A 107,419-nucleotide genomic window follows, 5' to 3' on the forward strand; every position below is an offset into this window, starting at 1 on the left:
AGGTGGATGCGATCCGACGATCGGCGCCAATGGCCGGGTGGCCACCCGGCCATTGGCGTCCCTTGCGAGACCCGTCTTCGTACACAATTTCCAATGCAAGGTGGATCGGCGCGAAGCGCCGAGACGGATGAGGGGTTTGCAGGCCGCGGCGCAGCAAGAAGCATCGGTGCACTCGAAGGCCGCCGTGGTGTAGCGCCTCTACGTATCCTTCATTGGAAGTAACGACACCTACCTCTTACGTGGAAAGTCTTAATCCAAAAGATTGCAAGTTAATCAAACCTCGTTATTATATCGCACGAGGTTTTCGCGGTCAGCCTTTATACTGCAGGGTCGTGCAATGACGAGTTGCGCGGAGAGAATCTTTTTAATCTCGCGCCGCCAAACGAGGAATTTCGTCCTGTAGGACGAGTATTCGTCGCCTCGCATGACCGGTTGCGCAACCGGAACTCACTCTCGACGAGTGGCTACGAGGCGAACGAAGACAATGTCGACATGGCGTGAGGAATACCAAGGGGATCCTGAAGCAGAGCGCTTGCTGTTCGAGCGCCTGGCCCAGGATATGATGCATGTCCAGCTCAAGGCCAGAAAGGCCAGCGGCGCCGCGAGCATCAAGCGCGCCTTCCACAGCAAAGCTATATTTGCCTCGGCCGGTGCCAGGCTAACCTTCGCCGAGGATTTGCCGCAAGAACTCAGCGCCGGCTTTGCGCAGCCAGGCAAATCCTATCCGGCGATCGTTCGCTTCTCCAATGCGAACGGAGCGGGCCAGCCGGACTTCAGGCCTGACCTGCGCGGTGTAGCGCTCAGGGTGAAGGTTTCCGACAAGGAGCAGCACGACCTGCTGGCCACCAATTTCCCGGTGTCGCATGCGCGCAATGCCGCCCAGTTCGTCGCCTTCGCCAAGGCCCGTGCCGGTGGCATGCTGAGCAAGGTTCCCGGCATCCTCGGCCTCGCCTTCCAGTTCGGGCCCTTCGAAGTGATCCGCATGCTCCGCAACGTCACGGCCGGTCGCAATCGCAAGGTGAGCAGCCTGGCGCTGGAGACGTTCTGGAGCCGCGGCGCGATCCGCTGGGGCGACACGCTCGCCGTGCGCTATCTCTTGCGCCCAGCGCCCGATGCCGCCGCGGCACCCCCGCCCTCCGAGACCGATCCGGAATATCTCTCAAAGGAATTTGCCAACCGCCTTGCGAACGGTGAGGCCCGCTTCGAGCTTTGCATTCAGCGCTTTTACGACGAGCGCTCGACGCCGATCGAGGACACGGCGATCGAATGGACCGAAAAGGCGTCGCCGGTGATCAAGGTGGCCGAGCTTGCGATACCGAAGCCGGCCACTAGCGCGGCGGAGGCGATCGCCAACGCGCGCATGATCGACGAGCTTGCCTTCAATCCATGGAATACGACCGACGAGTTCCGCCCGCTCGGCAACCTGAACCGAGCCCGCAAGGTCGTCTATGACGCGAGCGCCGCCCACCGGCTGGCCTATTGCTGGCGGACCGAGACGCCGCTTCGAAACAGGATGTTCAGCGCGATCGCCCGCGGCGGCTTTCGTATCCTCAATCGGTTCGTCGAATGGCACAAGCTTCCCCTGCGGACGAGCCTGCTCAACCTGGACGCGTTCCGTTACGTGCTGAGGCAGCAGAACCTCATCGACACGGATATGGCCGAGGCCCCGCCCAAGGCGCGGCCGGTCCCGCCGCCGGAGGTCGACGAGACGGTGCGCCAGGTGCGCACCTACGAGGGAACCTATAACGATCTCTCCGCGCCGAATATGGGAGCAGTCGGCTCGACCTTCGGCCGCAATCTGAAGCCAGTCTTTGCGCCCGAGCTGTTCGATACGCCCAATGCTGTCACGGTTGCTCAGCAGCTGCTTCACCGCAAGACCTTTCAGCCTGCGACTTCGCTCAATATCCTGGCTGCAGCCTGGATCCAGTTCCAGGTCCATGACTGGGTGAACCACGCCCGTCACCCGCTTGGCAGCGAGCATGACGTCGTTGTGCCGTTGCCGCCCGGCATGACCTGGAAGAGCCAGGTGGGTGGCGAGACCGAGAGCGTGATGCGCATCGCCGGCAACAAGATGCTTCGCGATCCCGGCAACGGCCTTCCGCCAATCTATTTCGGAAACGATGCCTCGCACTGGTGGGACGGATCGGAAGTCTACGGCCCCAATACCGAGAAGGCCATGAAGCTGAGGGAAGGGGCGAAGATCAGGCTGGTCGACGGGCATCTGCCGGTGGACACGAAGGGCCAGGAAGTGACCGGCTTCAACGAGAGCTGGTGGCTGGGCCTCAGCGCCATGCACACGCTCTTCGCCCGCGAGCACAATTTGCTCTGCGACGAGCTGCGGGCGAGATATCCGCGCTGGAAGGACGAGCGGGTCTACCAGACGGCAAGGCTGATCGTGTCGGCGCTGATAGCGAAGATCCATACGGTGGAATGGACGCCCGCGATCCTCGCCACCAAGGCGATCGAGGTCGGGCTTTCAAGCAATTGGAACGGCCCGCCAGCTAATGACTGGATGATGAAGCTCGGACTTTGGCTTCTCGACACCCACGCTGGCGTCGGCATCCCTAAGACGATGCCGGACCATCATACGGCGCCCTATTCGCTGACGGAGGACTTCGTCACAGTCTACCGGATGCACCCTCTGCTGCCCGACGACTACTGTTTCTACAACCACAAGAACGGGGCGAAGCTCGGAGGCAAGGGCTTCCTCGACATCCAGGGCACCAAGGCCGACGATGCGATGCGCAATTTTGGCCTGCGCAATGTGCTCTATTCCTTCGGCATCGCTAATCCCGGAGCGATTGCGCTGCACAATTTCCCCACGGCGCTGCAGGCGCTGGAGCGCGACGGCGAGATCATCGACCTCTCCGTCGTCGATCTCGTGCGCACGCGCCGCCGCGGCGTGCCGCGCTATAACGATTTTCGCGAAGGCCTGCATCGGCCCCGTATCAGGCGCTGGGAGGAACTGACGACGGATCCGGAAGACGTTCGCCTGCTCAAGGAGATCTATGGCGATATCGACCGCGTCGACACCGTCGTCGGCCTGCTAGGCGAGCCGGCGCCGAAAGGCTTCGGCTTCAGCGACACGGCCTTCCGCATATTCATCCTGATGGCATCGCGCCGACTGCAGAGCGACCGGTTCCTGACGGTCGACTACCGGCCCGAAATCTATTCGCCTTTCGGCATCGACTGGATCGCCAACAACGGCATGACCAGCCTCATCCTGCGCCACTGCCCCGACCTTGCCGCGGTCCTGCCGCGCACCGCGAGCGCATTCGCGCCATGGCGGCCGATCATCTCGCCAGACGGAGGTCTCGTATGAGCGACGTCATCGAAAGGAAGGACGCCGCCTCAGGCCCGGCTGCGAGCGAAGCACTTTCGACCGGCCATCCCGGTCTCGACGCGCTGCTCGGGCGGCCGCTGGTCGAAACCATCTGGCGCCGGCGGACCCATCGCGTGAGCCAGGGAAGCTCGGTGCTGGCCGGCACCATGAGCTATCAGTCGAGCGAGCCGCGCGAAGCCTTGTCCGAGCTGGAGGAGGCGGTCCTGATTGCGATGACCGGCTCGACGGGCCTCACCATGCCTGACCGTCCGTTCGAGGACCCGGCGACGCACAAGCCGGTCATGGCGAAGCCCAACCTCACCATGGCCGGGCGCACGGCCGGCAGCCCTGACAATGCGCAGGGCACGCACTTCTTCATGATCAACGACACCGGCACGTATTTCCTGCGCAAGCTGCCGCCGCCGGCCGAGGGCGAAGGCACGCTCACGGCCGAGCGGCTGATCGAGCGGGCGCGGCAAGCCAAGGTCCGCATCCTCGACCATAGGCTGGACGTGCCCGGCGACAATCGCGACTTCCCGGCCTATCTCGATTCCAACCGCTTGCTGTCGAACCTGCCGGGCACCACCATCTTCCTGCCCGTGGTCGATCTCTCCAGGCAGTACATCAACGGCATGATGTACCTGCTGACCCAGCCTGACGGCGCGCGCCCGGCAATCGTCGACGACCGCAACTTCTACCGCCTCGCCGGCGTGAAGCGCTGGGTCGACAAGGGCTTCCTGAACAAGGATTTGAAGGTGCCGCTCAGCACGATCGGGTCGCTGCGCACGCAGATCGAGGCCGACCTCCTGCTGCAGAACCTGTTCCTGGTCGCGGACGCCATGGGGCTGGGCGGCTGGGTTCACGGATCTATCAGCCCGCCGGTGCTGCTGGGCGACCCGAAATTCTCGAAGACCTATGGAGCCATGCTCGGCTTTGACGTCGAGACACCGCGCTGGCGGTTCATGGACATATTGCGCTGGCACGTTCCGCTGCCGAGCCATTCCAACCTGCGCAGCAACCCCATCGGTCTGCGCCACAATGGCGAGTACCTGATCAAGGGAATGTCGCCGCCCTATTACGATTCCATGAGGGCGGCAGTCGACGCGGTGGTCGAAGAGAAGTTCGGTAAGCAGGGCCTCTACGCGGACGAGAAGCTGTTCTCCGAAATCTACAAGGAGGATTACGGCCACCGCTATCTCTCAGAGGCGGCGGTCTACAACTCGGACGTCATCGACTGCGTGCGCGACATCTGCACCTACATCTACGAGACCCACGGCCGCTTCCCGGCCCATTGTGATGCGATCCATGTGCCGGGCGTCTGGCTGCAGGTTCACCATGTCGAGATCGACTATTACGACCGCTTCTTCCGGAATGGGGTCACGGAGGTGCACCGGAGTCATAAGCGGGATTGGCACAGTTAGAGCGTTCTGGTTTCAGGCTGGCGCTGCCCCTCACCCTTACCCTCTCCCCGTAGAACGGGGAGAGGGGGTCGCTGACGTCAGCGCCTCGCCTTCTACCTGCAAGACGATTTGCAGGGGGGAGGGGATTGGCCGCGGCGCCGAGGCCCCCCTCTCCCCGTTCTACGGGGAGAGGGTAAGGGTGAGGGGCGGCGCCAACCTCAGAACTGTACGCGCCAGCACGCTGCTTCGTTGCGGGAAACCTTCGCGCCCAGCGCGCATCACCTCACATAATCCCTGCGCCAGTCCGCCGTCGCGCCGACCGTCACGCCCTTCTCATCGAACAAATGCACAAAGGCGGCGGGTAGCGCGAGCATCACCTCGTCGCCGGCCGTAGCGGCCGATATGCCGCGCCGCGCCAGCGTGAAGCCCTCGCCCGACTGCAGCCGCGCATGGATGATCGTTTCCGAGCCGAGGATTTCCGTCGCCTCGACGCGCGCCTTGAGCTCTCCGTCGCCGATCTCGGCATGCTCGGGGCGGATGCCGACGGTCAGCGGCGCGCCGTCGGCGAGCTCCGCATCGCGGCCGGGCAGGGCGATTGTCACGCCGTCATTCAGCGCCAGGCCAAGGGAGCCGTTCCGGCGGCACATGCTCCCCCTCAGAAAGTTCATCTGCGGAGCGCCGAGGAAGCCGGCGACGAACTGGTTGGCCGGACGCGCATAGAGCTCGATGGGCGAGCCGACCTGCTCGACCTTGCCATCCCTGAGCACCACGATCTGGTCCGCCATTGTCATCGCTTCGACCTGGTCATGCGTGACATAGATCATGGTCGAGCCGAGCCGCCGGTGCAGCGCGACGAGCTCGGCTCGCATCTTCACCCTAAGTTCCGCATCGAGGTTGGAGAGCGGCTCGTCGAAGAGGAACGCCTTGGGCTCCTTCACGATCGCGCGGCCGATGGCGACCCGCTGGCTCTGGCCGCCCGAGAGCTGGCTCGGCCGGCGTTTCATGAGATGCGATATCTGCAGGATCTCCGCGGCTCGTCCGACACGCTTGTCGATCTCGGCCCTCGGCATCTTCAGATTCTCAAGGCCGAAGCGCAGGTTCTGCTCGACATTCATGTGCGGATAGAGCGCGTAGGACTGGAAGACCATTGCCATGCCGCGCGCGGACGGCAGAAGGTGATCGCAGCGGGCGCCGTCGATGCGGATCTCGCCGGAGCTCACCTCTTCCAGCCCGGCGATCATACGCAGCAGGGTGGACTTGCCGCAGCCCGACGGGCCGACGAAGACGGTGAAGGTGCCGTCGTCGACCCTCAGGTCGACGCCGTGGATCACCTCCATCGCCTGGAAGCTCTTCCTGACATCCCTGAGCTCGATCGCAGCCATCAGCCGACCGTCGGGCTTTCGGGCGTGAGCTGCAACGTGAGTGCTTCTCCCTGCCGAAGACTACGGCGCGCGGGCAGCCGGTGGACGCCGAGACCCGCGATGGCGATCTCGGAGATCTCGATGCTGCCGCCCACCACCATGAATCTCAGCTCTTCGCCCTTTCGTATGAGCTCGCCGAAGCCGTTGCCTGCCGACCAGAACAGCGTGCAGTCGCCCTTGGCGTTGGGCGCGAAGCCGATGCGCCCGGCGACGAGATCGGCGCTGAGGCCCGACCAAGCATTGACCAGCTGCCAGGCCGACATGGAGCGCGCGTAATAGGAGCCGCATTCGATATCGTTCCAGGGGTTGCGGCGCGACCCGTCATGCCGGTCGCGGGCGGCGCGCACAACCTCCAGGCCCTCATCGACCAGGCCGCGCATGATCATGTGCGAGGCCGACATGTACTCGATGCCGGTCCAGACTTCCTCCGCATAGGGGGCGGCGACCATGGGCTGGCGCACGCCTTCCGGATAGGTCGCGACCAGCAGCCCGCCCTCGTCCTCGAAGGCATAGTTTCGGCAGGGGTTGAAATGGTCCTGGAGGCTCCTGCGGAAGTTGTTTCCATGCACCGATTTCAGCGCCGTCTCGACCTTGCCGTCGTCGAGGAAACCTCCGATGCCGGCAACCTCGGCGTGCCACTGGCCGAGGATCTGGTCGGTAATGCAGCCTTCGCCCATCTGGTACTTCAGCTCGGAATGTTCGTCGGACCAATACGTCTCCATAAAGCCGTCGGCGAGCACCCCCGCGGCGCGGCCGACATCGAAGGGCGTCAGCACGCTTTTGTCGGAGAGATCGATATCCTGGATGAACCAGCGGCCGTTGAACAGCTTCTCATCGATGTATTTAGCGCCGTTGCGGCCGAGCCTTCCGCATTTGACGGCGAAATCCTTCTCGCCCAGCGCGCTCGCCATTTCTGATGCGGCAAGGAGTGCCGCCACATACATCGAGCCCAGCCAGGAGTTCGGATTGAACAGCTCCATGTCGAGCGTCTGGTGCTGGCGGCCGGAAAGGACCCCGGTCTCATCCGGATCCCAGCGGTCGGGGTTGTCCTTGCTCCAGGCATATTCGATGGCGCGCTTCACATGCGGCCACCAGCGCCGCAGCCATTCGGTATCGCCCGAGAGCTTCCAGTCGCGATAGGTCTTGATCACGGCGCCGAAATGACCGTCGGCGCACGGGCCGATCACGTCGAAGCCGGAGCCGAGCGGCAGCTTCTGCCGGAAGGTGAGCCCGCCATTCGGCAGCTGATTGTAGGTGAATTCGGTCTCGCGCAGCGTGCGCTCGAGCGCGGGGAAGAGGTGCGACACCGCCTGCTGATAGTTCCAGACATGCGTGCAGCTTCCTTCACAGGAGCCGTCTTCTCTGTGCTGTCCCTCCCATCCCCAGATCTCCCCGCCCTCGAGCCGGATCACCGTCGCCGTGCGCAAGAGCGCCAGCGTGGAGCTCGCCGCATCCTTGATCTCGGCCGGCAGCGTCGAGCCGAACAGGCTGTCGCGGAACGCGATGGTGTCCCCGGCGAGCCGATCCCAGCGGCGCAGCGCGTCCCTGGCGCTCGCTTCGGAATCCGCCCAGTGAATGGCGTAATAATTGCGCCAGGTCGGCGTCTCGCGGTCCGGGATCACCCCGTCGGGTTTGCTGCGATAGGCCCAATAGATATCGCCGACGGGAAAGTTCCAGGAGATGACGAAGCGCACCTTCTTCCGGCCGCCGGCCGGAATTGTCACGCGCGCGGCGAGCGTGCCGTGCTCCGGCTGCAGGCTCATGTGCCTGGAGGTCCGCGGCTTGTCGTAATGCCGCTCGGGCAGTCGGCCTGCGCGGGCAAAATCCTTCCAGAACACGGCAAGGTCGTCGAACCACTGGCCGCGATAGTGATGGTCGGTGTGATCCACATCGTCCGCGTCGGTGGCGATGGTGAGATCGCCGCGCTCCTTGGGCTTCAGAGTCTCGTCCGAAGAGGTGAGATGCAGCGTGCTGACGCCGTCCTTGCGGCTATAGGTGTGGATGCCGCTGTTCGAACCGTAATTGCCGAGCGTTCCGGCGAGCGTATAGGTCAGCTCGTCGCTGGTGTCGTTGACGAGCTCGACCTCGAACATCGCGACCGGCATCGAAGAGTCATGGTCGTTGTGCGGGATGAATGGCGAGAGCGTGGTGAGGCGGATCCCGCCGGGGAAGCGATCATCCCTGAAGACGAGGTCGGCCGTCGGGAAGCGGCCGTAAAAATCGACCTCGCGAAAATGCGGCACGCCGACCAGCGTCTGCCGATTGGCGCCGTGGCCGAAGCCGTCGAACATCTTCCTCAAGCCTGGCGCGCCGGACGGGTTGAGGTCGTATGGGCCGTTGAGCACGCGCGCGTCGATCAGCTTGCCGTCCCGTTCCGCCTTGATGGCGAAATGCGAATAGCCGTTATAGCCCTGCAGCGCCGGGCGATTGCGGATCGACCAGTCGACGAGCCGCCCGCTTCCCGAGATCGACAGGCCACCTGCGCCGATCCCGCCCAAGGGAAAGGCGATGTAGCGGGTGCGTTCGCCCTTGTAAGCGAAGCGCGGATCGATGGCAGCAAGGTCGTCCCACATGGCAATTTCATCCTGAATGGCTGAGGGTGGCGATTGAGATCAATTCTTGATGCCGCTCATCGTGATGCCTTCGATCACGAACTTCTGGGCGATGAGGAAGAGCAGCACGACAGGCAGGACAGACATGCTCATGGCGGCCATCACGACCGAGAGATTGCCTTGAGCCATGTAGCCGCGCAGCACGTCCATCGCTAGCGGCAATGTCATCGACTGTTCCTTGCCGAGCAGCACCCGCGCCTGGAAGTAATAATTCCAGGTCTGCGTGAAGGTGATGATGCCAAGCGCGGACAGCGCTGGCCGCAGCTGCGGCAGCGAGATGCGCCAGAAAATTTTGAAGTAGCCGGCGCCGTCCATCAGCGCGGCCTCCTCGAGCGCCTTCGGCTGAGAGAGCATGAACTGGCGGATCAGGAAAACGCCGAAGCTCGAGGTGAGGTACATCAGCGCGAGGCCGATCGGGCGGTTGATAAGGCCGAGCTGCGCATAGCCGAGATAGATCGACAGGATCGTCACCTGGGCCGGAAACATCAGGCCGACCAGCAGGATGAAGAAGAGCGTGTCGCGGCCGCGGAAGTTGAGCCGGGCAAAGGCGAAGGCGGCAAGCGTGCAGGTGACGAGCTGGCCAACGGTGACCACCACCGCGACCAATAGCGAATTCGCATAGATGTGGAGGAAGGGCACGCGCGAGGACAGCACCTTCCAGTAATTTGCAAAATCCAGACTGGGCGGCAGGAAGCTCGGCGGCAGCTTGTAGGCATCGGCGACCGGTCGGAACGACATCGAGAACAGCCACAGGAACGGCAGGAGCATGCCGATCGCGAGCAGCACCATCACGGCGATGATCGCGATGTCGACCCAGCGCTTGGCGGCGCGGGTGGAGAACGCGTCGTTCATTGCCGCACCCATTTGCGAGACAGGAGCTGCTGGATGGCGGTGATGATCAGGATGATTACCGTCATCACCACCGAAATCGCGGCGGCGTAGCCGATGTGATAGCTGCCGAAGCCCTCCTCGACGATGAGGATCGAGAGCGACCGCGTGCTGTCGCCCGGTCCGCCCTGGGTGAGGATCATGATCGATTCGAAAACCTGCAGGGCGCCGATCGAGGCGTAGACGATGGCGAAGAAGATGACCGGCGAGATGTAGGGCACGGTGATGCGGAAGAAGATTCGCCAGGACGGGGTACCGTCCATCAGCGCTGCTTCGATGATGTTCTTCGGCACGCCCTGCAGCGCGGCGATGAAGATGATCATGAAGAAGCCGGTGTTCTTCCAGACATCCATGATGATGATCGACATCATGGCGTTGCGGCTGTCGGTCAGCCAGCGCACGGCGGGCAGGCCGGCAAGTCGGAGGAAGTAGTTTATGACGCCGAGATCGTCGGCATAGAAATAGCTCCAGACGATCGAGACGAAGGCGGCGGCGATGATCACCGGCAGGAAGAAGGCGAGCCGGAAGAAATAGAGCAGCCAGGCCGGCATGGCGCGGTTCAGCGCGACGGCGAGGATGAGGCCGATCGACACGTTGAAGGTGACCGCAAAGAAGGCGAAGCGCAGCGTGTTCCAGAAGATCTGCAACGAGCGCGGGTTGGTGAAGAAGCGCGTGAAATTGTCGAACCCGACCCAGCGCGAGCCGAGCATCGGGTCGTAATAGGCAAAGCTCAGGATGAAGGTCAGCACGACCGGAGCGAGCACGAAGGTGAAGTAGAGCACCGAGGTCGGCAGCACGAACAGGTATGCCGCGCGTGCTTGGGCGCGCGCGAGGTCGGAAGCTTGTCGTGGGATCGTGGTCGCCAAGATCTTCCCCGCTTACAGCATTTTGCCAATCGATCTAAGCCGGCGCTGCCCCTCACCCGTACCCTCTCCCCGTAAGGGACGGGGAGAGGGGGGCACTCACGCCGCGCGAGGCCGCCAATGTCTTGTGCCAGGCGAATCTTTGGCGACTAAAACCAACGCTGATGTCCCCCTCTCCCCGTTTTTCACGGGGAGAGGGTAAGGGTGAGGGGCAGCGCCAACGGTCAAGGTTTGTATCCGCCGCCCTACTTCAGCCGCGAGAAGGAGTCGTTCAGCTCGGCATCGGCCTGCTTGCAGCCGTCGGCGATCGACATCTCGCCGGCCATCATGGCGGTGTAGTAGCGGATGAAGATCTTCTCCACTTCCTGGAAGTTGGCCGGCGAGGGCACCGCCTTGGTGTGCGGCAGCGTCTGGTAATAGAGCGCTGCACTTGGCGGGAAGGAGAGGAACGCCTGTGTCTCGGCAGCCGACTTGCGGCCCGGCACGCCGCCGCCCTTCTCGCCTTCTTCCTTCTGCGTCTCCTCGCTGGTGAGTTCCAGCACCAGGGCCTTGGCAAGATCCGGCTGCTCGCTCTTCTTGGAGATCGCATAGCCGCCGAAGCCGATGACGGTCGTGTCGTTCATCTTCTTCGGCGGGATGGCTACGTCCAGGTTGACGCCGTTGTTCTTGGCGCCCTGCACGATCCAGTGGCCACGACTGATCATTGCCACCTGGCCGCCAAAGAACTGGTTGTCCATGGTCTCCTTGCCAGGGATCGGGGAGACGCCGTCGACATGGATGAGGTCGTAGAGAAACCGCAGGCTCTCAGCGACCTTCGGATCGAGCATGTTCGACGCGGTCCAGTCGTCGTTGAGCACGCCGGTCCCATTGGAGAAGAACCAGGGCTGCACGAAGAAGTTCTGGTTCGGTACCTCGTAGCCGAATTGGGTGACGTTGCCGGCGCTGTCCTTGACGGTGAGCGCCTTCGCCACCTGGCGGAAGTCGTCCCAGGTCCAGCCCTGCTTGGGGTAGGGAACGCCGGCCTTGTCGAAGAGGTCGCGGTTGTAGTTGATCATGATGTTGTTCCAGCCGATCGGAACGTAGTGGACCTCACCTTTGTAGGAAGCCTGCTCGAAGAGGCTCGGCGCGAAGTCCGAGAAGCCGGGGTTGGCCTTGATGAAATCCCGCAGGTCGAGCCAGAGGCCGCGCGACGAGAAGGCATGGAAGGTCTCGATCGCCGTGCCATAGACGTCTGCGGCGGTGCCGGCGTTGAACTCGCCGAGTACCTTCGTCACATAATCTCCCCATCCGGTGCTGATCGGGTCGATCGAGATGTCGACGTTGACGTTCGGGTATTTCTTGTTGAAGCGGGCGACCGCGTTGGTGATGGCTGAAAGCTCTGCGTCGCTGCCGAAGCACTGAAGCTTCAGGCTGGCGGTCACATCGGATTGCGCGAAGGCAACCCTGGTCCCCGCACCGGCGGCAAGTGCGGCGGACGACAACAGAAACTTACGCCGTGACAGTTCGAACATCTGATATCCTCCCTTGCGTTCTCCCAACGCGCTGTCGGTCGCTCGATCGAAACGTTTCGTCTGTCGGTCAAACCCAATCCGCGGCGCCACCTCCCGGACATCCACGGATTCAGCTGTCTATTCGAAACGTTTGTCTATACGAAACGTTTCGACTAAAGCAAATCAAAGGGGTTTTGACAAGGGACGCGGCATGGCCACCATCAAGGACGTCGCAAGACATGCCGGCGTGGCGATCTCGACCGTATCGGCAGTCCTCAATCGCTCGGCGCCGGTCAGCGAGCAGGCGGTCGAGAAAGTCGCCAAGGCGATTGCCGCCGTGGGCTACGTCCCGCATGGCGCGGCACGCAGCCTGAGGAGCGGCAACTCGCAGTTGATCGGCCTCGTCGTGCCCAATATCGCCAATCCGCATTTCGCGGCAGTTGCGCGCGAGATCGAGAACATCTGCCTCGCCGCAGGCTACATGTCGGTCGTCTATTCGACAGGACAGGACCCGGAGCGGGAGAGTCAGGTATTGAAGATGCTGCGCGTGCAGCGCGTGGCGGGGCTGATCATCATTCCCACGCGTTCCGATGCGGAGCATGGCGGCCGCCTCGTCGACCAGATCGGTGTGCCGACCGTGCTGCTCGACATGTTCGTCGAGGGCCTGCCTTATCACGTGATCAAGACCGACAATATCGAAGCGGGTCGCCTGGCCACCGATCATCTTCTCGAACTCGGCCATCGCAGGATTGGCATCATCGCCGGAATTCCCGGGTTGGCGACCAGCGACGACCGTCTCGCGGGTTATCGGAAGGCATATGCCGAGCATGGCATTTCCCCTGAGCCGAGCCTCGAGGTCGCCGGCAATTTCGACCAGGCCGAGGCGCATGACCGGGCGATCGAATTGCTGCAGCGGCCCGACCGGCCGACGGCAATCGTCACCATCTCCAACATGATGACACTCGGCCTCCTGTTTGCGGTGCGCGAGCTCAGGATGAAGGTACCGGAGGAGCTTTCGATCGTCGGCATCGACGATTTGGAAATAGCGGGAGTGCTGGACCCCGCGCCGACAGTTGTCGTCACGCCGATCCTGGCGATGTCGCGCCGCGCGATCGAGATGCTTTTGAAGCAGATCGCGCATAAGCAGGCTGCGACGGGCGGATGGGAAATCCATCAGCCTTACCTGCTTGTCCGCGACTCCACACGGGCGCTGGATTGAGTTCCGGCATTCCCGCAATGCTCTTCATTTCTGCTTGGAGCCTACCGCGTTCAGGTCGGCGCCGCCCCTCACCCGTACCCTCTCCCCGTAAAAACGGGGAGAGGGGGTCCCCAGCGTTGCACCTCGCCCCCTGCTTACACTCGCCCGTTGCTTGCAAAGGAATCTGACAAAACAAGGTGATTGTCTGCGACGCTGACGTCCCCTCTCCCAGTCATTTACGGGGAGAGGGTACGGGTGAGGGGCGGCGCCGACCTGAAACCTGAAGGCTTTGGGGGCAGGCCGTTGACCTACGATAAACTTTGCTGATACGTATTACTAGTACGTATAAGTGACGCAGGATCAGGCTTGTGAGAGCTACGCAAAAGGATGTGGCGCGTGCGGCAGGGGTGTCCCAGGCCACCGTCTCCATGGTCCTGAGCGGCGGCGCACCCGCCATACCGGCCGAGACCTGGGAGCGCATTACGAAGGCGGCACGTGAGCTCGGCTACGTGCCCAACCGCGCCGCGCAGGCGCTGCGAACCAACCGGACGATGACGATCGCCTGCATCGTGCCCGATATCACCAACCCGTTCTATCCCGCGTTGATCCGTGGCATCCAATCGGTGACGGATGCGATCAGCTACGACGTGGTCTCAGTCAACACCGACGGCAGCCCGGAGCGAGAGCGGCATTTCCTCGACTGGTTCCGGCAGGGCCGTGTGGATGGCGTGATCGGTGTCTTCTTCACGCTGCGGGCGAAGGACTTCAAGCCGCTGGTGGATGCCGGCATGCCGGTCGTGCGGGTCGAATCCTCCAAGAAGCGGGGCGGCGACATCGCTATCGACGACATCTATGTCGACAGCCGGGCTGCGGCATGCAAGGTCACGAAGTATCTCATCGGCCGCGGGCACCAGCGCATCGCCATGGTCGCGGGCCGCGGCGGCCCGCAGGGCGTGCGCATCGAAGGATATCGCGAAGCGCTGGCCGAGGCGGGCATCGAGCCGCATGTGGTGGTCGACGAGGAATTCTCGGAGGTGGGTGGCACGCGCGCTGCCCAGACTATCCTTGCCGGGGGCTACCGGCCGACGGCGATCTTCGCCGCCAACGACCTGATGGCAATCGGCGTGATGCAGGCGCTCAGGGAGCGCGGCATCGAGATTCCGCGTGAGGTCGCAGTCGTCGGTTTCGACGACATCTCCGCGGCGCGGCTGGTCACGCCGCCGCTGACAACCGTAGCGCAGTTCCAGGACAGGATGGGCGCCCGCGCCGCGGAAATCCTGCTCGCAAGGCTGAAGGGCAATTCACCCTCTTTCGGCACGACCGAAGAGATGCCGTTCAGTCTGATCGAGCGCGGATCGACATGAGCAGAATGAAGCAAAGAACAAAGTGAAGTTGGGAGGTAGTGCCATGCATAGACGTGAATTCATCATGACCGGGCTCGCCGTGATTGGCGCGCCCTTGCTGTCGGGCACCGTTCGCGCCGCGGACAAGAAGCCAATCACCTGGTGGTACGAGACCGCGGCGCCGGAGAACCAGCAGAACCTGCAGGATCTGCTGGTCAAGGTCTTCAACGAGGCCCATCCGGACGACGAGCTGTCGATCGATTTCCGCGGCCAGGAGCTCGACAAGCAGCTGCGCGTTGCCATGCTGTCGGGCAGCGGCCCCGATGTCGTCTACACCGCCGGGCCGAGCTATGTCGCAGCCATGGCGCAAGCCGGACAACTGCTCCCGCTGGACGACTATGCGCAGAAGCTCGGCTGGAACGATCGCCTCCTGCCGGTCTTCATCGAGCTCGGCAAATATAACGGCAAGCTCTATGCGCTGCCCAAGACCTATGAAACGCTGGGCCTTTTCTACAACAAGTCGCTGTTCGCCAAGGAAGGCTGGACGCCGCCCACGAGCATCGCCGAGTTGGAGACGCTCGCCGACGCAATGCTCGCCAAGGGCCTGGTGCCGTTCGCCGCCGGCAACGCCGATTGGCGTCCGACCAATGAGCATTACGTGTCGATCGTGTTCAATTCCGTCGGCGGGCCGGACAATGTCTACAAGGCGCTGAAGGGCGAGATTCCGTGGACTGCGGATCCGTTCGTGAAGGCGATCGATTCGCTCAACAAATGGTGGCAAAAGGGCTATTTCGGCGCCAACTACTTCTCGCTGACCGGCGAGCAGGCCTTCGCGCAGGTGGCGACCGGTCAGGCCGGCATGGCGCCGACCGGCACCTGGAACTTCCAGAACGTGCCGCGCTATTTCCCGCAGAACAATGCCGACCCCGGCTTCGTCGGCTTTCCGTCCGATGCGGCCGTCGGCGCGCCAGTCTATGCCCTCGGCATCGGCTCGACCTTCTCTATTGCTGCGACCTCAGAGAACCCTGACGGTGCGGCAAACGTGATCGACTACATCTTCTCCGATAAATTCTACGGCGACATGAACTCGGTCTGGCAGGGCGAGTGGAACATGCCGCTGCACGACCTTTCCAAGGTGAAGATGTCACCCGACGTGCTGCCGCTTTACACCGATACGATGAAGGCGCTCGCCGCGGCGGTGAATGCCGGGCAATACGGCTATACGACATGGACCTTCCTGCCGCCGGCGACCGATACCTATCTGGTGAGCGGCATGGAGGAAGTCTGGTTGAACAAGATCACCTCCGCTCAGTTCCTCGACAAGCTCGACCAGACCTTCAAGCAGGAGCAGGGCGAGGGCAAGGTGCCGGCGGTTCCGGCGCGCGCGTGAGCCCTTGCGCGGCTATGTCCGGCTATCGCAATGCCGACGCATGCTGAGCGTCCTCCCAGGGGTGACGGTCGGGCGGCTTGTGCCGCCCGGCCGTCACCGTGATTTCGAGCTCGCCTCATGATTGATCTCGGGCTCTGAGCGAAGAGCCTCGCCGAAACCACCGGAGATCTCGATGCACCGGCTGTATCTGGTCCCGACATTGCTCATCAATGTCGTTATCATCCTCATCCCGGCGCTGCTCACCGTGGCGCTGGCCTTCTTCCGCTGGGACGGCATCTCGACGCCTACCTTCATCGGGCTCGGCAATTTCGAGGCTCTGTTCGCCGACCGTGTGTTCTGGACTGCGCTCACCAACAATCTCATCTGGACCGTGATCTTCCTCACGGTGCCGATCGGCATGGGGCTGCTTGCCGCGGCCATGCTGCTCGTCGCGCGGCGGGGCAGCACCTTTTTCCAGGTCATCTATTTCCTGCCGGTGGTCATCGCGACGGCCATCACCGCGCGTGTGTGGCAAGGGATGATTTATTCGCCGGTCACCGGGATCTTCGGCCTGCTCGACCGTTTCGGCATCAAGCTCGCCAACCCGCTCGCCCAGACTTCGGCCGCGCTCTACGGCGTCGCGGTCGTCGACCTCTGGCACTGGTGGGGATTTCTGTGCGTCATCTTCTTTGCTGCCCTGCGGCAGGTGCCGCAGGAGCAGATCGAGGCGGCGCGGCTCGAGGGCGCCAGCTTCTTCCAGATGATGCGCTACGTGCTTTTGCCGGGCATCAAGCCGACCATCACCTTGATGATGGTGATGACCGTCATCTGGTCGTTCCTGGTTTTCGACTTCGTCTATATCCTGACCCAAGGCGGACCGGCATTCTCGAGCGAGGTGCTGTCGACCATGGCCTACCGCAACGCCTTCTACGACCTGAATGTCGGGCAGGCCGCGGCAGTAGCGCTCGTCATCAGCCTGATCGGCCTCGTCGCCACCTTCTTCTATATCCGCCTGCAGGCGCAGGAGTATGCGGAATGAGGCTGGTCGAGAGGAGGTTGGTCGAAAGCACGGCGACGCTCACCATCACCTATGTCGTGCTCGCCGTCGCGGTATTCGTAGCTCTTTTCCCGATCGCGCTGCTCGTGCTGAACTCGTTGAAGCCGGCGGCGGCAATCGTCCAGAACCCCCTCTCGCTACCCGAAACGATACGCTGGGACAATTTCTCTCGCGCCTGGAAGGACGCGCGGTTCGGCCAGACCTTCCTCAATTCGGCGCTCCTAACGGCGCTCACCATCGTGCTTGTCTGCTCCACGGCATCACTCACCGCCTATGTGCTCGCCCGCCACAAGGTAAAGAGCTGGAAGATCGTGACTTTCTACCTGCTGGCCACAACCACGGCACCCATCCAGCTCTTCCTGTTTCCGCTCTATTTCGGCTTCGCCAGGCTTGGCCTGATCAACAACGTGTTTGCCGTGTCGCTGATCTACACGGCCATCTATTCGCCTTTCGCGGTCATGCTGCTCAGGACCTATTTCCTCGCCGTGCCGCGCGAGATCGAGGAAGCCGCGATCGTCGATGGCGCCAGTCACTGGCAGGTATTCACCAGGGTCATGCTGCCGCTCGTGTCGCCTGGGATCCTGACGGTCGCGCTGATCATAGGCCTCTATTCCTGGAACGAGTTCCTGATCGCCACGACCTTCCTCCAGAAAGCCGACCGGCTGACTGCCGTGGTGTCGTTCTTTCTGCTCAGCGGTCAGTACAGCTCGGACTGGGGGGAGATCATGGCCGCCGCGCTGATCATCGTGCTGCCGGTTGTGGTCCTCTTCGTCGCGCTGCAGCGGCGCTTCATCGAGGGGATCGCGGGCGGCTCGGTCAAAGGCTGATTCATCCAGAAACGCTAGGGAGCAAGAAGTGCAGGTTCCGAACGATTATCTCGAACGCGTCTATGCCGGGGTGCTGGGCAAGCTGATCGGCGTCTATCTGGGGCGGCCTTTCGAAGGCTGGACCTACCAGAAGATCATGGATGAGCTGGGGCCCATAGAATATTTCGTGCATGAGCGGCTCAATCAGCCGCTTGTCGTCACCGACGATGACGTGGCGGGCACCTTCACCTTCATCCGGGCTCTCGAGGATTACGGGATCAAGCCCGACCTCAGCGCCGAGGAGATCGGCAAGGCCTGGCTCAACTACATCGTCGAGCAGCGCTCGATCCTGTGGTGGGGCGGCAATGGCAATTCGACCGAGCATACGGCCTGGCTGAACCTGAAGCGCGGGGTCGCCGCACCTGCGTCGGGCTCGATCGAGACCAACGGGCAGACGGTCGCCGAGCAGATCGGCGCCCAGATCTTCATCGACGGCTGGGCGCTTGTCGCTCCGCGCCAGCCCGAACTCGCCGCGCGCCTGGCAAAGGCGGCCGGCAGCGTCAGCCATGACGGCGAAGCCGTGTACGCGGCGATGCTGTGGGCGGCAATGGAGGCCGAGGCCTTTGCCTCTTCCGACATCGACCACTTGCTCGATACCGGCCTCAAGCAGATCCCCGCCGGCAGCCTGATCTCGAAGCTTATCGCCGATATCCGCGCCTGGCACCGGGAACATCCGGACTGGCGCGACACCCGCAAGCGGATCGAGGAGAAATACGGTTACGACAAATATCCCGGCAACTGCCACGTCGTGCCGAACCACGCTCTGATGGTGATGGCGGTGCTCTATGCTCCGCAGGACTTCCAGAAGGCGCAGATGATCGTCAACACGTCGGGCTGGGACACCGATTGCAATGCCGGCAATGTCGGCTGCCTGCTCGGCATCATGAACGGGCTCGCCGCCCTGGACGAGGGGCCGGACTGGCGTGGGCCGATTGCCGATCGGCTGCTGATCTCTTCGGCCGACGGCGGCAATTCGATCAATGACGCGGTGCGTACCGCATATTATCTCACCAATGTCGGCCTCCAGCTGGCGGGATCGCAGCAGCTCGAGGCGCCCAAGGGCGGCGCCCAATTCCATTTCTCGCTGCCCGGCAGCCGCCAGGGGTTCCGGCCACAGACCGGCCTCGGGCTTTCGAAAGGGCTGAGCGTCGGCAACCAGGAATTCGAGCGCAGCCGTGCGCTTGCCGTGCATTATGAGGCGCTCGGGCCCGGCCAGGTCGCAGCTGTCACTACGCCGACCTTCTCGCCGCGCGAGATGCTCGACATGCGCACTTACGACCTGATGGCGACGCCGCTGGTCTATTCCGGACAGGTGCTGAAGGCTCGCATTGTGGCACCCGCCGGCAACCGGTCGCCGGTCGAGGTCAGGCTGCGCGTGCGCGTCTATGACGAGCGCGATGAGCTGCGTGATGTGGACGGCGACGCCGTGACGCTCGAGGCCGGCACCGAGACTGTGCTCGAATGGCGCCTTCCGGAGTTCGGGGGACAGCCTATCGCCGAAATCGGCCTGGCATTCACCGGCACCGGCAAACGCGCCGATGGAACGCTCCTCCTCGACTATCTGCGCTGGGACGGCCCGCCGTCGCTGACCTTGCGCAGGCCCCCCGGTGACTGCGACTTCTGGCGCATGGCCTGGGTGAACGGGGCGAGTGTCTTCTCCAAGCGCTTTCCGCCGAGCTTCCGCATCTCTCAGGATCGCGGTGAAGGCATGATCTCGCACGGCACGCGGCAGTGGACCGATTACGAGGTGACGTCGGACATCGTCATCCATCTCGGCAACTATGGCGGCGTGGCGCTGAGGGTGCAGGGCCTGCGCCGCTACTACGGCGTGCGGGTGACGCGCGACGGCAAGCTGCAGATCGTCCGAATCCGCGATGAGGCGGAGAAGCTGCTCGCCGAAACCGCTCTGCCCCTGAACTTCGAAAGGAAACTGTCGTTCAAGGTCCGTGCCGAGGGTTGCAGCATCTCGGCAGTCGTCGACGGGATTTCACTGGCGGCCGAGGATCGCAGCGACGAAGCCTTCACCGACGGCGCCATCGGCCTGATCGTCCACGAGGGAGCTCTCTCGACCGACGCGATAAGCATCACAGGTTGAGGCTGTCGGGCACCCGCTGGAAGATGCACGGGCTCGCCGGCAGGCGGACTGAATTGACGCAGTAATGCGACAAATTAGCGCATCAAGAGCGCAAACTCGGGAAATCCACAGGCCTCCGTGAAAATATTCCGTCGCAAAACAAAGGGTTAGGGCCAGGCAAATATATTAGTTTCACTTAATCGAGCTCTGGAACTGCGACCGGAAATCAAGTTATGATACCCGAATCCCAAAGGGAACAAAACAAAAACATACCCCTTGGATATGCCGGGAGGAAACGGCATGGCTATAGCTATCGTGCTCGTACTGGTAGTGGCCGGCTCGGTTCTGTTTCATCTTCTGAGCCCGTGGTGGTGGACACCCATTGCCTCGAACTGGGATTATATCGACCACACCATCAGCCTGACCTTCTGGATCACCGGTTTTGTTTTCTCGGCCGTGGTCCTGTTCATGGCCTATTGCGTTTGGCGCTTCCGCCACCGCGAAGGGAACCGCGCCGCCTATCAACCGGAGAACAAGAGGTTGGAGTGGTGGCTGACAGTGGGCACGGCCGTCGGCGTCGCGGCGATGCTGATTCCGGGACTGTTCGTATGGAACGAATTCATCACTGTCCCGAAGGACGCGACCGAGGCCGAACTCGTCGGACAGCAATGGCAGTGGAGTTTCCGCCTGCCTGGCAAGGACGGCAAGCTTGGCTTGTCCGACGCGCGCTTCATTACTCCTGAAAATCCGCTGGGCGTCGATCCCAACGATCCGAACGGCAAGGACGATATCATCGTCCAGACGCCCGAATTGCATTTGCCGGTCGGCAAGCCCGTCAAGGTGCTGCTCCGTTCGATCGACGTGATACACGATTTCTACGTCCCGGAATTCCGAGCCAAGATGGACATGGTTCCCGGTTCGGTGAGCTATTACTGGTTCACGCCGACCAGGACCGGGACCTTCGAGGTTTTGTGCGCCGAGCTTTGCGGCCAGGGCCACCCGATGATGCGTGGCACGGTCGTGGTCGATACCGAAGCGGACTATACGGCCTGGCTCGGCCAGCAGCAGACATTCGCGCAGATGACGGCGCCCCAGAAGGTGGGCGCAGCGGACTGACCGAGGAGACGCGCCGGACGAAAGGGAGATTACCCGGCAAGGTCTGAAACGATCGGCCCGCCCCCTGAACAGGAGGTGTTGCAATGGTCGATGTCACGCACGGCGCAGCCATCCCGCCGGCCGAAGTCGCGGAGGTGGATCTTTACCACCCGCACAGCTGGTGGACGAAATATGTCTTCTCGCAGGATGCCAAGGTCATCGCCATTCAATATGCGTGCACGGCGCTGGGGATCGGCTTGGTCGCCCTGGTGCTGTCCTGGCTGATGCGCATTCAGCTAGGCTTCCCCGATACATTCTCCTTCATCACGCCCGAGGCCTACTACCAGTTCATCACCATGCACGGCATGATCATGGTGATTTACCTGCTCACCGCGCTGTTTCTCGGCGGCTTTGGCAACTACCTCATCCCGCTGATGGTCGGCGCCAGGGACATGGTATTTCCCTATGTCAACATGCTGAGCTACTGGGTCTATCTGCTCGCGGTACTGGTGCTGGTGTCCGGCTTCTTCGCGCCGGGCGGGCCGACCGGCGCCGGCTGGACGCTCTATCCGCCGCAGGCCATCACGGGCGGCACGCCTGGCGGCGCAGACTGGGGCATCATCGTGATGCTCGTCTCGCTCATCCTTTTCATCATCGGCTTCACAATGGGTGGCCTGAACTATGTCGTGACGGTGCTGCAGGCGCGCACGCGCGGCATGACGCTGATGCGTATGCCGCTCACCGTGTGGGGCATCTTCACTGCGACCGTCATGGCACTGCTCGCTTTCCCGGCGCTGTTCGTCGCCTGCGTCATGATGCTCATCGACCGCACGCTGGGCTCGAGCTTCTTCATGCCGGCCATTGTCGAGATGGGCGAGCAGGTTCCGACCAATGGCGGCAGCCCGATACTGTTCCAGCACCTGTTCTGGTTCTTCGGGCATCCCGAGGTCTACATCGTCGCGCTGCCGGCCTTCGGTATCGTCTCCGACCTGATCAGCGTTCATGCCCGGAAGAATATCTTCGGGTACCGCATGATGGTGTGGGCGCTCGTTGCGATCGGTGCGCTCTCATTCGTCGTATGGGCGCACCACATGTATGTCAGCGGCATGCAGCCCTATTTCGGCTTCTTCTTCGCCACCACCACGCTGATCATCGCGGTCCCGACCGCAATCAAGGTCTATAACTGGGTGCTGACGCTGTGGCGCGGGGACATCCATCTGACCATCCCGATGCTGTTCGCGCTAGCCTTCATCGTCACCTTCGTGAATGGCGGGTTGACCGGCCTGTTCCTGGGCAACGTGGTGGTCGATGTCCCGCTCTCGGACACCATGTTCGTGGTCGCTCATTTCCACATGGTGATGGGCATCGCTCCGATCATGGTTATCTTCGGAGCGATCTACCACTGGTACCCCAAGATCACCGGCCGCATGCTGGACGAGACGCTCGGCAGGTTCCACTTCTGGGTTTCCTTCCTCGGCGCCTACCTGATCTTCTTCCCGATGCACTATCTCGGACTGATCGGGGTCCCGCGCCGCTATGCCGAGATCGGCGATATGCACATCTTCCCGGCATCGGCGCATACGCTGAACGCCTTCATCAGCATCATGGCCTTCATCGTCGGCTTCGCCCAGCTGGTGTTCTTGTTCAACCTGATCTGGAGCATCCGCCACGGCAGGGAGGCCGGCGGCAATCCGTGGCGCGCTGCCTCGCTCGAGTGGCAGACGCCGGAGACTCCGCCCGGCCACGGCAATTTCGGCAAGGAACTGCCGGTCGTCTATCGCTGGGCCTATGACTACAACGTGCCCGGCGCCAAGGAAGATTTCATTCCGCAGAACGAGCCGGGATCCTACGGGGCATCGAGGGAGCACCGATGAGCGTCATCGTCGTATTCCTCGCCGTCATCGCCGGCATTTCCGGCTGGTGGCTGTCGCAGCAAAGGCTGATGTCGAAGCCGTGGCTGGAGCAGGGGGCAGTCGTCTTTCCAGGCACCGAATCCGGCTCCATGCCGGCGGCCAAGCTGGGGCTCGGCATCTTCCTTGCGGTTGTCGGCGCCCTCTTCGCGCTGGCCGCCAGCGCCTATTTCATGCGCATGGGCATCTCCGACTGGCGTCCCATGCCGGTTCCGAAAATCCTCTGGCTCAATACCGGCGTGCTGGCGCTCTCCAGCGTGGCGCTGCAATGCGCGCTGGTCGCGGCCCGCCGGCAACAATCGGATACGTTGAGGCTCGGCCTCGTCACATCAGGCATCACCGCGATCTGCTTTCTCCTCGGCCAGCTGATGGCGTGGCGCGAACTCGTCGACAACGGCTATCTGCTCACGGGCAATCCGGCCAACAGCTTCTTCTATCTGCTCACGGCCATGCACGCGCTTCATATTGTCGGCGGCCTGGTCGCGCTCGCCGTGACGACGTTCACTGCCTGGACGGTCGAATGGCGCACGGGGCGGCTCCGGCTCAAGGTCGAGCTATGCGCCATGTATTGGCATTTCCTGCTGTTCATTTGGATTGCCCTTTTCGTTCTCCTGAACGGATGGGCAGCGCGGTTTGTGGATATTTGCCGCCAGTTGTTGACTTAGGGAGGACCAACGGATGGCAGAAACGACCCTGACGAGCATTGGCACCGTGCGGCCCGACGGCCTGCGGGGCGTCGCCGCGGATTGGGCTTCCGACCAGCGGGCGTTCAAGAACGTCTCCTGGGGCAAGGCCATGATGTGGATCTTCCTGCTGAGCGACACGTTCATCTTCGGCTGCTTCCTGCTCTCATACATGACGGCGCGCATGTCGACGCGCGAACCGTGGCCGAACCCGAGCGAAGTGTTCGCGCTCAACATAGGCGGAACGGAGATTCCTCTGATCCTGATCGCCATCATGACCTTCGTGCTGATCTCCAGCAGCGGCACCATGGCGATGGCGGTGAATTTCGGCTACCGCCGCAACCGCAAAAAGACGGCGCTCCTCATGCTGGCGACGGCGGCGCTTGGCGCGACCTTCGTCTGCATGCAGGGGTTCGAATGGACGAAGCTCATCCTGGAGGGCGTGCGGCCGTGGTCGAACCCGTGGGGCGCAGCGCAATTCGGCTCATCCTTCTTCATGATCACCGGTTTCCATGGCACCCACGTCACGATCGGCGTGATCTTCCTCCTGATCACCGCGCGCAAGGCCTGGCGTGGCGATTTCGACGTCGGGCGCCGCGGCTTCTTTACGGGGCGCCGGGGCACTTACGAGAATGTCGAGATCATGGGGCTCTATTGGCACTTCGTCGATCTCGTATGGGTTTTCATTTTTGCATTCTTCTATCTGTGGTGAGAGGCAGACATGGCGGAAGCAGTCGTACACGGGCACGATCAGGTAGCCGCTACGCATGCAGCATCGGCAACCGCAATTGCGCAGACGGATGCCCACCAGGAGCACCCCATCAAGCTATATCTGGTGGTGTGGGGATGGCTGTTCATCCTCAGCACAGGCTCCTACCTCGTCGACTATTTCGGCCTTCAGGGCCTTCTCAGATGGTCGCTGATCATCGCCTTCATGTTGCTGAAGGCTGGCCTGATCGTCGCCGTGTTCATGCACATGGCCTGGGAACGGCTGGCGCTCGCCTATGCCATCATCGTGCCGCCGGTGCTGGTGCTTGTGTTCGTGACGATGATGGTGCTCGAATCGAACTACACGCTGCTTACCCGACTCACCTTCTTCGGGCATGGTCCCTGACGGCAGCTGGTTCGAACTCCGCGATCGGCCATTGCTGTTGACATGAAAAACCACGGGAGGAGAATGACCTCTCGCGTCAGTACGCGTCACCACTTAAGCAAAAGGGGCGCCTGAGATGACGATTGCACACAAGCTCAAGGACTATCTCGACGGGACGGGAATCTTCTACGACACCGTCGCGCATCACCGCACGGCCACCAGCAGGCAGTCTGCCGTGGCCGCGCATATACCCGGCGGCAGGATGGCCAAATCCGTGGTCGTGCACCATGAGCTCGGCTATGCACTGGCCGTGGTTCCCACCACGCACAGGATCGAATTCGGCGCCCTGCAGGAGGTCATGGACAAGCGCCTGGGACTCGCCTCGGAAGACGAGGTCAGCTCCCTTTTCGATGATTGCGATATTGGCGCGATTCCGCCGATCGGGGCTGCCTACGACGTGCCCGTGATCCTCGACGAAAGCATCGACGACGTCGAGGATGTCTATTTCGAAGGCGGCGATCACCGGACTCTGGTGCATGTCAGCGGTAAGGACTTCCGCAATCTGACAAAGGGTGCCGTTCGGGCCCGCTTCAGCCACATGGCTCTCTGATAAGCCTTTAAAGGTTGGCGCCGCTCCTCACCCTTACCTTCTCCCCGTGAAAAACGGGGAGAGGGGGCGGCAACGTCTCAGGAATCCCCTCTCCCCGTTTTTCACGGGGTGAGGGTGAGGGTGAGGGGCAGCGCCGGCGTCCGGCGAGTAGCACCTAAGGCAGCGGCTCCACGACCTTCCGGTAGACGTGCCAGGTCGCGTGGCCGAGGATCGGCAGCACGACAGCGAGGCCGGCAAACACCGGGAGCGACCCGATGATCAGGAGCACCGCCACGATCAACCCCCAGACGAACATCGGGATCGGGTTGGTCAGCACGGCGCGCACGGATGTGTGGATGGCCTCATAGGCACCAACATCGCGGTCGAGGAGCAGTGGGAAGGCGACCACCGTCGTGCAGAGCACGACCGCCGCAAAGACGAAGCCGACGGCATGGCCGAGCACGATCAGCGTCCAGCCTCGCTCGGTCGTGAAGACCTCGTGGAGGAAACTGGACAAGGATGCAGGCGGAGCCAGACCGAACACCTGCTGATAAAGCAGTTTTGCGGCGAGCAGCCAGGCGATGAAGATCGTAAAGAGCATGATCCCTACGGCGGCGATGGAAGGCAGCGCCGGCGAGTTCTTGACTTCGAACGCATGCGACCAGGAGGTGTCGAGCCCGAGCTCTCTTCTGCGGCTGATCTCATAAAGGCCGATTGCGGCAAATGGGCCGATCAGCGCGAAGCCCGATACCAGAGGGAAGAGCAGCGGCAGCGCATTGTTGCCCGACGTCCAGGCGGCCAGCACCACGCCGGCGAGCGGGTAGATCAGGCAAAGAAAGACGATATGAGACGGCTTGACCATGAAGTCGTCGACGCCACGCTTGAACGCGTCGATGAGGTCGGAAACGCTTATCTTTCGAACATGGATGTGTTCCAGCGTGTCGCTGGCGCCTGCAATCACGTGAAAGCTTGCCATTGACCACTCCTCCTAGACCGGGTCCAGTTGGGTCGCGGCTTATGGTTCTGCCGTTCAGCGTGATAGGTCACGCAAAACCGCGACCTTTAGCCACATCAGCATACTCCTCTGCGTGGGATTTGCCACCCGGGGGAGAACAAGATTCCGAACTGAAGGTCAGCGCGGCAAAGAGTTGCAGAGTTTCCGACACAATCCCGCGGCCATGACAAGTGCTGAAGCGGAGTGAATGGCTCCGCTCCAATGCAACCTGCTCCAGCCTTGCGGGGATATGCCGCGTCCTGGCGCGATAGCTCCCACAGATCTTATTCTATACGTTGATCTGGGCTCGGGCGTTAAGGTCATACCATGGACGTGAAAACGTTGCTCTTGCTAGGCATCGGCATGATGGTCCTGTTTCTGATCGGCCTTTGTACGGGGCCGTCGCAGTCCGCGGGCATGCCGCCTGACAGACAAATGACGCCTGTGATGCCCGCCTCACTAGGATCGAGGCGGGGCGAACCAAATCACGAGGTCAGCGCACGCGTCGCGATCGTGTCGATGAGCAGCGCGGCAAAAATCGCGAATAGATATAGGATCGAGTAGGCGAACAGCGCCTTGGCTCCTCTCTTGTCCACACCGGACGCGATCAGCACCCTCCATGCCCGCCAGATGAAGCCGGCGCCAAGACCCGCTGAAGCAAACCCGTAGAAGGCGCTTGCAAAACCCAGGACCCAGGGGAGCACACCGACCGGCGCAAGCAGCAGCGAGTAAGCGAAGATCTGTCTGCGGGTGGAAGCCTCGCCCGCGACGTTCGGCATCATCGGAATGCCTGCCCGGGCATAGTCGCCGACCTTGAACAGCGCGAGCGCCCAGAAATGCGGCGGCGTCCACAGGAAGACGATCAGGAAGAGCACGAGGCTCTCGATCCCGACGCCGTTGGCGGCCGCCGCCCAGCCGACGACCGGCGGCAAGGCACCGGCGGCCCCCCCGATGACGATGTTTTGCGGGGTCGAGCGCTTCAGCCACATCGTATAGACGACGACATAGAAGAAGATCGTGAAGGCGAGCAGCGACGCGGCGAGCCATCCAGCCAGCATTTCGAGCAGCATGACGGAAACGGTGGCGGTGAGCAGTCCGAAGTTGAGGGCTTCTTCAGACGTCACTCGACCCGACGGGAGCGGCCGCTGCGACGTGCGCGACATCATCGCGTCGATATCCATATCGTACCACATGTTGAGCGCACCGGCTGCTCCGGCACCGAGCGCAATAGCGGCGATCGCGACCATCGCAACGGCCGGATTGAGCACACCGGGCGCCGACACCATGCCGACGAAGGCTGTGAAGACGGCAAGCGCCATCACGCGTGGCTTCATGAGGGCGAAGAGATCGGACAGCGTCGCACCGGAGAGGGCGACGTCAATGTCACTGAGGCGACGTTTCCCGATCAGCACTTCCTGAGCACTTCCGGACCACAGGCTACGGCGGCAGCCTATCCAGCCCGCAGCGCATTTGCAACGTGGCGGCACGCCCGCACTGATCCACAGCCTGTAGCTGTGCCCGCCTGAGATGCACGAATGGCGGCAACCTCTGCACGGATTGCCGGCATCCCGAACGAAACGCGACGTGTGTCGCACAAGACGCGGCGACTGGTGTCGACAAAACGAAGAGAAAAGCTTCAGTTGAGGCGCTCTCCGACGTGCTTCCGTTATCAGCCTGCGCAAAGCCGCTATGTTTCTTCTTGCGGCTATTTTATATGGAAACCGGTTCAAAAGGACCGAAATACAAAAAACGGGGAATTGGGGTTTCTATGGCAAGTTTCGAATTCGGTGGTCCGCCGACAGGTGATGCCGCCCTCGATTTGCTCACTGAATGCGAACAACAATTGCTTCCTGTCGTGCATGAAATTGTACAATCGGCGGTAGCGGTAGGCTGGAACGAGGAAGATGTTCTTCTCGCGTTGGTAGAGCTTTCATGGAATATGTATGAAAAGCGCTACGATCCCTGAGAAAGACCGTCGGAAAACCTCGAGGATCACCTCTCGCAGCGCCCTAGAATCGCCCGGTTAAGAGCCCGCCTTCTCACTCGTGTCGACGACTTCGAAGTCATGCGTGATCGCGGCCGTCTTCGCGAGCATTGCCGATGCTGAGCAGTACTTCTCGATCGACAGCTCGATCGCTCGCTGCACCTTCCCGGGCGCCAGCCCTCGGCCCTTGACCACGAAATGCATATGGATGCGCGTGAACACCTTCGGGTCCTTTTCGGCACGCTCGGCGTCCAGCTCGACCACGCAATCATCGACCGACTCGCGGCCCTTTTCGAGGATATGGACTACGTCGAAGGCCGAGCAGCCGCCTGTGCCCATCAGCACGAGTTCCATAGGGCTTGGTCCCGGCGTTGCGCCCTCGGTTCCATGGGCGGTTCCGAACACTAGCTTATGTCCGCTACCGGACTGGCCAACAAACGTCCGGTCTTCCACCCATTTGATCCGTGCCTTCATCGACGTCGTCTCCTCGTCTGCATCGATTGTCCTTCCAGCCCCACTGCGCTCGGCAATGCTGGGCGTTGCATTCATCAGGTAATTCGACCTGAATAAGCCAGCCCTATATGAGGAGCGCGGAATCGAGATGCCGTCTCCCCATCTGACGCTCTCTACATGGGCGGGGACAAGCCGGGCAAGTTACGGCCGAGCATCACGGCGCGTGGCGGCCCGGCCTGACGCTGGGGGCGGCCAGGAGCCTGGGTGCCGTCTCGGCAACCTCTCCGGGACGCAGTGGCATGGCCACAATCGGCTGGGCCGGTGCTTGGGATGCAGGGCCACGACACGCCCGACCAGAGCGATGGCTCCTGAACGTGTTCTGCCTAGCTTAGCCCGACAACTTCGCCGGCGGCATCGAGGCGACAGCCTACTTGCGACTGGCGCACCTCGACGCCTCCTTGCCTTGCATACTGCACGCGCACCTGGAGTGGTGCAACGGCGCCGCGGCGCCGGGCACGCAGCGGACCAGAACTGGCGGCGTCCACATGCACGACGCCATAAGGCCTTGCGGCTGTCGTAATCGCCTCGATGCAGGCGCGAACGACGGCGTCGGGAGTGCCCGGTATCGGGTTCAGTGCGGCCTGCATTGGATAACCATAGGTCAAAGTCCCATCCTCAGGCCGGAGGCTTTGCGGCAGCTCGATGTCGCGTCCACCTCCGGCGAAGCTCTTCGGAGGGGTTGTCGACGGCGTTGCAGGGGGCGGATCTTCTGGGGGCGGTGCTGCGCTGGGTTGCGCGACGGGGCCGTCGGGCTTCGGTACTGGGGAAGAAGCTCCCGTACTATTTCCCGGGGAAGAAGTTCCTGCGCTATTTTCTGGAGTATCCCCGGACGAGCCTGCCCCCGCGCTAGCACCCTGAGCGGAGTTGTCGCCCTCGGACGCCCCGGCGCCGGCACTGTTTCCCGAAGTGGAGGGACCGACATCGCCATTGGATCCGGCGCCCGCGTGATTTCCAGAGTTGGAGTGACTGGCATCGCCGTTGGACGCTCCGGCTCCTGCGCTGTTTCCCGCATTGGGGTGACCGGCGTCGCCATTGGACGATCCTGCCCCCGCGCCATTTCCCGGATCGGGAGAACCGGGGTCGCCATTTGGCGACCCGGCCGAGCCGGAACTGTCGCCAGCGGACGCTCCAGCTCCTACCCCATTGCCCGAGGGGGAGCTGTCGACACCGAAGGATCTCGCGCCCGGCCCATTCCCCGAGACGGAGTTGTCGCCGCCGGACGATCTGGCCCCATTGCCCGAGGCGGAGCTGTCACCACCGGCCGATCTGCCGCCGCCACCATTCCCTTGACCTGAATGCCCCCCGCCGTGATCGGACGATCTGCCTCCGCCACCGCCGCCCCCGCTGGAGTGCCCTCCGCCACCTCCGCTGGAGTGCCCCCCGCCACCCCCGCTGGAGTGACCTCCGCCACCGCCGGAATGCCCTCCACCGCTCCCGCTGGAGTGACCTCCGCCACCGCCGCCATGACCGGACGATGCGGCGCGCGCACTGAAGTCCGTGGACGCGCCCTCGATGGCCACCGCAGCTCCCGTGGCGACTGCAATCAACAATGTGAAAGCGATAGACTTGCGCATCCGATTTCCTTTCTGCTCGCCGGTCGAGTCAAGAAAGCGTCCATGCGGTCCGGCCTTGGCTACAGGGGGCTGTCGGCTGGCGGTCGTCTTGGAACCAAGCCTTGGGGCAACATGATCGATTTCTTGCGAGCGGGCTGCGGCTTGCGAGCGGGCTGCGTCAATTCGCGAAGTTGGACTTCGCGGACTGTTCGCGGCTCCGCTCGAGGGGCCGGCGTTGGGACGGGTGCGCTTGCAGGTGCTTCCGGCTGGCTGGCCGTATTATCTGGGTTGGGCTCACGCTCTATGCTCGCAGTGTAGCGCTCGCCACGAGCCTTGAGGCTCCGATTTTCCTCGCGCGCCGAAGCGAGATCGCGGGCCAGACCATTGGCCCTGTCGCGCTCTCCTTGCAAAGCATCGCGCGACAGGGCCGCGGCTCTGGTTGCTTCCTCGCCTGCCGCCATTGCTCCGTCGCGCTCCCGGCGAGCAGCATCCAGATCACGTTCGAGGCTGGCGATCTTTTGCCGCTCCTCGCCGAGCGCTTGCCTCGTCTCTGCCAACGAAGCCTCGCCGGCCTGCCGGCTCTTGACGGCATCGGCCTGCCCGGCTGCGGCCCGAGCAGCATTGGCCTGCAAATTCTCGATCGACCGGCGCGCCGTAGCGAGATCCTGTTCCAGGCGGGTGCTCTTTTGCCGCTCCTCCTCGAGAGCTTGCCGCGTCTTCGCCATCGACGCCTCGTCAGCCTGCCGGCGCTTGGCGGCATCAGTCTGGTTGGCTGCGGTCTGCGCAGCATTGGCTTGCAAATCCTCGATGGACCGGCGCGCCGCAGTGAGATTCTGTTCAAGGCGAGCGTTTTTTTGCCGCTCCTCGTCGAGAGCTTGCCGCGTCTTCGCCATCGACGCATCGCCAGCCTGCCGGCTCTTGGCGGCATCGGTCTGGCTGGCCGCAGCCTGCGCAGCATTGGCCTGCAAATCCTCGATCGACCGGCGCGCCGCAGCGAGATCCTTTTCAAGGCGGGCGCTCTTTTGCCGCTCCTCGTCTAGAGCTTGCCGTGTCTGCGTTAGTGACGCATCACCAGCCTGTCGGCTTTTGGCAGATTCGGCTTGCTCGGCAGCAGCCTGCGCCGCGTTCGCCCGCAATTCCTCGATCAATTGGCGAGCCGCGGCGAGATCATGGGCTAGACCCGCGGCCTTGTCGCGCTCCTTCTCCAGCGCTTCGCGCGATGCCGCCCCAATCTTGGCCGCTTCTTCTCCTGCGGCCTGTGCTCCGTCGCGTTGCCGGAGGGCAGCTTCGAGGTCATGTCCGAGCTGTCCGCTTTTTTGCCTTTCCTCTTGAAGCGCTTGCTGCGCCTTCGCGAGCGATGCATCGCCAGCCTGCCGGCTCTTGGCAGCTTCGGTCTCCAAATCCGCGGCTGATTGGCGTGCGGTTGCAAGATCATGCTGCAGGCGAGCGTTGGTTTGCCGCTCCTCGTCAAGCGCCAGCTTCGTCTGAGCCAGCGAGGCCTCGCCGGCATGCCGCCTTCTGGCGGCATCGGTCCGATCGGCTGCAGCGGCCGTCCGCAAATCGGCGATCGACCGGCGCGCGGTCTGGAGTTCGCGCTCCAAACGTCCGCTCTTTTGCCGCTCCTCGTCAAGCGCCTGCTGCGTCTGGGCCAGCGAAGCCTCGGCCGCCTGCTGGCTCCTGGCGGCATCGTCCCGATTGGCAGTAGCGGCCGCCTGCAAATCGGCGTTCGACTGGCGGGCAGCTTCAAGGTCGTGCTCGAGACGCCCGCTCTTCTGCCGCTCCTCGTCAAGGGCTTGCTTCATCTGCGCCAGCGAGGCCTCGCCGGCCTGCCGGCTGTTCACTGCATCGTTCTGCTCGGCTGCAGCCCGCGCAGCATTTGCCTGCAGATCCGCGAGCGACCGGCGCGCCGCCGCGAGATCGTCTTCGAGGCGCCCGTTCTTTTGCCGCTCCTCGTCAAGCGCTTGCTTCGTTTCCGCCAGCGAGGCTTCGCCGGTTTGGTGATTTTTCGCGGCGGTGGCCTGCTCGGTTGCCGCGCGCGCAGCATTCGCCTGCAAATCATCGATTGACCGCCGTGCCGCGGCGAGATCTTGTTCGAGGCGCCCGCGCTTTTGCCGTTCCTCGTCAAGCCCGCGCCTGGTCTCGGCCAGCGAAGCCGCGGCTTCCTGGTGGGCTCGAACGGCTTCGGCTTTCAAGCGTTCGACTTCCGATCGCGCGGTTTTCAGATCTCTCGCCAGCCCTTCGGCTTTCTGCCGCTGCTCTTCCAGGGCATGTTCCTGCGCAGTCTTGCTCTCGGAGATCGCCCGCATTTGCGCACCCGCGCTGTAGGCGGCACGGCGCATGGCGTCGAGCGCCTGCCGCGCCGCCCGCTCCCGCTCCAGCGCTTGCCGGAGAGCGGGATCTGGTGCCTGGCCGCTGACGTCCTCTTGCGGTGCCGGCGCGTGCTTGTCGCCATCGAGGCGATCCGCAGCCGTGGGCGCCCCCTGCCGTTCGACGGTAACCTCCGCACGGATACCGCTTCCGTTCTGGAAACGGCTGGCAATCTGCCCCGCCAGCTCGAAGTCCCGCAGACCCGCTGCCGGAACGGGACCTATAACCGGAAGGTTGAGCGTCCCGGCCTTGTCGATCGTGAATGCTCCGTTTAGCCTTGAGACGGCCAGCACGTAGTCGGACGGCGCGGCTCGGTCGGGCAGGGTGATGTGGAGTTCGATCGTATCGTTAGAGCGAAGGTGGGTGTCTGCGTCCGCGCAGTGGCCGATCTCCGGGGATCCGAGCAACGTCAGAAAGAGGCAGAACTGAATGAGCCCCAGCGCATTCGGCCGAACAGTGCGCAGCGGCTTCCGGACACACCCGACGCGTAAGCAAGATAGTGCGGTGCGGATCACATTTCGCGGGAGATGAGTTTTGAACGTGTCGTGGTCGCGCGCCCTTGGCGCCCTTGACAGCACAAGATTGCGACAACCCGATTTGCAGTCTCGCATGTTAACGTCCCGAGCGTCCTCCAGCCGCACAGATCACTCCGCGCAGATCATTCCCCGGGACAGGTCCCACAGCATCCTGGGCTGGAGGGGTAGCTAGGTCACGAAACCGTGTGGTCAACTATCCGCGCCGCATCGGATCACGTAAGATGTTGTGCGTGGATGTTTCCTCGCCCGATCCTCGCTCAGCCACGCGCAACCGCGCGAGGCGGAATTCGTTGGGCTTTCACAGGTGGCGCGGGCCATATCCCGGCAGGCCGTTCGGTGCGCGAGCTTGAGAACTGGCCGGGCGAGGATCAATTGCATTCATACCGCGTTAGCATTTCGAGGATGACAGACATTCTCTGCACTGTTGAACAGCGCATGGTGAACAGCTCTCGGCAGAATCCAGACAAGGAGATAGAAGACCTGCTTTGCCAGGTGTCACCGCAAAGTCGCTGACGGGCTCAGACCTTTTGAATTTCATCGTGTTCGCGCGCGGCTGCCACCAAGCCAGTGAGGCGGCTCGGCGGAATGGAGATGAACAGCACGCCGGGCTCATGCACGCCATGGGCAGGATCTTCTATGGAAGGCGGTCGAAGCATTTAGCGAACTCGTAGCCGGGAATTTGCCCGATCACTCTGCGGCGCGGCTCCAGTAATAGCCCGCAATCCATTTTCCCCCCGTGACCGGCCCGCGCCTCGTGGCAATGCGTCGTTCAGCCAAGTGGTCTCAGAAGGAATTGGCGAGGCGGGCCGAAGTTCACCCCAAAACGGTCAAATACTGGAAAGGCAGGAGGGGCCGATAGGCGGCCACGCTCCTTGCAAATTTCTCAAGGCAGCGCGGCCGTGCGGATCACCGTCGAATCCGTTTTATCGCCGATCCATGTTCCAGCCGCTTCAAAGGCTCAGAAGATTTGCGGCGCCAAAACGCGAACCGGCACACCCTGCAAGAATCGCACAGTACCCGGCAAGAAGCGATGCCGTTTGCATGGGGGGCTATCGACCTGGCCGAAGACTCTCGAAGGCCGGGAGCGCATCAGCACGCTGGCACCGATGGCACTGCATGCCCGCGGAATCCGGTTGCGCCGATATATTTTTAGCCGCTGAAAACAGAGGCGAAACTATAGGAGGCCGTCGCTAGGGAGCGAGGCATCGTGGTGCGCTGCCGAACGTCGCCCAACTGACGATACCAAACTCAAGACTAATCTACTGATTGGACCCTACTGGCTTCGCAATCATAGCGCGAAGAATTTGGGGAACTATCTCTTCGGCGCCGTAGACAGAGAGGTGATTCACATCTGTGTAGAGGACATGCCCGTCTTTATCGGCCAGTCGGCAGTGCTCGTTGGGACAAATCGTGTCGACAGGATTGACCAATGAAACGTCGAGCTTAGTGGATGCGGCAAACCGCTCGAAGGCCCGTTGGAACACCGGAAACTCATCCAGATTTGGGGCCGGACATGGCAATTCGAGGTAGTTCGGCCGGTCGTAGCACGCCAAGTTTGTATCGGGTGCTCTTCCCAAGAATACAATCCGACCGGTAAAGCCTGCATACCTATTTCCGATATCTTGTAAAATGGCATCGTAGAACGCATCGGGATTTTCAAATTTGACAGCAATACCGTCCCTGTGGAGAGAATACCAATAACCAGACCAAAGCTGCCCGACGATGATGTTGGAGTATGTCTTAGTCTTTTGCCATTCCTCCAGAGTCGCTCTTGCTCGGTCGCATCTGCGAGTGAGCTTGTCAGAGACTGGACTCACGCTGGTCATGCTTGCGCCGAAAAAGCAGGAGGGCGAATATGCGAGCAAGAAATGCACGCGCGACCCGGCAAGCATGTCCAGCGCCTTAGTGTACTGATCGACGTGGGAGTCGCCGACGACTAACACATTCGGCCTGCCGGACGTGCCGAATTCGCAGGGCTCATCGCATCCGATGCTGCCCCGGGCGAGTCTCGAAACTTTGGTCGTCATATCTTCTAGCCGCTGACCGCTGGTGTGCTTGGTTCGCATATCGAAAGTGCTGGCGGCGACACGGCTGGCCGGCACAGTGAGCATTGCCGCAACCGACACGCACAATGCGAGTGCAACATATCGTGCGAAGGACGCGGGGCCCGTGCGAAATGGCACCTCGACGGCGCTGTACATGGCGGCTGCGAGAGCGATCGACAGTCCGGCAAGGACAGTGGCCTGCGCGCGAGTGAGCGGAGCGAACTGGAAATACTCGGTGAATACGATCAAGGGCCAGTGAACGAGGTAAATCGAATAGCTGATCCGTCCGATATAGGCCGAAATCGGATTTCTGAGTAACCATCCCCCGAGCCGCGCCTGTCCACCAAAGATCACCAGCGCCGCGCCCGTGCACGGAAGCAGGGAATTCAATGGGTCAAACAACATGTTCGCTCTGAAGTACATCACGGCATAGGCAATACCGACCAGACCGACAAGCAAGATTACTTCCTGAGCAATCTGATTCCGCAGTGGCCGCAGCCAGAGAAGAAGCGCCCCACAGGCAAATTCGAAGACGCGGAACGGCATGTTGTAGAAAATCGTCGCCCTACCATCGGCGATGTACGGCCCGAGGAACGTGTGGCCGAGGCCAGCCACATCGCCGTCTTCGAACGCAAGGTTGGCAAGCAGGCTCAAGAAGCCCCCGGCTAGGATCAGCCAAGGCAGCCCGCGACGCCACAAGACAAACCCCAGAACGATAAAGGCCGGCCAGAGCGCGTAGAACTGCCATTCGACACTCAGCGACCACGTGTGAAGGAGCGGTTTCAGCCGTGCCGAAATATCGAAGTAGTCGCTTTCCCTCCAAAATCGGATGTTGGAAACGCCGAGTGCGGCATCGCGCGCGCTGCCGGCATAGGCCTGAAGATGCTCGGGAGTGAACAGCACGATTGCGATGACCGAGGAGAGGCCAATCGTCGTAAACAAGGCTGGAAGAAGTCGGCGCGCACGGCGGGCGTAGAAATTGGCAAAATCAAAGACGCCACCCTCCAAGTCAGCCTTGATGATGCCTGTTATTAGATAGCCGGAGATGACAAAGAAGACATCGACGCCAACGAAGCCACCGGTAAAGCCTCTAAAACCCAGATGATAAAGAAGCACTGACAAAACTGCGGCTGCACGCAGTCCATCGATATCCGGGCGATATTTCATTCAATTTGCTTGCGGCCGGCCCCGGCTGTGGTTCAAAGCACAGGAGACAAGAGAATTCAAGCGCGGTGTCATATGTTCGTAAATGCAAAGAACGGCAGCGGCAGGAAGAAATCGCATCCAAGTTGAACGAGCTTGGAACAAAGCGCCTTCTGATCGCCCGAGATGATCAGATACGCCGTCTTGTCGCGCGCTGGTGTTGCATGCCAGTGAATCCGGTCGCGACGGTATAATTTTTAATGGCTGAAAACAGTAGCGAAACTAAGACCCCATGAGCGAAGATTTTCCGCGCATCAACACGCGAGAGGGCGAAAGGGGGGAATTGCCATTATTAAGGTTCTCCAGCGGCTTAGCTTCCACCCCCTTGGGGTCTTAGCATACTGGACATTTTTGCCACTCACACACGCGGGCGTGTGCGTGCGGGTCATAGGGTGATAGGCCCGGTACAGCGTAAGATACCAGTCAGTTCGTCTTCGGCTGAAGTATCAAAGGGTTAGGCATTCAGATCGAGGGCTTAGGCATATTTAAATAGCCCTGTTGGGGTGCCGGAAACAGCCGGCCTGGCTGTCAAAAGCGCAATAATCGACCGCGAAGTTATAGACTTCGAAAGGGATGGCCGGCCCACCATCGACGCGTTCCGCGCGGCCCTTTCGTCGGATCTTCAGCGGCTCGTCTTCGTCGCCTTCGATCTACTCTTTTTGGACGGCCAGGACTTGCGTGGCCTTGTGCAAGTCGAGCGGCGCGAGCGGCTTGCTGCGCTCATTGGACGTGAGGCTGACGGCGAGTCGGGTATTGGCAACATGTGGGCGCCCGAACGCGTGACGGTGCAGTGACTACCGCGGCAACACCTTGCTTATCATGGGGCCAGCACTCCAGCTGAGTATCATGGGGCCAGCTCTCCAGCTGAGGCTCCCCGCTTTTTTCGGGGTCTTGTGCCTTCGCCTTGGGTATGTTGCCGCGGGCCTCGGGGAGGCCTTCCTCAAACAGCGCCAGGCGGGCGTCACAAAAAGTCAAGCCCCTTGCCTGCCCAACGGGCAGTGCGGTGCGTTCAAGTGGGGAGATAGGTGGGGATGGAACAGGTAAGTTCCAGATTCCCTAATCATATCAGAACGATAGAGTGAAACTGGTGGAGCCAAGGGGAGTCGAACCCCTGACCTCTTGAATGCCATTCAAGCGCTCTCCCAACTGAGCTATGGCCCCACGCCCGGCCTTCAAGCCGGCGCCGTTTCCGGCGAAGAGGTCCGGAGAGGCGTCGCCGCCGCTCCGTTCGTGGGCGGCTTCTAACCCCGCCCTTTTTGAATATCAAGCCCCGCGCCATGCTGATTTTGGCGCGGGGTGAAAGTAGCGTCAGGTCGTGCCGTCTGCCGGCTCAAACCTCGTCTTCGTCGTCGCCCACGCCGATGATGCCGGAGACGTCGTCGTCTTCCTCTTCCTCTTCCTCGAGGAAGGTGTCGTCATCATCGTCGCCGAGGTCTACGTCGACATCGTCGTCAATGTCCGGCACGTCGTCGCCCTTCGATTCCTCGTCGGCCTCTTCGAGCGTGACGATCTCCGGGCCTTCCTCCTCGGCGTCGAGCTCCTTCTGCTCCACCTCTTCCTCTTCCTCGATCGAGTTCGAGGAGCCGCTTTCGAAGTAAGAACGCGGGTAGGAGATGCCCGTATAGGGCGATACGATCGGATCCTTGTTCAGATCGTAGAATTTCCGACCCGTCTCGGGGTCGATGCGCTTTATGCCAAGCTCGGGTTTTGCCACTTTTTGCCTCGTCGAAAAAGTTTGGTCCCCTTAATCGCAGATTGAATGGGTGTCAAAGCCAAAAAAAGGCGCAAAAGCAGCCCTTTCAGCTGGGGCGGTCCACATCCCGTGAAGGGATGACCGGCGTGAAAACCCATGATAGGAGACCGGCCGACAATTGGGGCCTGGCACGCCCGAAATCAATCTCGGAAGGATGAAATGATGTCGCACGCTGAAGAGGCAGTACCCGCGACAGCGCGCCGCTCGCCGCCTCTGGCCGGCGTTGCGCGCGTTCCCGGCGACAAGTCGATCTCCCACCGCTCCATGATGTTCGGCGGGCTCGCCTCGGGCGAGACGCGGATTTCCGGCCTGCTCGAGGGCGAGGATGTGATGCGCACCGGCGCGGCCATGCGGGCGATGGGGGCCAATATAGAGAAGCGTGGCGCCGAATGGGTGATCCGCGGCACCGGCAACGGCGCGCTGCTCGAGCCCGAGGCCCCGCTCGATTTCGGCAATGCCGGCACGGGCTCACGCCTCACCATGGGCCTGGTCGGCGCCTATGACATGGAGACGACCTTCATCGGCGACGCCTCCCTGTCGAAGCGGCCGATGGGCCGTGTGCTCAACCCCTTGCGCGAGATGGGCGTGCAGGTGCTGAAGGCCGCGGAGGGCGACCGCATGCCGCTCACGCTGCGTGGACCTAGGCAGACCGCGCCGATCACCTATCGCGTGCCGATGGCGTCGGCGCAGGTGAAATCCGCCGTGCTGCTCGCCGGCCTCAACACGCCGGGCATCACCACTGTCATCGAGCCGGTCATGACGCGCGACCACACGGAGAAGATGCTGAAGGGCTTCGGCGCCAATCTCGAGGTGGAGACGGACAAGGACGGCGTGCGCCAGATCCGCATCGAAGGGCAGGGGAGCTTGACCGGCCAGACCATCGCGGTGCCGGGCGACCCGTCCTCTGCCGGTTTTCCGCTGGTCGCAGCCCTCGTGGTGCCGGGCTCCGACATCACAATCGAAAACGTGCTGATGAACCCGACCCGCACCGGGCTCCTGCTGACGCTGCAGGAGATGGGCGGCAACATCGAGGTGCTCAATCGGCGCAATGCCGGCGGCGAGGATGTCGCCGACCTGCGCGTGCGCGCCTCGGAGCTGAAGGGCGTCACCGTCCCGGCGCCGCGCGCGCCCTCGATGATCGACGAATATCCGGTCCTTGCCGTCGCGGCCTCCTTCGCCGAGGGCGAGACGCTCATGCAAGGGCTCGACGAACTGCGCGTCAAGGAATCCGACCGCCTCGCGGCGACCGCAGCCGGCCTCAAGGTGAACGGCGTCGACTGCACGGAGGGCAAGGACTGGCTCTCTCTTCGCGGCCAACCGGGCGGCAAGGCGCTGGGTGGCGGAACGGTTGCTACGCATCTCGATCACCGCATCGCCATGGCGTTCCTGGTCCTGGGGCTGGCGACGGAGAAGCCGGTCACCATAGATGACCAGGCGATGATCGCGACGAGTTTCCCGGAGTTCATGGGGCTCATGGCGGGGCTGGGGGCGGAGATTGAGGTGGTCGAATAGGCTTTCTGGTTGATGTTGCAGCCCACGTTGCCCCCCTCTGTCCTGCCGGACATCTCCCCCACAAGGGGGGAGATTGCCAGCTTCGATGCCGGCTCTTCTCCATCGGCGCCGACGATTGGCGAAACCGCCAATGACGGCCCAATCTCCCCCCTTGTGGGAGGAATGTCCGGCAGGACAGAGGGGGGCGCCACAGAGCACCGCCGGTCACCGGGTAGCGATCGGCTGACTACCTCAAACGAGGGGGCATCTTGACAGTCACCCCCCTCACTATCGCCATCGACGGCCCGGCCGCTTCCGGCAAGGGCACGCTGGCGCGCCGGCTCGCCGACTACTACCACCTTCCCTATCTCGACACCGGGCTCACCTATCGCGCGGTCGCGCATATGCTCGTCACCAGGGGCTGGCCGCTGGACGATGAGGCGCATGCGATCGAGGCGGCCCGGCTTGTCGATCTTTCCGGTCTGGACCGCGAGCTTCTGTCGGCGCATGAGGTGGCCGATGCGGCCTCCCGTGTCGCGGTCATCCCCGAGGTGCGGCGCATCCTGGTCGAGAAGCAGCGCGGCTTTGCCGCGGGGCCGGCGGGCGCCGTGCTCGACGGCCGCGATATCGGGACGGTGGTCCTGCCCGCTGCCGACGCCAAGCTTTATATAACGGCGAGCGCCGAGGTGCGTGCCGCGCGGCGCCTGCGCGACATCGAATCCCGTGGTGGCAGGGCCGATCTCGCCGAGATACTTGCCGACATCAGGCGGCGTGACGAGCGCGATACCGGACGCGCGGATTCGCCCTTGAAGCCCGCCGCCGATGCGCACTTGCTCGACACTTCCGAAATGTCTATAGAAGCCGCGTTTCAGGCGGCCAAGGCGATCGTGGAAGATGCCGTCGCTGCCCGGGACAAGGCCCGACACACCGGCTGATCGCGATGCTCCGCCTGGCGGATGTGGTCGCCAAGGCCCATATGTCGGACCAGAACCAGCCTGTAAGCATTCTCGCGCCGGACCGCCGCGACCAAAGTTGAAGCGGCAACAGGGCTTTTCAGCCCAGAATGCAGAGCAGGCAAACGCAACGCTAACCCACGGCGCCGGCCCCGCAATGACGGGGCTTTCCAGGAGAACAAATGTCAAATTCCAATCCATCGCGCGACGATTTCGCCGCGCTTCTCGAAGAGTCCTTTTCCGACGGCCATTCGGGCGAGGGCCAGGTCGTGCGCGGCACGATCACCGCGATCGAAAAGGACATGGCCATCATCGATGTCGGCCTGAAGGTCGAAGGCCGCGTCCCGCTGAAGGAGTTCGGCGCCAAGGCCAAGGACGGCCAGATGAAGGTCGGCGATACGGTCGAGGTCTATGTCGAGCGTATCGAGAATGCGCTGGGCGAAGCGATGCTGTCGCGCGAGAAGGCGCGCCGCGAGGAGAGCTGGGTCCGCCTCGAAGAGAAGTTCAACAAGGGCGAGCGCGTCGAAGGCATCATCTTCAACCAGGTCAAGGGCGGCTTCACCGTCGATCTCGATGGCGCCGTGGCGTTCCTGCCGCGCAGCCAGGTCGACATCCGGCCGATCCGCGACGTCACCCCGCTGATGCACAACCCGCAGCCCTTCGAGATCCTCAAGATGGATCGCCGCCGCGGCAACATCGTGGTGTCGCGCCGCACCGTGCTCGAGGAGAGCCGCGCCGAGCAGCGCTCGGAGATCGTGCAGAACCTCGAGGAAGGCCAGGTGGTCGAGGGTGTGGTCAAGAACATCACCGATTACGGTGCGTTCGTCGACCTCGGCGGCATCGACGGCCTGCTGCACGTCACCGACATGGCGTGGCGCCGCGTCAACCATCCGACCGAGATCCTCAACATCGGCCAGACGGTCAAGGTGCAGATCATCCGCATCAACCAGGAGACGCACCGCATCTCGCTCGGCATGAAGCAGCTCGAGAGCGATCCGTGGTCCGATATCGGCACCAAGTTCCCGCTCGGCAAGAAGATCCGCGGCACGGTCACTAACATCACCGACTACGGCGCCTTCGTGGAGCTGGAGCCGGGCATCGAGGGCCTGATCCACGTCTCCGAGATGTCGTGGACGAAGAAGAACGTGCATCCCGGCAAGATCCTGTCGACCAGCCAGGAAGTCGACGTCGTGGTGCTCGAGGTCGATCCGGCCAAGCGTCGTATCTCGCTCGGTCTCAAGCAGACGCTGGAGAACCCGTGGGAGGCGTTTGCCCGCAACCATCCGGTCGGATCGACCGTCGAGGGCGAGGTCAAGAACAAGACCGAGTTCGGCCTGTTCATCGGGCTCGACGGCGATGTGGACGGCATGGTGCACCTCTCCGACCTCGACTGGACCCGTCCGGGCGAGCAGGTCATCGAGGAGTATCAGCGCGGCCAGGTCGTCCAGGCCAAGGTGCTCGACGTCGACATCGAGAAGGAACGCATCTCGCTCGGCATCAAGCAGCTGCAGCGAGATGCGGCGACCGGCGCTGCGGCCGGCGGCGAGCTGCGCAAGAACGCCGTCGTCACCTGCGAGGTCACCGGCATCAAGGATGGCGGCATAGAGGTACGGCTCGTCGAGTCCGGCCTCGATTCCTTCATCAAGCGCTCCGACCTGTCGCGCGACCGCGACGAGCAGCGTCCGGAACGCTTCGCTGTCGGCCAGAAGGTCGATGCGCGCGTCATCGCCTACGACAAGAAGACACGCAAGGTGCAGGTCTCGATCAAGGCGCTGGAGATCGCCGAAGAGAAAGAGGCGGTGGCCCAGTACGGCTCGACCGACTCCGGCGCTTCGCTCGGCGACATCCTCGGCGCCGCGCTCAAGAACCGCGACAAGTAAGCCTCTGCGGTAGAAGCCGCGGATTGCAAGATACGAAACCCGCCGGAGTGATCCGGCGGGTTTTTTCATGGGCGCGGCTGGTACAGAGCTTACAGAAGGTGGCGCCCTACGTCGCCCCCCTCTGTCCTGCCGGACATCTCCCCCACAAGGGGGGAGATCGGACGGCCGCTTTGATTTCGCCAACCGTCAGCGTTGGCGATTGGCGAAACCCAAAGTGACAGCCAATCTCCCCCCTTGTGGGGGAGATGTCCGGCAGGACAGAGGGGGGTACTGTCCCGCCGACCTATCCGTCCTAGAGCACTGCCGGTCCTCCCGATTGGCGCGACCGTCCGACCTGCCCTAGATGATAGCTCCAAAGGAGTCTCCCGCCATGCCCGCCATCAGAACCACCACGCTCCCCACCGGCGAGGCCGTGCCCGTCCTCGGCCAGGGCACCTGGTACATGGGCGAGGATTCCAGCCGGCACGGTGAAGAAGTAGCGGCGCTGAGGCTCGGCATCGATCTCGGCATGACCCTCATCGATACGGCGGAGATGTATGCCTCCGGCGGCGCCGAGAGGGTGGTCGCCGATGCGGTCGCCGGCAGGCGCGACGAGGTCTTCATCGTCAGCAAGGTGCTGCCGTCCAATGCCTCGCGCCACGGCGTCGAGTCCGCCTGTGAAAGGAGCCTCGTTCGTCTGAAGACCGACGTCATCGACCTCTATTTGCTGCATTGGCGCGGTTCGGTGGCGCTCAGTGAGACGGTCGAAGCCTTCGAGGCACTCAAGGCGGCCGGCAAGATCCGGCATTGGGGCGTCAGCAATTTCGATACCGACGACATGGAGGAATTGCTTGCGCTTCCTGCGGGCAGCGCCGTGCAGACGAACCAGGTCCTCTACAATCTCGGCCGGCGAGGCATTGAGCACGACCTGATCCCATGGTGCCGGACGCGCCGCATTCCGATCATGGCCTATTCGCCGGTCGAGCAGGGGAGCCTCGCGACCAGTTCGCGGCTAGCGGATGTGGCGCGCCGACACGGCGCATCGCCTGCGCAGATCGCCTTGGCCTGGACGATGCGGCATGACGGCGTGATCGCCATCCCCAAGGCGAGCCGTCCTGAGCACGTACGTGACAACCGGGCCGCACTCGACATCGACCTGACGGCCGAAGATCTCACCGAGCTCGATCGTCTCTTTCCGCCGCCGCGCAGCAAGCAGCCGCTGGAGATGATCTGAGCGGGGGGCCCTCAGGCAAGGTGGCGATCACCTCGGCGGCACGACAGGCATGGGAGGAGCGGCTTCGAGCTTGCTCGCGGCGAAAGGCGCCAAGGTCGCGACCGGCGACCTAAAAGCAAAGTGCTCTCTATAGCTTCGCGCGGCTGATGATCTCGTCCGTGTTCTTGAGGAGCTTGCGCACGGCAATGCGGGCGGCATCCGGGCGCTGCTGCCTGACCGCCTTCTCGATCTTCTCATGGAGCGCCTGCGCAAGCTGCAGGTCGTTGACCTCGCGGGTCACGAACACGAAAAGCTGGCTGAACGCCCTTTCGATCAGCACGCCGAGCGGCACCAGAAGCTCGTTGCCGGAGGCTCTCAATATTGCGAGGTGGAAGCGCGTGTCGGCGGCCGTCCGCTCGGGCAATGTCTCAGCCATGCCCATCTCGACGCAGGCCTTGGTGATCTCGGCCATCTGCTCTTCGCTGCGCCGCTCGGCCGCAAGCGCGGTCGCCTCGGGCTCGATGATGTAGCGGAATTCCTGCACCGTCTTCAGGAATGCCTCGCGGTTCGGTGCGGCCGAGTACCAGCTCAGCACGTCGCGATCGAGCAGGTTCCAGCGCTCGCGGGGTTCGACCCAGCTGCCGACCTTTGGCCGCGAGGCGAGCAGGCTTTTCGCCATCAGCATCTTGATCGCCTCGCGCACCGCCGAACGGCTTACGTCGAAGGTCTGCGACCACTGCTGCTCGTTCGGAAGGATCGTGCCGGGAGGATAGTCGCCCCGCACGATGCGTTGACCGATCTCGGTGGCGAGCGAGGCGTGAACGCTGGTCCCCGCGATCCGGTCGGCGCCCGAACGCCGCCGGGTCAGGAGAGTTTCGCCCGTAACGCTTGCGCGGGCTGGAGGCGCTTTCAATTTCCTGTCGTTCATCTTTTCCCCGCCGCTCCAGCCGCCGGCTGCCCAATATGCGCCAGGCGGTGCAATCCCACCGCGATCACGATGGAGCTGCCGACTGACACGCTCGGCCAGAAAGTATCGATTGCAGGGCGTGTCAAGTCGTCGAGGGTCATGGTGATGAGTGCAGCACCTCATGATGATGGAACATGGTGCTGCGCCGTCAGCCTCCGGGCCGGCAGCGGCCGGCTCCGGGGCGTCCGTTCGCCGGACACCCCGGATTGGCGGGATCACTTCTGGATACAGGTATCCGCGGTGTCCTTCGTGCATTCGTCGAGGCCTGTGAACACCGGGTCGTCGACCTTCTTGCCGGCGATCAGGTCGATCATCACGGAGGGAGCCTTGTAGCCCATCTCAAAGGGCCGCTGGCCGACGAGTGCGGTTACCAGTCCTTCCTTGGCGATCGCCACCTCGTCGCCGATCGTGTCGGCGGCGCCGATGACGAACTCGTTCTTGGCGAGCTTGTCGGCCATCGGCTTGATCAGGTCGCGATAGGGCTGCGGAGCGCCGAACAGCGGCCAGCCGCCCATGATCCCGAAAGCGTCGAGGTCGGGATTGGCGGCAAGGATGTCGGTCATCGCCTGGACGCCCTTGGCGCCGTCGTCATTGGTGAAGACCGGGCAACCGGAGACTTCCGTCCAGCCGCCTTCGCCCTTCAGCGCCGGCAGGTCCTTCTGGCCGCTCAACACGTCACGCATGCCCTGGGCGCGGCGCAGGATGTTGTCGGCGCCGGGATTTCCTTCGATCGTGCAGATCTTGCCGCCGTTTGGCTTTGCCTTCTTGATATATTCGGCGATGCGGGCGCCCATCAGGTAGTTGTCAGTGCCGAGATAGGTCTTGCGCAGCGCCGAGTCTTCCTTGGCGAGGTCGGCATCGACCGTCATCACCGGGATCGAGGGATTGGCGCTCTTGATCGTCTGCGCGATCAGCTTGGCGTTGGAAGGTGAGATCGCCATCGCCGCGGTATCGGGCTTGCTCAGCATGTCCTGGACGATCTGCGCCTCGCCGGCTTCGTCCGAGGTGGATGCCGGGCCGGTGTAGAAGCACTCGTATTCCGAGCTGGCGTTCTCCTTGTTCCACTTCTCGCAGCCCTGGTGAATGGCTTCGAAGAAGGGGTTGTCGAGACCCTTCACCACAATGACCAGCTGCTTCTTGGCCAGCGCCGGTCCGGCGCCGAGCGCCAGTGCTGCGGCAGCGGCCAGTAAGGTCAGTTTCCTCATTTCATTCCTCCCTTGAAACAGGCGGTTGAGGCGCCGCCACACCAAACCAACCCGTGCGAACGTGTTGATGGGCCGCGCCCACCCACACCGGAGCCTCGGGCCGATTAGCTTTCCTCCGCCGGCAAGCTAATATCGGCAAAGTTTCCCCGTCAACGGGGTATTGTCTGACAAAACTGATTTTTGCATCGGCTTCGCAACCAGTTGTCCCGGGCCACGGATTTGTGCTTGGGAAAAATCCGATTTGTCCGACATTCGATTGACGCCCTAGCGGACGTTTGCATAAATTCGCATCGGCGTTCCGCCCGGGAGGAGAAGCCGAAGCGGGGCCGCAGAAATGTCGTCGTTCGCCTCGAACGACGAGTGCGGGCGCGTTGTGGGGAGGCGATAAGGCCGGTGGCGGTTCTCGAACTCATCAAGATCTCGAAGCATTTCGGCGCCATCCAGGCCGTCAACGACGTGTCGCTGTCGCTGCAACCGGGCGAGGTCGTCGGCCTGATGGGCGACAACGGCGCCGGCAAGTCGACGCTGGTGAAGATGATCGCGGGCAACTTCCTTCCGAGCCATGGCACCATGCGCATAGACGGCCGGGAGATCGTGCTGCACCGGCCGGTCGAAGCGCGCCGGAACGGCATCGAGATCGTTCACCAGGACCTTGCGCTCTGCAACAACCTGACCGCGGCCGCGAATGTTTTTCTCGGCCGGGAACTGCGCTGGGGCATCGGCCCGTTCGGCGTGCTCAACTATGCCGGAATGTACAGGCGCGCCGGCAGGCTGTTCGCCGAGCTGAAATCCGAGACGCGCCCGCGCGACCTCATCAAGCAGATGTCGGGCGGCCAGCGGCAGGCGGTGGCGATCGCCCGCACCATGCTGTCGGCCGCCAAGATCGTTTTGATGGACGAGCCCACCGCCGCGATCTCGGTCCGCCAGGTGGCCGAGGTGCTGAACCACATCCGGCACCTGCGTGACCAGGGCATCGCTATCGTGCTCATCAGCCATCGCATGCCGGACGTCTTTTCGGTGGCGGACCGCGTCATCGTGCTGCGGCGCGGCAGAAAAGTTGCCGACAGAGCCATAGCGTCGACCTCTCCGGAAGAAGTCACGGGGCTCATCACCGGCGCCATCGAGGCCGTCTAATCAGGTTCCGCAAAAGTGTCCCACGGGTTGCGATGAGAACCTGCGGCAAAGGAAGCGTATCAAGGACAAAGGTCGAAGATGGCAATCACGCTTGATCAGACCATAGCCCAGAAGCAGCACAGCTGGCATTCGTCGTTGCTGAGCAGCCAGACATTCTGGGTCCTGGTCGTCCTTATTCTTTATAGCCTGTTCCTGTACTTCACGACCAACGCGTTCGGGACGAGCACGAATCTCTTCAACATAACCCGCAATTTCACCTTCACCGCGATCATCGCTCTCGGCATGACGATGGTGATCATCACCGGCGGGATCGACCTATCGGTCGGTTCGGTGCTGGTTCTGTGCAGCATGGTGCTCGCTGTCACCATGCATGGCGACGTTCAGTTCGGGCCCTACAATTTCCTCGCACCGCTCGGGCTCGAGGGACCGTACACCGCCTGTAGCGGCGGCTGCAGCATCTATACCGGCATAACTGCGGCGGTGGTGACCGCCCTCCTCGTCGGTGCATTCAATGGCATCCTGATCGCCTATCTGGGCTTCCCACCGTTCGTGGTGACGCTGGGCATGCTGTCCATCGGCCGCAGCTTGGCGATGATCGCCTCCAACAACCAGACCGTGTTCCAGTTCGGGCCGGACCACGACAGGCTGCTGGCGCTGGGCGGCGGCGCCTGGCTCTTCGGCATCTCCAACCCGGTCATCTACACGCTGGTGCTCGCCGCGATCATCGGCTTCGTGCTCCGTTGGACGAGGTTTGGGCGCCATGTTTTCGCCATCGGCGGCAACGAGCAGGCCGCCACGCTCACCGGCATTCCGGTGCGTCCCATCAAGGTCGCGGTCTACATGGTCTGTTCGCTGACGGCCGGCATCGCCGCGATCGTCGAAACCGGCTGGCTCGGCGCCGTCACCACAAATCTCGGCGCTGGCATGGAGCTTCAGGTCATTGCCGCGGCCGTGATCGGCGGCGCCAATCTCGCCGGCGGTGTCGGCACAGCCTTTGGCGCGCTGGTCGGGGCCGCCTTGATCGAAGTGATCCGCAACAGCCTAGGGCTGCTTGGCATCAACGCCTTCTGGCAGGGCACGTTCATAGGCGGTGCAATTCTCCTGGCTGTCCTGTTCGATCGGATCCGCAACTTCCGTCAGAGCGAATAGCTCGCCTGCGGCAGCCCTGATTTTCGCGCTCGCTGCTATCCTGCGTGAGCCAGTTACCTTTTGGCGGAATGCCGGAGGCGACGAAATGAATACACTGAGCACATCAGCAGCGACATTCGCTGGTGAGCAACTTCCTAGGCAATTCAATCGCGCGCCAAGACCTATCATAGTATTTATCAGACAAATATTGACTCCAATTTCGCGCTGCGCTTAGCTTGCCGCGGAAGCAGACGGGCAGGTTCGGCCGTGCATTGGAGGAGGCCGGGTGGCGTAGGGCCGTTCCGGCGTGGAACGATCAAATCGCGGCTCGTGAGCCGGATGCCCGTACCGAGTTTCCGGGAAATCCATCGCAACGGGAGGAATTTCATGAAAATGAGAATAGCCATGTGCGCGCTTCTGATGGGCGCCGCATTTTCCGTGACGAGTGCTGTTGCCCAAGAGAAGAAGACGATGGCCTTCGTGGTCAACGGCGCCTCCGACTTCTGGAAAATCGCCGAAGCCGGCGTGAAGAAGGCTCAAGCGGAGCTGCCGGGCTACAAGCTGGAGCTCAAATATCCGGAACAGGCTGCGGCCGCCGTGCAGCAGCGCCTGATGGATGACCTCGTAGCTGCGGGCGTCTCCGCCATCATGGTGAGCGCGGTCGATCCAAAGTCCTCGACCGAGGCGCTGAACCGTATCGGTGGCCAGGTGCCGCTTTTCACCACCGACAGCGACGCGCCCAATACCAACCGCATCGCCTATATCGGATCGTCGAACACCGATGCCGGCAAGCAGGCCGGCGAGATCGCGCTGAAGGCCATGCCGAACGGCGGCAAGTGCATCGGCTTCGTCGGGCTTCCCGGAGCCGACAACGCTCGCGAGCGCATCGAGGGCATGAAGTCGACGATAAAGGGCTCCAAGGTCGAGTTGATCGACGTGCGCGCCGACGACATTGACCAGACCCGCGCCAAGCGCAATGTCGAGGACGCGCTCGCCGCCAATCCGGACATCGATTGCATGGTCGGCTTCTACTCCTACAACACGCCCCGCATCTACGAGGTGCTGAAGGAAGCAGGCAAGCTCGGCAAGATCACCATCGTCGGCTTCGATGAGGACCCAATCACGCTTGGCGGTGTACGCGAAGGCACGATCGCTGCGACCGTCGTGCAGCAGCCCTTCGAGTGGGGCTATCAAGGCATGAAGCTGATGGCGAAGTATCTTGAGGGCGACAAGTCGGTCGTGCCTGAGAACAAGCTGGTCATCATCCCCACCAAGGTCATCGACAAGGGCAATGTCGATGCGTTCGAGGCCGAGTTGAAGTCGCGCATCGGCGGCTGAGCCTCGAAATAGAGCAGGCCGGCCATCTCCCAGTCGGCCTGCTTTGTGCCTTGCAATATCCTCACCCGCCGCGCAATCTCACCCCCATGTCTGCTCCATTCCTGGTAATGACGGGAGTCTCCAAGCAGTATCCCGGAATACGGGCGCTTGACGGAGTCGATTTCTCGATAGCCCCGGGCGAAGTCGTCGGCCTCGTCGGCGAGAACGGGGCTGGCAAGTCGACGCTCATGAAGATCCTCGGCGGTGTGATTGCGCCGAGCGCAGGCACGATCGAGCTCGACGGGACTCGGTTTCAGAGCCTGACCATCGCGGATGCGATGAAGGGCGGCATCGCCTTCGTGCACCAGGAGCTCAATCTCTTCGAGAATCTCAGCGCGGCCGCCAATATCTTCATCGGCCGTGAGCCGCTGACCGGCGGCTTCCTGAAGCTCGTCGACAACAAGGAACTGTCGAAGCGCGCCCGGCCGCTTCTGGCGCAGCTTGGCGCCGATTTCGACCCCGACACGCCGGTCTCCGAGCTGTCTCTCGCCGAAATGCAGCTCGTCGAGATCGCCAAGGCGCTATCGCTCAAGGCGCGGCTGGTCATCATGGACGAGCCGACCTCGAGCCTGACGGCTTCCGAGACGGAGCGGCTCTTGAAGGTGATCGCCCGGCTCAAGGCGGAAAATGTCAGCGTCATCTATGTCTCGCACCGCCTCGGCGAAGTCGAGCACTGCGCGGATCGGGTCGTTGTGCTGCGTGATGGGAGGCGTGTCGCCGAGCTGAAGCGCGGCGAGATCGAGGCCGGATTGATGATCCGCTACATGATCGGACGGGAGCTGAAGACGCTCTATCGCCCGCCGGCCGCTCGCGCGGGTGACGCGATCCTGGAGCTCGTCGGCATCAGGACGGCATACCGGCCCGACCAGGCGGTAAGCCTGACCCTCCGGCGCGGCGAGATCCTCGGCGTCGCCGGACTGGTCGGCTCCGGCCGCACCGAGCTTGCCCGCACAATATTCGGTCTCGACAGGAGCGAAGGCGGCGAGATCAGGATCGGCGGCAAGCCGGCTCGCATCACCCGCTCGCGCGACGCCGTCGAGCAAGGCGTCTATCTCGTGCCGGAGGACCGCAAGCGCTCCGGTCTGATCCTCGGCTTTCCAGTGCGCGACAACATAACGCTCGCCAACCTGCCCGCCCACGCGCATAGCGGCATCGTCGATCGCAATTCCGAAGAGGGGGAAGCAGAGCGGCAGCGCAGCAGGCTCGACATCCGCACCCCCGGCAACTCGGTCGATGTCGGCTCCCTTTCAGGGGGCAACCAGCAGAAGGTAGTGCTGGGCAAATGGCTCTCCATGTCGCCGCGCGTGCTGATCTTCGACGAGCCGACGCGCGGCATCGACGTCGGAGCCAAGAACGAGATCTACCGCCTGATGCGCGAGCTTGCCGACAGCGGGGTCGGCATCATGATGATCTCCAGCGACATGGAGGAGATCATCGGCGTCAGCGACCGGGTCGCCGTGATGCATGAAGGGCGAATATCCGGCTTCCTCGACCGCACGGGTCTGAGCGAGCAGAGCATCCTGTCGCTGGCGGTCGGCCGCGACAGCGTTGCATGAAAGGGGCAGGGGAGGAACCAAGATGGCGAACCGCAAGGACATAGGACTGCTCGTCCTCATCCTCGTCGTCGGGGCGGTCGTAGCCTTCATCAATCCGCGCTTCCTGTCGCCGGTCAACCTGTCGAACACGGCCAACCTGGTCGGCCTGTTCGGGATATTCGCGCTCGCCCAGGCTTTCGTCATCATCTCAGGCGGCATCGAGCTGTCGGTCGGCTCGATCATTGCCCTGCTTGGCGTGGTCTTCATCGATCTGGTGGCAGGTGGCGCGGTTCACTGGACGGTCGCCGTCGTCATCGTCATCGCGCTCGGCTGCCTGATGGGGCTGGTGCACGGCTTCCTCATAGCCAAGGTCGGCCTGCAGCCTTTCGTGGTCACGCTCTGCGGGCTGCTCATCTATCGAGGCGTCGCGCGCTACTACACGGACGACGCCACGGCCGGCTTTCCTTTCGGCGCGAGCTTCCCGACGCTTGAGTGGCTGACGACCGGCCGCATCTACGGGATTCCCCTCAGCCTGATCGCTTTTGCAATCGCGGCCATCATCATGGGCACGGTCCTGCATCGCTCGGTGTTCGGCCGCTATCTCTACGCGGTCGGCAAGAATCAGGAAGCGGCGCGCTACAGCGGCATCTGCACGCCCTGCATCGTGATCTCCGCCTATGTGATCTGCTGCGGACTGACTGCCGTCGCGGCGATCTACATCGCCATGTACACCCGCTCGATCTCGCCTTCCTCGCACGGCAATTTCTACGAGCTCTATGCGATCGCCGCCGCAGTACTCGGCGGTTGCTCGCTGCGCGGCGGCGAGGGATCCATCCTCGGGGTCGTGCTCGGCACGGTTCTCCTGCAAGTCCTGCAGAACCTCGTCAATCTGCTCGGCATACCGAGCTCGCTGAACTTTGCGGTGATGGGCTCCGTGATCCTGATAGGCGTGCTCGCCGACCAGCAGTTCTCCAAAGCCCGGGGGCTGGCCAAGAGACGGGCTTTCAGCGGCGCTGGAGCGCCTGCGGCCGGCGCGGTAGCAGCACAGGAGCGGGAGTAGGCGGGTGAGTTATCCTTTGTTCAGCCTGGACGGGCGTCTGGCGCTCGTCACCGGCTCGGCACGCGGCATCGGTCTGGCGCTGGCCAGGGGCCTGGCCGAGCATGGCGCCCCGGTGGTCGTCAATGCCCGCACAGCAAGCGATGTCGCGGATGCAGCCGCCTCGATCTCATCTGCGGGACACAAGGCGTATCAATCTCTGTTCGACGTGACCGATGCGCGCGCCGTGGAGGCCGAGGTCGATCGCATCGAGCGGGAGATCGGGCCGATCGAGATACTGTTCAACAATGCCGGCATCCAGCATCGTGCGCCGCTGGAAGAGTTCCCCGACGACAAGTTCCAGTCGTTGCTGCAGATCAACATTGCCGGCGTCTTCAACGTTGGCAAGGCCGTCGCCAGGCGCATGATCCCGCGCCGGCGCGGCAAGATCATCAACATCGCGTCCGTGCAGAGCGAGCTCGCACGCACGAACATCGCACCCTACACTGCGACCAAGGGCGCGGTGCGCAATCTGACCCGCGGCATGTGCACGGACTGGGCGAAATATGGCCTGCAGATCAATGCGATCGCGCCCGGTTATTTCCGCACGCCGCTCAACAAGGCATTGCTCGAGGACCAGGCGTTCAACGCCTGGCTCGAGCAGCGCACACCGGCGAGGCGCTGGGCGGACCCGCAGGAACTGGTGGGCGCCGCGGTGTTCCTCGCCTCCGATGCCTCGTCCTTCGTCAACGGCCACACGCTTTACGTGGACGGCGGGATAACTGCGTCGCTGTAACTATTCAGAGATTGTATTGCTCCCGGGCATATTTGCCGAGCCCGACGGAGTCGAGCCTGCTCAAGGGAGCCAGAAACGGCACCTGAATGACGCCGGGCGCGCGGCCGTCCGATGAGATGTCGGCAGCCCGGAGATGGATCTGCTGCCCGATCACGCGGATCGTGAAACTGGGATGCTACGACACGCGGCTCGACGAGACCAGCTTCAAAAGCGTGTCAGCTTACCCGCGCTCGACGCCGTCTGCGGCAGCACGAAGGGGATGTCGCCGGCCGGCACCGTGCCGACTTTCATGTGGCATTCGAAGACGCGGGCAATCAGCTCGTCCGACAGCACCTCGCGCGGCGTGCCGGACGCGGCGACGCTGCCGCGATGCAGGACCAGCATGCGGCTGGCGTACATTGCGGCAAGGTTGAGGTCATGCAGGATGGCGACGACCCCGCCGCCGCGGCGGGCGAAGTCGCGAGCGATCTCCATCACCAGAAGCTGGTGGCGGATGTCGAGGCTGGAGACCGGCTCGTCGAGCAGCAGGTAGCGCGGCTTGCCTTCGAGCACCGGCGCCCAGACCTGGCAGAGCACGCGAGCGAGCTGCACTCGCTGCTGCTCGCCGCCGGAAAGCTCTTGGTAGAAGCGGCCTCCAAAACCTGTGAGATCGACTTTGGCAAGGGCTCGGTCGGGCAGCCGCGCATCCTCGCCGGCGAGCGCGCCCGAGCGGCCTGCCAACATGCCGAGCCGCACCACTTCGCGCACCGTGAAAGGGAAGGACAGGACAGTCGCCTGCGGCAGCACGGCGCGGATGAGCGCTGCATCGCGCGGCTTCATCGTCCTGAGGTCGCGGGTATTGAAGAGGATTTCGCCTTGATAGGGCAAATCGCCCGAAAGCGTCTTGAGCAGCGTGGATTTGCCGGAGCCGTTCGGGCCGACGACGACTGCGATCTCGCCGGGCCGCAGCTCGAAATCAATGCCGGCGATGATCCGACTGCCGCCGATGGATGCAGAAACATTTCGCGTGCTGATCATGTTTCAGATATCCGCCAGCCCGCGCCGGCGCAGCAGGATCCACAGGAACACAGGCGCGCCGGCTGCTGCCGTCACGATGCCGATCGGCAGCTCGGCCGGCGCTACGATCGTGCGGGAGATCGTGTCGGCGACAAGCAGGAGGCAGGCCCCGCCCAGCGCGGCAGCCGGCAGGAGCAAGCGATTGTCGGGACCTATTGCCAAACGCAGGAGGTGTGGCACGACGATGCCGATGAAGCCGATCGTGCCGCTGACGGCGACCGAAGCGCCGGTCGCGGCGGCAACGGTGAAGATCGCCGTATGTTTCAGGCTCTGCACCGGCACGCCGAGATGGCGAGCACTCGCTTCGCCGAGCGAAAGGCCGTTGAGGCCGCGCGCCAGAAAGGGCGTTACGGCAAGGGAGAGCGCCACGATCGGGCCGACCGCCGCGAGCTTCGCCCAGGTCGCTCCCGCCAGCGAGCCGAGGCTCCAGAAGGTCAGGTCGCGCAGCTGCCGGTCGTCGGCAATATAGACAAGCAGTCCGAGCAGGGCGCCGGCGAGCGCGGCGAGCCCTATGCCGGCAAGCAGCATCGTCGCGACCGAGGTCTGCCCCTGCCGGGTCGAGATGCGATAAAGCAGCAGCGTCACCGCAAGTCCGCCCAGGAAGGCAGCGAGCGGAAGCGCGTAGATGCCGGCGAGCGCCGCGACGGGCGCGAGCAGGGTTCCGCTGAGCACGATCATCGAGACGGCACCGAGCGCAGCGCCGGCCGAGACGCCGATCAGTCCGGGATCGGCAAGCGGGTTGCGGAACAGTCCCTGCATCACGGCACCGGAGACCGCGAGCGCAGCGCCGATCAGCACGCCCATCGCGACGCGGGGCATGCGGATATCGTAGATGATGATACGGTCGCGCTCGCTGAGCGGGGCGGGTGAGCCATTGGTGTGCGAGAGCCAGTCGGCAATTGCCCGCAGGAATGATGCGTCCGAGGCGCCGGCGGTGAGGCCGGCAAGTGCGATGACGATGAGAGCGATCGCGAGCAGGATGATGACGATGATTGCGCGGCCGGTACGGTCGCCTTCGAGAGTCGACCGATCCTTCGGTCCGGACGCGCGGATAGGTCGGCGTTCTGTCGCGCCCCCCTCTGTCCTGCCGGACATCTCCCCCACAAGGGGGGAGATTGGACGGCCGTTCTGGTTTCGCCAATCGCGAACCGTGGAGATTAGCGAAACCATCGATGACAGCCGATCTCCCCCCTTGTGGGGGAGATGTCCGGCAGGACAGAGGGGGGCGCGACGCGCGCTGTCCTCTCCGTTTGGCTCAGATTGCATTTGGGTCGACGGCACGCGCATACCCACTCAATTCGCCGCCGCCGAACCATAGAGCTTGACTGCCAGCTCGCGCGCTGCCGCTGCTGTGCGCGGACCGAAGCCGAGCAGATAGGCGCCGTCCATCCTGATGAGCCGCCCGTCCTTGCCCGCCGGTGTCGAAGCGATCGCTGGATGTGCAAGCAGGTCCGCATCCGAAGGGCCGCTCGGACCACCGCGCGACATCATCAATATGACGTCGGGGTCGGCCGTCACGATCGCTTCCTCCGAGAGCTGCCTGTAGCCCCGGAACTCCTTGATAGCATTCTCACCGCCAGCGAGTTTTATGATTGCGTCGGCTGCTGTGTCCGTACCCGAAGCGAAAATCTTGCCGTCCTGCGCGGAGAGAATGAACAATACACGCTGCCGCTTGACGATGCCGGCCGCGCGCGCCTCGGCGGCGCCCAGGTCCTTGTCGACCGAGGCGGCGAGTTCCGCGGCCTTCTGTTCCTGCCCTATCGCCCGGCCGATAAGCCTAATCTTCGCAAGGATGCCTTCACGGTCGAAGGTCTCAGGCACGGTGAGATACGGCACCTTCGCCTTTTTCAGCACATCCACTGCTTCCCTGGGACCGCTGCCTTCGAGCGCAACGATCGCCGACGGATTGACCGAGAGCACGCCTTCCGGCGAAAGCGCCCGCATATAGCCAATGTCGGGCAGCTTGAGCGCCGCTTCCGGATAGACGCTGGTCGAGTCGCGGGCGATCAGCCGCCCCTCCTCGCCGAGCGCATAGAAGATCTCGGTGATCGAGCCGCCGATCGCGACGATATGCGAAGGGTCGGGCAGGGGACCGGTGGTTTCGTCGGCTGAAGTGACTGCGGGTGACAGAAGAGCTAACGAAATCAGGGCGAGCGATAGCACTGACAAACGCTTGAACGACGGCGCGCTGTCGCGCCCCCCTCTGTCCAGAGCTTGTCGAATGGGCCGGACATCTCCCCCACGAGGGGGGAGATCGCGCCGGCCGCCCGGACGGCACTTATTCTGCAACGCCGACAATTGGCGAAAACCGAAATCATAGCCGATCTCCCCCCTTGTGGGGGAGATGTCCGGCAGGACAGAGGGGGGCAACGTAGAGCGCGACATAAATTCAATGTCCGAGACTAAGCTGCCGTCAGCCGCGGAACGCGCGGCAGGTTCTCGGCAAGCATGCGCCAGTCGGCGCGCTCGGTCTCGCCCTCGTGGCGCTGCCCGAAGAACTGGGTGATCAGCTTCTTGTCTTCGCCATAGGCTTCGAGTGACGTGACGTGGCCGTCCTTGGTCGGACGCCGCACCGCCCAGAGCTCGGCGACATGGTCGAACCTGAGATGAAGGTTGAAGGTCTCGTCGAGTATGTTGATCCAGGGGCCTATCGGCTTGATGTTCCGGATCGGCCCGGAATGGATCTGGATGCAGCCGCGGCTGCCGACGAAGCACATGATCGGCACGGCATCGTTGGCGGCAAGCCGCAGCATGGCCATCAGTGCGTCGCGGTCGAGCTGCCAGGCATAGTCCTCGCCTATGCTCTTCACTGCCTGGTGCCTGGTCATCCGTACCGCGCGTAATATTCCGAAGAATTGATGCACGTCCGTCATCTTGCTCCAGCGCTCGCGAAGCTCCTGCGCCGCAGCAGGGTCGACGGACCGTGATTCGACATCATCGTCGTCGATCGGGAGGACATCGACGGCCTGGGCCTGGTCGTCCAGGGCGAGCGATTCGACCAGCTTCTGATATGCATAGAGATTTGAGGCCGGGCGCAGATGCACCTTGTGCACGGCCTCGCCGGCTTGGTCGAAGAACTGCAGGCTGCGGCGGACCTCGCCGCCCTCGCGCTTCTCCACCGCGAAGCCGTGCGCCCACACTTTCGGGAAGATGCGCAGGTCGATCTGCTCGCCGAGCACAAGCGCATTCTGATCGCCAGTCACGACCTTGTCGTAGACGCCGATTTTTTCGTGCACGGCGCTGTCATTGCGCGTCAGCGCCATCACCTCTCCGATCGCTTCGAGACCGGTGAGCAGTTCCCTGACGCGGGGCGCGATCCTGACTGTGCCTTGGCCGCACCAGGCAGCCACATACTCGGCCTCCGAGATGCCAAGCTGTCGGGCGAGATCACGCTCGCGCAACGACGGATTTTCCTCCTTCGCACGGCGTATGTCGGCCGGCGCGACTCGTTCTGTTCTGGTCATCCCTGCACCTACTTGTTGAGAATCAGCTTGCCCTGGCGGGTGATCTTCAGCCGGTAGAACGAACCCCGGTGCTCGATGCCGATCTCGTGTTCGCCGGCAAACAGCTGATCGCTGGAGATGGTGCGGGTGGCCGGGCGTTGCGAGCCGTGGCGCGCCGGCATGGTCAGAAGCGGCCGCTGGCCGCGGTACTCGATGTCAATCTGGTTGGGACGGTTCATTCCTCTGCCCTCTCCTCAGGCACGCCGGCCTGCGCTGCGCGGAGCCAACTCAATTGTTGACTATAAAACTCATGTTTACTAGTGAGTGCAATACCGGACAAAAAGAGTCAAGTTTTAGACTCGGCCGGACGCAACGAAAAATCGCGAGCGAGCCTGATGCTAGCCAGCCTTGAATATTCAGGAGTTGGGACATGGGGCTTGTGGACGGGGATATCTCCCGCGATGCGCTCGGCAGGCGACTGACGGGAACGGCTGCGCGGCATGCGGTTTTTCTTTTGACAGGTGTTGCCGCAATCGCGCTCGTGCTTGGAACGGCGCGGGCACAGGACGCCAACAGCGCACAGGCGGAAAAGCAGGATCAGGCTGAGAACACTCAAACTGGGCAGGCGCCCGGCAACACGACGCAGCTCGACCAGATCACCGTCGTGAGCCGGACCGCTGAGACGGCGATCAACACCATGGCTTCCGTCAGCCATGTCGATCAGGAGCAGCTCCAACGCCGCATGGCGACGACACCGAATGACGTATTCTTCGGCGTTCCAGGCATTACGATGCAGGCCGATGAGCGCCGCATCGGGTCCAGCGTGAATATCCGTGGCCTGCAGGACTTCGGGCGGGTGGCCGTGATCGTGGACGGCGCCCGCCAGGACTTCCAGCGCTCCGACCACGGGACGCAGTCGACCTTCTGGATCGATCCCGAACTGATCCAGTCGGCCGATGTGATTCGCGGCCCGGTCGCCAACACCTATGGTTCGGGCGCGATTGGCGGCGTCGTCTTTTTCGAGACGAAGGACGCCGGAGATTTCCTGAGGCCCGGCGAGACCTGGGCGCTCTCGGCGATGGGCCGTTACGAGACCAATGGTCAGGGCTGGACCACGAGCACCACCGGCGCCTACCGCTTCACGGAGAATTTCGACGTGCTCGGCAACATCGTCTATCGCAACTATGACGACTATAAGGGCGGCGACGGCGAGACGGTCCAAGGCACCGGCTTCGATGTGCTGAGCGGCCTCATCAAGACCACGATCCGCCCGACCGAGAACAGCGAGCTGAAGCTTGGCTGGATCGGTGCCAACGACGGCTGGACCGAGGTCAGCGGCGGCGTTCCCGCCTCGGATCTAGACCTCAAGCAGAACACCTTCACCGGTCGCTACAACATCACCGACGACGAGAGGAGCTGGCTCGATCTCCACGTCAATCTTTCCTACAACAAGACCAGTCTCGACCAGACTTCGCTCGTCGCGCTCGGCCGGTACGATCCTTCGAACGGCGCCCCCGTCGTCGTGCCAGTGGGCTCGCAGACCACTTACGATCTCGGTACGATCGGCATCGACCTCTGGAACACGTCGAGATTCGAGACAGGCGCATTGGCTCACGAGCTGACCTTTGGCGGCGACTGGGTGAGCGACGATGTCGAAACGGGAGGCGCCATCGGGGGCGCCTCCTTCTATACGCCGTCAGGGGATCGCGACGTCGGCGGCGCCTATGTCCAGGAAAAGCTCACCTGGGAGTGGCTCCAGGTCGTCGCCGGCTTGCGATACGACACCTATAGTTTGAAAGGTGACGATGATACGGACAACTCCGGCGACAGGCTTTCACCGCGCATCACGGTCGGCATCTCGCCGTTCCGGAATGCAGGGCTGGAAGGGCTGCAGTTCTACGGCACCTATGCCGAAGGCTACCGTTCCCCCTCCGTCACGGAGACGCTGATCAGCGGCCTCCATCCCGCTGGCGTCGCCTTTCCCTTCCTGCCCAATCCGGACCTGAAGCCGGAAACGGCCAAGACCTGGGAATTCGGCGTGAACTATGCGCAGGAGGGCATATTCCGGGCAGACGATGCGTTGCGGCTGAAGGCTGCCTATTTCAACAACGACGTCGACAATTACATCGGCCTCAACAGCGACATCGGTGCCGGCGATCCCGGCTGTCCCTTCATTCGCGGCGTGCCGCCGATCTGGGTACCCGGCGGATATTACCTGCCGGTTTGCGCACAATACCAGAACTTCGCCAATGCCAGGATCGAGGGCTTCGAGCTGGAGAGCTTCTATGATGCCCGTTGGGCCTTTGCCGGCTTCTCCGTCTCGGTGATCGATGGGCACACGGTTTCCTATGCCGGTGTCGAGGCCGATCTCGACACCATCCCGTCCTCGCAGGTGACCGGTCAGATCGGGTTCCGCTTCTTCGAGGAGAAGCTCACCATCGGCGGCGAGGTTCAGTACAACGGCACACCGAAGGGCAACGCGACCGCCGAGGACTATACTCTGGTCAATGCCTTCGCGAGCTATGCCCCCAACGAGGACTACAGGATCGACTTCCGTGCCGACAACATCTTCGACGTGAACTATGTGAACCCGCTCAACCTCTCGACGGTCGGGACTGTCTATGAGCCGGGCGTCTCGCTGAAGATCGGACTGACGGCGCGGCTCGGAGGCTGAAACTTGAAAAACGCCCGGTACATCTACGGTTCATTCGCGGCGGCGGTGGCGTTATCCACTGCCGCCATTCCTGCATTCGCGGAAGATCCAGCGCCACCTCGCTCGCTGTTTCTCGAGCTCAATGCTGCACAGGCTTCCGAGAAGGGCTGCCGGTTCACCTTCATGGTGACCAACGGTCTCGATGGAGACATCTCGGGTGCCGCCTTCGAGCTTGCCCTCTTCGACGCCGAGGGCGTCGTCGACCGCCTCGCCGTACTGGAATTCCGCGACATGCCCGCAGGCAAGACCAAGGTGAGCCGCTTCGATCTCGCAGGCGTCGAATGCGGCAAGATCAGCCGCATCCTGATCAACACCACGACCGCCTGCGCGGGCGAGGGGATCGGTGCCGCCGATTGTATGCGCGGCATCCGGACCTCGACGAGGACGGGCATCGCTTTCGGGGTCTGATCGACCTCACGGGCCCCGTTGCCCTGCTCTTCCATCGCCCAAGTGGGCCAAGGCAATCGCGACGCTGGTGCTCTCCTCCCCTTGTGGGCAGGGCTATCGCCTATGAGGTCGACCCCCACTCCGGTTCGCTTCGCGAACCACCTCTCCCCCGCTCGACGGCGCTCGACGGGGAGAGGAAGCGCCGGCCGCAATGCCAGGCGCCCTTCCTCTCCCCCTTTGAGGCCTTTGAGGGGGAGAGGTGCCGAGCGAAGCGAGGCGGAGCGGGGGTCTGCCTCGCCATATGCGATTGCCCTGCCCACAAGAACGAGGGGGGCACCAGCGCCGCGCCACAAGCAATTTCCGTGCCCTGTCCACCCGCCTGTCGCAGACGGCCATCCCGACAAGCCAGACGTCACTTCGGCGCAACGCAACAGCCGCTTCGCGCGTTGTGGCGGTCAGTCCATTTCAATGCAGGCTCGCTCAAACAGGGCTTCATGAGATCAAAGGATCAAGCGCGCGGTCTCTCCCTGATACTTCTCGGGACATCGGCGTTTCTGGCCACGACCGCCGCTTTAGCCGCTGAAAGCGGCGGGCAAGTGTCGGGCCAGGGCGGCTCGGGAGAAGCCATTTTCGTTGCGGAAATCGTACTGCTTCTGGTCGTCGGACGAGGCTTGGGAGAAATCCTGGAGCGCTTCGGCCAGCCCGCCATCATGGGCCAGTTGATCGGCGGCATTCTGCTCGGACCGTCGCTCCTCGGCTGGCTTTGGCCCTCGGCCCAGCATTTTCTCTTTCCCGGCGACCCGGCACAAAAGAGCATGATCGATGCGGTGTCGCAGCTCGGCATATTGATGCTTCTGCTGCTGACGGGCATGGAGACCGATCTCAGGCTGGTTCGCCGTGTCGGGGCGGCAAGCATCGCGATCTCCGCGACCGGGGTGGTGGTGCCGTTCATCTGCGGCTTCGGCCTTGCGCAATTGCTGCCGGACTCGCTGCTTCCCAATCCCACCCAGCGCACGGTTGCCGGCCTGTTCCTCGGAACTGCGCTTTCCGTGTCTTCGGTGAAGATCGTCGCGGTGATCGTGCGAGAGATGAATTTCATTCGCCGCAATCTAGGCCAGGTGATCATCTCCTCGGCGATCATCGAGGACACGATCGGATGGCTTGTCATCGCCGTGACTTTCGGCATTGCCACCCACGGCAAGGTGGAATTTTTCCCGCTCGCCCTCACCATCGTCGAAGTCGCAGCCTTCATGTTGTTCAGCTTCACCGTCGGAAGACGCATCGTCTTCACGCTCATCCGCTGGACCAACGACGCATCGCGCAGCGAATATGCCGTCGTCACGATGATCCTCATCATCATGTGCGTGATGGCGCTGATCACGAGCCTGATTGGCGTGCACACCGTGCTCGGTGCCTTCGTGGCTGGCATCCTGGTCGGGGAATCGCCGATCCTGTCCCAGCACATAGAAGGACAGCTGAGAGGCATCATCACCGCGCTTTTTATGCCGCTCTTCTTCGGCACCGCGGGGCTTTCAGCGAACCTGACGGTGCTTGCCGATCCGACGCTTGCTCTGCTCACCATCGGTCTCGTCCTGATTGCCAGCCTCGGCAAGTTCAGCGGCGCCTTCCTCGGCGGCAAGGCCGCCGGCATGTCCTGGAAGGAGTCGATTGCGGTCGGCTGCGCGATGAACGCTCGTGGCTCGACAGAAGTGATCGTCGCCAGCATCGGCCTTTCGATGGGTATCCTCTCGCATGATCTCTTCACCATGATCGTGACCATGGCCGTTATCACCACGCTCGCCATGCCGCCCATGCTGCGTTGGGCGCTTGGCCGGCTGCCCATGGCCAAGGAGGAGAAGGAGCGCGTGGAGCGCGAGGAGCTCGACCAGCGCGGCCTCGTCTCCAAGCTCGAGCGCCTGCTCCTCGTCGTCGACGATAGCCCGATCGGCAGGTTTACGGCCTATCTCGCCGGCCTCGTCGGCGGCAGCAGCGGGATGCCGACTACCCTGCTGCAATTGACGGAAGGGCAGGACGCCCCGGCTGAGGATTCCAGGGAAAAACACGTCGACGAGATCAAGAAGGGCGCCAGGGCGAGCGCCAGCGCGGTCAAGCAGGACGAAAAGGTGTCCGTCGACAAGATGCATCTCACCGCCCGAACGGAGGCGGCGGCCACCGGCAAGACCATAGCGGAAGAGGCGCGCAAGGGTTATGGCATGCTCTTCATCGGCCTGAACGAAGCGCAGACTCCGAGAGGCGCGTTCACGGCAAGGCTGAACGACATCACCGGCGGATTCGACGGGCCGCTCTGTCTCGTGCTGAAGGGCGCCGGCGGTAACGGCAAGATGCCTGTCCTCGAAGCCGGCGCGAAGATTCTCCTGCCTGTCAACGGTACCGAGATATCGCGTCGCGCGGCCGATCTGGCGCTGGCGATCGCCAGACCACAGCGCGTCCCTGTCAGGGCGCTCTATGTCTCAAGGCGCGCCAGGAGCAAACGCAGCCCGGCGTCGCGCTTCTCGCACCGGCGTGAGGAAGCGGCCCTGAAGGAAATCGTCAGCCTGGCGGAGCGTTACGGCGTGCCGGTCGAGACGGCCATTCGCACGAGGGGAGTCCCGGATCAGGCGATCTGCAAGGAGGCCGCCGGGGGTATCTCGCTGGTGGTAATGGGCGTCACGCGGCGGGCCGGGGAGGAGCTTGATTTCGGCGAGACCGCGACTGCCGTGATCGGTAAATGCAACGGGCCCATCATCCTGGTCGCAAACGAGCGCGTGCGCCGCGACGAAGCCGAAGCGGAGGCCCAGCGCACCGGCAAGTCCGATGCTCGCGAGACACGGGCCTCGGTCGATGCCCAATGAAAATGTCCGGCCCAGTGACAAGGCGATGAGGCCGGTATTGGGACAGGGCGTGAAGTCTAAGGACTGGCTGCGCTCGCCTTCCAAAATTGCTCGCGCTGGACTACCCCTTGTCGAGCAATCACCCGGCGAGGGAACAGCTTGCCGCCGACCTCATTTTCCGAACCCGTCTGGCAACGTCCAGCCCAGGCCTCGTTCCACACGCCGCTTGAGCATGGCGAAGAGAGTGACGTCGCGATCGTCGGCGCAGGCATCCTGGGTCTCTCCACCGGATTGCACGCCGCACGCTATGGGCTCAGCGTCCGAATCGTCGAGGCGAAGGGACTGGGCGAGGGCGCGTCCGGCCTGAATGGGGGGCAGGTCATCCCCGGCCTGAAATACGATCCCGACAAGCTGCTGGAATTGTTCGGTGAAGCGCGCGGGGAGGCACTCGTCGGCTTCGCTGCATCGACAGCCGACAAAGTGTTCGGTCTGATCCGCGATGAGAAGCTCGACGTTCCATACTGCCGGAACGGCTGGATCCACGCGGCGCATACCGGAACTGCCCTGCGTGCAGCGGAAAGCCGCGACAGGCAATGGCGGGCAAGGGGCGCTGATGCGGTGCTTCTTGATGCTGCGGAGATCGCAAGGCTGACCGGCGCGAAAACTTATCTCGGCGGCTGGCTTGATCGGCGTGCCGGCACGATCGACCCTCTGTCCTTCACATTGGAGCTCGCGCGGATCGCGAGCGCGGCTGGCGTGCGCATCGCCGGAAACACGCGGGCGAGGGCGTTGCGAAGCGAAGCCGGCCTTTGGCGGCTGACAACCGAAGCCGGAATGGAGCTTCGCGCAAAGTCGCTTGTCGTCGCCACGAACGCCTACACGGATGCCTTGATCCCCGGCCTTGCCGAGACGATCGTGCCGCTCCATTCCTTCCAGATAGCGACCGCCCGGCTCTCTCCCGACCGGCTGGAAACGATTCTGCCGGGCGGACACGCTGTTTCCGATTCCCGACGCATCCTCGTCTACTATCGGCGCGGGCCGGATGGCAGGCTGGTGCTTGGAGGTCGCGGGCGGATGGCACCGCCGCGCAGCCCGAAAGACTGGTTGCATCTCGAGCGCGCGATGCTCCGGCTCTACCCGGCGCTTTCCGGCGTGCCGATCGAAAAACGCTGGTTCGGTCGCGTTGCAATGACGCCGGATCATCTTCCGCATGTGCATGAGCCGCAACCGCGTCTGCTTGCCGTTGTCGGCTGCCAGGGTCGCGGTGTTGGACTGATGACAGCGCTGGGCGAGCGGATCGCGGCGTATCTCGCCGGTGGCGATCCAAAGTCGATCCCGTTTCCGCTGACGCCGGTCCGGCCGATCCCCTTGCACGGTTTCCGGCAGATCGGGGTTGCTGCGGCGAGCACGTGGTATCGCATGCTCGATGCCTTCGAGCGATGAAGGACCGGCGCTTCATGTCGCTCATGCGGAACCATCGGCAGGGTTGCGAGCGCCGCACATGAGCCATCCGGCACTCCCCTACCGAAGATGACAACCCGGCCTCCGCTTCGAAGCCAGATACTCGTCGATCAGTTGCCGATAGCGTGTTGGGCCAAAGCTCGGGAAATGACCGCCATGGACGACCGACACGTCCAGACCGCGCATCCGCTCGAGCGTGGCGAGATAGTCCTCGACCACGCTGTGGTAGGCGTCGTCGATCAGCGGTCCGTCATAGACGATATCGCCTGAGAGCAGCGTGCCGGTCTTCTTCTCGTAGAGAGCGATGCCGCCCGGCGAGTGGCCAGGGGTGTGGATCACTTCGAAGGCGCGGTCGCCGAGGTCGACGACGTCCTGGTGCTCAAGGACGCGGCCAGCCGGCGCGGGCGGGATCCGGTATTTCGAAGTATCCCACCCCACCGGCATGCCGTCGAACATCGCGTCGGTCGCGTAGCGGTCGGCGACCGTCCACTCATTGCGTGGGTCGGCGAGAATATGCGCTTCGGCGCGGTGCACACAGCGGTCAGGAAACTCGTGGTGGCAGCCGATGTGGTCGAAATGGGTGTGGCTTGCCACGCAGATCAGCTTTCGCTCGCTGACCAGTGCAACATGACGCGAAAGGCTCACATGGCCGAGCCCGCTGTCGAACAAAAGGTCGCGGTCCCGGCCGCGCACATGCCAGATATTGCAGCGGAAGAACGGCTTTATCCACGGTTCGTCGATGAGCGTGACGCGATCCGCCATCCGGATCGTCTCGTACCAGCGGCCGTGCTCGATGATCGGAAGCGTGCTCATGCTTGGTCGGCAACATTATTTTGTCAGCAGGATGACGTCGGCAGCCTCGCATGAAACGGCGACGCTGTCGCCAGTCCGCAGCGCGGCGCTGGCCGGAACCTTGGCGATGAAGCGGACGGACGGGTCGATGCGTGAATCGGCAAGCACGCGCTTGAAACTACCCTGGAAGATGATCTCAGCCACCGTCGCCTCGCCAAGTGAAACCGCGCCGTTGGTCGGACCGAGTCGCAGATGCTCCGGCCGAATCGCCAGCGCCGCCTTCGTGCCGGCCGCTGCTTCGACAGCCAGTCGATGGCGGCCGAACGCGGTCTCGACGATGCACGTCACCGCGTCGCCGGCAGCCACCGTGCCGGCAAGCAGCGTGCTCTCGCCCATGAAGCCGGCGGAGAAGCGGGTCGCTGGGCGCGTGTAGACGCGCTCGGGCGGCCCCTCGTCCTCGATGCATCCGTCATTCATCACCACGCAATGGTCGGCAAGCGCCATCGCCTCTTCCTGGTCATGCGTGACGTGGATGAACGCGGTGCCGACGTGCTTCTGGATCGCCTTCAGCTCGTCCTGCATCTGCCGGCGCAGCTTGAGGTCGAGCGCGCCGAGCGGCTCGTCCAGCAAAAGGACAGCCGGGTTCACCACGAGCGCGCGGGCAAGCGCCACGCGCTGCCGTTGGCCGCCGGAGAGCTGGTGTGGCTTCTTGTCGAAAGCCTCTGCCAGGCCGACCAGTGCCAGCGTCTCGCGCGCCTGCCGCGCCCTGGTCGTGCCGTCGACGCCTTTCATGCGCAGGCCAAACCCCACATTCCCGCCGACGCTCATGTGGGGAAAGAGCGCATAGTCCTGGAAGACGGTCGTTGTCGGCCGCTTGGCCGGCGGCATGGCGGTGCAGTCCTTGCCGTTGATCAGGACCTTGCCCTCGGTCGGCAGGACGAAGCCGCCGAGGATGGAGAGCAGAGTCGTCTTGCCCGAGCCGGACGGCCCGAGCAGCACGGTATAGCTGCCCGGCGCGATCTCCAGCGACACGTCATTAAGGACGACCTGCTCGCCGAAGCGGTGCGTGACATGCCGGATGTCGACAAGAGTCTGGCTCATGTCGGCTTCCGGCGCAGAAGGACGAACTCGATCAGGATGGCGAAGACGATCGAAACGCCGAATACCAGCGAGCCGACCGCGTTGGTCTTCGGATTGAGACCAGAGCGTAAGAGGTTCCAGATCTCGACCGGCAAGGTGGTTTCGAAGCGCGTGAGCAGGAAGGAAATCACGAACTCGTCCCAGGAGAAGGTCATGGACAGGAAGAACGAGGCGAACAGCGCCGGCCACATGCCCGGCACGGTGATCAGGAAAAGCACCTTCCATTCCGGTGCGCCGAGATCGCGGGCGGCGCGCTCGATCGCGATCTGGTGGTCGCCCATCTGGCTATAGGTGATGGCAAAGCAGAGCGGCAGGTTGATCACGACGTGCCCGATGCCTGCGGCGATCAGCGATTTCGGCACGCCGGCCGCGTTGAACAGCACCAGGATCCCCATGCCGATGATGAGATAGCTTACCGTGAGCGGCAACGTGATCAGCCCACGCAACAGCGCGGCTTTCGGCAGCATGAAACGAGCGAAGCCCCAGGCGGCAAGAAAGCCGAGCATCGTTGCGAGGAAGGAGGAGATCACTGCGACAAGCACGGAATTGCCGAGCGCCGCGGTGAGACGCGCGTCGGACAGCACAGCCTCATACCAGCGCAGGGACGGGCCGGTGAAAGGCGGAATCGGGAACGAGGTCCTCTGCAACGAGAACAGCACCAACACCACGACCGGCAGGAATATGAAGCCGTAGACGGCGAGCGCGTAAACTGTGGAGATGGTTCGGACGAGGACGCGCATGATCAGGCCCGTTCGATCTTCAGCCAGCGCGAGCAGGCGAGGTAGGCGATCGTAACGACTACCATCAGCAGGATGGACAGCGCCGAGGCCGACGGGAAATCGCCGCGCCGGCCGATTTGCATCATGATCAGCTGCGGCATCAAGAGCTCGTTGTTGCCGCCCAGGATCTGCGGCGTGATATAATCGCCGATCGCAAGCACGAATGTCAGGAACGCCCCGACCATGATGCCGGGTAATGTCAGCGGCAGGATCACATGGATGAAGGTCCTGACCGGTCCGGCGCCGAGATCAGCTGCCGCCTTGCGGTAGCTTGGGCCGAGCTGCTTCAGATTGGCGAAGATCGTGAGTGTGAGCAGCATCACGAAGAAATGCACGAAGCCGATCACGGTAGCGAGCCGCGTGTTGGCAAGTTGGACGGGCTCGGAAAGGAGGCCAACGGCCCTCAACGTGCGGTTCACCACGCCATTCTCGGCAAGCACCAGGAGCCAGCTATAGGAGCGCACGACGTATGAGGTCCAGAACGGCAGCACAGCGAGCATGAGCGCCAGCCGTTGCCAGCGTTCCGGCACCTGCTCAGCCAGGATCCATGCGAAGGGATAAGCAAGAAGGATCGAGGCGATGGTGACGATTGCCGTCACCTCGATCGAGTTCTCCATCGCCTGCCGGTAGCTCGGATTGGCGAAGAACTGAGCGTAGTTGCCGAAGGTGAACCCACCTTCCATCGTTATCAGGCTGATGATGGCCATGGCGATAAAGGGCAGGACAAAGAAGAGGAGCGTCCACAAGATGGCCGGCGAGACCAACGCCCAAGGCAGGATGCGGCTGGAGTTCATCGCCCTCCTCTGTTTAACAGCAGCGCTCTTCTTCAGCCGATCCTGACGCGACTACTGTGCCTGCAGCATCTCCGTCCAAACGTCCTGCATCTTCTTGTCGAGTTCGGGGCTGGGGGCCGGGTAGGGCTGAGCGCGAGCGAGGAAGCCGGGCTGCTCGTCGAAACGCAAGATTTTCTTCTGCTCGTCTGTGAGGGCGGCCTTCGTGCTGGAAGGCATTCCCCAGTAGCAGGATGAGGTGGCGAGGCGTGCCTGGCCTTCCGGGCTCAGCACATACTGGATGAATTTCAGCGCCAAGTCCTTGTTCTTGGAATCCTTGAACATGGCGAGCGATTGCGACCACAGCACCGCGCCTTCTCTCGGGATCGAGAAATCGAGCGCCGGATTCTCCTTGGCGAGCCCGGCCGTCACCCATTCGCCGCCGCCGACCAGTATATCGACCTCGCCTGTGGCAAGCGCGGTCTGGCTGGCGGTCACCTCGCCGACCAGCTTTGCGTTGGCTTTCATCTTCAGGAGCACGTCCTTGATCGCGGGCAGGTCGGCCTCGGTCAGCTCCGAGGTCTTCTTGCCGATCGACAGCGCCGCCATGCCGATCACGGGTAGATAGTAGTCGTATATCGCAATGCGGCCCTTGTATTTCGGGTCGGTCAACGAGGCCATGGACTGCATGTCGGCGACGTCAACCTTCTCCTTGTTGTAGCCGATCGTGTTGTAGCCGAACTTTTCGGTGATGCCGTACCGCTTGCCGTCCACCACGGTCGAGCCGTTCATCATCACTTCCGGGAAGAGGTCGGCGAAAGGCAGCTTGTCTTCCGGCAGTGGTTCGAACAGGCCCTTTTCGACGCCGCGCGGCACGTCGATGGAATCGATCACCATTACGTCCCAGTCGCCGGGTTGTGACTGCTCGACGATCGCCAAGCCGGCGCCTGTGCCTTCGAACTCCTTGACGTTGACCTTTACCCCGTTTGCCTTCTCGAACGGTGAGAGCAACGCTGGGTCGGCATGGTCGCACCAGATCAAGGCGTTGAGGTCCTGTGCCACCGCTGGCGCTGCGCCGAGCAAGGCGACGGCGGCGGCGATGCCGGCAAAGCGGCTGCACTTCGAAATCGGACTTACGGACATTCGAGTGTTCTCCCCTGCTGCCTTATGGCTTATTGAGGAAAACTGAACCAATTCCAAAATTGAGTCAATTCTGATTTCGTGCCAGAAGTCGGTCATGAGCGGACTGCGTGCAAAGCATAAGGCGGACCGGGACCGCCGCATTCTCGAGGCTGCGGCCGAGCTGTTTCGCGAGGCCGGATATGAGGGCGCCAAGATCGAGGCAATTGCCGCCGAGGCCGAGGTCTCGGTCGGCACGATCTACAACTATTACCAGAACAAAGGCGACCTTCTGGTTGCGATCGTTTCGATGGAGGTCAATGAGGTGCTCAATGCCGGTCTCGGCGTCGTCGCCGAACCGCCGAGGAATGTCGGCGACGCGCTCGATACGCTGATCGGCATCTATATCGAGCACTCGCTGAACTATCTCAGCAAGGAGATGTGGCGCCAGGCGATGGCGATCTCGACGCAGCAGCCGGAAAGCCCGTTCGGCCGGACCTATACGGCCCTCGACCGCACCTTGACCGACCAGATCTGCGCGCTCATCGCCAGGCTGCAGGAGTTCGGATTGGTCCGTCCTGACGTCGACGGCCGCGCGGTCGGCGAGCTGGTCTTCAACAATATGAACATGATGTTCATCGAATTTGTGAAGCGCGACGCTTCGACGATCGTCGAGCTGCGCGGCGCTCTTCGCCGCCAGAACCGCGTGCTCGTCGAGGCGGTTTCTAAGGAGAAGCGAGTAGCGGAACCGTAGCTATTCGCTATTGGCTACTCGCTATCCGCCGACAGGTCACCCCTTCTTCCGCAGGAACGGGCTGAACACCATCAAGCTCAGGATCTCGAACAGTATCTGCGCTCCGGCATGCGCCGTGTTCGCTGTTGCGTCGTATTGCGGCGCGACCTCGACGACGTCGCCGCCGCATATGTTGAGGCCTTTCAGCCCATGTAGGATCGCCAGCACCTCGCGCGTGGTCAGCCCGCCGATTTCCGGCGTGCCCGTTCCCGGCGCAAAGCTCGGATCGAGGCTGTCGATGTCGAAGGAGATGTAGGTCGGGCCCTCGCCGACCACCTCGCGTGCTTTGGCGATGATCGCCGGGATTCCCAGCGTCTCCACCTCCTCGGCATGGATCACGCTCATGCCGGAATCATAAGAGAACTCCCACAGATATTCGGCCGCGCCGCGGATCCCGATCTGGATGGTGCGGGTTGGGTCCAGCACGCCATCGAGCACCGCGTTGCGGAACGGACCCCCGTGGTGGAATTTCGTCTGGTCGAACGGGCCGCCCGTATCGCAATGGGCATCGATATGGATCAGGCCGACAGGTGCCTCTTTGCCGACCGCCTTGAGGATCGGATAGGTGATCGAATGGTCGCCGCCGACCGAGAGCGGCACCACCCCGGCTGCGACGATTCTGCTGAAATGGCGCTCGATGTCGTCGTGGCTCTGTTCCAGGCGATAGCGGCTGGCGAAGGGCACGTCGCCGATGTCAGCGACCCTCAGCTCATGTGTCGGCGCACAGCCGAGCACGTGGTTGTAGGGTCCGATGCGTTCGATGGCGCGCAGCGCCCGCGGGCCGAAGCGGGAGCCGGGGCGGTTGGTCACTCCGAGGTCCATCGGCACGCCGACGAGCGCCACCTGCAGGTCGCCGAAATCGGGCTCGGCCGGGTCGACCGGCCGATAGGGTGCGGTGAGAAAGGTCGGGACGCCGGAATAGGGCGCAAGCCGCGTGCCGCTCTTGCTGAAGATCTTGTCGGCCACCTTGCGAAAGCGCGGTTCGAAGATCTCGCCACCCGCATTGTCTGAATATCTAGCGCGCAGCGCCGTGAGCTTTTCCTTGTCCCATGCCATCGTAATTGCCGTTCCCTTCGTCGACAGGTGACCGTTGGTGCGCTACCCGCGTCGATACGGTTTCGACCGGCTGCAGCTTCGAATTGCACGAAGTCTGGCAAGCTGACGGGCGGCACGCAAGCGTATTGCGCCGACTTTTCGACTCAAGCCGGGTGGAGCATCTGCGTGCGGCGCTCAACCTGATGCACACATTTTCGCCCCATTCAAAGACCTCAGCCTCTTTGCCCGTGCCCAACCGCCTACCCAGCGTTGCGGCCCTCATATTCATCTTCGCTAAAATCCACTGGAATCTCGGCTGGCTGCGGCCGGCGAATTGGCTAGGCCTAGCACACGGAAAATCCGCGACGCTGATGATCCTCCCCCCTTTCAGGAAGGCACACAGGGGTAGAACTCGAACTAGGTAAGCCTGAGCCTCGAATGCCGTTAGGGGCCGCAGGCTGCTCCTCACTACCACCCCTCCCCTTAAGGGGAGGGGTCCTCAGCTCGGTGCCTGTCGGAAACCTCTCGTCTGGTGTGGAAAGATGTCGCAGAAAACCTTATTGTCGCGTGGGGCGCGAGCGGTGTCGGAGGAAGCGAAACCGGGCGACGAATGTCGGTTCGCCGGGGCCCAGCCGAGCAACGCTCTCCTCAGGCATTTGTTTCGTTGCGTAACCGGTCGAGGCGGGCACCGACACCGGGTTGTTACGAATTTTGGTCAAGATTCCAATTTAGCAACTGTTAATTCTCATCACACGCCGATTGCAACAAACCTGCTCAACGCGGGTTCGAGTTTTGTAACGGGGAATTCATGACCAGTGCATCCAGGTTTCCCTATCTGGGAAAAAATCTGATTGAGATAGGCATCTTCTCTGCGGCGACGAATGCGTTGCTGCTGGTGATGCCACTGTACCTTCTGCAAATTTACGACCGGGTTCTGCCTGCTGCGAGCATGAGCACGCTGGTCTACATCACGATGCTCGCCGTCGCGGCGCTGTTCGTGCTCGGAATGCTCGAGATCATCCGATCCTATTACGCCGACAAGGTCGCAGCCCGGCTGGACACGGAGATCGGCTCCGACGCTTTCGTGGCATCGATGGCCGGACCTCGCGCGGCTTTCGGCGACGTGCAGCCGCTGCGCGACCTGGCGACAATCCGAAGCTTCGTCAATTCGCGCGCGTTGTTCTTCCTGTTCGACATGCCGTTTTCGCCGATCTTCATCCTGCTCATCTATCTCATCCATCCGGTCCTGTTCCTGGTTACGCTGATCGGCGCCGTCGTGCTGGTCGGCGTTGCCTTCGCCAACCAGAAGGCGACGGCCAAGCCGGGCCAGCAGGCCGCCGAGTCCATGATGATGTCGATGAACATGGCGCAGTCGTTCGGCCGCAACTACGAGACCGTGCGAGCACTCGGCATGGTGGGCAACGTCATCGAGGTCTGGGGAAAGAAATTCGCGGAGTCGCTCAGTCTCTCGGCAAGGGCATCGCGTCGCAATGCGGTCTATGGCGGTGCCTCGCGTACGCTGCGCATGGTCCTTCAGAACGGCATCATGTGCGCGGGCGCCTACCTCGTGCTCAAGAACGAGATGACGGCCGGCATGATCTTTGCGTCGTCGATCATTTCGGGGCGTGCGCTGCAACCGCTAGACCAGATCATCGGCGGCTGGCGCCAGGTTGTGGATGCCGGCCGAGCCTGGAAGCGACTGCGCAGCATCGATCCTGCCTCGGTCGCGGCCAATACGGACACTGTCGAATTGCCCGAGCTCAAGGGCGCTCTATCGGTCGAGGGGCTGGTCTATTTCCCGCCGGATGCCGACCGCTCTTCCGAGCCGCTCATCAAGAGGATCAGCTTCCGTGTCGAGCCGGGCGAAACAGTGGCCATCATCGGCCAGAGCCGGGCCGGCAAGTCGACGCTTGCAAGGCTGATCGTCGGGGCAATCAAGCCGCATTCGGGGGTCATCCGTCTCGACGGCGCGGATATCCAGAATTTCGATCCCGACCAGCTTGGCTGCCACATCGGCTATCTCTCCCAGGAGGTCGAGCTCTTCCCCGGAACGATTGCCGAGAACATTTCGCGCTTCGACCCGGATGCCGACGATGCAGCGATCGTGCGCGCGGCCGAGTTCGCCGAAGCGCACAGGCTCGTGCTTAGCCAGAAGAACGGCTACGCCACGCAGATAGGCGCGACCGGCGTTCGCCTTTCGGGCGGCGAACGGCAGCGCATCGGCCTTGCCCGCGCGTTCTACGGCGCGCCGAAGCTGATGATGCTCGACGAGCCCAACGCCAACCTCGATGCCGAAGGCGAACAGGCCCTCGAGCGCGCGGTCCTCAACGCCAAGCAGCGCGGCACTACCGTGATCCTGATCACCCACCGCCCGTCGATCGCGGCCAAATGCGACCGTGTCCTGATGCTGCGCGAAGGACAGATCGAGATGTTCGGTCCAGCCCAGGATGTCCTGCAGATACTTTCGCAGGGCTCGGCGGGCGTCCAGGCGAGGCCGGCCACGCCTCAACCGCAGCCGCGCGAGGCGTCGCAGGCCTCTGCGTCCTTCGCGGCGGTCATGCGGGCCAAGTCCAACTGAGGCAGGGGACAATCATGGCAACCAAATCGCGTATCCATCGCTGGACGAAATCCGTCGACACACGTACCTGGCCGATCTCGCTGTTCGGCTACCTGTTCATGGGCGTCTGCCTTGGCGGCTTCGGGGTTTGGGCCTCGACCGCGCAGCTCGCCGGCGCGACGATAGCGTCCGGCTATGTCGCTGCCGCAGGGCAGAACGTCATGATCCAGCATCTCGAAGGCGGGATCATCAAGGAGATCGGCGCTCGCGAGGGCGATCATGTGAAGGCCGGCCAGCCGCTACTGGTGCTCGATCCGACGCTGGCCGAGGCGCAGCTCAACCGGCTCCTGAAGCAGCTCGCGGCGTTGCGCGCCAAGACGATGCGACTCGAGGCCGAGCGCGACCTCAAGGACAAGCTCGTCATTCCGAAGGATATCGTGCTCGACTCGCGTGGCGACGGCTTCCCTGACGTCGTTGCGGAGCAGCAGGTCGAGTTCGACGCGCGCCACGCGCGCTATGTCGCCGAGCACGCGATCCTCAACCAGCGCATCGCCGCGCTTGACGAGGCGATCAAGGGCCTCGACTCCCAGAAGAAGGCGAGCGAGGACCAGCTGAAGATCGTTCGCGAGGAAATCGACCGCAAGAAGCAGCTCCTGGAGAACGGCCTCACAAACCGTTCGGAATACACCAATCTGCTGCGCGCGGAGGCTGAACTGATCGGCCAGACCGGTGCGCTGCAGTCGCAGATCGCGAGCTCCTCGACCCAGATCATCGAGACCCGCCAGGAGATCGAACGGTTGACCACGTCACGGGTCGAGGATGCCGTCGGCGAGCTCAACAAGGAGCGCGCCAATATCGCCGATATCGAGGAGCAGTCCCGCGCTGCACGCAATGTACTCGATCGCACCGTGATCCGCGCTCCGGCCGACGGCATCATCGTGCGCTCCGCTCATAATTCTATATCGAGCGTCGTCCGCGCCGGCGAGCCGGTCATGGAGCTGTTGCCGACCTCGGACCAGCTCATCATCGAGGCGCGGGTCAGCCCGCGTGACATCGACAGCCTGAAGGTCGGCCAGACGGCGCGCCTGCATTTCTCCGCGCTCAACGCGCGCACCACGCCCCAGGTGCCGGGCACAGTCACCTACATCTCTGCCGACCGTCTGATGGATCAGGCTACCAACCAGCCCTATTACACGGCACGCCTGAAGATTACGGATGACCTTCCACCCGAAGTGGCGCAAAACCAGATCTATCCAGGCATGCCGGTCGAGGCGTTCATCGCAACCGGCGACCGCACCTTTGTCGAATATCTGGTTCGACCGCTGCTCGATTCGTTCGGCCGCGCATTCCGGGAGACCTAACATCGGACCGAGGGACCGTGTCAGCGAAAAGTGCATAGCGGTTTTCGGACGCATCCGATGCGCAAAAAAAGCGGAGCGGCGCAGGGATCTCTCTTGAACAGACGCCGCTCCAGTATATGAGCAATTGCTCAAAACAATAGCAGTTGCTCAACAGGAAAACTCCTGTCAAGATACGGTTGTTCGAGCCGATGCCCGCACCGGTCAACTATCCTGCAGCAGGTTGGGCATTTCTAGCCTTTAGGGCCGGCTTTGGGGAGTGAGGCGGTCCAGAACCAATGGTTTCGCGTGCGGAGACCGGAAACTCGAGACATGACGAGGCCGCGCGGGCAGGCTGGCTCTACTATGTCGCCGGAAATACACAGGACCAGATCGCGGTCAAGCTCGGCGTCTCGCGGCAAAGCGCCCAACGGCTCGTCTCGCTGGCGGTTTCGGAAGGCCTGATCAAGGTCCGGCTCGACCATCCGATCGCCGAGTGTATGGAACTCGCAGAGCGCCTGCGCGCGCGCTTCTCGCTCGACCGGGTGGAGGTCGTGCCCAGCGATCCCGGCAACACCTCGACCACGATCGGCGTGGCGGAAGCGGCCGCGGCCGAGATCGAGCGCTGGCTGAAATCGCCGGACCCGATCGTGCTGGCGATTGGTACCGGGCGCACGCTGAAGGCTTCGATCGAGCAGCTTTCGCCGATGGAGTGCCCGCAGCATCGCATCGTCTCCTTGACCGGCAACATCTCGCCCGATGGAGCGGCCGCCTTCTACAACGTCATCTTCACCATGGCCGACACGATCAAGGCGCGCAGTTTCCCGATGCCGCTGCCTGTCATCGCCTCTTCGCCGGAGGAACGCGAGATGCTGCATCGCCAGGCCATGATCAGGCAGACGCTGGATCTCGCCGCAAAGGCCGACATCACCTTCGTCGGCATCGGCGATCTCGGTCCGGCCGCTCCCCTTTACGTCGATGGCTTCATCAGTGAGGCCGAGCTCAAGGCGCTGCAGAAGGCCGGGGCGGTCGGTGAGATCTGTGGCTGGGCCTTCGACCGCGACGGCAGGCTGATCGAGGGCATCACCAACGATCGCGTCGCAAGCGCGCCCCTGCCGTCTCGAGAGCGTTCGCAGGTAATTGCGCTCGCCATGGGAGAACGCAAGCGGCCGGCCATGCGCGCTGCCCTCGCGCGCCGCCTCGTCAACGGGCTGATCACCGACGAACATACGGCCGCGGCGTTGCTGGATTCGGAGTAGGGCGTGGCCAGAGGGCCGCATCCGCTTACGAACGTCTTCCCGCCGGGCCGTTGCCGTCCTTGAATCCCATGTCGCGCTTGAGGTGGTCCGGCAGCGTGCGGATATCCAGGAATTGCCGCCGCGGCCGCAGAGGGGTAGCCAGAACCGCAATCATCAGGCGGAATAGCCCGTCATGCTTGTTTGGAGTTGCGCTCGCATTCCACATGGGCTTCACGCTGACCCGAGGGTTCCTTTTTGATCAAGGTGAAGGCTATATGCGGCCAGGAAGCGTTGTTTTCCAATTGAATGTTGAGTAGCATCCATTAACTGGGCTTATGCATGCCGGCATTGAACCTGCCTCCTCTCGCAGCGATCCGAGCCTTCGAATCCGTGGCGCGTCATCTGAGCTTCACGAAGGCCGCGGCCGAGCTCGGCATGACCCAGGCCGCCGTGAGCTATCAGATCAAGCTGCTCGAAGAGCGTGTCGGCCTGCCTCTGTTCTTGCGCCGACCGCGGCAGATTGTGCTGACCGAAGCCGGCCAGCGTCTCGCGCCGGCGGTCACGGAAGCCTTCACGCTGTTGGCCAACGCCTATGCTGCCGTGCGCAACGCGGCGGACCGCACGCTGAGCATCAGTTCGATCCAGACCTTCGCGTCGAACTGGCTCGCCAGGCATCTCGGTTCCTTCCAGATAAGGCATCCGTCGCTCGCGGTGCGGCTCGAAACGGAGGGCCGGCTGGTGGATTTCGCCCGTGAGGAAGTGGATGTCGGTATCCGCTCGGGCGGGGGCAGCTGGCCGGGCCTCGATAGCCATATGCTCATTCCCGCCGACTTCACGCCGATGATGAGCCCCAGGCTCGCCGAAAGCACTGGCGGCGTGAACGAGCCGGCTGATATCCTCAGGCTGCCGATCCTCGGTCCGCGCGACCCTTGGTGGATGCAATGGTTCGCCGCGGCCGGCGTAGAGGCGCATGATCTTGCTGAGCGTCCCGGCAGCAGCATGGGTTCGCAGGCGTCCGAGGGGAGTGCGGCAATGGCCGGCCAGGGCGTCGCGATCCTCACTCCCGCGCTGTTTGCCGCCGAGCTCGCGGATGGCCGTCTCATCCAGCCGTTCGACATCCTCGGCAATGACGGCCACGCCTATTGGCTGGTCTATCCCGAAGGGCGCAGGAACGTGCCGAAGATCCGGGCGTTCCGGGAATGGCTGCTTGCCGAAATCGCCGCCTCGGCCGGCAAGGAGTGACGCATCCGTCGACACACCGTTTGCGGGCCGTAGGGTGCAACGCTCTTGCGTAGAATGTTCGAAAGGAGGACTTTAGTACATTCCAAGTAGCTGCGAGCGATCGAGCTATGTTGAATGTGGCGACCCTTGCGGCAGAAGCTTTCGGTCGGCGGCTGGCCGATACTTATCGTCACTACTATGGCGAGCGAGCACCGGAATACGCGACGCTTCTGGATGCCGGCGCACGCCTTCTGATCGAGCGGATCAGTTCCAGCGATGCGCTCTATCATGATTTCGAGCACACGATCCTCGTCACCGAAGTCGGTCAGGAAATTATTCGCGGGAGAATGCTCTTCCGATCGCTCGAGCCAGCTGATTGGGTGAACTTCATCTTTGCACTGCTATGTCACGACATCGGCTTCGTGCGTGGCGCTTGCAGCGGCGACGAAACCGGCAGCGTGGTCATCGATGAGAGTGGGACGCGCTTTCAGCTACCCCGTGGTGCAAGCGATGCGGTGCTCGCGCCCTATCATGTTACCCGCGGCAAGATCGCCGTCCGCGAGCGATTTGCTGGTCACCGACTGCTCGACAGCGACCGCATCGCACGTGCGATCGAACTCACCCGATTTCCGGTTCCGGACGATCAGGATTACCAAGAAACTGACACGGAGGCCGGCCTGGTTCGTGCAGCCGATCTCATTGGTCAGCTGGCCGATCCCAACTACCCCAGCAAGCTGAATGCACTTTTCCATGAGTTCAACGAAACCGGTATGGCGCAGAAGATGGGGCTATCCACGCCGGCCGACCTGGTCGAGCGCTATCCAAAGTTCTTCTGGGCGGCAGTTGAGCCCTATATCGGTGATGGACTGCGTTTCCTGAGCATGACCGTCGAGGGCAAACGTTGGGTCGCCAATCTGTACGGAAACGTCTTCATGGCTGAGCATCGCCGCCTTAGCTCGGGTCCACAGGTGGAAAACTAGCGCCTAGACGAGAAATGCTTTGAACAAATCGTGCTGCATCGCAGCGACGATTCCGCATTGACTTGCCTTTACGGAAGTGAGTAATTGCTCATGCTAGAGGCAAATGCTCACTTTTGGCCACGGGAGGAGTTCGATGAGACTTGCCACATTTTTACTTGGCATATGCTCGGCCAGCGCGCTGACGCTCGCCGCACATGCCGAGACGCTGACAATCGCCACCGTCAACAATGGCGACATGATCCGCATGCAGAAGCTGACGCAGGACTTCACTGCCAAGCACCCCGATATCCAGATCGAGTGGGTGACGATGGAAGAGAACGTGCTGCGCCAGAAGGTCACCACCGACATTGCCACCAAGGGCGGCCAGTATGACGTGCTGACCATCGGCACCTACGAGGTTCCGATCTGGGCGAAAGCCGGCTGGCTGGTGCCGCTCGACAATCTTGGCGCCGACTTCGACGAGAACGACCTGCTGCCGCCGATCCGCAGCGGCCTATCCGTCAACGGCAAGCTCTATGCCTCGCCCTTCTACGGCGAGAGTTCGATGACGATGTACCGCAAGGACCTGTTCGAAAAGGCCGGGCTGAAGATGCCCGAAGCGCCGACCTGGGAGTTCATCGGCGAGGCCGCCCGCAAGATCAACGACAAGAGCTCCGGGACCTACGGCATTTGCCTGCGCGGCAAGGCAGGCTGGGGCGAGAACATGGCCTTCCTCACTGCGATGGCCAATTCGTTCGGCGCGCGCTGGTTCGACGAGAACTGGAAGCCGCAGTTCGACCAGCCCGAGTGGAAGAAGGCGCTCGACTTCTATGTGAGCCTGATGAAGGACGCCGGCCCGCCCGGAGCCTCTTCGAACGGCTTCAATGAGAATCTGGCGCTGTTCCAGACCGGCAAATGCGGCATTTGGATCGACGCGACGGTCGCGGCCTCCTTCATCAGTGACCCGAAGCAATCCAAGGTCGCCGATAAGGTCGGCTTCGCGCTTGCGCCCGATGCCGGGCTCGGCAAGCGCGGCAACTGGCTTTGGGCCTGGTCGCTCGGCATCCCGGCAGGCAGTCAGAAGACGGAGGCGGCCGAGAAGTTCATCGCCTGGGCAACCAGCAAGGAGTATACCAATCTGGTCGCCTCAAAGGAGGGCTGGGCCAATGTTCCGCCCGGAACGCGCACTTCGCTCTACAGCAATCCAGAGTATCTGAAGGCCGCGCCCTTCGCGAAGGTGACGCTTGATTCGATCAACTCGGCCGACCCGACAAAGCCGACTGTGAAGCCGGTACCCTATGTCGGCGTGCAATTCGTGGCAATCCCCGAGTTCCAGGGTATCGGCACCGCCGTCGGCCAGGTGTTCTCGGCAGCGCTCGCCGGCCAGATGCCTGTCGAGCAGGCGCTGGCCAGCGCGCAGCAGCTCACCGAGCGCGAGATGAGGAAGGCCGGCTATCCGAAGTGATCCTCCCGGACCGGGGCCGTGCTCTTCTCCCAGTGGAGTCGGCCCCGGATTTTTTTCGGCAACGAGTCAATATTCGAGGTTGTGGCGCGTCGCGTACCCCTCATCCGTCTCGGCGCAAGCGCCGAGCCACCTTCTCCCACAAGGGGAGAAGGGGATGCGCTGCTCCGGTGGTTCCTGCCGATCTCAAACGTAGGCGATTGGCGGTGGGCTGAATGCCAAACTCCCCCTTCTTCCCCTTGTGGGAGAAGGTGGCCGAGCGAAGCGAGGTCGGATGAGGGGTTGAGAGGCAGGCCGTTGGTATGAAGGCCCTTGTGGGCCCGGAGGAAGCACCATGGCGACAGAGAACACGCGCGCGAGCGCACGTCTCATGATGGCGCCGGCCGTCGTCCTGCTCCTGATCTGGATGATCGTGCCGCTGGCAATGACCGTCTACTTCTCGTTCCTGCGCTACAATCTCCTGATGCCGGGAACGGAGGAATGGGCCGGCTTCGACAACTACTACTACTTCCTCACCGACCCGGCCTTCGGCACCGCGATCCTCAATACGCTTCTCCTGGTCGGCGGCGTCCTCATAATCACCGTGATCGGTGGCATCGCCCTCGCCACCCTTCTCGACCAGCCCTTCTACGGGCAGGGCATCGTCCGGCTGCTGGTGATCGCCCCCTTCTTCGTCATGCCGACCGTCTCGGCGCTGGTGTGGAAGAACATGTTCATGAACCCGGTCTATGGGCTCTTCGCCGTGATTGCCCATGGGCTCGGGCTGCAGCCGGTCGACTGGCTCGCCAATTATCCGCTTTTGTCGATCACGATCATCGTCGCCTGGCAGTGGCTGCCCTTCTCGACACTGATCCTGCTCACCGCGCTGCAGTCGCTCGACAGCGAGCAGAAGGAAGCCGCCGAGATGGACGGCGCCGGCGCGCTGTCGAGCTTCTTCTACATCACGCTGCCGCACCTCTCCCGCGCGATCACTGTCGTCATCCTGATCCAGACGATCTTCCTGCTGTCGGTCTTCGCGGAGATACTGGTCACCACCAATGGCGGCCCCGGCATACAGAGCACGAACCTCACTTTTCTCGTCTATGTGCAGGCGCTGCTTCAGTTCGACGTAGGCGGCGCGTCGGCGGGCGGCATCGTCGCGGTGGTGCTCGCCAACATAGTCGCTTTCTTTCTGATCCGCCTCATCGGCAAGAACCTGGACAAATAGCCATGGCACGCGCTGTCACCACGCAAAGGAAAGTCACTTTCACGGTGGTCGGCTGGCTGGTCGGGCTGCTGATCTTCTTTCCGATCCTCTGGACCTTCCTCACCAGCTTCAAGACGGAAGGCGACGCGATCGCTTCTCCGCCCTATTTCCTGTTCTTCAACTGGACGTTCGAGAACTATGTCGAGGTGCAGCAGCGTTCCGATTATTTCAGCCACTTCATCAACTCGGTGGTGATCTCGGTTGGCTCGACGCTGATTGCGCTACTCATCGCCGTTCCGGCAGCCTGGTCCATGGCCTTCTCTCCGACCAAGCGCACCAAGGACGTGCTGATGTGGATGCTCTCCACAAAGATGCTGCCGCCGGTTGGCGTGCTGGTGCCGATGTACCTGATCTTCCGCAACAGCGGCCTGCTCGACACGCGCATCGGGCTGACCGGCGTGCTCACCCTGATCAACCTGCCGATCATCGTCTGGATGCTCTACACCTACTTCCGCGAGATACCGGGCGAGATTCTGGAAGCGGCGCGCATGGACGGCGCCTCGCTCCTCAAGGAGGTGATCTATGTCCTTACCCCGATGGCGGTGCCCGGCATCGCCTCGACGATGCTCTTGAACATCATACTGGCCTGGAACGAGGCATTCTGGACCCTCAACCTCACGGCCTCGAAAGCAGCCCCGCTGACGGCCTTCATCGCATCCTATTCGAGCCCGGAGGGGCTGTTCTGGGCGAAGCTTTCGGCGGCGTCCACGCTCGCCATCGCGCCGATTCTGATCATGGGCTGGTTCTCGCAGCGCCAGCTGGTGCGCGGGCTGACGTTCGGCGCGGTCAAATAGGTCGCGGGAGGAAAAAATGGGAAATATCACGCTCCACAAGGTCTCGAAGTCGTTCGGCTCGTCGACCATCATTCCGCGGATCGACCTCGACATCGCGGATGCCGAGTTCGTCGTCTTCGTCGGCCCGTCGGGCTGCGGCAAGTCGACCCTGCTGAGGCTGATCGCCGGGCTGGAAGACGTCAGCGGCGGCACGATCTTCATCGATGGCAAGGACGTCACCAAGGAGGCGCCCGCCAAGCGCGGGCTCGCCATGGTGTTCCAGTCCTACGCGCTCTATCCGCATATGAGCGTCAGGAACAACATCGCCTTTCCGCTCAAGATGTCTGGCGAGGACAAGGCCGTCATCGATAAGAAGGTGAACGACGCCGCGCGCGTCCTGAACCTCACCGCCTATCTCGACCGCCGGCCGGGTCAGCTGTCGGGCGGTCAGCGACAGCGCGTTGCGATAGGACGTGCGATCGTGCGCCAGCCCAAGGCTTTCCTGTTCGACGAGCCGCTGTCGAACCTCGACGCGGCGCTTCGCGGCACGATGCGGCTCGAGATCAGCGAACTGCACCACCAGCTCAACACGACGATGATCTACGTCACCCACGACCAGGTGGAAGCTATGACAATGGCCGACAAGATCGTCGTGCTGAACGCCGGCAACATCGAGCAGGTCGGCACGCCGCTCGAGCTCTACCGCAACCCGCAGAACCTGTTTGTGGCTGGCTTCATCGGCTCCCCGAAGATGAACCTGATCTCAGGCAATCCCGCCTCGCGTGCCAATGCCGCGACGATCGGCATCAGGCCGGAACACATCAACATCTCCAAGAGCGGCGGCGACTGGAAGGGCACCGTGAGCGTCTCGGAGCATCTCGGCGCCGACACGTTCCTGCATGTCAACACGGAGGGCGTCGGGCAGGTCACGGTGCGCGCCGACGGCGACATCGCGGTCGAGCACGGCGAAACGATCTATCTCAGCCCGGACCAGGCAAAGCTGCACCGCTTCAATGCCGAGGGCAGGGTGATGTAAGGGGGCGCCAACCTTCCTTCTCCCCGTTTACGGGGAGAAGGTGGCCCGAAGGGCCGGATGAGGGGCGACGCCGACTCTGACAGGTTGGCGCTGCCCCTCATCCGCCTGCCGGCACCTTCTCCCCGGAAACGGGGAGAAGAACGCTAATCCCGCCGCAGCGGCCCCGAAGCGCAAAAAAGAAGAAAGAGCCAATGACCGTCAAACTCTCATCCGCCAATCTTGGCCAGCTTCCCTCCAACGTCGCGGCTCCACGCTATGACCGCAGCAAGCTGACCCCCGGCATCCTGCATTTCGGCGTGGGCAACTTCCATCGCGCGCACCAGGGGGTCTATCTCGACGACCTGCTCAATGCCGGGCGCGACCATGACTGGGCGATCGTCGGGGCAGGGGTGCTGCCCTCGGATGTCGCCGCCCGTACTAGGCTCGAGGCGCAGGACTGGCTGACGACCGTGGTTGAGCAGGACAGCGGCCACATGTCCGCCCGCGTCACCGGCGGCATGATCGACTATCTGACACCCGGCGAGACGACGCCGATTATCGACAGACTGGCGGACCCGGCGATCCGCATCGTCTCGCTTACCATCACCGAGGGCGGCTACTACATCGACCCGGCTTCCGGGGTCTTCAACCCTGGGCATCCGGACATCACGGCCGACGCCGCGAACATGGCAAACCCCAAGACCGTGTTCGGGCTGATCCTTGCCGGACTGACGCGCCGCCGTGCGGCCGGCACGCCGCCCTTCACGGTCATGTCCTGCGACAACATCCCCCATAACGGCCATGTCGCAAGAGATGCGGTCGCCGGATTGGCGTCGCTGGTCGATCCGGGCCTTGCCGACTGGGTGAACGGAAACGTAGCCTTTCCGAACGGCATGGTGGATCGCATCACGCCGGCCACCACCGAGCGCGAGCGGCAGGTGCTCAAGGATCAGTTCGGCGTCGAGGACAATTGGCCCGTCTTCTGCGAGCCGTTCCGGCAATGGGTGATCGAGGACAATTTCCCGGCCGGCCGTCCGGCTTTCGAACAGGTCGGCGTCGAATTCGTCGACGACGTCTCGCCTTTCGAACTGATGAAGATCCGCATCCTCAACGGGGGACACGCGGTGCTCGCCTATCCGGCCGGGCTGATGGACATCCATTTCGTGCATGAGGCCATGGAGGAGCCGCTGATCAGGGCCTTCCTCCTGAAGGTGGAGCGGGAGGAGATCATCCCGGCTGTGCCGCCCGTCCCCGGCGTCGTGCTGGAAGAATACCGCGCGCTGACAGAGCGGCGTTTCTCCAATCCGAAGATCGGCGACACCGTGCGGCGGCTCTGTCTCGACGGCTCCAACCGCCAGCCAAAATTCATCATTCCAACGATTGCCGACCGGCTCAAGGCAGGGCAGGGGATCGACGGGCTGGCGCTCGAATCCGCACTCTGGTGCCGCTACTGCTTCGGTACTACCGATTCCGGCGCGGAGATCGCGCCGAACGACCCGAACTGGGATCGCATGCAGGCGACGGCAAAGGCCGCCAAGCACGATCCCTCCGCCTGGCTCGGCATGGAGGACATCTATGGCGAGGTCGGCAGATCGCCCGTTTTCGCAGCCGCCTTCGGCAAGCATCTCAAGGCTTTGTGGGAAGAAGGCACACGAGAGGTGCTGAGCCGCTATCTCGAGGGCTGATTAGCTCCACGCAGCAGGGCAATAGGGCAATAAGGCAATAGGGCAATAGGGGTTAGACAACGTGAAATTGCCGACCTCGCCACGGGCGGATCCGCTCCCTTATTGCCCTACTGCCCTATTGCCCTATTGCCCTCCTCCCCTATAGCCTCTCGCCGTCTTTTCAGCGGAGTGACCATGGACCTCGGACTGGGCGGCAAGGTGGCCGCAATCACGGGCGCAAGCGTCGGCATCGGGCTCGGCGTCGCTGAAGCCTTCGCGCGCGAGGGCGCGCATGTCGTGATGGCGGCGCGCGGCCGCGACAGGCTCGAGGCTGAAGCAAGCCGCATCGCCAAGGAATTCGGCGTGCGCGCCGTGGCCGTTGCCTGCGACGTGGCGACAGTGGAAGGAGCCGATGCGCTCGTCGCTCAGGTAAAGAAGGAGTTCGGGGGCGCCGATATCCTCATCAACAACGCCGGCACGGGTTCCAACGAGACGATCATGGAGGCTCCCGACGAGAAGTGGCAGGCCTATTGGGAACTGCACGTCATGGCCGCGGTCCGTCTGGCGCGCGGTTTCGTGCCGATGATGAAGGCGCGCGGTGGCGGCGCCATTCTCCACAACGCTTCGATCTGTGCGGTGCAGCCGCTCTGGTACGAGCCGATCTACAACGTCACCAAGGCTGCGCTGCTGATGTTCTCCAAAAATCTCGCCAACGAGGTGATCAAGGACAACATCCGCGTCAACACCGTCAATCCCGGGCTTATCCTGACGCCCGACTGGGTGAAGACCGCCAAACAGCTCACCGCCGAGAGCGGCGGCGATTACCAGGCCTATCTGCAGTCCGTCGCCGACGAGCATGCGCCGATCAAGCGCTTCGGCACGGTCGAGGAGCTGGCGAACTTCTTCGTGTTCCTGTGCTCCGATCGCGCCAGCTACTCCGTCGGCTCGACCTACCATGTCGACGGCGGCATGCTGAGAACCGTTTAGAAGGTGCCGCCGCAACTCGTCATTTTCGATTGCGACGGCGTGCTGGTGGACAGCGAGCCGATCTCGATCGAGGTGCTGCTCGCGGTCATTGCCGAAGCCGGCGGCACGGTCACGGAGGCGGTCGCCTATGAGCGCTTTCTCGGCCGCTCCATGGCGACGATCAGCGGGCTGTTGCGCGAGGAGTTCGGCCTCGCCTTCGGCGACGGCCATCTGGAGCGAATGCGCGCGGCGGTCAACCACCGCTTCCGGCAGGAGCTGAAGCCGATCCCGGGCATTCGCGACGCGCTCACCCGCCTCACCGGCAAGCGCGCGGTTGCCTCGTCGAGCCAGCTCGAACGCATCAGGCTGTCGCTGGAGTTGACAGGCCTGCGCGAGCTGCTGGAGCCGCATATCTACAGTGCCTCCATGGTCACGCGCGGCAAGCCGGCGCCGGACCTCTTCCTACATGCGGCGCGCGACATGGGTGTCGCGCCGGCGGACTGCATAGTGATCGAGGACAGTCCGGCAGGGATCATGGCTGCCAAGGCGGCCGGCATGCGCGTCTTCGGCTTCGTCGGCGGTTCGCATGCTCTCCGCGCCGGACTGTTTGCGACATTGAGCACGATGCAGCCGGACCTCATCTTCGACGACATGCGGCAGCTGCCGAAGCTGCTGGAAGCGTCGGGGCCCCCTCCACCACGCTTCGCGTGGTCCCCCTCCCCCGTAAACGGGGGAGGATCCACGTTGGGGCCGGCCGCGGCCTCGGATCCTTCCCTGCGAAGCGGGGGAGGGGGACCGCCGAAGGCGGTGGAGGGGGCCCGGATGACGCTCGCGACCTCGATCGGAAAGTACGTCTGCGCCGTCGATGTCGGCACTGGCTCCGCCCGCGCCGGCATCCTCGATAGCGCGGGCACGCTCCTCGGTCGCGCCGAGCACCCCATTCTTATGAACCAGCCGAAGTCCGGCCATGCCGAGCACGATTCCGAGGACATCTGGCGCTCCGTGTGCCGCGCCGTGCAGGGCGCCCTCGTCAATTCCGGCGTGCGCCCGGCCGACGTCGCCGGCATCTCCTTCGACGCGACCTGCTCGCTGGTCGTGCGCGGAGGCGACGGGGCGCAGCTCGGTGTCTCGACCTCAGGTGGCGATCGCTGGGACACGATCGTGTGGCTAGATCATCGCGCGCTCGATGAGGCCGACCAGTGCACGGCGACCCGCCATGACGTGCTCGACCACCTTGGCGGCGTCATGTCGCCCGAGATGCAGACGCCGAAGCTGATGTGGCTGAAGAAGAAGCGGCCCGATACATGGGCACGCGCGCGCCACTTCTTCGACCTTGCCGATTTCCTGACCTGGAGGGCGTCAGGCTCGGCGGCACGCTCGCAATGCACGCTCGCCTGCAAATGGACCTATCTCGCCCATCGGGAGCCGGGCTGGCGTCGCGATTTCTTCGAAGCCGTCGGCATCGGCGACATGCTGGAACGTGGCGGGTTGCCAGAACGCGCAAGTCTTGTCGGAACCGATCTCGGCCCGCTCACCGAAGAAGCGGCCGTCGCGCTCGGTCTGACAACGGACTGCCGGGTCGGCGTGGGGTTGATCGACGCCTATGCCGGCACCCTCGGGGTGCTCGCCGGCTTCATCGGAGATACCGCAACAATTGACCGGCATCTTGCGCTCATCGCCGGCACATCGAGCTGCGTGATGGCAATGGCCACCGAGCCGCGCTCGTTCAACGGGGTCTGGGGGCCTTATTTCGGCGTGACGCTGTCGGGGCTCTGGATGTGTGAGGGCGGCCAGTCGGCGACCGGCGCGTTGCTCGACCATCTGATCCGCTGGCATCGCGCAGGCGGCGAGCCGGACGCAGCCATGCACCGGAAGATCGCCGCGCGCGTGATGGAGCTCAGGCAGGCCGAGGGGCTCGACCTCGCCGGGCGCCTGCATGTGCTGCCCGATTTCCACGGCAACCGCTCGCCGCTCGCCGACCCGCATGCGGTCGGGGTGATCAGCGGGCTCGCGCTTGATGCCACCTTCGACAGCCTCTGCAAGCTCTATTGGCGCAGCTGCGTCGGGATCGCTCTCGGCGTACGCCACATACTTGATGCGCTCAACGAGCGAGGCTTCGTCATCGACACGTTGCATGTGACTGGCGGCCACACCCGCAACCCGCTGCTGATGGAGCTCTATGCCGACGCGACCGGCTGCACGGTGGTGGAGCCGCAGGCCACGGATGCGACGCTGAGCGGCACCGCGATGGTCGCCGCCACCGCCGCCGGCCTCTATCCCCACCTTGCCGCGGCCTGTGCAGGAATGCAGCAGGGCGGCGTGGCCCGCAAGCCGAACCCTGCGGCCCGCGAACGCTTCGAGCGCGATTACCGCATCTTCCTGGAGATGCATCGGCAGCGGCGACAATTGGACGTGCTGGGGTAGATGCAGTCAGGGCGATCTGTGGTCGAGCACCCAATGGAGCCACGTTGAATATCCATTGGGGGATATCCAGATATCTGGTATGAATATGCCACGTGGAGGACGGAATGCCGCTTTATATTCGCGACGACAGCGTCAATGCCCTGGTAGATGAATTGCAGAGACTTACCAATGCCTCTAGCAAGACCGAGACCGTGTGTTCCGCGCTGGCGAACGAAATCAGACGCCAAAAGCGCAACAAGCCGCTCATGGAGCGAATTGCTGCTATCCAGGCAAAAGGTCGCGCGCTTGGACTTCCGAACCCTGCCTTTGATATGAAGGCCTTCAGCGATGATCTCTCAGATGATCTGTAATGTTCATCGATGCGTCCGCCATCGTGGCGATCCTCAATAGTATGGGCGATTGCTTCGCCTATGCCTGTGCCAAGTCGCATCGCCTGGCGTTGCTCTACAAGGGCAACGATTTCGGTCATACCGACATAGAAGCTGCTTAGCCCGTCGGTGCATGCCTACTTGAAGATGGCCACAGCTTCTGTTGCAGGATGATTCATCCCCTGCGGCTGAAACAATTGAAACATTTGTTGGACGGTCCTGAAAAACGATAGAAATGCTGGAGGGCTAATGGGTCAGTGACCACGGCAGCCGTGATGCCTCTCGATGGTCGGAGGATCGGTGCCGTGCACTCCAACGGGAGGACCCTATGACCAACGTCAGCATTTCGACGATTGGCGCGACGCCGATCGTCATTCCGCCGGAAGAGCTTGATGCATTGAGAGCCGGCTTGCGCGGCTCGGCCTGCACGCCGACGGACCCTGGCTACGATGAAGCCCGCACGATCTGGAACGCAATGATCGATCGCCGGCCGGGCCTCGTCATCCGCTGCCAGGGTACGGCCGATGTGATCCGCGCCGTCGAGCTCGCAAAGAAGTACGGCCTTGTCGTCGCTGTGCGCGGCGGCGGGCACAACATCGCCGGCAGCGCCGTGTGCGAGGGCGGCCTGCTTATCGATCTGTCTCCGATGCGGTGGGTGCGGGTCGATCCCGAGGCGACGCGCATGAATGTCGGTCCGGGTGCGACACTTGCCGATGTCGATCGCGAGGCGCAGGCCTTCGGGCTGGCGCTTCCGACAGGCATCAACTCGACGACGGGCATCGCCGGTCTGACGCTTGGGGGCGGCTTCGGTTGGCTCACCCGCAAGTTCGGGATGACGATCGACAACCTGATTTCGGCCGACGTGGTGCGAGCCGACGGCCAGCTCGTCAAGGCAAGCGTGACTGACAATGCGGACCTCTTCTGGGCGCTGCGCGGCGGCGGCGGCAATTTCGGCGTGGTCACCAATTTCGAATTCAAGCTCCATCGCGTCGGGCCCGAGGTGCTCTCGGGTCTGGTGGTGCACCCCTTTGCGGACGCGAAGAAGATCCTCACCGCCTATCAGCCGCTGCTGTCGGAGGCGCCCGACGAGCTGACCTGCTGGTCTGTCATGCGCAAGGCGCCGCCGCTGCCCTTCCTGCCGGCCGAATGGCATGGCCGCGAAGTGCTGATCCTTGCTATGTGCTGGGTTGGCGACATGGCCGCGGGGGAAAAAGCGATGGCCAAGCTGCGCGGATTGGGAAAGCCGATCGTCGACGTCGTCTCGCCGCATCCTTTCGTCGGCTGGCAATCTGCGTTCGACCCTCTGCTTACGCCTGGCGCAAGGAATTATTGGAAGACGCACGACTTCGATCGCCTAGATGAAGGATTGATCGACACGCTGATCAAGGCAGTCGGTGAGCTGCCTGGCCCGGAATGCGAAGTGTTCGTCGCTCATGTCGGAGGCGCGATGAGTCGTGTTCCGATCGGCGCCACCGCCTATCCGCAGCGCGATGCGCACTACACCATGAACGTGCATACCCGCTGGCGCGAAGCGAGGGAGGATGCTGCCTGTATCGGCTGGGCACGCGACCTCTTCGATGAGGCCGGCAAATACGCCCTCGGCAGCGCCTATGTGAACTTCATGCCCGAGGACGAAGGCGACCGGATCGAGAAGGTCTACGGCCCGAATTATCATCGTCTGCGCGAGGTCAAGTGGCGCTATGACCCGGGCAACCTCTTCCGCGCGAACCAGAACATCCGGCCGATGAAGACCTGAGGCGCTTTGAGCATCGGATTCTACCGACAGGCCCCCCATCGGGTCCGATGCTCTGTCACACGCTTGTCGAATCGCCGGAGCGGCGGCCACTGCGCCCCTGGTGGCCGCCGCAGCTCTGCCTGCTCATCCCTCGCTTTGAGAAGCTCGGTTGTAGTGCAGCAGCGTGAAGCAGTTGCTGCTTCCCGACTTCACTTGCGAGAGAACGGGTTCTGATCGATCGAGCCACTCCTGATGTGACCTGGCATCGGCTTCGATCTGGTCGGCGGGCTTCAACGCGATAAAGTCCTGCCCCTTGCTGAACAGCCAACATGCCCTGCCGAGGAATCTTCGGCTGCGCTGACGCAGGAGATCGGCATCCCAGAGAACGTCCAGCACCTCCCGCTTTATCTTCTGCTCCTTTTCCGGATTTGCGACCGCAGCCTCCACAGCTCCGTCGCCGATCGCATCGTGCAGGTCCTTGTAGTCGTAGGCGAGCTGGGTGCTGGCATATTTGATGTCGCTCTCGTCCCTGACGATGTTGAACCAGAGGGTAGGATCGATCTCGTTGACCACGAAAGAGGACTGGAAGTCTTCGGAAAGGTTCATGATTTCGACGCCTCGAACATCGACATCGCGCTCGACAAGAAAGATATTGGCGACCTGCCTCGCAAGCTCCGGTCCATGGACGCGTGTGGCGCCGTTGGCTCCGCCTTTTTCCGGATCGACATAGGGTCCGCCGTCGTCGAGCAGCGGATCGAATTCGCTCAAGGATTCGAGGACTGCTGCGCCGCGGGCGAGACGGGATGCCATCTTGGCCAAGACCTGCTGGAGCTCGGCTTCGCGCTTGCGCTGGTCCTGATAGTTCTGCTGGAAGAAGAAGATGAAGAGCGACACGCCGATGCCGATCAGGATCACGCCGAGCTGGGAGAAGGTGTTGCGGTAATATTCCAGCAGCTTCTCGCGATGCCGCGCGTCCTGGCGCACGCTGTGCGCCACGAGGTAGTTGAAGACGAGCGAAATGATGATGAGCCCGGTTCCAACCAGGATGAGACCGCCGATCAGAACGTAGCCGTGACCCGAGAAGGCTGCGAGGTCCATAATCAGGAGGGCTTTCTTGCGATAAAGATCCGCTCACCGGGGGTGATGGAGTATTTCACGGAACGGGCGCCATCCACGACAAATTCGGTCAGCAGGAAGCCGGCCCGTCTCACCCGATCGCGGAAGTCACGCCCATATCGCCGAACATGGTCCTCCTGCCCGAAATGTACCCGCCGATCGCGCCTGTCGGTAATGTTGGGATCCTCGTAACTCGTGTCCCATCCCTCGACCATCGGCACCGCAAGTAGGGCAACGCCGCCCGTCTTGAGAACGCGAAACAGTTCCGGCAGGGCGGCGCCATCATCGACATGTTCGAGGACATGCGAGCAAATCAAGCCGTCGAAACTTCCATCGGCCAGGTCGATCGTTTCTATGTTGAGCTTAAGATCGACGTCATCGCGGAAGAGGTCGGCAGTCACGTATTCGGAGCACAGCGGCCGCACGAATTGAGAGACAGCCTGCTCGGGAGCAAAGTGAAGCAAGCGCGCATTGGGAGGAAGCAGGCTGTCATGGTCAAACAGGAGTTTGAGCAATCTGTGCCTTTCGACTGAATGGCAGCTTGGGCACATCGCATCGGGGCGCGGAGTTCTTCCATGGGGTGCGAACTCTCCATCGTATCCGCAGATGGGACAGTGCCGCGGATATAGACCCGCTACAAAATCGCCGTGATCCAGTTTCCTCGCCGCTTTACGAAGGGCATTGGCGAGGAGCGTTCGGGCGTCCATCTGCTCGTGCCCCGAAGGTGGGATGACCGCAGCCTAGGCCGGAGTCGCCCCTCATGCCGGGATAGTCAGCTGCCTGTCGCCAACGGGCCGGCCAGAGATCATCGCGCAAAATGCCGATCGTTTCCAGCGCGATCTAACCTAGCGGCTGCCCGATCGTCGCGAAGGACGAACACCGCAGTTCCGGGTTGGACCCTCCAACCGGTGTTGTGATCTATGTTCGTCTGCGGCTTGGAGTTACTGCAGGCGCGGCTTCTTGAGAAAGCTGTCGCGGTCAGCAGATTTGACCCGCAGCCACATGCTGCGGTTGTCGCGCACGACCTGGATGGGGATTTCGGTTCCTGCAGGCCCGCTGCTCCAGACCTTGCGGTAGAAATCGGCCAGACCGTCTACTTCCTTGTCGCGAACGTCGGAGATGATGTCGCCGCGCCGCAGGCCGGCCGCGGCAGCTGGGCCGCGCTCGGCCACGTTGATGATCATGACCTTGCCGTCGCTTTCGGCCGAATAGATACCAAGCCACGGCCTCGGCGGCTTGTTGACGTGGCCGTAACTCAGCATGTCGTCGAGAATGGGCGGCAAGAGGTCGATAGGCACGACCATGTTGATGTCCTGCTGCGTCCCGTCGCTGGTGAGCCCCTGCAACAGGAGCGAGCCGACGCCAAGCAGCTTGCCATCGGACCCGATTAGCCCGGCACCGCCCCACGACGGATGTGCCGGCGCGGTGAAGATCGCCTCGTCGAGCAGATATTCCCAGTAGCCCGCGAATTCCTGCTTGCCGACGATATGCGCATGCACGAACTGACCGCGATCACCGCCGGCGAGGACGACAGGATCGCCGAGCTCGGCGGAGCCTGCGTCGCCGAGATCCAAGGCCGGGAGCTCGAGCGGTCCGAGCGCCTGTACCAGCCCGAATCCCGTCTCCTGGTCGTAGGCGAGCGCGTGCGCTGGAATGACGCGTCCGCCGGCGCTGGTCAGCCACACATTGTCGGCCTCGGTGATCAGGTAGCCAATGGTGAGCACAAGCCCACTCTCGCGGATGACCACGCCGCTTCCGGCGCGTTCCGTGCCGAGAATATCGGCCGTGAAGCCGTCCTCCGGTATCGAGGAGTGTACAGCCACGATCGACTGCAGGGTGCGCGCGATATCCAAGCAATACTCCCTAGCGACGCGCTCGCGGCGAAGGCCGTGGACGCCGGCCGCCGGTTATCGGTTTACCTGATTAGGTAAAGCTTGGCAGCCCTCATGCAAGTACCAACTGGCGGACAGATCGGTGTGCTCGCGTTTGATCAGCCTGCCATCGGACGCCGAATGCAACCGCGGCCGGCCGTTGGATAGCTGCTTTCGTCTCGGCCGCCATTCGGGCCTTCCCCTTGTAGTTTAAATCAAATTCAAGGGAGCTGGTTTGCATTTTCCTTATTGGGCGTTGCTAATGTTCGGATCGCGGCGGGCATACATGGAGGCACCATGGAAACCGATTTCGCCGTCTTGCGCCAATATCTGGAAGGAGCCTGGCTCCAAGCTCGCGGGGACGATGAGACCAGCAGCATTGTGAGGGAGGCACTTGACGCATTGATAGACGAAGTCACACTCGCCGAGCACAGACCGCCCAGGCGCGGGGCAGAAATCGTGATGTTCTCCAGGCGGGCGCGTTCATCCTGATCAACTCGTTCGTCGCCACAGCATCCCAACTCAAAGCAGGGCAATCGCATATGGCGGCGCGGACCCCCGCTCCGCCTCGCTTCGCTCGGCACCTCTCCCCCTCAAAAAGGGGAGAGGAAGGGCGCCTGCCGCTGCGGCCGGCGCTTCCTCTCCCCCGTCGACCGGGGGAGAGGTGGTTCGCGAAGCGAACCGGAGTGGGGGTCGACCTCATAGGCGATTACCCTGGGAAGGGGACCCTCGGCGCAGTATCACCCCTTCAGGCGCGCCCGTAGCTTGCCGTAATAGCCCCTCAGCGTCGGTAATCGTTCCTGAAGCATGTCCAGCCTTTCGTCGGACGGCTTCAGCCTGCCGGAATAGAAATCATCGAGTACTGACTTGTGGATGGCCAGCGCATCCTCGTCAGCCTCCGGCACCACGGTCGAAACCCGCGTCGGCAGCGTCTTGCCCTTCACCTTGATGCGATCGAGCTCGACGACCGTGAAGCGCGCGGCGGCGAGCTCGGCGGTGAGCTCACCGAGCAGGATGGGAACGTCGTAGTTCTTGGTCTCGCCTTCGAGCCGGGCTCCGAGATTGACAGCGTCGCCGAGCGCCGAATAGTCGAAACGGTGCTCCGAGCCCATATTGCCGACGACGACGTCGCCGGTGTTGATGCCCACGCCGATGGCGAGCCAGATCGGTTCCTCGCCGGCGGCCTGCGCTTCCTTCGCAAGTTCGTCATTGAGCGCATCGAGAGCCTTCAGCATGCCGAGGGCGGCTTCGACCGCATGCACCGCATGGTCGGGGTCGTCGAGCGGCGCGTTCCAGAAAGCCATGATGGCATCGCCGATATATTTGTCGATCGTGCCGCCACACGAGAGAACGACCGCCGATAAAGGGTTGAGCAGCCGGTGCATCAGGGTGGTCAATCGCTCCGGCTCGTCTTTCAGCGCTTCGGAGATGGTGGTGAAACCGCGCACGTCGCTGAACAGGATCGACAGCGTCTTGCGCTCGCCACCGAGGCGAAGCCGCGCGGGCTCGGCGGCGAGGCGGTCGACGAGCACTGGCGAGAGATATTGCTGGAATGCGCGGGTGATGCTGCGCCGCAAACGCCGTTCGGCTGCGTAATCACGCGCAGTTTGTGCTGCCGCGACTGCAACGAAGGCAAACGCCGGCGCGACCGGCGGTACGTATAGCTGGGCGAAGCGGAGAAGCAGAAAGCTCCCAGCGACTGAGACGGCGACTGCAAGCGCAGCAAAGAGCGCGGTTACCCAGCTTGTGTTGCGCCAGATCGCGACCGCTGCGGCAAGCACAGCGAAAATTGTGAGAGCTGCAACCAGGAAAGGCGATGCCGTGGCAATGAACAGGCCCTTGGTGATGTTTTCGTAGATGGTGGCCTGAATTTCGGCTCCGGCGACGAGATGTTTGCTGCGCAGCGTGAAGGAGGTGGCGTAGCTGTCCGCCCCGCCTGCTTCGGCGGAAGGGGACGACTGTAGCGACAGCCCGACGATCGCGACCCGGCCTCGAAAGAAATCCTTGGGCAGGAATTCGGCCGGCTTCAGCGCCTGGTAATAGGAGACGGTCTGAAAGCTGCGCGCCGGGCCGAAGGTCTGAAGCAGCGCCTCATCGGGGATGTCGGCGGGCGTGACGCCCGCGCTTTTTGCGAGCACGGCGGCAAAGCCGTCGGGATAGCGGGGGATGCGGCGCAACGTGCCGTCATTGTCGAGCGCGATGGAGGCAATGCCCGTCATGGCGCCGGCCGCGAGCAGTTCCGGCAGCGGCTCGACCCGCATCACCTGATCGGCCTGCGGCGTTGCGATCACCGTCTGGTCGCCTGCGAGCGTCACGTCGGGGCCAAGCGCGGCGGCAAGCGCTGCATCCGCCGCCGCGTCGGTAGACGGCTCGGCGAAGATCATATCGAGCCCGATCGCCTTTGTGCCGGCCTCGCGCAGCGCCTTCACCAGATCTGCGTGCAGGCTGCGGGGCCAGGGCCATTGCAGGCCGATTTCGGCGAAGGAGGGTTCGTCAATTGCAACGATGACCGGGGCATCGTCTGCGACCTCAGGCGGCAGAAGCGTGGACAGGTAGTCGAAGGCACGCGCCTCGATCAGCTTCCAGGGCTCGGTCGGTGCAATGGAGCCGAGCACCCCAATAGTGATGATGGCGATCAGGCCAATGCTGCGCCAGCGGTTCGCCTGCTCGGCCGCCGCCCGCCGGCGATTGGTGAGCAGGGAACGGAGGGCGGCTAGGCGGCTCAAGGGAGGGCGCCTGCAATAGCGACGTCGCGCCCTTTCGCACCCCCCTCTGGCCTGCCGGCCATCTCCCCCTCAAGGGGGGAGATCGGACGGCCGCTTTGATTTCGCCAATCGGCAGCGCCGCAGATTGGCGAAACCATCCAAGACAGCCAATCTCCCCCCTTGAGGGGGAGATGTCCGTCAGGACAGAGGGGGGTAAGCAGCGCCGCCCGCCTTCGATGAGTTAGGGCTGGTGCCCTCGTGCCCACGTCAGAACCTGACCTTCAGCGAACCAACGATCGAGCGACCCCAGCCGGGAATGGAAGGGGCGACTTCGAACTCCTGGTCGAAGAGATTGTAGGCCGCAAGGTCGAGCTCGAATCGCTTATCGAAGGGCTCCCAGGTGAGGAAGGCATCAGCCGTCCAGTACTCGGCTAGCGTCGTCCCGGACAGGTCGCCGTCCCTTTCGCCCACATAGGTGGCGGCGAGCGTGACCTTGAGGTTGATCGGGTTGACCCAGCTTATGCCGACGCGCCCCAACATATCGGGAACGAAAGGAATAGGTCCGTCGAAGCCGGGCGTCTTGTTCTTGGAATCCAGCCAGGCGACAGTTCCGAACGCGCCGAAACCGTGACCGAGCCAGACATTCGCTGTCGCGCTCACGCGCTCGAGGGTGCCGTCGCTCAGCGGTGTGGCGTCGATTGTTGCCGGCTGCGGGATGGAAATGTTTGTCAGGTTCTGGTGCTGGTAATCGACAGTTGTGAAGAAACGGCTGGTCCACTCCGCGTCCCAGCGCGCGATGAAGGTGTCGGAATAGCCGTCGAGCGCGAGCGGCACCTGGTTGGACTGCAGCCCCAGCACGCCGATTGGTGCCAGGGTGGTGTTGGTGAATGACGCCGACTCCCTCATGAAGCCCGCGCGCAGCCATTGGCCTTCGGCGGGCGCCCAGGCCACGCCGAGGCGCGGCTCGAAACGATCGGTGGAGAGCGAATCGCCATTGAGGCTGGTCCCGAACGCCGCAGCTTCGAATTTCAGATCCTGCGTGATCTCGTAAAGCGCGTCTATATAGGCGCGGCCCAAGGTCAGGTTGAGCTCCTGACGCTCGCTGATGGGATCCTGCGGGATGGGGAAGCCTCGGATTACCAACGTCGACGTCTGAAGATTGGACGCTTCGTAGTCCAGAGTGCCTCCCTCGACGCCATATCTGAAGGTCAGATCACCCACGCCATAAGCGTGGCCGACTGCGGCCAAATAGGACGTTTGTTTGACCTGGCCTTCGATGGAACTGTCCAAGCCGGCCGGACCGAAGATCGTATCGTTGACGATTACGCCGCTTTCGTTGCTGCTCCGGTCGAATCCAGTGGCGAAAACCGCAGCGTTGACGACATTGCGATATCCGAATGTGTGGCTCCACCCGAGACCCGCAGTGGCAGTCTTGTCTTCGACGGTTCTGTCGTAAGTGCCGCCGCGGATCAGGGCGTCGATCGAAAAACCGAACGGAGTGGGGTAGCTGAACGGAACCGGTGGGTTCAAAGCTACCACGCCATCCAGTAGATCGGGCTTGTTTTCGTTCAGGTTCACATACGCAACGACGCGATCGTTCGGCGTCGGCTTGACCGCGATATAGCCCGTACCGGTGACGTTCTGGAGCTGAAGGTCGAACTGCGAAGTCGGGTCCGCAAGGCCAGGTGTGAAGCCTTGGCGGAAATCCTTCGAACGTTCGGCATTGACCTGTCCGTAGAAGCTCCACGGCACGGGATCGGCAATATAGCCCTGAACCTCGCCTTCGGTCGTCCAGCCCCAGTCCTGGCCCCGGCCTTCAGTCTCGCCGTTGTTGATGAAGCCGCCGCCGATCGAGCCTTCGACAAACGGTCGCCGGAAGAGGTTCGCTGTCCGCGACCGGCCGGACAGCATCAGCGGATCCAGCATCAGGCCTTGGAAGAAGGCAGAGAAGGATGAGTTGTTCGACTCTGGGTCCGTCAGCAGGCTGCCATGGCCGAGATTGAGCGCGAAGGAAGCCGCGCTGCCGGCTAGCGCCTGGTCGATATAGCCGGTCGCCGCGAACGGGTCGAAGGTCACGTCGCCATAGTAGCGGCCCCAGGCATTGAGCCCTTGCAGGCGGAAGGCTTCGTTGAGCAGCGATCCAGCATCGCGATTGGCGCTGAGCGAGGCAAAGTTGCCGCCGCGGGCCTGGGCCCGCCGCAGCGTCTCCTGCGCGCTCTCGATCGCGCGGTCGGAATCGTAGTCGTCGATTGCGATCGCCGTCTCGACGCTGGTGGTGACCGGATCGTTGGGGTCGAGGCGATCGGCATTCTCCAGCGCCTGCTCGGCCGGTTCAAGCTGTCCGCTCTCGTAGTAGCCGCCGGCGAGCAGGAGGAGCGCCTGCGCATAGGCGGGGTTGGCGGTGGAGCCGGCGAGCAGATCCTGCATGGCCTTGTCCATCTCGCCGGTCTGCAGGTGGTAACGCCCGCGCGCGACAAGCGCGATGTCGAAGGAGGGGTCGACGGCCATCGCCTTGTCGATCAAGGCCTTGGCTTCCTTGACCCTGTCCTGGTCGAGATAGAGGATCGCCAGGTTGGCGTAGGAGACAGGGTCGTAAGGGTCGAGCTCGATCGCCCGTTTGAAGGCCGCTTCCGCTTCGCGCTCGGCATTGCGCGAGCTCTGGATGTTGCCGATCGCGTTCCAGACCGAGCTCGATCCCGGCGCGATTTCAGCGGCGCGGGAGAGATCGGCAAGCGCGCCGTCGAGATCGCTTTTGATCCCGGCCTTGTAGTTGGCGCGGGCCTCCAGCGCAGTCGAGTCGTCCGGGTCGATGGCGAGGGAGCGGTCGACGGCCGCCTTGATCTGGTCGCGGTCGTCGACGAGAAGTGCGAGCTGTGCACGAGCGGCAGGCAAGGACGGATCGTTCGGATAGCGCGCTTCGGCCCGCTTGATGACGTCGATCGCCGCCGGGATATCCTTCAGGAAGCCGGCGGTCCAGGCTTCCACAAGGGCGGCATAGGGCCCGCCGTCCCCGATGGTGGGAGGCCGCTCCACACGCTTCGGATCGGCGAGCGCCCGAGCGAAATAGCCGCCGTAAAGCGCAATTGCCCTGCGCTTGGCATCGAGCCGAGGCGCCGCCCTTTCGAACAGCCTTGCCGACTCTCCGTATTTCTGCTCCGAGCCGGCGGCGAGCGCGTCGATCAGGTCGAGCCGCGCCTTCTGAGATGGCGACAGCTGGAACTTGCGCGCTTGTGCTGCAGCGTCGAGCGCCGCCTGCTTGCCGTCATAGGAAAGCGAAACTTCGGCGAGCGTCAGCCAGTCTTCCGCGCTGCGTGCTAGTACCGGAATCGCCGCGACGCGCGATCTCTCGCGGCGCATTTCGGGGCTTGAGAGCGGCGAGACCGGCATCCACCCGAAGGAATTGCGAAGCGACAGGTAGAAGAGCATCTGCTCGCGGTCTTTCGGGTCGACGATCACGACCTTGGTCGGTGCCTGTCCTATCCGGGCAACTGCGGCCTCGCCGCGAGCGACGCTGACGGAGCCGAGTTCATTGGAGAGTTGGACCACGCCTTCGAGCACGATCAGCGAGGTCTTGTCGCCCTCGACTGTCATCGACCAGTCCGTGCCGCGGATCGCCGCCGCCGCTGCAGGCGTCTCGATGGTGAGGCCCTGGCCGCCGCGCTCGGCGCGCGCCCAGATCGCGCCGGCCTGCAGGCCGAGCACCGTATCCTCCGCGGCTCCAACCTTCTTCACGAGCAGCGTGGTATTGCGCGCCATGCGGATCTGGGTGTGGTCGGCGAACAGAACGGCAAGATTGCCGGTGGCGTTGGTGCGCAGCATGTCGCCGGGCAGGAGGTCCTGTTTGATGTCGACGCTGCGCCAGGGCGGCAGGTCGATGAACAGCACTTCCTCACCGGATTTGCGTGCGATCACCGAGCCGGCCGGCGTCGAGGCGCGTTGAACGACCTCCGCGGAGGCAGGGATAGCCGTGCTGAGAAGCGCTGCCGCCGTCAGTGCCGAGAGAAAACTGCGCATATGTGAGATTGTCTCCCCACCCCGGCGGGCGTTATTGGAGAGCAAATTCCCACTGTCAAGATTTCCGTTTGCCGGCCGAGCGTGAATCCGGCATTCATCGACAATTCGGCAACAACATCAGGCAGACACGCTAAACTTATGAAGAAAAGCACCAAGACCAGCCCGTCGGGCGAGGGGGCAGACCACCAAGCGAAGCCTGCTTTCAAGGGGACCGAGGCGGATGCGCGGGAGTATCTGGTTCATCTCGAGAAAATCAACTCGGTCTATTACGACCAGATCAAGATCGCCGACCAGAAGGCGGCCTTCATCTTCACCTTCATGCTGGCCTTCCTGGTCTCTTCGGCCGAAGGCAGCAGCGTCTTCAAGATGGAGCGCTACATGAGCGGCAAATGGCCGCTGATGATATCTTCGGCGATTCTTGCCGTCGCTGTCGCCATTTCGCTCGTCAGCGCGATCCTCGTCGTCCTGCCGCGCCACCGCGCCAAATCGACCTCGCTCTACTGGGGCGGATGGAAGGCGAACCGGGAAATGTTCATCGCCGCGCATGACTCGCGTGATCCGAACTATCTGTTCAACGAGTATCTGAGCAACGTCGATAATCTGGCGATGATCAACCGCTCGAAATATCGGCATGTGAGCCATTCCTTCAGGGGCCTGATCGTGGCGGTGCTGGCCTACCTGGCAATCCTCGTGGTGGGCTCGGCCGTTCCAACTCCTTAGGGACGTTCCGAAAACGATCCCGGGGTTCTTGCAGTAAGAACCTGCGTAGACAAACCAATCCAGGCGCGCATTTGTAGGGCCACCCACGAATCCGGCCTAATCAGGAGGGCGAAACATGGCATTCGACATCATCGTCAAGGGCGGCGTCCTGCCTGACGGGGGGAGGGCCGATATCGGCATTTCGGGCGACCGCATCACGGCAATCGAGCCGGCGATCGCGGCGGAAGCCGGCGAGCTCATAGACGCGACGGGAAACCTTGTTTCGCCGCCCTTCGTCGACCCCCATTTCCACATGGATGCGACGCTCTCCTACGGCATTCCGCGTATCAACGCGTCCGGCACGCTGCTCGAAGGCATTGCGCTCTGGGGCGAACTGAAACCGCTCTTGACGCATGAGGCGGTGCGCGAGCGCGCGCTTGCCTATTGCGACTGGGCAGTGTCAATGGGATTGCTGGCGATCCGCACCCATGTGGACGTCTGCGACGACCGGCTGCTCGCGGTGGAGGCGCTGCTCGAGGTGAAGAGGCTGGTCGCGCCCTATATCGACCTGCAACTCGTCGCGTTTCCGCAGGACGGCCTCTACCGCTCGCCGAACGCGAGACAGAACACGATACGGGCGCTGGACCTCGGCGTCGATGTGGTCGGCGGCATCCCGCATTTCGAGCGCACGATGGCCGACGGGCGCCGCTCGGTGACGGAGCTCTGCGAGATTGCGGCGGCGCGCGGCCTGATGGTTGATATGCATTGTGACGAGACCGACGATCCGCTGTCGCGCCACATCGAGCAGCTCGCCTACGAGGCTCAACGCCTCGGTTTGCAGGGCCGGGTGGCCGGCTCGCACCTCACCTCCATGCATTCCATGGACAATTATTATGTCTCGAAGCTCCTGCCGCTCATCGCCGAAGCGGGTGTTTCGGCGATCCCCAACCCGCTCATCAACATCGTGCTCCAGGGCCGCCATGACACCTATCCGAAGCGGCGTGGGCTCACCCGCGTTCCGGAAATGATCAAGGCCGGCGTCCGCGTCGGCTTCGGCCAGGATTGTGTGCTCGACCCCTGGTATTCGCTGGGGACGGCAGACATGCTGGACGTCGCTTTCATGGGCCTGCACGTCGCGCAGATGACGAGCCCTGCCGACATGCGCCGCTGCTTCGACATGGTCACAGCGGTAAATGCAGAGATCATGGGTCTTCAAGACCATGGCCTTGCGGTGGGCAAGCAGGCGAGCCTCGTCGTGCTGGATGCAGGAAACCCGATCGAGGCAATCAGGTTGAGACCAGAGCGGCTATGTGTGATCGCCAAGGGGAAGATTGTCGCGAGGCGGCAGAGGCAGGACACCAGACTTGCGCTGCCGGGGCGGCCGGCAAACGTGAACAGGCGGCATAGGGCGGGCTAGCATGACTCCGAACCGAAGGTCAGCGCAGCAAAAGTTGCAGACTTTTCGGACAGGATCACGCGCCAAAACAAGAGCTAGAACAGCCCAGCTTTCGACGGCGGAATCGGCGCTACATTCGGCAGGACAACGGGACCGGAGGACTTGGGCGCAGGCGCCGAGCCGGACTGTGCGGCCGCGCCGGCGGCTTCCGATGGAGGGGCATTTCCGCCTAGCAACGACTTGACCGCCTGCGCGGTCGCGGCCTCAATATCGGTGACCTCATCGGGCGGCAGCGTCGTGTCGTCGGAATCGAAAACACGCGTGAACTGCCGGTCGTCCACGACGATGACCCCGTCGCCCGGTATCTGCATCTTGCGCTCCTTGCCGTCGGCGCAGACCATCGGCGCTTGGGTGTCGCCGCCGGGCCAGGCGGACAGCTGGCAATCGACATCCTCGAACCAGTTGCTCTTGTTGTCGGCGAAGGACATGCGGAAAGTACCTTTGCCGATGCGGGTGATCAGGTCGCCATTGTCGGCGATCCAGGCCCAGTGCAGGGGCTCCGGCAACTGGTCGTCGCGCGACCAGGGCGAGGCGACCATCGGCGCCTGCTTGTAGCCGCCTTCGAGCGCGACGCGATACCAGGTCATGGCCGACGCGTATTCGGGCGGCAGGTCTGGCTTCTCGTCGGAGAAAATGTGATCCGCGCCGTCTTTCAGCGCCTCTATGTTCTTGGGCGTGAAGGCGAAACTCGTGTCGGCGCCGCTGACCACGTTTGGGTCGACACGTCGGTCAAAGGCGTGCACGACCGCGCCGCTGCCCACGAGGAACAGCGACGACACTACACAGAACTGTACAAGACGCGACATAGCGGATGCACTTTAGCATCGGATGAAGCATTGGTGAACTGGCGGCGGGGATTGCCCGGGGCGACCGCAATTGCGGAGAAATAGCCCTCGAATGCCTGTCTTGCCGGGCATTCCTCCACGGGGAGATCGGCCGGCGGCTAGCGGATATCTTGTGGATTTCGGCGGAAGAGGACTCCATATTCTGATCATGGAGCCCTGGCCGTGAAACTGGCATGCGCGGCCCTTTTCGCTGCGGCTCTCGCAGCGCTTGCTTCTGTCGCCTCCCCACCCGTTGCAGGGCAGGAGAGCGGCAAGCCCGGTTTCGCTCTTGCCATCGACATTGACGGTGCGATCGGCCCCGCGAGCGCCAGGTACTTGAACGAGGCACTTACCGCCGCGAGGGAACGGCAGGCCGCGGTGGTGATTCTCAGGCTCAACACGCCGGGCGGCCTCGTCACCAGCATGCGCGAGATGATCGCCGACATCATCGCCTCGCCCGTTCCGGTCATCGGCTACGTTACCCCGTCGGGCGGACACGCTGCCAGCGCCGGGACCTACATCCTTTACGCGACGCATATTGCGGCGATGGCGCCCGGGACCAATATCGGCGCCGCGACGCCGGTCGAGATCGGCGGGCCGCCATCGTTCCTCCCGGGCGGCAAGGACGGTGAGGAGGGCAAGGACAAGGGGGCGCCCGGGCCGCAGCCTCAGGATACGATGGCAGCGAAGATCACCAATGATTCGGTCGCTTTCATCCGAAGCCTGGCCGAATTGCGCGGCCGCAACGCCGACTGGGCCGAAAGCGCGGTCCGCCAGGCGGCGAGTCTGTCGGCGAGCGCGGCGCTGAAGGAGCGCGTAATCGATCTCATCGCCGGCGACACGACGGAGCTTCTCGCGCTTGTCGACGGCAAGGTAGTCCAGACGGCCGGCGGCCGGCTGACATTGGCAACCAAGGGCCTGCGGGTGGAGATGTTCGAGCCCGGCTTGTTCATCCAGCTTCTCTCGGTCATTACCGACCCGAACACCGCCGTCATCCTGATGCTCGTCGGCGTCTACGGCATCGCCATCGAGTTCATGACCCCGGGCGCGGTTGCTCCCGGTGTGATCGGCACGATTTCCCTGCTGCTCGGGCTTTACGGTCTCAACCTGCTGCCGATCGACTACGCAGGCCTCGGCCTGATGGTCATTGGGATCGCCTTCCTGGTTGCCGAAGCCATCAATCCGACGGTGGTGCTCGGGCTGGGCGGCGTCACCGCCTTTCTTTTCGGCGCAGCAATGCTGCTCAGGGTCGAGGCGCCGGGATACCACATCTCCCTGCTGATCATGGGCAGCGCCGCGGCGGCGACGCTCGGCCTCGCGCTGCTGGCCGGCAGCTATGTCTGGGCCACCCGCAAGAATCCGCCGCGCGTCGGGGCGGCGTCGATGCGCGGGGTGGCGGCCGAAATCCTCGACTGGTCCGGAGGCAAGGGGCACGCTCGTGCAGAGGGTGAGCGCTGGCGGGCCGAAGGCGAGGGCCCTTTCATGCCCGGCGAGCGCGTCGAGGTGATCGGCGTCAGGGGCCTGACCCTGCAGGTTCGGCGCCGGGCCGCGCTCAGGCAAAGCGATGGAGAAGGATCATGAACCTGACCTTGCTCGTCTATCTGGTGATCGCGCTTGTCGTGATTCTGTTCCTCTCCTCGGCCGTCCGCGTGTTGAGAGAGTACCAGCGCGGTGTGGTCTTCACGCTCGGGCGTTTCACCGGCGTGAAAGGCCCTGGCCTCATCATCCTGATCCCCTTCGTGCAGCAGATGGTGAAAGTCGATCTCAGGGTCGTGGTGCAGGACGTACCCTCGCAGGATGTAATCTCGCGCGACAATGTTTCGGTGAAGGTGAATGCGGTGCTCTATTTCCGCATCGTCGACCCCGAACGGGCGATCATCAAGGTCGCGGATTTCATGGCCGCGACCAGCCAGCTTGCCCAGACCACGTTGCGCTCGGTGCTCGGCAAGCATGAGCTCGACGAAATGCTCGCCGAACGCGACAAGCTGAACAGCGACATACAGGAGATCCTCGATCAGCAGACCGACGCCTGGGGCATCAAGGTAACGAATGTCGAGATCAAGCATGTCGATCTCAACGAAAGCATGGTCCGCGCCATCGCCAGGCAGGCCGAGGCCGAGCGGCTCAGGCGCGCCAAGGTGATCAACGCAGAGGGCGAGCAACAGGCCGCGGAGAAGCTGGTCGAAGCCGGCAGGATGCTTGCGAAGGAGCCGCAGGCGATGCAGTTGCGCTATTTCGCGGCGTTGCACGACGTCGCCGGCGAGCGGTCATCGACGGTGGTTTTCCCGGTGCCAATGGACCTGCTAGGGCATTTTAAGCCGAATTCCCGCACCGAAGCGGGAAAGTGAGTCTGTGCCGGATTTCGCAACGCCAATATCGTGATCTGGTGAAGGCCTGTGACCATTCGCGACGGTGAAATGCTAGGCGAGGGGAAGCTTGCCGTGTCCTCGGTCCGTGATGCTAGACGGGATATCTAAATGGAGTTATATGGATATCCCATGGCTCTCTACATAAAAGATTCTACCGTTGACGACTTGGCCGAACAAGTGAGGGTTCGGCTTGGGGCGCGCACGAAAACCGCTGCGGTGCGTGCTGCGCTTAAGCACGAATTGCAGCGCATCGAGGCCGAAATCCCGCTCCGCGAAAAATTGACTGCACTGCGGACGAGGGCGCGCGAGCGCCTTGGCCCGCCGCTTCATGACATTGACTTGAAGAAGCTGATGGATGAGCTGTGGGAGGAAGGTAGTGAGTTTCGTTGACGCCTCTGTCATCGTCGCGATCCTGAACGAAGAGCCCGGATTCGAGGAATTGGAGAAGCGGCTTGGCGAACCAGGGGGGCAACTCTACGTGTCGCCTATGGTCCGCTTCGAGGCGGTGGCTGCCGTGGTGAAGACGCGCGCTCATGCCACCACGGGCAAGCTGAACCGAGCCGAAGCGATTGCAGAAGCCCGCACGCTCGTTGACGCCTTCATTGAAGTGACGAAGGCACGCGAACTCGTGATCGACACCCGCGTCGGCTCTGGCGCGCTTGATGCCATGGCCAGCTACGGCAAGCTCGCGGGCCATCCCGCCGACCTGAACCTTGGAGATTGCTTTGCCTATGCCGCTGCGAAATCGCATCGGCTGCCCCTGATCTATAAGGGCAATGACTTTTCTAAAACCGATCTTGCCTAGACTCGCGCGACCGGCCTCTGCTCCTGCGCTGGCCGCCTGATCTTGCCGACGGCCTCCAGCACCAAGGGCTTCAGGCCGGCGCCGCCGGCCTCGACGATCTCGAAGAACTGGCGGCGCATGCGTGGATCCCAGAAATCATTGATATGCTTTGCGACGCCTGCGACCGCTTCGTCATGCGGCATCGACTGGAAGAAGACCGCGATCTGGTTCGCCATATAGACGAGCTTCTCCGCTGTCGTTTTCGTGTCATGCGACATGCTTGGCAACTCCAGTCGTCACCCGCTGAGGGTGCGTGAAAATATCGAACTCCTCGCCGCGGACGAGCGCGACGAGCGTCATGCCGGCCTCCTCGGCTGTGCGGATGGCGAGCGCTGTCGGCGCCGAGACTGCAATGATGATCGGCGCGCCGACAGCCGCCGTCTTCTGCACCATCTCGACCGAAACGCGGCTCGTCACTACCACTGCGCCGCTCGGCCCCTCGATGCCGGATCTCGCCAGCGCGCCGGCCAGCTTGTCGAGCGCGTTGTGGCGGCCGACATCCTCGCGCGCGGCAACGATGCCCTTGCCGGGCACATAGAAGCCGGCGGCATGTACCGCACCGGTTTCGGCATGCAAGGGCTGCAGCCTGGAGAGCATTTTGACGGATTGCGTGACGTCGCCGGCTGCAAGCGTAAGTGCGGGCTGACGAACGTCCCCGACCGAGCGCATGGCCTCCTCGATCGACTCGATGCCGCAGAGCCCGCAGCCGACCGGCCCCGCGAGCCGGCGGCGCCTTGCCTCGAAGCGCGTGTTGGCCGTGTCCTTCAGCCTGATCTGGATATCGATACCGGCTCCGAGATCCTCGACCTCGATCGCCTCGATCTCGTCAGGGGACGAGACAATGCCCTCGGTGAGGGAGAAGCCCAGCGCAAAATCCTCGAAATCGGCCGGCGACGCCATCATCACCGCATGCGTCGTGCCGGCATAGGAGAACGCCACCGGCGTCTCCTCCGGCACCATCCGGTTGGCCGCCGACATGCCGCTCGCGCGACGTGCGAGGCGCGAGGTGGAGGTGATCGGGGGGCGGGTCATTGATGACAACCCTCTTCTCCCCGTTCCGAGATTGTCCAGGAAACGGGGACGAGGGAGATGCCGTCCTTCGGCAAGCTCAGGAGGCAGATGAGGGGCGGCGCGAACCTTCGAGGGGAGGCGCTGCCCCTCATCCGGCCCTTCGGGCCACCTTCTCCCCATAAACGGCAGGGCTGTCCGGGGAAAATTTCTGGTGAATCGAAATGCCGCAGGCGCATGCCCCGCAAGACGGGGATTTTCCGTCTACCTTCTGGTTGTCGAGACTCAGAAAGGGGACGGGGCATGCGCTTTTC

Annotated in this window: 87 protein-coding genes, 1 tRNA gene and 2 pseudogenes; 55 read left to right on the forward strand and 35 right to left on the reverse strand. The window is 62.9% G+C overall.

The genetic code is table 11. The features are described 5' to 3' along the window. The 3 genes from SAZ10_RS28920 to SAZ10_RS28930 form a co-directional block, all read left to right on the forward strand. Nucleotides 1–193, forward strand: a 193-nt coding sequence (locus SAZ10_RS28920; RefSeq protein ID WP_318612922.1) for a hypothetical protein, incomplete at its 5' end; no start/stop codon positions are given. 291 nt (nucleotides 194–484) lie between these two features. Continuing rightward, nucleotides 485–3,322 carry a peroxidase family protein gene (locus SAZ10_RS28925; protein WP_318612923.1) on the forward strand — a complete coding sequence of 946 codons (2,838 nt, stop codon included), beginning with the start codon at nucleotides 485–487 and terminating at the stop codon, nucleotides 3,320–3,322. Continuing rightward, nucleotides 3,319–4,743 carry a hypothetical protein gene (locus tag SAZ10_RS28930; protein WP_318612924.1) on the forward strand — a complete coding sequence of 475 codons (1,425 nt, stop codon included), beginning with the start codon at nucleotides 3,319–3,321 and terminating at the stop codon, nucleotides 4,741–4,743. Before SAZ10_RS28925 ends, SAZ10_RS28930 begins: the two co-directional genes overlap by 4 nt. A 257-nt stretch (nucleotides 4,744–5,000) precedes the next feature. Here SAZ10_RS28930 and SAZ10_RS28935 read toward each other — a convergent pair whose 3' ends face one another. The 5 genes from SAZ10_RS28935 to SAZ10_RS28955 all read right to left on the reverse strand — a co-directional run bounded on the left by SAZ10_RS28935 (nucleotide 5,001) and on the right by SAZ10_RS28955 (nucleotide 12,017). Then, a complete protein-coding gene (locus SAZ10_RS28935; RefSeq protein WP_318612925.1) occupies nucleotides 5,001–6,104 on the reverse strand; it encodes a sn-glycerol-3-phosphate ABC transporter ATP-binding protein UgpC in 1,104 nt (367 codons plus the stop codon). Further along, nucleotides 6,104–8,716 carry a GH116 family glycosyl-hydrolase gene (locus tag SAZ10_RS28940; protein WP_318612926.1) on the reverse strand — a complete coding sequence of 871 codons (2,613 nt, stop codon included), beginning with the start codon at nucleotides 8,714–8,716 and terminating at the stop codon, nucleotides 6,104–6,106. The genes SAZ10_RS28935 and SAZ10_RS28940 overlap by 1 nt, the downstream gene beginning before the upstream one ends. A 39-nt stretch (nucleotides 8,717–8,755) precedes the next feature. Further along, complete coding sequence (locus tag SAZ10_RS28945; protein WP_318612927.1) at nucleotides 8,756–9,607, reverse strand: carbohydrate ABC transporter permease; 852 nt, start codon at nucleotides 9,605–9,607, stop codon at nucleotides 8,756–8,758. Beyond that, nucleotides 9,604–10,509 carry a sugar ABC transporter permease gene (locus tag SAZ10_RS28950; RefSeq protein WP_318612928.1) on the reverse strand — a complete coding sequence of 302 codons (906 nt, stop codon included), beginning with the start codon at nucleotides 10,507–10,509 and terminating at the stop codon, nucleotides 9,604–9,606. Before SAZ10_RS28950 ends, SAZ10_RS28945 begins: the two co-directional genes overlap by 4 nt. Nucleotides 10,510–10,751: 242 nt before the next feature. Beyond that, entirely contained in the window at nucleotides 10,752–12,017 is a 1,266-nt protein-coding gene (locus SAZ10_RS28955) for a sugar ABC transporter substrate-binding protein (protein WP_318612929.1), read from the reverse strand. Nucleotides 12,018–12,207: 190 nt separating this feature from the next. Between SAZ10_RS28955 and SAZ10_RS28960 the strand changes: the two genes are divergently transcribed. From SAZ10_RS28960 to SAZ10_RS29015, 12 genes are all read left to right on the forward strand, one after another. Then, on the forward strand, nucleotides 12,208–13,215 hold the full coding sequence (locus SAZ10_RS28960; RefSeq protein WP_318612930.1) for a LacI family DNA-binding transcriptional regulator: 1,008 nt from the start codon (nucleotides 12,208–12,210) through the stop codon (nucleotides 13,213–13,215). A 347-nt stretch (nucleotides 13,216–13,562) separates the two neighbouring features. Further along, nucleotides 13,563–14,558, forward strand: coding sequence for a LacI family DNA-binding transcriptional regulator (locus SAZ10_RS28965; RefSeq protein ID WP_318612931.1), 996 nt, complete (start codon nucleotides 13,563–13,565; stop codon nucleotides 14,556–14,558). 43 nt (nucleotides 14,559–14,601) lie between these two features. Continuing rightward, nucleotides 14,602–15,927 (forward strand): ABC transporter substrate-binding protein, encoded by a 1,326-nt coding sequence (locus SAZ10_RS28970; RefSeq protein ID WP_318612932.1) that lies wholly within the window; start codon nucleotides 14,602–14,604, stop codon nucleotides 15,925–15,927. 172 nt (nucleotides 15,928–16,099) lie between these two features. Further along, complete coding sequence (locus SAZ10_RS28975; protein WP_318612933.1) at nucleotides 16,100–16,945, forward strand: sugar ABC transporter permease; 846 nt, start codon at nucleotides 16,100–16,102, stop codon at nucleotides 16,943–16,945. Beyond that, a complete protein-coding gene (locus SAZ10_RS28980; protein WP_318612934.1) occupies nucleotides 16,942–17,790 on the forward strand; it encodes a carbohydrate ABC transporter permease in 849 nt (282 codons plus the stop codon). The genes SAZ10_RS28975 and SAZ10_RS28980 overlap by 4 nt, the downstream gene beginning before the upstream one ends. 28 nt (nucleotides 17,791–17,818) lie before the next feature. Then, a complete protein-coding gene (locus tag SAZ10_RS28985; protein ID WP_318612935.1) occupies nucleotides 17,819–19,924 on the forward strand; it encodes an ADP-ribosylglycohydrolase family protein in 2,106 nt (701 codons plus the stop codon). Between the two features lie 279 nt (nucleotides 19,925–20,203). Beyond that, a complete protein-coding gene (locus SAZ10_RS28990) occupies nucleotides 20,204–21,019 on the forward strand; it encodes a cytochrome c oxidase subunit II (protein ID WP_318612936.1) in 816 nt (271 codons plus the stop codon). A gap of 83 nt (nucleotides 21,020–21,102) precedes the next feature. Continuing rightward, on the forward strand, nucleotides 21,103–22,872 hold the full coding sequence (gene ctaD / locus SAZ10_RS28995; protein WP_318612937.1) for a cytochrome c oxidase subunit I: 1,770 nt from the start codon (nucleotides 21,103–21,105) through the stop codon (nucleotides 22,870–22,872). Beyond that, nucleotides 22,869–23,573 carry a cytochrome c oxidase subunit 3 gene (locus SAZ10_RS29000; protein WP_318612938.1) on the forward strand — a complete coding sequence of 235 codons (705 nt, stop codon included), beginning with the start codon at nucleotides 22,869–22,871 and terminating at the stop codon, nucleotides 23,571–23,573. The genes ctaD and SAZ10_RS29000 overlap by 4 nt, the downstream gene beginning before the upstream one ends. Nucleotides 23,574–23,586: 13 nt before the next feature. Continuing rightward, entirely contained in the window at nucleotides 23,587–24,303 is a 717-nt protein-coding gene (locus SAZ10_RS29005) for a heme-copper oxidase subunit III family protein (RefSeq protein ID WP_318612939.1), read from the forward strand. Between the two features lie 9 nt (nucleotides 24,304–24,312). Then, nucleotides 24,313–24,705: a cytochrome C oxidase subunit IV family protein gene (locus SAZ10_RS29010; RefSeq protein WP_318612940.1), complete on the forward strand. Its 393-nt coding sequence runs from the start codon at nucleotides 24,313–24,315 to the stop codon at nucleotides 24,703–24,705. Nucleotides 24,706–24,820: 115 nt separating this feature from the next. Beyond that, on the forward strand, nucleotides 24,821–25,294 hold the full coding sequence (locus tag SAZ10_RS29015; protein ID WP_318612941.1) for an aminoacyl-tRNA deacylase: 474 nt from the start codon (nucleotides 24,821–24,823) through the stop codon (nucleotides 25,292–25,294). A gap of 154 nt (nucleotides 25,295–25,448) precedes the next feature. Here the strand turns inward: SAZ10_RS29015 and SAZ10_RS29020 are convergent, their stop codons facing one another. Beyond that, a complete protein-coding gene (locus SAZ10_RS29020; protein ID WP_318612942.1) occupies nucleotides 25,449–26,249 on the reverse strand; it encodes a DUF2189 domain-containing protein in 801 nt (266 codons plus the stop codon). Between the two features lie 503 nt (nucleotides 26,250–26,752). Next, nucleotides 26,753–27,679 carry a heme o synthase gene (locus tag SAZ10_RS29025; protein WP_318612943.1) on the reverse strand — a complete coding sequence of 309 codons (927 nt, stop codon included), beginning with the start codon at nucleotides 27,677–27,679 and terminating at the stop codon, nucleotides 26,753–26,755. A 302-nt stretch (nucleotides 27,680–27,981) separates the two neighbouring features. Between SAZ10_RS29025 and SAZ10_RS29030 the strand changes: the two genes are divergently transcribed. Further along, nucleotides 27,982–28,233: a hypothetical protein gene (locus tag SAZ10_RS29030; RefSeq protein WP_318612944.1), complete on the forward strand. Its 252-nt coding sequence runs from the start codon at nucleotides 27,982–27,984 to the stop codon at nucleotides 28,231–28,233. Nucleotides 28,234–28,290: 57 nt separating this feature from the next. Here the strand turns inward: SAZ10_RS29030 and SAZ10_RS29035 are convergent, their stop codons facing one another. The 3 genes from SAZ10_RS29035 to SAZ10_RS29045 form a co-directional block, all read right to left on the reverse strand. Continuing rightward, nucleotides 28,291–28,725, reverse strand: a complete 435-nt coding sequence (locus SAZ10_RS29035) for an OsmC family protein (RefSeq protein ID WP_318612945.1) — start codon at nucleotides 28,723–28,725, stop codon at nucleotides 28,291–28,293. 362 nt (nucleotides 28,726–29,087) lie between these two features. Continuing rightward, nucleotides 29,088–29,369: a hypothetical protein gene (locus SAZ10_RS29040; RefSeq protein ID WP_318612946.1), complete on the reverse strand. Its 282-nt coding sequence runs from the start codon at nucleotides 29,367–29,369 to the stop codon at nucleotides 29,088–29,090. A 1,028-nt stretch (nucleotides 29,370–30,397) separates the two neighbouring features. Beyond that, nucleotides 30,398–33,091: a polysaccharide biosynthesis/export family protein gene (locus tag SAZ10_RS29045; RefSeq protein ID WP_318612947.1), complete on the reverse strand. Its 2,694-nt coding sequence runs from the start codon at nucleotides 33,089–33,091 to the stop codon at nucleotides 30,398–30,400. Between the two features lie 1,028 nt (nucleotides 33,092–34,119). On the opposite strand from SAZ10_RS29045, the gene SAZ10_RS33660 reads away from it, so the two are divergent. Continuing rightward, on the forward strand, nucleotides 34,120–34,380 hold the full coding sequence (locus tag SAZ10_RS33660; RefSeq protein WP_412535316.1) for an HGGxSTG domain-containing protein: 261 nt from the start codon (nucleotides 34,120–34,122) through the stop codon (nucleotides 34,378–34,380). Nucleotides 34,381–34,479: 99 nt separating this feature from the next. Here SAZ10_RS33660 and SAZ10_RS29050 read toward each other — a convergent pair whose 3' ends face one another. Next, nucleotides 34,480–36,432: an acyltransferase family protein gene (locus SAZ10_RS29050; protein WP_318612948.1), complete on the reverse strand. Its 1,953-nt coding sequence runs from the start codon at nucleotides 36,430–36,432 to the stop codon at nucleotides 34,480–34,482. Nucleotides 36,433–36,971: 539 nt separating this feature from the next. On the opposite strand from SAZ10_RS29050, the gene SAZ10_RS29055 reads away from it, so the two are divergent. Then, nucleotides 36,972–37,262 (forward strand): hypothetical protein, encoded by a 291-nt coding sequence (locus SAZ10_RS29055; protein WP_318612949.1) that lies wholly within the window; start codon nucleotides 36,972–36,974, stop codon nucleotides 37,260–37,262. Nucleotides 37,263–37,553: 291 nt separating this feature from the next. On the opposite strand, the gene SAZ10_RS29060 is transcribed toward SAZ10_RS29055, so the two are convergent. Together SAZ10_RS29060 and SAZ10_RS29065 are read right to left on the reverse strand one after the other, a co-directional pair. Continuing rightward, nucleotides 37,554–37,629, reverse strand: a tRNA-Ala gene (locus SAZ10_RS29060). A gap of 169 nt (nucleotides 37,630–37,798) precedes the next feature. Further along, entirely contained in the window at nucleotides 37,799–38,182 is a 384-nt protein-coding gene (locus SAZ10_RS29065) for a TIGR02300 family protein (protein ID WP_318612950.1), read from the reverse strand. A gap of 201 nt (nucleotides 38,183–38,383) precedes the next feature. Between SAZ10_RS29065 and aroA the strand changes: the two genes are divergently transcribed. The 4 genes from aroA to SAZ10_RS29090 all read left to right on the forward strand — a co-directional run bounded on the left by aroA (nucleotide 38,384) and on the right by SAZ10_RS29090 (nucleotide 43,758). Beyond that, a complete protein-coding gene (gene aroA / locus SAZ10_RS29070; protein WP_318613003.1) occupies nucleotides 38,384–39,733 on the forward strand; it encodes a 3-phosphoshikimate 1-carboxyvinyltransferase in 1,350 nt (449 codons plus the stop codon). Between the two features lie 248 nt (nucleotides 39,734–39,981). Then, nucleotides 39,982–40,647 carry a (d)CMP kinase gene (cmk, locus tag SAZ10_RS29080; protein ID WP_318612951.1) on the forward strand — a complete coding sequence of 222 codons (666 nt, stop codon included), beginning with the start codon at nucleotides 39,982–39,984 and terminating at the stop codon, nucleotides 40,645–40,647. Between the two features lie 200 nt (nucleotides 40,648–40,847). Further along, complete coding sequence (rpsA, locus tag SAZ10_RS29085) at nucleotides 40,848–42,545, forward strand: 30S ribosomal protein S1 (protein WP_318612952.1); 1,698 nt, start codon at nucleotides 40,848–40,850, stop codon at nucleotides 42,543–42,545. A gap of 370 nt (nucleotides 42,546–42,915) precedes the next feature. Continuing rightward, the gene (locus SAZ10_RS29090) at nucleotides 42,916–43,758 is read left to right on the forward strand and encodes an aldo/keto reductase (RefSeq protein ID WP_318612953.1); all 843 of its coding nucleotides are present in this window, start codon (nucleotides 42,916–42,918) and stop codon (nucleotides 43,756–43,758) included. 127 nt (nucleotides 43,759–43,885) lie between these two features. Here SAZ10_RS29090 and SAZ10_RS29095 read toward each other — a convergent pair whose 3' ends face one another. Both SAZ10_RS29095 and SAZ10_RS29100 read right to left on the reverse strand, forming a co-directional pair. After that, a complete protein-coding gene (locus tag SAZ10_RS29095; protein ID WP_318612954.1) occupies nucleotides 43,886–44,665 on the reverse strand; it encodes a FadR/GntR family transcriptional regulator in 780 nt (259 codons plus the stop codon). Nucleotides 44,666–44,919: 254 nt separating this feature from the next. Then, nucleotides 44,920–45,909 (reverse strand): sugar-binding protein, encoded by a 990-nt coding sequence (locus tag SAZ10_RS29100; protein WP_318612955.1) that lies wholly within the window; start codon nucleotides 45,907–45,909, stop codon nucleotides 44,920–44,922. A 393-nt stretch (nucleotides 45,910–46,302) separates the two neighbouring features. Between SAZ10_RS29100 and SAZ10_RS29105 the strand changes: the two genes are divergently transcribed. From SAZ10_RS29105 to SAZ10_RS29130, 6 genes are all read left to right on the forward strand, one after another. Next, nucleotides 46,303–47,043: an ATP-binding cassette domain-containing protein gene (locus SAZ10_RS29105; RefSeq protein WP_318612956.1), complete on the forward strand. Its 741-nt coding sequence runs from the start codon at nucleotides 46,303–46,305 to the stop codon at nucleotides 47,041–47,043. A gap of 78 nt (nucleotides 47,044–47,121) precedes the next feature. Beyond that, on the forward strand, nucleotides 47,122–48,192 hold the full coding sequence (locus SAZ10_RS29110) for an ABC transporter permease (protein WP_318612957.1): 1,071 nt from the start codon (nucleotides 47,122–47,124) through the stop codon (nucleotides 48,190–48,192). A 366-nt stretch (nucleotides 48,193–48,558) separates the two neighbouring features. Then, the gene (locus SAZ10_RS29115) at nucleotides 48,559–49,509 is read left to right on the forward strand and encodes a sugar-binding protein (protein ID WP_412535317.1); all 951 of its coding nucleotides are present in this window, start codon (nucleotides 48,559–48,561) and stop codon (nucleotides 49,507–49,509) included. Between the two features lie 86 nt (nucleotides 49,510–49,595). After that, nucleotides 49,596–51,104, forward strand: coding sequence for a sugar ABC transporter ATP-binding protein (locus SAZ10_RS29120; protein WP_318612958.1), 1,509 nt, complete (start codon nucleotides 49,596–49,598; stop codon nucleotides 51,102–51,104). A 22-nt stretch (nucleotides 51,105–51,126) separates the two neighbouring features. After that, nucleotides 51,127–52,143, forward strand: a complete 1,017-nt coding sequence (locus SAZ10_RS29125) for an ABC transporter permease (RefSeq protein ID WP_318612959.1) — start codon at nucleotides 51,127–51,129, stop codon at nucleotides 52,141–52,143. Between the two features lie 4 nt (nucleotides 52,144–52,147). Next, entirely contained in the window at nucleotides 52,148–52,915 is a 768-nt protein-coding gene (locus SAZ10_RS29130) for an SDR family oxidoreductase (protein ID WP_318612960.1), read from the forward strand. A gap of 204 nt (nucleotides 52,916–53,119) precedes the next feature. On the opposite strand, the gene SAZ10_RS29135 is transcribed toward SAZ10_RS29130, so the two are convergent. The 5 genes from SAZ10_RS29135 to hemP form a co-directional block, all read right to left on the reverse strand. After that, nucleotides 53,120–53,932: a heme ABC transporter ATP-binding protein gene (locus tag SAZ10_RS29135; RefSeq protein WP_318612961.1), complete on the reverse strand. Its 813-nt coding sequence runs from the start codon at nucleotides 53,930–53,932 to the stop codon at nucleotides 53,120–53,122. Between the two features lie 3 nt (nucleotides 53,933–53,935). Next, nucleotides 53,936–55,066 carry an iron ABC transporter permease gene (locus SAZ10_RS29140; RefSeq protein ID WP_318612962.1) on the reverse strand — a complete coding sequence of 377 codons (1,131 nt, stop codon included), beginning with the start codon at nucleotides 55,064–55,066 and terminating at the stop codon, nucleotides 53,936–53,938. A 198-nt stretch (nucleotides 55,067–55,264) separates the two neighbouring features. Beyond that, complete coding sequence (locus SAZ10_RS29145) at nucleotides 55,265–56,134, reverse strand: heme/hemin ABC transporter substrate-binding protein (RefSeq protein WP_318612963.1); 870 nt, start codon at nucleotides 56,132–56,134, stop codon at nucleotides 55,265–55,267. Nucleotides 56,135–56,373: 239 nt separating this feature from the next. Beyond that, on the reverse strand, nucleotides 56,374–57,435 hold the full coding sequence (locus SAZ10_RS29150; protein ID WP_318612964.1) for a hemin-degrading factor: 1,062 nt from the start codon (nucleotides 57,433–57,435) through the stop codon (nucleotides 56,374–56,376). An 8-nt stretch (nucleotides 57,436–57,443) separates the two neighbouring features. After that, nucleotides 57,444–57,653: a hemin uptake protein HemP gene (gene hemP / locus SAZ10_RS29155; RefSeq protein WP_412535318.1), complete on the reverse strand. Its 210-nt coding sequence runs from the start codon at nucleotides 57,651–57,653 to the stop codon at nucleotides 57,444–57,446. 191 nt (nucleotides 57,654–57,844) lie between these two features. Here hemP and SAZ10_RS29160 point away from each other — a divergent pair, with 191 nt between their 5' ends. The 4 genes from SAZ10_RS29160 (at nucleotide 57,845) to SAZ10_RS29175 (ending at nucleotide 64,788) form a co-directional block, all read left to right on the forward strand. Beyond that, nucleotides 57,845–60,088, forward strand: coding sequence for a TonB-dependent hemoglobin/transferrin/lactoferrin family receptor (locus SAZ10_RS29160; RefSeq protein ID WP_318612965.1), 2,244 nt, complete (start codon nucleotides 57,845–57,847; stop codon nucleotides 60,086–60,088). A 3-nt stretch (nucleotides 60,089–60,091) separates the two neighbouring features. Then, nucleotides 60,092–60,535, forward strand: coding sequence for a hypothetical protein (locus SAZ10_RS29165; protein WP_318612966.1), 444 nt, complete (start codon nucleotides 60,092–60,094; stop codon nucleotides 60,533–60,535). A 473-nt stretch (nucleotides 60,536–61,008) separates the two neighbouring features. Further along, nucleotides 61,009–63,366: a cation:proton antiporter gene (locus SAZ10_RS29170; protein WP_318612967.1), complete on the forward strand. Its 2,358-nt coding sequence runs from the start codon at nucleotides 61,009–61,011 to the stop codon at nucleotides 63,364–63,366. Nucleotides 63,367–63,504: 138 nt separating this feature from the next. Then, a complete protein-coding gene (locus tag SAZ10_RS29175; protein ID WP_318612968.1) occupies nucleotides 63,505–64,788 on the forward strand; it encodes an FAD-dependent oxidoreductase in 1,284 nt (427 codons plus the stop codon). A gap of 78 nt (nucleotides 64,789–64,866) precedes the next feature. Here the strand turns inward: SAZ10_RS29175 and SAZ10_RS29180 are convergent, their stop codons facing one another. Genes SAZ10_RS29180 through SAZ10_RS29200 form a run of 5 tightly spaced genes read right to left on the reverse strand, consistent with a single transcriptional unit; the run spans nucleotide 64,867 to nucleotide 69,430 of the window. Then, nucleotides 64,867–65,619 carry an MBL fold metallo-hydrolase gene (locus tag SAZ10_RS29180; protein WP_318612969.1) on the reverse strand — a complete coding sequence of 251 codons (753 nt, stop codon included), beginning with the start codon at nucleotides 65,617–65,619 and terminating at the stop codon, nucleotides 64,867–64,869. 15 nt (nucleotides 65,620–65,634) lie between these two features. Next, a complete protein-coding gene (locus SAZ10_RS29185; protein ID WP_318612970.1) occupies nucleotides 65,635–66,699 on the reverse strand; it encodes an ABC transporter ATP-binding protein in 1,065 nt (354 codons plus the stop codon). Continuing rightward, on the reverse strand, nucleotides 66,696–67,478 hold the full coding sequence (locus SAZ10_RS29190; RefSeq protein ID WP_318612971.1) for an ABC transporter permease: 783 nt from the start codon (nucleotides 67,476–67,478) through the stop codon (nucleotides 66,696–66,698). Before SAZ10_RS29190 ends, SAZ10_RS29185 begins: the two co-directional genes overlap by 4 nt. Before the next feature lie 2 nt (nucleotides 67,479–67,480). Beyond that, the gene (locus SAZ10_RS29195; RefSeq protein WP_318612972.1) at nucleotides 67,481–68,311 is read right to left on the reverse strand and encodes an ABC transporter permease; all 831 of its coding nucleotides are present in this window, start codon (nucleotides 68,309–68,311) and stop codon (nucleotides 67,481–67,483) included. A 51-nt stretch (nucleotides 68,312–68,362) separates the two neighbouring features. Beyond that, the gene (locus tag SAZ10_RS29200) at nucleotides 68,363–69,430 is read right to left on the reverse strand and encodes a spermidine/putrescine ABC transporter substrate-binding protein (RefSeq protein WP_318612973.1); all 1,068 of its coding nucleotides are present in this window, start codon (nucleotides 69,428–69,430) and stop codon (nucleotides 68,363–68,365) included. A gap of 94 nt (nucleotides 69,431–69,524) precedes the next feature. Here SAZ10_RS29200 and SAZ10_RS29205 point away from each other — a divergent pair, with 94 nt between their 5' ends. Then, nucleotides 69,525–70,160 carry a TetR/AcrR family transcriptional regulator gene (locus SAZ10_RS29205; protein WP_318612974.1) on the forward strand — a complete coding sequence of 212 codons (636 nt, stop codon included), beginning with the start codon at nucleotides 69,525–69,527 and terminating at the stop codon, nucleotides 70,158–70,160. Between the two features lie 36 nt (nucleotides 70,161–70,196). Here SAZ10_RS29205 and speB read toward each other — a convergent pair whose 3' ends face one another. After that, the gene (gene speB, locus SAZ10_RS29210; protein ID WP_318612975.1) at nucleotides 70,197–71,255 is read right to left on the reverse strand and encodes an agmatinase; all 1,059 of its coding nucleotides are present in this window, start codon (nucleotides 71,253–71,255) and stop codon (nucleotides 70,197–70,199) included. A 787-nt stretch (nucleotides 71,256–72,042) separates the two neighbouring features. On the opposite strand from speB, the gene SAZ10_RS29215 reads away from it, so the two are divergent. From SAZ10_RS29215 to SAZ10_RS29225, 3 genes are all read left to right on the forward strand, one after another. After that, nucleotides 72,043–73,812, forward strand: coding sequence for a type I secretion system permease/ATPase (locus tag SAZ10_RS29215; protein WP_318612976.1), 1,770 nt, complete (start codon nucleotides 72,043–72,045; stop codon nucleotides 73,810–73,812). A gap of 14 nt (nucleotides 73,813–73,826) precedes the next feature. Further along, on the forward strand, nucleotides 73,827–75,152 hold the full coding sequence (locus tag SAZ10_RS29220) for an HlyD family type I secretion periplasmic adaptor subunit (RefSeq protein WP_318612977.1): 1,326 nt from the start codon (nucleotides 73,827–73,829) through the stop codon (nucleotides 75,150–75,152). A 275-nt stretch (nucleotides 75,153–75,427) separates the two neighbouring features. Next, nucleotides 75,428–76,387: a sugar-binding transcriptional regulator gene (locus tag SAZ10_RS29225; RefSeq protein WP_318612978.1), complete on the forward strand. Its 960-nt coding sequence runs from the start codon at nucleotides 75,428–75,430 to the stop codon at nucleotides 76,385–76,387. Between the two features lie 25 nt (nucleotides 76,388–76,412). Here SAZ10_RS29225 and SAZ10_RS29230 read toward each other — a convergent pair whose 3' ends face one another. Then, a complete protein-coding gene (locus SAZ10_RS29230) occupies nucleotides 76,413–76,601 on the reverse strand; it encodes a hypothetical protein (protein WP_412535319.1) in 189 nt (62 codons plus the stop codon). 104 nt (nucleotides 76,602–76,705) lie between these two features. Here SAZ10_RS29230 and gcvA point away from each other — a divergent pair, with 104 nt between their 5' ends. The 13 genes and pseudogenes from gcvA (at nucleotide 76,706) to SAZ10_RS29295 (ending at nucleotide 90,220) form a co-directional block, all read left to right on the forward strand. Continuing rightward, the gene (gcvA, locus tag SAZ10_RS29235) at nucleotides 76,706–77,608 is read left to right on the forward strand and encodes a transcriptional regulator GcvA (RefSeq protein WP_318612979.1); all 903 of its coding nucleotides are present in this window, start codon (nucleotides 76,706–76,708) and stop codon (nucleotides 77,606–77,608) included. A 107-nt stretch (nucleotides 77,609–77,715) separates the two neighbouring features. Continuing rightward, complete coding sequence (locus tag SAZ10_RS29240; RefSeq protein WP_318612980.1) at nucleotides 77,716–78,567, forward strand: metal-dependent phosphohydrolase; 852 nt, start codon at nucleotides 77,716–77,718, stop codon at nucleotides 78,565–78,567. A gap of 133 nt (nucleotides 78,568–78,700) precedes the next feature. Next, on the forward strand, nucleotides 78,701–80,011 hold the full coding sequence (locus SAZ10_RS29245; RefSeq protein ID WP_318612981.1) for a sugar ABC transporter substrate-binding protein: 1,311 nt from the start codon (nucleotides 78,701–78,703) through the stop codon (nucleotides 80,009–80,011). Between the two features lie 331 nt (nucleotides 80,012–80,342). Beyond that, nucleotides 80,343–81,215: a sugar ABC transporter permease gene (locus SAZ10_RS29250; protein ID WP_318612982.1), complete on the forward strand. Its 873-nt coding sequence runs from the start codon at nucleotides 80,343–80,345 to the stop codon at nucleotides 81,213–81,215. A 2-nt stretch (nucleotides 81,216–81,217) separates the two neighbouring features. Then, nucleotides 81,218–82,048, forward strand: coding sequence for a carbohydrate ABC transporter permease (locus tag SAZ10_RS29255; protein WP_318612983.1), 831 nt, complete (start codon nucleotides 81,218–81,220; stop codon nucleotides 82,046–82,048). Between the two features lie 16 nt (nucleotides 82,049–82,064). Then, nucleotides 82,065–83,063: an ABC transporter ATP-binding protein gene (locus SAZ10_RS29260; protein WP_318612984.1), complete on the forward strand. Its 999-nt coding sequence runs from the start codon at nucleotides 82,065–82,067 to the stop codon at nucleotides 83,061–83,063. Between the two features lie 191 nt (nucleotides 83,064–83,254). Next, nucleotides 83,255–84,727 (forward strand): mannitol dehydrogenase family protein, encoded by a 1,473-nt coding sequence (locus SAZ10_RS29265; RefSeq protein ID WP_318612985.1) that lies wholly within the window; start codon nucleotides 83,255–83,257, stop codon nucleotides 84,725–84,727. A gap of 174 nt (nucleotides 84,728–84,901) precedes the next feature. Further along, nucleotides 84,902–85,693 carry an SDR family NAD(P)-dependent oxidoreductase gene (locus SAZ10_RS29270; protein ID WP_318612986.1) on the forward strand — a complete coding sequence of 264 codons (792 nt, stop codon included), beginning with the start codon at nucleotides 84,902–84,904 and terminating at the stop codon, nucleotides 85,691–85,693. A gap of 3 nt (nucleotides 85,694–85,696) precedes the next feature. Next, nucleotides 85,697–86,320: pseudogene (locus SAZ10_RS29275) on the forward strand (HAD family hydrolase); the annotation flags it as partial. A 174-nt stretch (nucleotides 86,321–86,494) separates the two neighbouring features. Then, nucleotides 86,495–88,096, forward strand: coding sequence for an FGGY-family carbohydrate kinase (locus tag SAZ10_RS29280; RefSeq protein ID WP_318613007.1), 1,602 nt, complete (start codon nucleotides 86,495–86,497; stop codon nucleotides 88,094–88,096). 104 nt (nucleotides 88,097–88,200) lie between these two features. Beyond that, nucleotides 88,201–88,446 carry a type II toxin-antitoxin system VapB family antitoxin gene (locus SAZ10_RS29285; protein WP_318612987.1) on the forward strand — a complete coding sequence of 82 codons (246 nt, stop codon included), beginning with the start codon at nucleotides 88,201–88,203 and terminating at the stop codon, nucleotides 88,444–88,446. Between the two features lie 38 nt (nucleotides 88,447–88,484). Further along, a pseudogene (locus SAZ10_RS29290) lies at nucleotides 88,485–88,586 on the forward strand (type II toxin-antitoxin system VapC family toxin); the annotation flags it as partial. 206 nt (nucleotides 88,587–88,792) lie between these two features. Beyond that, entirely contained in the window at nucleotides 88,793–90,220 is a 1,428-nt protein-coding gene (locus SAZ10_RS29295; RefSeq protein ID WP_318612988.1) for an FAD-binding oxidoreductase, read from the forward strand. A 123-nt stretch (nucleotides 90,221–90,343) separates the two neighbouring features. On the opposite strand, the gene SAZ10_RS29300 is transcribed toward SAZ10_RS29295, so the two are convergent. From SAZ10_RS29300 to SAZ10_RS29320, 5 genes are all read right to left on the reverse strand, one after another. Beyond that, nucleotides 90,344–91,297 (reverse strand): hypothetical protein, encoded by a 954-nt coding sequence (locus tag SAZ10_RS29300; protein WP_318612989.1) that lies wholly within the window; start codon nucleotides 91,295–91,297, stop codon nucleotides 90,344–90,346. Nucleotides 91,298–91,299: 2 nt separating this feature from the next. After that, nucleotides 91,300–92,022 (reverse strand): methyltransferase domain-containing protein, encoded by a 723-nt coding sequence (locus SAZ10_RS29305; RefSeq protein ID WP_318612990.1) that lies wholly within the window; start codon nucleotides 92,020–92,022, stop codon nucleotides 91,300–91,302. 234 nt (nucleotides 92,023–92,256) lie between these two features. Beyond that, a complete protein-coding gene (locus tag SAZ10_RS29310; RefSeq protein WP_318612991.1) occupies nucleotides 92,257–93,168 on the reverse strand; it encodes a S1C family serine protease in 912 nt (303 codons plus the stop codon). 758 nt (nucleotides 93,169–93,926) lie between these two features. Next, a complete protein-coding gene (locus SAZ10_RS29315) occupies nucleotides 93,927–95,885 on the reverse strand; it encodes a CHASE2 domain-containing protein (protein ID WP_412535320.1) in 1,959 nt (652 codons plus the stop codon). A gap of 273 nt (nucleotides 95,886–96,158) precedes the next feature. Continuing rightward, a complete protein-coding gene (locus SAZ10_RS29320) occupies nucleotides 96,159–99,905 on the reverse strand; it encodes a FecR domain-containing protein (protein ID WP_318612993.1) in 3,747 nt (1,248 codons plus the stop codon). 138 nt (nucleotides 99,906–100,043) lie between these two features. Here SAZ10_RS29320 and SAZ10_RS29325 point away from each other — a divergent pair, with 138 nt between their 5' ends. Together SAZ10_RS29325 and SAZ10_RS29330 are read left to right on the forward strand one after the other, a co-directional pair. Further along, complete coding sequence (locus SAZ10_RS29325; RefSeq protein ID WP_318612994.1) at nucleotides 100,044–100,625, forward strand: Pycsar system effector family protein; 582 nt, start codon at nucleotides 100,044–100,046, stop codon at nucleotides 100,623–100,625. Nucleotides 100,626–100,740: 115 nt separating this feature from the next. Next, complete coding sequence (locus SAZ10_RS29330) at nucleotides 100,741–102,021, forward strand: amidohydrolase family protein (RefSeq protein ID WP_318612995.1); 1,281 nt, start codon at nucleotides 100,741–100,743, stop codon at nucleotides 102,019–102,021. Nucleotides 102,022–102,095: 74 nt separating this feature from the next. Here the strand turns inward: SAZ10_RS29330 and SAZ10_RS29335 are convergent, their stop codons facing one another. Then, on the reverse strand, nucleotides 102,096–102,866 hold the full coding sequence (locus tag SAZ10_RS29335; protein ID WP_318612996.1) for a hypothetical protein: 771 nt from the start codon (nucleotides 102,864–102,866) through the stop codon (nucleotides 102,096–102,098). A gap of 201 nt (nucleotides 102,867–103,067) precedes the next feature. On the opposite strand from SAZ10_RS29335, the gene SAZ10_RS29340 reads away from it, so the two are divergent. The 4 genes from SAZ10_RS29340 to SAZ10_RS29355 all read left to right on the forward strand — a co-directional run bounded on the left by SAZ10_RS29340 (nucleotide 103,068) and on the right by SAZ10_RS29355 (nucleotide 106,058). After that, the gene (locus SAZ10_RS29340; protein ID WP_318612997.1) at nucleotides 103,068–104,465 is read left to right on the forward strand and encodes a nodulation protein NfeD; all 1,398 of its coding nucleotides are present in this window, start codon (nucleotides 103,068–103,070) and stop codon (nucleotides 104,463–104,465) included. Then, a complete protein-coding gene (locus SAZ10_RS29345; RefSeq protein ID WP_318612998.1) occupies nucleotides 104,462–105,232 on the forward strand; it encodes a slipin family protein in 771 nt (256 codons plus the stop codon). Before SAZ10_RS29340 ends, SAZ10_RS29345 begins: the two co-directional genes overlap by 4 nt. Before the next feature lie 150 nt (nucleotides 105,233–105,382). After that, the gene (locus SAZ10_RS29350; RefSeq protein ID WP_318612999.1) at nucleotides 105,383–105,643 is read left to right on the forward strand and encodes a type II toxin-antitoxin system VapB family antitoxin; all 261 of its coding nucleotides are present in this window, start codon (nucleotides 105,383–105,385) and stop codon (nucleotides 105,641–105,643) included. Next, nucleotides 105,630–106,058 carry a type II toxin-antitoxin system VapC family toxin gene (locus SAZ10_RS29355; protein WP_318613000.1) on the forward strand — a complete coding sequence of 143 codons (429 nt, stop codon included), beginning with the start codon at nucleotides 105,630–105,632 and terminating at the stop codon, nucleotides 106,056–106,058. Before SAZ10_RS29350 ends, SAZ10_RS29355 begins: the two co-directional genes overlap by 14 nt. Here the strand turns inward: SAZ10_RS29355 and SAZ10_RS29360 are convergent. Both SAZ10_RS29360 and fdhD read right to left on the reverse strand, forming a co-directional pair. Next, nucleotides 106,055–106,315 carry a formate dehydrogenase subunit delta gene (locus tag SAZ10_RS29360; RefSeq protein WP_318613001.1) on the reverse strand — a complete coding sequence of 87 codons (261 nt, stop codon included), beginning with the start codon at nucleotides 106,313–106,315 and terminating at the stop codon, nucleotides 106,055–106,057. The genes SAZ10_RS29355 and SAZ10_RS29360 overlap by 4 nt on opposite strands. After that, nucleotides 106,305–107,129, reverse strand: coding sequence for a formate dehydrogenase accessory sulfurtransferase FdhD (gene fdhD / locus SAZ10_RS29365; RefSeq protein ID WP_318613002.1), 825 nt, complete (start codon nucleotides 107,127–107,129; stop codon nucleotides 106,305–106,307). The genes SAZ10_RS29360 and fdhD overlap by 11 nt, the downstream gene beginning before the upstream one ends. Nucleotides 107,130–107,419: the final 290 nt, after the last annotated feature.

It is taken from the genome of Mesorhizobium sp. BAC0120, from assembly GCF_033542235.1.
Lineage (GTDB): Bacteria > Pseudomonadota > Alphaproteobacteria > Rhizobiales > Rhizobiaceae > JAWRCU01.

Coding starts and splice junctions, on each gene's coding strand:
- SAZ10_RS29190 (WP_318612971.1), bottom strand. CDS start 67,478: ATGCGCGTCCTCGTCCGAACCATCTCCACAGTTTACGCGCTCGCCGTC.
- SAZ10_RS28980 (WP_318612934.1), top strand. CDS start 16,942: ATGAGGCTGGTCGAGAGGAGGTTGGTCGAAAGCACGGCGACGCTCACC.
- SAZ10_RS29350 (WP_318612999.1), top strand. CDS start 105,383: ATGGCTCTCTACATAAAAGATTCTACCGTTGACGACTTGGCCGAACAA.
- SAZ10_RS29265 (WP_318612985.1), top strand. CDS start 83,255: ATGACCGTCAAACTCTCATCCGCCAATCTTGGCCAGCTTCCCTCCAAC.
- SAZ10_RS29095 (WP_318612954.1), bottom strand. CDS start 44,665: ATGAACGACAGGAAATTGAAAGCGCCTCCAGCCCGCGCAAGCGTTACG.
- SAZ10_RS28970 (WP_318612932.1), top strand. CDS start 14,602: ATGCATAGACGTGAATTCATCATGACCGGGCTCGCCGTGATTGGCGCG.
- SAZ10_RS28975 (WP_318612933.1), top strand. CDS start 16,100: ATGCACCGGCTGTATCTGGTCCCGACATTGCTCATCAATGTCGTTATC.
- SAZ10_RS29050 (WP_318612948.1), bottom strand. CDS start 36,432: ATGAAATATCGCCCGGATATCGATGGACTGCGTGCAGCCGCAGTTTTG.
- SAZ10_RS29270 (WP_318612986.1), top strand. CDS start 84,902: ATGGACCTCGGACTGGGCGGCAAGGTGGCCGCAATCACGGGCGCAAGC.
- SAZ10_RS29120 (WP_318612958.1), top strand. CDS start 49,596: ATGTCTGCTCCATTCCTGGTAATGACGGGAGTCTCCAAGCAGTATCCC.
- SAZ10_RS29000 (WP_318612938.1), top strand. CDS start 22,869: ATGAGCGTCATCGTCGTATTCCTCGCCGTCATCGCCGGCATTTCCGGC.
- SAZ10_RS29360 (WP_318613001.1), bottom strand. CDS start 106,315: ATGTCGCATGACACGAAAACGACAGCGGAGAAGCTCGTCTATATGGCG.
- SAZ10_RS29170 (WP_318612967.1), top strand. CDS start 61,009: ATGAGATCAAAGGATCAAGCGCGCGGTCTCTCCCTGATACTTCTCGGG.
- hemP (WP_412535318.1), bottom strand. CDS start 57,653: ATGAACCGTCCCAACCAGATTGACATCGAGTACCGCGGCCAGCGGCCG.
- SAZ10_RS29255 (WP_318612983.1), top strand. CDS start 81,218: ATGGCACGCGCTGTCACCACGCAAAGGAAAGTCACTTTCACGGTGGTC.
- SAZ10_RS29250 (WP_318612982.1), top strand. CDS start 80,343: ATGGCGACAGAGAACACGCGCGCGAGCGCACGTCTCATGATGGCGCCG.
- SAZ10_RS29140 (WP_318612962.1), bottom strand. CDS start 55,066: ATGTCCGGCAGGACAGAGGGGGGCGCGACAGAACGCCGACCTATCCGC.
- SAZ10_RS29015 (WP_318612941.1), top strand. CDS start 24,821: ATGACGATTGCACACAAGCTCAAGGACTATCTCGACGGGACGGGAATC.
- SAZ10_RS29185 (WP_318612970.1), bottom strand. CDS start 66,699: ATGAGCCAGACTCTTGTCGACATCCGGCATGTCACGCACCGCTTCGGC.
- SAZ10_RS28945 (WP_318612927.1), bottom strand. CDS start 9,607: ATGAACGACGCGTTCTCCACCCGCGCCGCCAAGCGCTGGGTCGACATC.
- aroA (WP_318613003.1), top strand. CDS start 38,384: ATGTCGCACGCTGAAGAGGCAGTACCCGCGACAGCGCGCCGCTCGCCG.
- SAZ10_RS29160 (WP_318612965.1), top strand. CDS start 57,845: ATGGGGCTTGTGGACGGGGATATCTCCCGCGATGCGCTCGGCAGGCGA.
- SAZ10_RS29245 (WP_318612981.1), top strand. CDS start 78,701: ATGAGACTTGCCACATTTTTACTTGGCATATGCTCGGCCAGCGCGCTG.
- SAZ10_RS29330 (WP_318612995.1), top strand. CDS start 100,741: ATGGCATTCGACATCATCGTCAAGGGCGGCGTCCTGCCTGACGGGGGG.
- SAZ10_RS29215 (WP_318612976.1), top strand. CDS start 72,043: ATGACCAGTGCATCCAGGTTTCCCTATCTGGGAAAAAATCTGATTGAG.
- SAZ10_RS28935 (WP_318612925.1), bottom strand. CDS start 6,104: ATGGCTGCGATCGAGCTCAGGGATGTCAGGAAGAGCTTCCAGGCGATG.
- ctaD (WP_318612937.1), top strand. CDS start 21,103: ATGGTCGATGTCACGCACGGCGCAGCCATCCCGCCGGCCGAAGTCGCG.
- SAZ10_RS28925 (WP_318612923.1), top strand. CDS start 485: ATGTCGACATGGCGTGAGGAATACCAAGGGGATCCTGAAGCAGAGCGC.
- fdhD (WP_318613002.1), bottom strand. CDS start 107,129: ATGACCCGCCCCCCGATCACCTCCACCTCGCGCCTCGCACGTCGCGCG.
- SAZ10_RS29005 (WP_318612939.1), top strand. CDS start 23,587: ATGGCAGAAACGACCCTGACGAGCATTGGCACCGTGCGGCCCGACGGC.
- SAZ10_RS29345 (WP_318612998.1), top strand. CDS start 104,462: ATGAACCTGACCTTGCTCGTCTATCTGGTGATCGCGCTTGTCGTGATT.
- SAZ10_RS29280 (WP_318613007.1), top strand. CDS start 86,495: ATGACGCTCGCGACCTCGATCGGAAAGTACGTCTGCGCCGTCGATGTC.
- SAZ10_RS29225 (WP_318612978.1), top strand. CDS start 75,428: ATGGTTTCGCGTGCGGAGACCGGAAACTCGAGACATGACGAGGCCGCG.
- SAZ10_RS29090 (WP_318612953.1), top strand. CDS start 42,916: ATGCCCGCCATCAGAACCACCACGCTCCCCACCGGCGAGGCCGTGCCC.
- SAZ10_RS29150 (WP_318612964.1), bottom strand. CDS start 57,435: ATGACCAGAACAGAACGAGTCGCGCCGGCCGACATACGCCGTGCGAAG.
- SAZ10_RS29100 (WP_318612955.1), bottom strand. CDS start 45,909: ATGAGGAAACTGACCTTACTGGCCGCTGCCGCAGCACTGGCGCTCGGC.
- SAZ10_RS29115 (WP_412535317.1), top strand. CDS start 48,559: ATGAAAATGAGAATAGCCATGTGCGCGCTTCTGATGGGCGCCGCATTT.
- SAZ10_RS29335 (WP_318612996.1), bottom strand. CDS start 102,866: ATGTCGCGTCTTGTACAGTTCTGTGTAGTGTCGTCGCTGTTCCTCGTG.
- SAZ10_RS28955 (WP_318612929.1), bottom strand. CDS start 12,017: ATGTTCGAACTGTCACGGCGTAAGTTTCTGTTGTCGTCCGCCGCACTT.
- SAZ10_RS28990 (WP_318612936.1), top strand. CDS start 20,204: ATGGCTATAGCTATCGTGCTCGTACTGGTAGTGGCCGGCTCGGTTCTG.
- SAZ10_RS29135 (WP_318612961.1), bottom strand. CDS start 53,932: ATGATCAGCACGCGAAATGTTTCTGCATCCATCGGCGGCAGTCGGATC.
- SAZ10_RS29260 (WP_318612984.1), top strand. CDS start 82,065: ATGGGAAATATCACGCTCCACAAGGTCTCGAAGTCGTTCGGCTCGTCG.
- SAZ10_RS29220 (WP_318612977.1), top strand. CDS start 73,827: ATGGCAACCAAATCGCGTATCCATCGCTGGACGAAATCCGTCGACACA.
- SAZ10_RS29110 (WP_318612957.1), top strand. CDS start 47,122: ATGGCAATCACGCTTGATCAGACCATAGCCCAGAAGCAGCACAGCTGG.
- SAZ10_RS29300 (WP_318612989.1), bottom strand. CDS start 91,297: ATGGACCTCGCAGCCTTCTCGGGTCACGGCTACGTTCTGATCGGCGGT.
- SAZ10_RS29295 (WP_318612988.1), top strand. CDS start 88,793: ATGACCAACGTCAGCATTTCGACGATTGGCGCGACGCCGATCGTCATT.
- SAZ10_RS29030 (WP_318612944.1), top strand. CDS start 27,982: ATGGAAACCGGTTCAAAAGGACCGAAATACAAAAAACGGGGAATTGGG.
- rpsA (WP_318612952.1), top strand. CDS start 40,848: ATGTCAAATTCCAATCCATCGCGCGACGATTTCGCCGCGCTTCTCGAA.
- SAZ10_RS28930 (WP_318612924.1), top strand. CDS start 3,319: ATGAGCGACGTCATCGAAAGGAAGGACGCCGCCTCAGGCCCGGCTGCG.
- SAZ10_RS29180 (WP_318612969.1), bottom strand. CDS start 65,619: ATGAGCACGCTTCCGATCATCGAGCACGGCCGCTGGTACGAGACGATC.
- SAZ10_RS29125 (WP_318612959.1), top strand. CDS start 51,127: ATGGCGAACCGCAAGGACATAGGACTGCTCGTCCTCATCCTCGTCGTC.
- SAZ10_RS29010 (WP_318612940.1), top strand. CDS start 24,313: ATGGCGGAAGCAGTCGTACACGGGCACGATCAGGTAGCCGCTACGCAT.
- SAZ10_RS28960 (WP_318612930.1), top strand. CDS start 12,208: ATGGCCACCATCAAGGACGTCGCAAGACATGCCGGCGTGGCGATCTCG.
- SAZ10_RS29195 (WP_318612972.1), bottom strand. CDS start 68,311: ATGAACTCCAGCCGCATCCTGCCTTGGGCGTTGGTCTCGCCGGCCATC.
- gcvA (WP_318612979.1), top strand. CDS start 76,706: ATGCCGGCATTGAACCTGCCTCCTCTCGCAGCGATCCGAGCCTTCGAA.
- SAZ10_RS29320 (WP_318612993.1), bottom strand. CDS start 99,905: ATGCGCAGTTTTCTCTCGGCACTGACGGCGGCAGCGCTTCTCAGCACG.
- SAZ10_RS29035 (WP_318612945.1), bottom strand. CDS start 28,725: ATGAAGGCACGGATCAAATGGGTGGAAGACCGGACGTTTGTTGGCCAG.
- SAZ10_RS29205 (WP_318612974.1), top strand. CDS start 69,525: ATGAGCGGACTGCGTGCAAAGCATAAGGCGGACCGGGACCGCCGCATT.
- SAZ10_RS29305 (WP_318612990.1), bottom strand. CDS start 92,022: ATGGACGCCCGAACGCTCCTCGCCAATGCCCTTCGTAAAGCGGCGAGG.
- SAZ10_RS29200 (WP_318612973.1), bottom strand. CDS start 69,430: ATGTCCGTAAGTCCGATTTCGAAGTGCAGCCGCTTTGCCGGCATCGCC.
- speB (WP_318612975.1), bottom strand. CDS start 71,255: ATGGCATGGGACAAGGAAAAGCTCACGGCGCTGCGCGCTAGATATTCA.
- SAZ10_RS29285 (WP_318612987.1), top strand. CDS start 88,201: ATGCCGCTTTATATTCGCGACGACAGCGTCAATGCCCTGGTAGATGAA.
- SAZ10_RS29325 (WP_318612994.1), top strand. CDS start 100,044: ATGAAGAAAAGCACCAAGACCAGCCCGTCGGGCGAGGGGGCAGACCAC.
- SAZ10_RS28940 (WP_318612926.1), bottom strand. CDS start 8,716: ATGTGGGACGACCTTGCTGCCATCGATCCGCGCTTCGCTTACAAGGGC.
- SAZ10_RS29020 (WP_318612942.1), bottom strand. CDS start 26,249: ATGGCAAGCTTTCACGTGATTGCAGGCGCCAGCGACACGCTGGAACAC.
- SAZ10_RS29240 (WP_318612980.1), top strand. CDS start 77,716: ATGTTGAATGTGGCGACCCTTGCGGCAGAAGCTTTCGGTCGGCGGCTG.